This window comes from Chachezhania sediminis, from assembly GCF_009765275.1.
GTDB lineage: Bacteria > Pseudomonadota > Alphaproteobacteria > Rhodobacterales > Rhodobacteraceae > Chachezhania > Chachezhania sediminis.
Genome location: NZ_VOPH01000003.1, coordinates 220,327 through 332,193, shown reverse-complemented (window position 1 = coordinate 332,193; position 111,867 = coordinate 220,327). Strand labels below are relative to the sequence as shown.

Below are 111,867 nucleotides of genomic sequence, written 5' to 3'. Positions count from 1 at the left end.
CCGGGTGCCGGATTTTTGGGCATCTGCTCTGCCGGCGGGCGCGCCCGCCGCCTCTGTCGCTTGACTGGTCTTGCCTCCGTGATAGCCTTGCTTTGACCGATTGGTCAAACCAAGCCGCCGGCATGCGGGCGTTTTCCCGCCATCGGCGAACGGCACGACAGGACATACGAGGCCCCCATGGCAGCACCCGGTGAAAACCTCAAGATCGACAGCGCCCGGCTGTGGGACAGTCTGATGGAGATGGCCAAGATCGGGCCCGGAATCGCGGGGGGCAACAATCGCCAGACCCTGACCGATGCCGACGGCGAAGGCCGGGCCCTGTTCAGGAAATGGTGCGAGGATGCAGGCTGCGAGATGGGCCTGGACCAGATGGGCAACATGTTCGCCATGCGCCCCGGCACCGATCCCGACGCCCTGCCCGTCTATATGGGCAGCCACCTGGACACCCAGCCCACGGGCGGGAAATACGATGGTGTACTGGGCGTTTTGTCGACTCTGGAGGTCATCCGCACGCTGAACGACATGGGCGTGAAGACGAAACACCCGATCGTGGCCACCAACTGGACCAACGAGGAAGGCACGCGTTTTGCCCCGGCGATGCTGGCCTCGGGCGTCTTCGCGGGCATCCATACGCAGGACTGGGCCTATTCCCGCACCGATGCCGAAGGAAAATCCTTCGGCGATGAACTTCAGCGCATCGGCTGGCGCGGTGAGGAAGAAGTGGGCGCTCGGAAGATGCATGCCTTCTTCGAACTGCACATCGAACAGGGCCCAATCCTGGAGGCCGAGGGAATCGACATCGGCGTCGTGACCCATGGGCAGGGCCTGTGCTGGCTGCAGGTCACGGTGACGGGCAAGGATGCGCATACCGGGTCGACGCCGATGCCGATGCGCAAGAATGCGGGCCTGGCCATGGCGCGGATCATGGAAGCTGTGGACGGGATCGCCTGGTCCTACAAGCCCGACGCCGTGGGCGCGGTGGGCCATATCGACATCTACCCGAACTCGCGCAACGTGATCCCGGGCAAGGCGGTCTTTACCGTCGACTTCCGCACCCCCGATCTGGAAGTGCTTCAGAAGGCCGAGGCACAGATCCGCGAGGCCGCTCAGAAGATCTGCGACGACATGGGCGTTGAGGTCGAGTTCGAGAAGACAGGCGGTTTCGATCCGGTGGCCTTCGACGAGGGCTGTGTCGACATCGTCCGCCGCTCGGCCGAAGCGCTGGGGTTCAGCCATCGCGACATCATCTCTGGCGCGGGACACGACGCCTGCTGGATCAATCAGGTCGCGCCGACGGCGATGATCTTCTGCCCCTGCGTCGACGGGCTAAGCCACAACGAGGCCGAGGAGATTTCGGCCGAATGGGCCGCGGCCGGGACCAACGTGCTGCTGCACGCGGTGCTGGAAAAGGCAGAGGTGGTCGCGTGACCCGCCGCGGTTCCGGGGTCGCGGGGACATGAACCGGCTGCGGGCCCTGTCCGGCCATGCGTCGGGCATGCCGCGGCGGCGGATCGGGGGCCAGCCCCCGAACCCCCGGAGTATTTCGAAAGAGAAGAAGCAGGGGGCGTAATGGCGGCGCGGGCGGCAGTTCCGGAGGAGATCGGGGCGCTGGTGGCGGCCGAGATCGCGGCCCATGACGCGACCAGTCGGTCGGGCCGGATGACGCTGGCGGCCTTCCAGGCGGCGCTGCATCCGCCACGGCTGATCACGGTGAACTTTTCCGGCGGGATCACGCAGAAATGCTGGTCGGTCACGCGGACCGACGGCTGCTATTCGGTCATCTACCTGCCCAGCGCAGGATATTTCTCGCTGTGCGTAGACAGCGATTTCGGACCGCTCGACATCGGTGTGCACGGACCTGCCATCGATTGCTTCGCATCGGTCCAGTAGAAACGGAGAACGTACCATGTCCACGGTCATCAAGAACGGCACGATCGTCACCGCAGACCTGACCTACAAGGCCGATGTCCTGGTCGAAGGCGGCGTGATCACCGCGATCGGTCCCGACCTGAAGGGGGACGAGGTGCTGGACGCCACCGGCTGCTATGTCATGCCCGGCGGGATCGATCCGCATACCCACCTGGAAATGCCCTTCATGGGCACCTATTCCGCCGACGATTTCGACAGCGGCACCCAGGCAGCGCTGGCCGGCGGCACCACGATGGTCATCGACTTTGCCCTGCCCGATCCGGGCCAGGGCCTGATGGACGCGCTGAAGCGCTGGGACAACAAGTCGACGCGGGCCCATTGCGACTACAGCTTCCACATGGCCGTCACCTGGTGGGGCGAGCAGGTCTTCAACGAGATGGAGACCGTGATCAAGGAACGTGGCATCACCACCTTCAAGCACTTCATGGCCTACAAGGGGGCCCTGATGGTGAACGATGACGAGATGTATGCCAGCTTCCAGCGGCTGGCCGAACTGGGCGGCATCGCCATGGTCCATGCCGAGAACGGCGACGTGGTGGCGGAACTGTCGGCCAAGCTGCTGGCCGAGGGCAATACCGGGCCAGAAGCCCATGCCTATTCCCGGCCGACACAAGTGGAGGGCGAGGCCACCAACCGCGCGATCATGATCGCCGACATGGCGGGCGTGCCGCTTTATGTCGTTCACACCTCGTGCGAGGAAAGCCATGAGGCAATCCGGCGCGCGAAACTGGCCGGCAAGCGGGTCTGGGGGGAACCCCTGATCCAGCACCTGACGTTGGACGAGAGCGAGTATTTCGACAAGGACTGGGACCATGCCGCGCGCCGCGTGATGTCGCCACCCTTCCGCAACAAGATGCACCAGGACTCCTTGTGGAACGGGCTGGCCGCCGGCACGCTGTCGGTCGTGGCCACGGACCATTGCGCCTTCACCACGGACCAGAAACGCTATGGCGTGGGCGATTTCACCAAGATCCCGAACGGCACGGGTGGCCTGGAGGACCGGCTGCCGATGCTGTGGACCTATGGCGTGGGGACCGGGCGGCTGACGCCGAACGAATTCGTGGCCGTGACGTCGACCAATATCGCCAAGATCCTGAACTGCTATCCGAAGAAGGGGGCGGTGCTGGTCGGCGCCGATGCCGACCTGGTGGTATGGGACCCGGAGAAGGAAAAGACGATCACCGCGGCCAGCCAGATGTCGGCCATCGATTACAACGTCTTCGAAGGCAAGAAGGTCAAGGGCCTGCCACGCTTCACCCTGACCCGCGGCCGCGTGGCGCTGAACGACGGCAAGTTCATCCCGGCCGAAGGCCACGGCCAGTTCGTCGCGCGCCAGCCGAACATGTCGGTCAACAAGGCCCTGTCGAAGTGGAAGGAGCTGACCGCGCCCCGGCCTGTCGAGCGGACGGGCATTCCGGCCACGGGGGTCTAAGCCCATGACCACCGCCCTGTCTCATGGCGAACATATCGAGTGGTTTTCGAACCGCGCGTTCTTCGCCGCGTGGGAGCTGGCCTTCGAACAGGCCAGCCGCATGCCCCTGGCCGAGGAAGACCGGACCGAGGTCGACCGCTTTCGCCAACGGATCTGTGCCGGGGCGATCTGGAACGGCATCGTGGTCGAAATCGACGACGAATTCCCCAACCTGGCGTCGCGCCGGCTGTGGACGCAGGTATTCCGGAGCACCGCACAGGCCATCTTCCTGCGCGAGATCGGCAACCAGTCCGACCTGGGCTGGCAGGTCGATGCCGTCGCCACGCTGTCCCGGATGCGCACTTTCCTGGGCGAGGCGGCGCGCAGCGCCCGCCTGTCCGACCGGGACCTGCGATGCGATGACGATCCGGTGCTTGAATCGCCACGGGCGCGCAAGGCCTCTCGCACCGCGCATATCTGCCCCTGCTGCGGCTATCCCACGATCGACGAACCCGACACCTGCGAGGTCTGCCCGATCTGCGACTGGGAGGACGATCCCCTGCAGACGGTGGACGAAACCTTTGTCGGTGGCGTCAATCACCTGAGCCTGCGCCAGGCGCGCGAGGCATTCGACCGCGAACAGGCCAAGCTTCTGCCCCTGGTCATGGCCGGCCGGACGTTCGAGGCCATCGACTTTCTGCGTTCCGCCCGGGGGTGGGGACTGAACCGCAGCAAGCATGCCTTCGAGGAATGGGTGCGGGTGCGCGGTCCGGAACTGTATTCAAGCCGGATCGAATAGGGCAGAAAGGACGGGGCGGCGCCGACATGCGCCGGACGGGTTGGGGAGCACGTGACCGATATGACAATGCCGGATCTCTCAGGCGTTCTGGAAGCCGCGCTTTATGCCGATGACCTGGACGCGGCCGAATCCTTCTATGGCGGCGTTCTGGGCCTGCCGGTCGTGACCCGGCAGGACGGTCGGCACATTTTCTTCCGGGCGGGGCAGACCATCGTTCTGGTCTTCCGGCCCGACGCCACCCGCCTTCCCCGTGACCCCGACGCCCTTCCCGTCCCGCCCCATGGCGCCGATGGGCCGGGACATCTGTGTTTCCCGGCCTCCGGCCGGGACCTTGACGACATCAAGCATCATTTGGAAGCGAACGACGTGCCCATCGAGGCGGATTTCAACTGGCCCCATGGCCCCCGATCCATCTATGTCCGTGACCCCGCCGGGAACTCGGTCGAATTTGCCGAACCTGCACTCTGGGAGGCCCGTCCATGACCGTCGGCCCCGTGATCCAGGCCAGCGGGCTGGACCTGACCTTCCAGACCGGCGACGGCCCCGTACATGCCCTGAAGGACGTCAATCTGACCGTCGACAAGGGCGATTTCGTGTCCTTCATCGGCCCGTCGGGCTGTGGCAAGACCACATTCCTGCGCTGCATCGCGGCGCTGGAAACGCCCACCGGCGGCAGCCTGACCGTGAACGGCATGACGCCGGACGAGGCGCGCAGGGCCCGCGCCTATGGCTATGTCTTCCAGGCGGCCGGGCTGTATCCGTGGCGGACCATTGCCAGGAACATCAAGCTGCCACTGGAAATCATGGGCTTCACCAGGGCCGAACAGGACAAGCGTGTCGACCGTGTGCTGAAGCTGGTCGACCTGGAAGGCTTTGGCGGCAAATATCCCTGGCAGCTGTCGGGCGGCATGCAGCAGCGTGCGTCCATCGCGCGGGCGCTGGCCTTCGACGCGGACCTTCTGCTTATGGACGAACCCTTCGGCGCGCTGGACGAAATCGTCCGCGACCACCTGAACGAACAGCTTCTGGCGCTCTGGGCCAGCACCGGCAAGACCATCGCGTTCGTCACCCACTCGATCCCCGAAGCGGTGTACCTGTCCACGAAGATCGTGGTGATGAGCCCCCGTCCGGGCCGGATCACGGACGTGATCGAAAGCCCCCTGCCGCGGGAACGGCCGCTGGATATCCGCGACACGCCGGAATTCATCCAGATCGCCCACCGCGTCCGCGAGGGCCTGCGCGCAGGTCATTCCTATGACTGAGGCCCGATCCATGGCGGAGGCCCGGGCATGAAGACGCTTCTGGCCATCCTGACCGTTGTCGGCGCGATCATGGTGATCTGGTATGCCGCGGCCGTGCCGATGAACATGGGCACCGCGATAAGCGAGGCCCAGCGCGCAGGCGTGGAAGTGACCCCGCCCGAAGCGCAGGTCCGCCGCGACATGTCCGGCACGTCGCTGACCCTGAAGAACCTTGGCCTGATTTCCGCCACGTGGGAGCTGAAGCGCCCGCGCCTGCCCGCCCCCCACCAGGTCGCGATCGAGCTCTGGGACACGACCGCGATGAAGAAGGTCAATTCCAAGCGCAGCCTGATCTACCACGGCTGGGTGACGCTCTCGGCAACGTTGCTGGGCTTTGCCTTCGGCACCGGCCTTGGGATCCTGCTGGCCGTGGGCATCGTCCATTCCAAGGTCATGGACATGTCGGTCATGCCGTGGGCCATCGTCAGCCAGACCATCCCGATCATCGCGCTGGCACCGATGATCATCGTGGTGCTTTATTCCATCGGGATCCAGGGGATCATCCCAAAGGCCATCATCTCGGCCTATCTCAGCTTCTTCCCGGTCGTTGTCGGCATGGTGAAGGGCCTGCGCAGCCCCGATGCGATGCAGACCGACCTGATGCACACCTACAGTGCCTCGCAGGCGGAAACCTTCTGGAAGCTGCGGCTGCCCTCGTCGCTACCTTATCTCTTCGCCTCGCTGAAGGTCGGCATCGCCGCCTCGCTGGTGGGTGCGATCGTGGGCGAACTGCCGACCGGCGCCGTGTCCGGCCTGGGCGCGCGGCTTCTGGCGGGCAGCTACTACGGGCAGACGGTCCAGATCTGGTCGGCGCTCTTTGCCGCCGCGATCCTGGCTTCGGTGCTGGTTGGCATCGTGGGCCTTCTGGAACGCGGGTTGCTGCGCAGGATGGGGCTGTCGCGATGATACTCGTTGTCTGCGCCTTCCTTGCCTGGGCCGTGGGCTGGACCCTGAATCTGACGCTGGCCCGCGACGGTGTGGCCGAAACCCGCGCCGCACAGATCACCGTGCCCGTGATCTTCGGCGTGACCGTTCTGATCATGTGGGAACTGATCGTGCGGGGCCTGCAAGTCCCCGGCGTCATCCTTCCGCCGCCTTCGGCCGTGGCGCGGGCCTTTGTACAAAACGGCAATGTGCTGTGGGTGGACTTTGTACAAACCATACTGAAGGGCGCCCTGTCGGGCTATCTGATCGGCTGTGGGGCCGGTTTCATCGCGGGCATCTTCGCGGCGAAATCCGACTTCCTGCGCCGCGGCCTGCTGCCGGTCGGCAATTTCGCAGCGGCCCTGCCCATCGTCGGCACCGCGCCCATCCTGGTCATGTGGTTCGGCTTCGACTGGCAGTCGAAGGCCGCGGTCGTCACGGTCATGGTCTTCTTCCCCATGCTGGTGAACACGGTGGCCGGCCTGGCCGAACCCACGGCGATGCAGCGCGACCTGATGCACACCTATGCGGCCAGCCCCCGGCAAAGCCTTGAAAAGCTTGACCTTCCGGCCGCGATGCCCTTCGTTTTCAACGGTTTGAAGATTTCCACGACACTGGCGCTGATCGGTGCCATCGTGGCGGAATTCTTCGGCTCTCCGACCGTCGGGATGGGGTTCCGCATCTCGACCTCGGTCGGGCAGCTTGCGCTCGACATGGTCTGGGCCGAGATCGTGGTGGCGGCCCTGGCCGGCACCGCCTTCTTCGGCCTCGTGTCCCTGGCCGAACGCATCGTCACCTTCTGGCACCCCTCGCAGCGGAGCTAGAGCGGTGGAAGAAAGATATAAAACTCAACAGGTTGAACAGAACACAAACACGGAGTGTATGACGATGAAGAGCTTGAAAACGTCCCTTCTGGGTGCCGCCGCCGCGCTGGCCATGGGCGCGGGCGCGGCTCAGGCCGCCGACGAGGTGAAGCTGCAGCTGAAATGGGTCACCCAGGCCCAGTTCGCCGGCTACTACGTCGCGCTGGAAAAGGGTTATTACGCGGAAGAAGACCTCGACGTCACGATCCTGCCCGGCGGTCCCGATGTCGCGCCGTCCCAGGTGCTGGCCGGCGGTGGCGCCGACGTGATGCTGGACTGGATGCCGTCGGCGCTGTCGGCCCGTGAAAAGGGCCTGCCGCTGGTGAACATCGCCCAGCCCTACAAGAGCTCGGGGCTCATGCTCACCTGCTGGAAGGACACGGGAATCACGGGGCCTGAAGACTTCAAGGGCAAGACCCTCGGCGTCTGGTTCTATGGCAACGAATACCCGTTCCTGTCGTGGATGAGCCAGGCCGGCATCCCGACCGAAGGCGGCCCGGACGGCATCACGGTGCTGAAACAGGGCTTCAACGTCGACCCGCTGCTGCAGCGCCAGGCCGACTGCATCTCGACCATGACCTACAACGAATACGGCCAGATCCTGGAAGCCGGCGTGTCCCCGGACGAGCTGATCACCTTCAAGTACGAGGATGAAGGCGTTTCGACCCTGGAAGACGGGATCTACGTCCTGGAAGACAAGCTGAAGGACCCAGCCTTCGTCGACGAGATGGTCCGCTTCGTCCGCGCCTCAATGAAGGGCTGGAAATACGCGGAAGCGCATCCTGACGAGGCGGCCGAAATCGTTCTGGAATACGACGAGACCGGCGCACAGACCGAAGAGCATCAGAAGTTCATGATGGGCGAAGTCGCAAAGCTGACCATGGGCTCCAACGGCACGCTGGACCCGGCGGACTATCAGCGCACGGTCGACACGCTGCTGGCCGGTGGCTCGGACCCGGTGATCACCCGGCAGCCGGAAGGCGCCTATACGCTGGAGATCACGGACAAGGCGCTGAACTGATCGCAGCCTGACCTTCGCGATTTCGGGCGCGCTCCCTGCCGGGGGGCGCGCCTTTTTCGTCGGCTGTCGGTCGTGCCTGTGGCGGACCAGGCGGGGGCGCTGCCCCCACACCCCCGAGATATTTGAAGACCAAAGAAGCCCGGGACGCGCGGACCCGGAGCGGCGGAGGGACGGCGCCGGTCGCGTGCCTTCTTCTCTTTTCAAATACTCCCGCCGGAGGCTTCCGGCGGCAAGGCCTGGATGGCACATGTCGTTTTCGCCGGGGAAAGACGCGATTTGGCGCTGCCGATGACAGCCGCGATCCGATAGGAAGGGCAGGACAAAAGACCGGAGCCGCGCCCCATGGGCACCTTCACCAGCGAATTCCTGCAGGCCCTGCACCTGATCGTCACCGGCGACGGCGACCTGTGGGGGATCGTGCTGCTGTCGCTGTGGGTGTCCTTGTCGGCCGTGGCGGTGGGCGCCGCGATCGGCATGCCGATGGGGGCCGCGCTGGCGGTCGGGCGCTTTCCCGGGCGGCGGGCGCTGGTCGTCCTGCTGAACGCGCTGATGGGGCTGCCGCCGGTGGTCGTGGGGCTGTGCGTCTACCTTCTTTTGTCCCGGGCCGGGCCGCTGGGGGTTCTGGGGCTGCTTTACACCCCCGGGGCCATGGTGATTGCCCAGACGATCATCGTCACCCCGATCATCGCCGCCCTGACCCGGCAGATCGTCGAGGGGCTGGATGCCGAATATGCTGAGCAGCTGAAAAGCCTTGGCCTGTCGCGGCTGGCGTCGGTCCCCGTGCTGTTGTGGGATGGGCGCCGGGCGCTGCTGACGGCCCTGCTGGCGGGCTTCGGGCGCGCCATTGCCGAGGTGGGCGCCGTGATCATCGTCGGCGGCAACATCAACCATGTCACGCGGGTCATGACCACGACCATCGCACTGGAAACGTCGAAGGGGAACCTGGCGCTGGCGCTGGCGCTGGGGGCGATCCTGATCACCATCGCGATTTCGGTAACCGCCGCCGTCAGCCTGCTGGGCGCCCGCCAGGGGCCCGCTCATGCGTGACGTGACCGTGGAGGGACAATTGGCCAGCACCCGGATCGACGTGACCGCCCTGCGCCTGTCGCGCAGCGGCCGGCAGGTGCTGGACGTGCCGCATCTGGTGCTGGAGGGGCCCGGACCGACCGCGATCCTGGGACCGAACGGCGCAGGCAAAAGCCTGCTGCTGCGTTGCCTGCACGGACTGATCGCGCAGGATACCGGAACGATCGCGCAGGACGGGCGGCGGCTGCGGTCCGGGGCCGCCGCCGGCCAGGCCATGGTGTTCCAGCGCCCCGTTCTGCTCCGCCGTTCCGTTGCCGCCAATCTGGCCTTCGTGCTGCGACGGCAGAGGCTGGGCCACGCCACACGCCAGAAGCGGATTGCCGAATTGCTGGAGGAAGGCGGTCTTTCCACCAAGGCACGCCAGCCGGCACGGTCGCTTTCGGGCGGCGAGGCGCAGCGGCTGGCGATCCTGCGCGCCCTGGCCACCGGCCCGAGGGTCCTGTTCCTGGACGAACCCACCAGTGCGCTGGATCCCGCGGCCACCGCGAAAATCGAGACGATGATCGCGCGCATCGCGTCCGAAGGCGTGCGGGTCGTCCTGGTCACCCACGATATCGGCCAGGCCCGCCGGTTGGCCCATGACATCATCCTGATGCAGGGCGGCCGGGTGGCCGAGCACAGCCCGGCCGGCGCCTTCTTCGCCCGGCCGCTGACCCAGGCCGGACGGCTTTACCTGTCCGGCGAATTGTTGATCTGACCCCGAAAGGACCCCCCAATGCGTATCGTGAAATCGGCCCTGTTGGCCCTGCTTCTGGCCGGGCTGGCCACCGTCGGTGCGGCCCAGGACCGCTATATCGTCGTGCAATCGACGACCTCGACCCAGAATTCCGGCCTGCTGGACGCGATCCTGCCGGCCTTCGAGAGGGAAAGTGGCATCGATGTGCGGGTGGTCGCCGTGGGCACCGGCCAGGCGATCCGGAATGCCGCCAATGGCGACGGCGACGTGCTTTTGGTCCACAACCGCACGGCCGAGGACAAGTTCGTGGCCGATGGCGAGGGCGTGGGCCGCAAGGACGTGATGTACAACGATTTCGTCCTGGTGGGCCCGTCCGAGGATCCGGCCGGCGTGAAGGGCGGATCGGACATCGTGGTCGCCCTGTCGAAGATCGCAGAAAGCCAGAGCCCCTTCGCCTCGCGCGGGGATGACAGCGGCACCCACAAGGCAGAATTGCGGCACTGGCAGAGCGCGGGCGTCGACGTGGCCGACGCCTCGGGCAGCTGGTACAGGGAATTGGGGGCGGGCATGGGCGCCACGCTGAACGCCGCGGCCGGCATGGGCGCCTATACGCTGTCGGACCGGGCCACCTGGATTTCCTTCGGCAACAAGGACGGGATGGAAATCGTGGTCCAAGGCGATCCGAAGCTGTTCAACCCCTACGGCGTGATCCTGGTCAACCCGGCGAAGCACCCGACCGTCAAGGCCGAGGATGGGCAGGCCTTCATCGACTGGCTGACGGGGCCCGAAGGCCAGGCGGCCATCGCCGACTTCCAGATCGACGGGCAGCAGCTGTTCTTTCCCAGCGCACAGTGACAGTGCCGGCCGCGGCAGGACCCTGCCTTGAGGCTTGCCCGCACAAGGATATATAGGCAGTCGAGCCGCAATGAAGGCCCCCGCAAGGGGGCCCGCACACAAGGAAAGCACGCCATGACCGCCGATGGACTGAAGGACCGCATCCTGGAAGAACTCCGGCAGGTCAAGGATCCGGTCAGCGGGAAGGATGTCGTCGCCGCGGATCTGGTCCGCGCGCTGACGGTCGAAGGCGGGACCGTGCGCTTCCTGTTCGAGATCGCGCCCGAGGCCGCTAGGAAGATGGAAGCGCCCCGGGCCGAGGCCGAACGGCGCGTCGGCGCCCTGCCGGGCGTCGACAAGGTGTCGGTCATGCTGACCGCCCACAGCGGCAAGGCGCCGCCGAACCTGAAGCCCAAGCCCGCGGCGCCCGCGCAAAAGGCACCCCCTGCCCCGCCGCAACGCGTGCCGGGGGTGAAGAAGATCATCGCCGTGGCCTCCGGCAAGGGCGGGGTCGGCAAGTCGACCGTGTCGGCGAACCTGGCAGTTGCGCTGGCGGCAGAGGGCCGGAAGGTCGGCCTGCTGGATGCAGACTTCTATGGCCCGTCCCAGCCGCGAATGATGGGCGTGAACCGCAAGCCCGCCAGTGCCGACGGCAAGATCATCGAACCCATTGCCGCCCATGGCGTGAAAATGATGTCGATGGGCCTGATGCTGGAGGACGGCCAGGCCGTGGTCTGGCGCGGGCCGATGCTGATGGGCGCCATGCAGCAGATGATCACACAGGTCGCCTGGGGCGAGCTGGACGCGCTGGTCATCGACCTGCCGCCGGGGACCGGGGACGTACAGCTGACCCTGTGCCAGAAATTCGCGGTCGACGGTGCGGTGATCGTGTCGACGCCACAGGACGTGGCGCTGCTGGATGCCCGCAAGGGGATCGACATGTTCCGCCGGATGAACATCCCGATCCTTGGCCTGATCGAGAATATGTCGACCCATATCTGTTCGAACTGCGGCCACGAGGAGCACATCTTCGGTCACGGCGGCGTGGCGTCCGAGGCCGCGTCGATGGGCGTGCCGCTGCTGGGCGAGGTGCCGCTGCACCTGGATATCCGGCTGTCCGGCGACGCCGGAACACCGATCGCGGCCGCCGGTACGGCACAGGGCGCCGTCTTCGGGGACATCGCCCGGTCGCTGATCGCGGCCGGCGTCGCCTGACGGATCAGAGCAGGTCGGTGAAGCCGCCGAACCTGCCGCGCTTGAAGATCAGGCCATTGCCCGGGCGCAGCGCCGCCCGGATGACGCGGCCGACGACGATGGAGTGATCGCCGCCGTCATGCACGGCATGGCGCGCGCAGTCAAAGCGGGCGAGGCATCCGGACAGGAGGGGCACACCCTCGGGGCTGGACGACCAGTCGACCGCGCTGAAATCGTCGCCCGCCCGGGCAAAGCCCGCTGCCAGGTCCTGCTGGTCTTCGGCCATAACGTGGATGCTGAAATGAGGGGCCTCGGCAAAGATGTCGTGGCGGGGTGACCGCTGCGCCGGGCACCAGAGCACAAGCGCAGGATCCAGCGACACGGCCGAGAAGGAATTGGCCGTCATGCCCATCGGACCGTCCCCGGACCGCGCCGTGACCACCGTGACACCGGTCCCGAAACAGCCCAGGGCATCGCGAAACTGGCGCGCGGTGCCGGCACCGGGCGTGAATTCGGCAAGGTCTGCAATCGGGGCTTGATCTGTCATCGGCCGGGAACGCCTTTATCGGGGCGGGTGCTCTGGCTCACCACGCGGATGGGCCCGCCATCCGCACGCGCCCGCCATCGCCCCCCTGCCTGAGCCATCCGGCCGCCCGCGTCAAGGGCGCGTGCCGCGCCGCCTGCGGCGGAAACCCTTGACCCGCGCGACCGGATGGCCCCGGTCGGCAGGGGCGACGGCGGCTCCGCGCGGATGGCTTGTTCGGGTGGGGTCCGCGGCCCGGATTTTCGGGCCGCGGGGAACGCGTCAGGCGATGACCTGGCGAACGATACCCGCGATTTCGCCCGAGACATCGTCGATCCCGGCCATGGCATCGACCGGGGCCAGGACGTCGCGGTCCTGGTAATAGGCGATCAGGGGCGCGGTTTCGGCATGGTAGGCTTTCAGCCGGCTGGCCACGGCTGTGGCATTGTCGTCGGCACGGCGCTTGAATTCGGTGCTGCCGCAACTGTCACAGACGCCTTCCGCCTTCGGCTGCTTGAAGCTGTCGTGATAGCCTTCACCGCATTTCGCACAGGTATAGCGGCCCGAGACACGGTCGACCATGGCGGCATCGTCGACTTCCATGCTGAGCACGGCGGCGATGCTCTGGCCGGTTTCGGCCAGAAGACCGTCCAGCGCCCGGGCCTGTACCGTGGTGCGCGGGAAGCCGTCGAGGATCACGCCGGCGGCGCAATCCGGTTCGGCCATGCGGTCGCGCAGGATCGCGATCACGATCTCGTCCGAGACAAGGCCGCCGGCCTTCATCACGGCCTCGGCGGCGCGGCCGGCCTCGGTCCCTTCGGCCACGGCGGCGCGCAGGAGATCCCCGGTCGACAGTTGCACCAGACCGAAGGCCTCGGTCAGCTTGCGGGCCTGGGTTCCCTTGCCGGCGCCCGGCGGCCCCAGCAGGATCAGTACGGCGGGGGCGGTCACCTGGCTGCTTCCATCCATGTCATGTCCTCCTCTGGCTTGGCCCGGGGCTCAGGTTTGCGGGCGGTTGGCAATCAGATCGTCCACGACGGCCGGCTCTGCAAGGGTCGACGTGTCGCCCAGGGCGCCAAAGTCGTTTTCGGCGATCTTCCGCAGGATGCGGCGCATGATCTTGCCAGACCGGGTCTTGGGCAGGCCCGGGGCCCACTGGATGACGTCCGGGCTGGCGATCGGGCCGATTTCGGTCCGCACCCAGTTGCGCAGTTCCTTGCGCAGGTCGTCCGACGGTTCGACCCCGTTCATCAGCGTGACATAGCAGTAGATGCCCTGGCCCTTGATCTCGTGCGGGTAACCCACCACGGCCGCTTCGGCCACCTGGGCGTGGGCCACTAGGGCACTTTCGACCTCTGCCGTGCCCATGCGGTGGCCCGACACGTTGATCACGTCGTCGACGCGGCCGGTGATCCAGTAATCGCCGTCGGCATCGCGTTTGCAGCCGTCGCCGGAGAAATAGTAGTTCTTGTAGTCCGAGAAATAGGTCTTTTCGAACCGTTCGTGATCGCCCCAGACGGTGCGCATCTGGCCGGGCCAGCTGTCCTTGATCGCCAGCACGCCCTCGGTCGGCGAATGGTGGATTTCCTCGCCCGAGGTGGGATCCAGAACCACCGGCTGCACGCCGAAGAACGGGCGCATGGCCGCGCCGGGCTTGGCGGCGTGGGCGCCAGGCAGCGGCGTCATCATGTGACCGCCGGTTTCCGTCTGCCACCAGGTGTCCACGATGGGACATTTGCCCTTGCCCACGACATCGTTGTACCAGGCCCAGGCTTCGGGGTTGATGGGTTCGCCCACCGTGCCCAGCAGCTTCAGCGAAGACAGATCGCAGTTTTCCACGAAGCCCCGGCCCTGCCCCATCAGCGCGCGGATCGCGGTCGGCGCGGTGTAGAACTGGTTGACCTTGTGCTTCTCGCAGACCTGCCAGAAGCGGCTGGCATCGGGCCAGGTGGGCACGCCTTCGAACATCAGCGTGGTGGCGCCATTGGCCAGGGGGCCATAGACGATGTAGCTGTGGCCCGTGACCCAGCCCACATCCGCCGTGCACCAGAAGATGTCGCCGTCGTGGTAATCGAACGTGATCTCGTGCGTCAGCGCGGCATAGACGAGGTAGCCGCCGGAGCTGTGCACCACGCCCTTGGGCTGGCCGGTCGACCCGGAGGTATAGAGGATGAACAGCGGATCCTCGGCATTCACCGACACCGGTTCGCAATAGTCGGCGACGTCCTCGATCATCTCGTTGTAGTCATAGTCGCGGTCGGCGATCCAGGTGGTCTGGCCACCGGTGCGGCGCACCATCAGGCACTTGACCGTGTCCTTGGTGTGCAGCAGCGCCGCGTCGGTGTTCGACTTCAGCGGCGTCGCCCGGCCGCCGCGGGGGGCATAGTCGGACGTGATCACGACCTTGGCGTCGCAGCCGTTGATCCGGGCCGACAGCGCATCGGGAGAGAAGCCGGCGAAGACCACCGAATGGATGGCGCCGATCCGGGCGCAGGCCAGCATGGCATAGGCGGCCTCGGGGATCATCGGCAGGTAGATGACGACCCGGTCGCCTTTGCGAACACCCAGCTTTTCCAGCACGTTGGCCATGCGGCAGACCGATTTGTGCAGGTCGGAATAGGTGATGTGCCTGGCCGGGTCCTTGGGATCGTCAGGTTCCCAGATGATCGCCGTCTGGTCGCCGCGGGTGGCCAGGTGACGGTCGATGCAGTTGGCGGACACGTTCAGTTCGCCGTCGGCGAACCAGTTGATCCGGATATCGCCCGGGGCGAAGCTGACATCCTTCACCTGAGTGAAGGGCTTGGTCCACTCGATGCGCTTGGCATGTTCGGACCAGAACGCCTCCGGGTCGGAAATCGAGGCATCGTACATGGCCTTGTACTTGGCCGCGTTCACATGTGCTTGTGCCGTGAACTCGGCCGAAGGCGGATAGCTTGCAGCTTCGCTGGTCATCTCAGGCTCCTCCCATTGATGCTGTCCCCCGTCGCGTGTCCGGCCCTCTCACCCATCTACGCGGCTTGACCGGCATCTTAACGACAACGGAAAATTTTGGAATAAGATGCGGGAATAAAACGATTTGTTTGTAAAGACTTTTCGCCACAGCGCAGCATTTTGTAAATCCCCGCCGCTATCCCGGCAAATTTTCATGCACCCGTCACGCATTGAATGTCAACGACCCGTTAACACATCGCCAGACCCCGGCGCATGCCGGGCGCGACCGCGCCCCGCCTTCGGGTGCGGCAAATGGTACTGGGTCAGGTCAGGACCAGGGCCACGTGATCCTCTGGCACAACGTCGCCTTCCGCGATCGACAGGTCCGTGACGATGCCCGCGACCGGCGCTTCATAGGGCACCTCCATCTTCATCACTTCCATGATGAAGAGCTCTTCGCCCGCCGCCACGGCCTGCCCGTTGCGGACGAAACACTTCCAAATCGCGCCGCCTGTTTCGGTTTGTACTTTCGTCGCCATGGTCAGAGTCCGTTTTGTACAAAATGGTTTCGGGCCTTCAGTGGGCCATTCGACCCAGATCAGGGCCGCGGCAGGAAGCGCGGCGGGCCCAGCAGGGTCGCCAGTTTCGGACCCTGACGGGCCAGCCAGCGACACAGCATCGGCCGCGTCTCGCGCGGGTCGATCAGGTCGTGGATGGCAAAGGCCTCGGCCCTGGGAAAGGGGCTCTGCTTCGCGGCCATCTGCTCTTCCAGTTCGCGGCGGCGCGCCTCGGGGTCGGGCGCCGCCTCGATCTCGCGCCGGTAGGCGATGGCCACGCCCCCCTCGACCGGCAGCGGCCCGGTTTCGGCAGAGGGCCAGGCCAGCACATAGCCGCCGGGGCCGTAATGCGCCGCCTGCGCCACGCCGAAGGACCGGCGGATCATGACAGAAGCCCAGGGCACCGACATCATCGCCGCAGTCAGAACGACATTCGATCCATGGCGGATCGTCGCCTCCTTCTCGGCCTGACTGCCGATCCAGAAACCGGGTTCGTCGATCAGACTGACGACGGGTAAGTGGAAGGTTTCGCACAGTTCCAGGAAGCGGCGGGCCTTCTGGGCACCGTCGGCGGTCATCGACCCCGCCAGGAAGCGCCCGTCATTGGCCCAGAGGCCGACGGGCCGGCCATCCAGACGCGCCAGCCCGGTGATCTGCGACCGGCCATAGCCGCGCCCCATCTCGAAGAACGAGCCCTGGTCGACAACGTGGCCGATCAGCCGGCGCATGTCGAAGGCGCGGCGGCGTTCGCGGGGCACGATGTCGACCAACGCGTCGTCGGCCCGGTCGAGGGGATCGTCGCAGGGCTGAACGGGCGGCAGTTCCCAGACATTCGACGGCAGGTAGCCCAGAAAGGTGCGGATATCGGCGAAACAGCCCGCCTCGTCCTCGGCTGCGTTGTCGACGGTGCCGTTCTTCGCGTGGACCTGCGCGCCGCCCAGATCCTCCTTGGACAGGTTTTCGCCCATCGCGCGCTGAACCACCGCCGGGCCGGCGACAAGGATCTGCGCCGTGCTTTTCGACATGACCGAAAAATGCGAACTGACCAGCCGTGCCGCCGGCAATCCCGCCACGGCGCCCAGCGCGGCAGAGGCCACAGGAACCGCCGCCAGCGTTTCGGCCACCGAGCGGAACCGCGGCGCGTCGAAGACGGCCGATGGCGGCGTGGGACGCTTCGGCGTGCCGACCGACCCGCCCGACCCTTCGTGCAGGCGGATCAGCGGTATCCGGCTCTCCAGCGCCAGCGACTCGGCATAGACGCTCTTGCGAAGCCCCGCCAGCGTGGGGGAGCCCCCACGCAGGGTGAAATCTTCGCCCCCGACCACCACCGGCCGGCCGCCGACCGTGCCGAAGCCCAGGACGAAGTTCGCCGGATCGAAGGACAACAGCTCTTCGTTCGCTCCGACCTCGGCATCGCCGGCGGTGCGCCCGACCTCGTCGAAGGACCCGGGATCCAGCACCGCGTCGATCCGTTCCCGGATCGTCAGGCGGCCCTTTTGATGTTGCTTCTCAACGCCTTCAGGTCCGCCCTGCGCGGTGGCCGCTTCCCTTCGGGCGCGGATCCTGTCGGCTTCCTCTCTCCAGCTCATGCGCCCATGAAGGCCGACCGCCGGGGTGCTGTCAACCGATCCCCCGGGTGCCATCCGCCCGCGGATATGCGAGCGCTAACAGGGTCCGGATCGGGGGAGCCAACCGTCAATACATGGTGCCAGAGTGCTTGACACAAGATTACTGCGACGATCTATTCCACTCTCGGAGGAAGGGGAGGTGCGCATGGCGCTGACGGCAGTCCTGATCGCCAACCGCGGGGAAATTGCAATACGCATAGCTCGGGCGGTACGCGAACTGGGACTGAAGGCCGTAACGGTCCACTCCTTGGACGACGCCGACAGTCTACATGCGCGGGCGGGCACCGATGCCCGAGCCCTGCCAGGGCGCGGGGCGGCAGCATATCTCGATGCTGCCGCCCTGACCTCGGCGGCGATTTCCTCTGGTTGCGATGCCATTCATCCCGGGTACGGTTTCCTGTCGGAACAGGGCGATTTCGCGCGCGCCTGTGCCGATGCGGGGCTGACCTTCATCGGGCCGTCGCCCGACCATCTTGACCTCTTCGGCGACAAGGCCCGCGCGCGGGCCGCGGCGATGGCCGCCGGCGTGCCGGTCACCCGCGGAATCGACCGTCCGGTCACGGCCGCGGAAGCGGCAGAGTTCCAGGCTTCGCTGGGCGATGGCGTTACCGTGATGCTGAAGGCCGTCGCCGGCGGCGGCGGTCGCGGCGCGCGCGTGGTGCGCCCGGGCGACGACATGGCGGCCCTGCACGAACGGGCGTCGTCGGAGGCCAGGGCCGCCTTCGGGTCCGGCGATCTCTATGTCGAGGCGTTCCTGGAACGCGCGCGCCATATCGAGGTCCAGATCCTGGGCGACGATGCGGGGAACATCCTGCACCTGGGCGAACGCGAATGCAGCCTGCAGCGGCGGTTCCAGAAGGTCGTCGAACTGGCCCCTGCCCCGTCGCTGGACCCCGCCTTGCGCGATGCGATCTGCGAGGCCGCGATGCGGCTGGCGGGTAGTGTCGGCTATCGCGGCCTTGGCACCTTCGAATTCCTGCTGGATGCCACCGGCACCGCCCCCGATCCCTTCGTCTTCATCGAGGCCAACGCCCGCCTTCAGGTCGAGCACACCGTGACCGAGGAGGTGACGGGCGTCGATCTGGTCGCCACGCAGATCCGGCTGGCGGCGGGGGATATGCTGGATCAGATCGGGCTGGACGAAAGCCTTGCCCGGCCCCGCGGCGCGGCCGTGCAGGCGCGGGTGAACATGGAACGGATCGGGACGGACGGCAGTGTCCGGCCCGGCGGCGGCACGCTGTCGGTCTATGAACCGCCCGGCGGCCCGGGCGTGCGCGTCGACGGGTTCGGCTATGCCGGGTACACCACCTCGCCCGCCTACGACTCGCTCTTGGCCAAGGTGATCTGCCACGGACCCAGCCACGAAGTGGCCATGGTCCGCTGCGCCCGCGCGCTGGACGAATTCCGGATGGAAGGCGTGGCGACCAACCTGGGCTTCCTGAAGAACATCGTGACCGCGCCGGAGGCGCTGGACGGCACCGCCCACACGCGATGGGTCGAGGATCAGATCGCCCGGCTGGCATCGGTCCCCGAAACGGCGCCGAAACGCAGCCGCGACGGCCATGCCGGGGCCGCTGTCGACACCAAGGATCCGCTTGCCGTCTTTGCCCATGGGGCGCAGGCGCGCACAATGGCGAAGGCCGCGGCCCCCGTCGATGCAGCCCGCGTCGATGACGGCCGCATCGGGGTGACGGCGCCGATCCAGGGCACGATCGTGTCGATCGACGTGGCGCTTGGCGATGCCGTGGCCGCCGGCCGGCCCGTCGCCGTGGTCGAGGCGATGAAGATGGAACATATCCTGACCGCCGACCGTCCCGGCATCGTGGCCGAGATCACCATGGAACCGGGCGATGTGGTGCGCGAAGGCTGGGCCATCGTGCGGCTGGACCCGGCCGAGGTCGACGGCGGGACCGCCGTGGAAGAGACCGGAATCGACCCCGATCACATCCGCCCCGACCTGCAGGAGGTCATCGACCGCCACGCCTACACGCTGGACGAAAACCGCCCCGCGGCCGTCGACAAGCGCCACAAGCGCGGCTTCAAGATGATCCGCGAGGTCCTGGACCAGATGCTGGATCCCGGGTCCTTCAACGAATACGAACCGCTGGTCGTGGCCTCGCGCCACAAGCGCGCGGATATCGAGACGCTGCGCAGGACCACCCCGGCCGACGGGGTGATCGTGGGCACGGCCACGGTGAACGCCGACACCTTCGGCGATCCGGCCTCCCGCGTGGCGGTGGTTGCCTATGACTATACCGTGCTGGCGGGGACCCAGGGGCGCCGCAACCACCAGAAGCAGGACCGGATCTTCGAACTGGCGGTGCGGTTCAAGCTGCCTCTGATCCTGTTTTCCGAAGGCGGCGGCGGCCGGCCCGGCGACGACGTGCATGGGCCTTCGGAAAGCTTCAACGTGCCGACCTTCACGATGGCGCCGAAGCTGTCGGGGCTGGTGCCCATGGTGGGCATCAACAACGGCTACTGCTTTGCCGGCAACTCTGCCCTGCTTGCGGCCTGCGACGTGATCATCGCGACCGAGGCGTCGACCATCGCCATGGGCGGACCGGCGATGATCGAGGGCGGCGGCCTGGGCGTCTATACGCCGGACGAGGTCGGCCCGATGTCGATGCAGGTGTCGAACGGCGTCGTCGACATCCTGGTCCGGGACGAGGACGAGGCAGTGGCGGTCGCCAAGAAGTACCTGTCCTATTTCCAGGGCCCGGTGGCAGAGTGGGAAGCGCCCGACCAGCGTCCTCTGCGCCATATCGTGCCGGAAAAGCGCACCCGCCTCTATGACATGCGGCAGGTCATCCAAACCCTGGCCGATACCGGGTCGGTGCTGGAGATCCGAAAGGATTTCGGCATCGGCGTGATCACCGCCTTCGCCCGGATCGAAGGGCGGCCCGTGGGCATCATCGCCAACAACCCGCACCATCTGGCCGGCGCGCTGGATTCGGACGGGTCGGACAAGGGCGCGCGGTTCCTGCAACTGTGCGATGCCTTCGACATTCCCGTCGTGTCCCTGATGGACTGCCCCGGGATCATGGTCGGCCCCGACCACGAACAGACGGCGCTGGTGCGCCATGCCGCGCGGATGTTCCAGACTGGCGCCAATATCGACGTGCCGCTGTTTTCGGTCGTCGTGCGCAAGGGCTATGGCCTGGGCGTGCTGGCGATGTGCGGCGGTTCGGGGGGCGTGGGGCTGATCAACGTGGCCTGGCCCACCGCCGAATTCGCCGGGATGAACATCGAAGGCGCGGTCAAGCTGGGCTATCGCGACGTGCTGATGGCCATCGAGGACCCTGAGGAACGCCGGATCGAGTTCGAGACCCGTGTCGCCGACAGCTATGAAAAGGCCCGCGCGGTGAATTCGGCCGCGGGCGGTGGGCTGGACGACGTGATCGACCCGGCCGATACCCGCCGCTGGATCGCGAACGGCCTGCGCGGCCTGCCACCCCCGCCGAAACGCGAGGGAAAGAAGTACCGCTTCATCGACACCTGGTAGGCGCAGCCCCCTTCCGGGGCCGACCGCCGCCTTTTTCCGGGAAACCACCCCGCGCCGGTGTTGGCTTGGGACGCGTCCTTCGGGATTCTTGGTCGGGGTCTCCCTTCCCGCGCATCGCTGTACAGGGGCTGCCATCCGGGATTCGTGGGCCGGCTGTTTCCGTCCGGGACTCTTCGCATGGGCTCCGGTGCGCGAGGATCGCCATTCGAGCCTTGGCAAGCCGGGGCCCGGGAACCTTCGTATCGGTGTCGGAATGCGGAAAACGCCGTCATGGCATCGCCGTCCGGATCCGGACCTCCGCAGGTCGTCGTCCGAGGATCCTGATCTCTCCTCTGCGCGACCTGCCATCACCAGGCTGTACGACCCCGGGCCCGGATCGCGTTCACGCCAAGGGCATCGAATACACCTGCGATGCCCTTGATGATGTTCCGACGCCGCTGCAGCCTGTTCCATGACCCGCATCGCATGAATTACCCTATGGCCTGCCTGCCATTGGCAGGGGTAGACATGGGCCCGCCATCGCGGGAACGCCGCAACCGGGCTGCGGGTCCTGTTGCGGCGGTCCCGCCAAAGCCTTAACCCTGCCGCCATCAGACCCGAGGAGGACCGTCCCCATGAGCGACACGCCCAGCTACGGCTTCGACACGCTCCAGATCCATGCCGGCGCACAGCCGGACCCCGCGACCGGAGCCCGGCAGACGCCGATCTACCAGACCACGGCCTATGTCTTCCGCGATGCCGATCACGCGGCCGCGCTGTTCAACCTGCAGGAGGTGGGCTTCATCTATTCCCGCCTGACCAACCCGACGGTTGCGGTGCTGCAGGAACGCATCGCGACGCTGGAAGGCGGCGTCGGCGCGGTCTGCTGTTCGTCCGGCCACGCGGCCCAGATCATGGCGCTGTTCCCGCTGATGGCGCCGGGACGGAACGTGGTGGCATCGACCCGCCTTTACGGCGGCACGCTGACCCAGTTCACCCAGACCATCAAGCGGTTCGGCTGGTCGGCCAAGCTGGTCGACTTTGACGATCTGGACGCCGTGAAGGCCGCCATCGACGACGACACCCGCGCGATCTTCTGCGAATCGATTGCCAACCCGGGCGGCTATGTCACCGACCTGGACGCCATCGGCGCGATTGCCCAGGGCGCCGGCCTGCCGATGATCGTCGACAACACCTCGGCCACGCCGTACCTGTGCCGGCCGTTCGAACACGGCGCGACGCTGGTCGTCCATTCGACCACGAAGTACCTGACCGGCAACGGCACCGTGACCGGCGGCGTGGTGGTCGACAGCGGCAATTTCGACTGGTCGGCCTCGGACAAGTTCCCGTCGCTGTCGCAGCCGGAACCCGCCTATCACGGACTGAAGTTCCACGAGACCTTCGGCCCCCTGGCCTTCACCTTCCACGGCATCGCCGTGGGCCTGCGCGATCTGGGCATGACCATGAACCCGCAGGGCGCGCATTACACCCTGATGGGGATCGAGACGCTGTCGCTGCGCATGGCGCGGCATGTCGAGAACGCCAAGAAGGTCGCCGCCTGGCTGGAAGCCGATCCGCGGATCGAGAAGGTCACCTATGCCGGCCTGCCCTCCTCTCCCTATTACGAACGCGGTAAGAAGATCTGCCCCAAGGGCGCCGGCGGCCTGTTCACCTTCGGGGTCAAGGGCGGTTACGACGCCTGCGTCAAGCTGGTGAACGCACTGGAGATCTTCAGCCATGTCGCCAACCTGGGCGATACGCGGTCGCTGATCATCCACTCCGCCTCGACCACGCACCGGCAGCTGACGCCGGAACAGCAGGAAGCGGCGGGCGCGGGCCCCAGCATGGTGCGCGTGTCGATCGGGATCGAGGATGCCGACGACCTGATCGCCGACCTGGACCAAGCGCTGGCCAAGGCCACGGCCTGATCCTGGTGCAGCCCATCCACCGGGCTGCAAGCGGGACAGAATCGAAAGGGCCCGCTGCATGTGCAGCGGGCCCTTGTTGTTCCCGATCCGGTGCGGCCGGCGTTTACTGCGCGACCAGTTCGAATTCGACACCGATCTCGTCGGTGACCGATACCTCGCCCTTGGCCACGGACCGCTTGGCGGACGAAAAGCTGGCCGCTTCCATCATCATCGGCGCGCCATAGCCGCCGCGCGTCTCGATCGACAGGATCCGGCCCAGCTTCAGCCCTGCGGCCTCGGCATACATGCCGGCCTGACGGATCGCGTCCTTGACGGCCGCGGCGCGGGCCTGATCCCGCAGCGGCCCGGGCTCGGCCAGGCCGAATTGCAGCCCCTGCAGCGTGTTGGCGCCCGCGCCGGCCACCGAATCAAGCACCTTGCCCAGTTCGTCCAGGTTCAGGACGCGCACAGTCACCTGGTTCGACGCCTCGTAGGCCACGATTTCCGGCGGAGTATCGCCGTCATAGTCGCCCTTCTGGATCGGCGTCAGCGTGATTGCGCGCGTCTGGACATCCTTGTCGGCGATTCCCAGCCCGGACAGCGCATCCAGGATCTTCGACGCCGACTCGGTCGTGGCCTCGAAGGCCGCCTGCGCCTCGGACGCGCGGGTGCTGACGCCCAGAACGATCGTGGCCATGTCCGGTTCGGCATCGACGACGCCCTGGGCCTGGATGGTTATGGACGGGGTCCGGGTCTCTTCGGCAAGGGCTTGCCGGACGACGCCGGTCTGGACGAAAATCGCCGTTACCAGAAGAATTGCAATCTGTTTCAAGGCTCTCTCCCATGATACCAACGTCAGGTGCCCGTGCCAGCAGCGGCGAGTCGGCCGTAACATGACGGCATGGCGTCGGCTGGGCGGCAACTTGACCGGGCACAGTGTAACGGGCTTAACCTGATCGCGAGGTAGCTTTACTGTGTTCTCTGGTGGTATGGCCATAGCATGAAACCGGACTTTGCGCTTTCGCTTTCCGTCGAGGGGATCGCGCTCCTCCATCGTGCGCCAGACGGCTGGCGGACGGCCGGGGAAGTGCCGCTTGATGCGCCCGATCTGGGCGCCGCGCTGGCCGGGCTGCGGGACACCGCGCTGAAGCTGTCGCCGCAGGGCTTCGCCACCAAGGTCGTCATTCCCAACGAACAGATCCGTTACCTGTCGATCGAAACCGGCACCGTGCCGGACCAGGACCGCCTGATGATGGGTGCCGCCGCGCTGGATGGGGCCACGCCCTATCCGGTCGAGGAACTGGCCTATGACATCGCCGCAGACGGGGCGCTGACCCATGTCGCGGCCGTGGCGCTGGAAACTCTGGAAGAAGCCGAAACCTTTGCGGTCGAACACGATTTCAACCCGGTCAGCTTTGTCGCCATGCCCAATGGCAGCGGCTACACGGGCGAGCCGTTCTTCGGCCTGACCGGCCGCGCGTCCAGCTGGAGCGGCACCGCCGCGGTCGAACCCGACGCGGAACCGATCCACGTCGTGGGCCCCGCGAAGATGCCGGCGCCCGCCGCCGCTGCGGAACTGCCTGCACCGGAAACGGCGGTGACGAAAGCCCCTGCACCGGAAGCGCCCAAGGCGAAGGCCCCCGATCCGGAAAAGCCCAAGGCCGAAGCCCCGCCCAAAGCGGCCCCGGGCCAGCAAGATCTGTTCGACCTGGAACCGGTCGCCGCCACGCCCGCGAAGACCCCGAAGGCCGAAGCCAGGCCGGCCCCTGCCCCGCGCAAGCCCGCATCACCGGCCCCGCCGCTCGCGGCGCCTGTTTCCCCGCCCGGGGCCTCGGCTGGTGTTTCGGCTGGCGCATCGGCTCGGCGTGCACAACCGCCTTCGCAGCCCGAGCCCGCGCCGGATCCCGCCCCGGCCTTCGCATCGCGACGCCCGAACGGGTCCGCCCCCGCCGCCAAAGCGGCCGAGGCCAAGACGCCGCCCGCCAAGCCTGAACCGAAGCCCGCGAAAAAGCCCGCAGCCGCAGCGCAGGCGCCTGCCGCCGCAGCGGACACGGCCCCCGAGGCGGAACAGGACGACACAGGCCCCCTGACCGGCTTTTCCAGCCGGCGCCACCGGGTCGACCCGGCCCGGTCCGAACCCGCAGCGCCCGATGACGCGAAGGGCAAAGGGCCCGACGTGGCCAAGCGCCCTGCGCCTGCAGTCGGGCCCGCCGGGGCACCGGCTACGGCGACACGGGTCGCCGGCCCTACGGCCGCCGGATTTGCCGATACGCAAACCGCCGCCAAAGGCTCTGCCCCGCGCCCAGTCCCGCCCCCCGAGCCGCTTCCGGCCGCGCACCGGGATGAGGTGCCCGACACACCCGCATCGAAGACCGGGCAGGCCTCCGCCGGCGCCTTCCTGTCGCGCCGGGACGGCACGACGGGGACCGCCGAGCAGGGCTCCAAGCCCAGCCCGTTGCCGAATGGCGACGCGACAGAGAAGACCGGAAGCTCTGTCCTGGACAGCCTTCGCGGTCTGGCCGGCACTGCCCTGTCGGCCCTGGACGACGCGCGCGAAAAGCGGCGTGCCGCCAGGGACGACGCCAAGACCGGCACCGGCAACGCGATAAAGCCGCAAGCGCTGACCAAGGCGGATTTCAAGGCGGCAGCCAAGGCCCGGAAGACCGCAGAGGCCCCCGCGGTCAAACCGCCGCCCGGCCTGGGCGGCGGCTTCCCCACCGGTCCCATCGCGCAGAAGACCATCGTCGCGCCTTCCAAGGGCGAGGCCGCAAAGGCGGGAACGTCCAGGACCGCCACGCCCGAGGATGACGAAGCCGTCCGGATGACGATCTTCGGCGCCCGGGACAACGCCCAGACCCGGGGCAAGCCGAAGCATCTGCTTCTGATCCTGATGGTCGGGCTGCTGCTGGTTCTGGCCGCCATCGCGCTGTGGACCACGACCTTTACCGAAGGCGGTCTGTCCGGCCTCTTGCGCCGCGACGCGGGCCGGATCGAGCAGGTGGAGATCGCGCCGGAAGCGACCCCGGACGATGCCGTCGCCCGGGTGGAAGCCGCCCCCCCCATGACCGAGGTCGTGGCGACGGTCGCCTCCCAGCCCGAAGACGCGAGCTTCGGCAGCCCGGAAGAGGACACCGGTGCCGAACTGCCCGCCCTGACGGATGACGGCTCTGTCGTCACCGACCCGGTGGCCGCGGCCGAAGCGATCCCGGACGAGCCCGCAGGCCGCGACCGGGGCGATGCCGAGGCTGCAGCGCTCTATGCCGCCACCGGCATCTGGCCCGGCCCTCCGCGCGTGCCGCAGGTCGTGCCGCGCATCGGGCTGAACGACGTGCATGTGGCCGGCATCGACCGGACCGACCTGTCGCATCCCGTGGCCCCCCTGCCCGCGATGCCCGGCGCCCGGACCGACCTGCCGCTGGAACGGCTGGCCGCGCTGGACCCCGAAGAGCAGCCTGTCACCCGCACCCGGACCGACGCCCTGCTGTCATCGACCGATCTGGGCACCGGCGCCGCTGCACGGACCGCGATCGACACCGCACCGGAGACCCGGGCAGAGCCCGAAGCCGAAGCGACCGAACTTGCCGCTCTCGACGATCAGCTGATCATGCTGCGCCCGCGCCTGCGCCCGGGCGACCGCCTGCCAGAGCTGGAAGCAGCGCCCGAGGTCGAGGAGGAACCGGCCTTTGCCGGTCTGCGGCCGCGCGTGCGCCCCGAGGTGCCCGCGGAAGTCCTGAGCGCCCCCGCGGCCGAGGAAGCGACCGCGACCGAACAGGCCGAGGCCGCGCCAGACCCGAAGCCCGAGGTGGAAACCCCCGACCTGAGTTCCGCCACCCGGCAGGCCGTGGCGCTTTCGATGATGCCCAAGACGCGCCCCGAGCGTCTGGCCCAGCAGGCCGAAGCACGGGCCGTGGAACGCGCCAATGCCGAGGCTGCGGCCGCCGCTGCCGCCGCCAGCGCCGCTGCGGCCGCCGTGACCAGCGCCCGCAGCGCCACCCCGGACGCGGCCGAAGCGGAAGACGAGCCGGAGCCGGAGCGCGTCGCCTCGATCGCGCCGGCGACGGTTTCACCCGGCATCCCGTCCACCGCCAGCCTGGCGCGGCGCGCGACGCTGAACAACCAGATCAACCTGCGCAAGATCAACCTGATTGGCGTCTACGGCACGCCCAAGAACCGCCGCGCGCTGGTCCGGCTGCAGAACGGCCGCTACAAGAAGGTGCAGGTCGGCGACCGCATCGACGGCGGCCAGATCGTCGCCATCAGCGACAGCGAACTGCGCTATCAGAAGGGCGGCCGCAACATCTCGCTGAAGATCCCGTCGAGCTGAGGGCTTGATCGGTGGCGACGCCCTGCACGCCGTCCTGCAGGGCTATGGCGCGCCGGCGCCGGACCTGATCCCCCGCTACGACGCGCTGTCCGTCCCCGACATCCTGTTCCCCGTGCTGGACCTGCTGCCAGGCCCCGGCGCGCATCTGCTGGACATCGGCGCCGCCACCGGCCGCGATGCCGGCTGGCTTGCCGCCCGCGGCGTGCGGGTACTGGCGGCAGAACCTGTCGCGGCCTTCCGCAGGGCCGGGCAGCGCCTGCATCCCTCCGGGCTGATCACCTGGGCCGACGATGCCCTGCCCGGCATGCCCCGGACGCGGGCCACGGGGCTGCGGTTCGACACAGTCCTGCTCAACGGCGTCTGGCATCACCTGCCACCCGCGGCGCAGGACGCCGCGATGCCTGTCCTACGGGCCCTTGCGGCCCCGGGCGGACGCGCGATCCTGTCCCTGCGTCACGGTCCACCGGCCCCCGGCGCCCGTCCTTTCCCTGCCCTGCCCTGCCGAACAGATCCGGGCGATGGCGCAAAGTGCCGGCGTCATCTGGACCTGGCCGACCCTGACGGCGCCCTGAAGGCCCCGATCCATACAGTTTTGCGCATATTTCCGCCTCACCTTGCGCGGTCCTTCGCCCGTGCCCGATTGGACATGCGCAAAATCCGCACCATATCCAGTCCCAACGACCGGAGTCCGCGCATGCTTGACGAGATCGATACACGGCTGCTGGCCTCGCTCCAGAAGAACGGCCACCTGACGGCACACGAACTGGGCGAGGTGCTGAACCTGTCGCCTTCGCAGGCGGGGCGCAGGCGGCAGCGTCTGGAAGCCGAGGGCTATATCCAGGGCTATTCCGCCCGGCTGGATCCGGCCCGGCTGGGACTGGCCGTGCAGGCCTTCCTGCAGGTTCAGCTGAACAACCACCCGCCGCAGAACGGCGACGGTTTCGGCAGCCTTGTGCGCACAAGGCCCGACATCGTCGGCGCCTGGACCATCACCGGCGAGGCCGATTATCTGCTGCGGGTCTATTGCGCCGACCTGCCCGCACTGAATAGGCTGATACACGAGGTTCTCCTCCCCCATCCCACAGTTACGCGTGTCCAAAGCCAGATCGTGATGGATCAGCCGAAGCGCGACGCGCCCCTGCCGACCTGATGTCGAAGGACCATCTATGAACGCCTTTCTTTATCAGGGCACGATCTATCTTCTGGCCGCCGTGATCGCGGTGCCGATCGCGGCGCGGCTGAAGCTGGGGTCGGTCCTGGGCTACCTTGCCGCCGGCATCATCATCGGCCCGGTGCTGCACCTCGTGGGGTCCGAAACCGAGGAATTGCAGCACTTTGCCGAATTCGGCGTCGTGATGATGCTGTTCCTGATCGGCCTGGAACTGGAACCCAGGGCGCTGTGGGACATGCGGCACCGGCTGCTGGGCCTCGGTGGCCTGCAGGTCGTGGGCACGTCGCTGGCGATCATGGGGATCGCCGTGGCGCTGGGGCATGACTGGACCATGGGCCTGGCCATCGGCATGGCTCTGTCGCTGTCATCGACCGCCATCGTGCTCCAGACTCTGTCGGAACGGGGGCTCATGCAGACCGGGGGTGGGCGATCCATCTTCTCGGTCCTGCTGACGCAGGACATCGCGGTGATCCCGATCCTGGCGATGCTGCCACTGCTGGCCGCGGGCCCCGTGACCCATATCACCGACGACGGATCGATCCGCCGTACCGTCGATCCCGGCCACGCGGCCGAGGCCGGCGCCCACGGCGCCCTGTCGCTGGTCGAAGGCCTGCCCGGCTGGGCCGTGACGCTGGTCACCATCGGCGCCATCGCCTTCATCATCCTGGCCGGCATCTACCTGTCGAAGCCGGTCTTCCGCTTCATCCACGCCGCCCGCATGCGCGAGATGTACACGGCCCTGGCCCTGGCCATCGTGGTCGGCATCTCGTTCCTGATGTCGCTCGTGGGCCTCTCCCCCGCGCTTGGCGCCTTCCTGGCCGGCGTAGTCCTTGCCAACTCGGAATTCCGGCACGAGTTGGAGGCCGACCTCGAACCCTTCAAGGGGCTCTTGCTGGGGCTTTTCTTCATCACCGTGGGCGCCGGCATCAATTTCGAGCTGCTGCTGCGCGAACCCGGCGACCTGTTCGGGCTAGCGCTTCTGCTGATGGTGGCCAAGGGCGTTGTACTGCTGGCGCTTGGCACGATCTTCGGGCTCAGGAGCCGCGACCTGTGGCTGTTCACACTGGGCCTGTCGCAGGCGGGCGAATTCGGCTTCGTCCTCTTCTCCTTCGCGACGCAGCTGAACGTGATCCCCGGCAACGTGTCGGAAAAGCTTCTGCTGATCGTGGCCCTGACGATGCTGCTGACCCCGCTCTTCTTCATGCTCTACGACATGATCGCGCGCCGGCTGGCGGAACGCAAACCCGCCATCTCCTTCGACAAGATCGACGACGAGGGCCCGATCATCATCGCCGGCATCGGCCGCTTCGGCCAGATCGTGAACCGGCTGGTGACGGCGTCGGGATTCAAGACCATCGTGCTGGACCACGATATCGAGACGATCCAGCTGATGCGCCGCTTCGGGGTCAAGGGCTTCCTGGGCGATCCGACCCGGCCGGAACTGCTGAAGGCGGCGGGACTCGCCAAGGCGCGGGTTCTGGTCGTAGCGCTGGACGATGCGGATGCGGCCACGCGGCTGGTCGCCTATGCGCGCCGCGAACGGCCGGACCTTCACATCGTGGCTCGCGCCTACGACAGGAACCATGTGTTCCGGCTGTTCCAGGCTGGCGCCAACGACATCGTGCGCGAGATGTTCGACAGCTCGCTCCGCGCCGGCCGCTACGTGCTGGAAAATGTGGGTCTGTCGGAATTCGAAGCCGCGGAAGCGGAACAGACCTTCTATGCCCACGACCGCTATGCCGTGCGCGAACTGGCCCAGGTCTGGGATCCGAACCTGCCCGCCAGCAAGAACACGGCCTATATTGCCCGCGCAAAGGAGCTGGAGAAGGAACTGGAACTGGCCATCCTGGAACAGGCCCAGCGCCAGGAAAAGAAATCCGCCTAGACCCTGCACCCCACGCGCCACGGCCCCATCCCCGAAGCACCGATCCTCTTCGCGGAGCCGCCGTCGCGCTGCCGGAAAGAGCCGTCGGGGAACTCGTGTCAAGGGTGCGCAGCACCGCGCGTCCCGCGCGGCTTGCCCTTGATGCGGGTTTCCCGATGGCTCAGGCAGCAGAAGCGATGGCGGATTCGTGGAGGGGATCTCCCTCTTCGTGGTGAGCCAGACCCCCTGCGGCCCTTGGCGCGCCCCCTCCCCGCCGATGACGGAACCATTCAGCTCTGGCAGAAGCCTGGCAAGAATCGCACAGGGAACGGACCGCGCCCGTCTCGCGACGACGGGGCTGCAACGCAGCCCCGTCGGGGGTTGGCGGGTGGGGCGGGACGGGCGCGGTCCGCCGCCCGCCGTCGATGATCAGGCGTCGGACACGCCGGCTTCGGCAAAGGTCGCCATGCCGCTGTGACAGGCGACTGCCGCCTTCACCAGAGGCATCGCCAAGGCCGCGCCCGATCCTTCGCCCAGCCGCAGGCCCATGGACAGCAGCGGCGCCTTGCCCAGTTTCTCCAGCAGCGCCCCATGGGCACCCTCGGCGCTGACGTGACCGGCGATGCAATGGTCCAGTGCGCCACCGACCGTTTCGGCCAGGCAGGCCGCCGCGGCCGAGCAGATGAATCCGTCCAGGATCACGGGAATGCCGCGCACCCGGGCCGCGGCGATGGCTCCGGCCATGGCGGCAACCTCGCGCCCGCCGACGGCCAGAAGCCATTCGAGCCCGTCGGTCGCCGCTTCCCGGTGAAGCGTCACGCCGGCCTCGACCACCGCGCACTTGCCCTTCAGCCGTTCGTCGTCGACGCCGGTGCCGCGGCCGGTCCAGTCGGCGGCCGTTCCGCCGTACAGCGCCAGGCACAGGGCCGCGGCCGGGGTCGTGTTGCCGATCCCCATCTCGCCCACGACCAGCAGGTCGGTCCCGGGTCCCACGGCCGTCCAGCCCGCGTTCAGCGCCGCCAGTCCGTCCTCGGGTCCCATGGCCGGGGCTTCTGTAAAGTCCGCCGTCGGCCGGTCCAGTTCCAGCGCCACGACATCCAGTGCCGCCCCCGCCTCGCGCGCCAGCTGGTTGATCGCGGCGCCGCCGGCCTCGAAATTTGCGACCATCTGCACCGTGACCTCGGGCGGGAAGGCCGACACGCCCCGGGCCGCCACGCCGTGATTGCCGGCAAAGACGATGACCCGAGGCGCAACGATCTGCGGCTGCGGATTGCCCTGCCAGCCCGCGATCCAGATCGCGATCTCCTCCAGCCGGCCCAGCGCGCCGGGCGGCTTGGTCAGCATGCCGTTCCTGGCCGCCGCCGCCTCCAGCGCGGCCGCATCGGGTGCGGGCGCTGCGCGCAGGGCTTTTCGCAGGTCATCCAGGTCGGAAAGCGGGGGAAGAACGGTGGACATCTTGCGCCTCGTTGCATCGTGATGATCCAGGGTGTTTAACCGACCGAACCCCGATCACAACCCCGATCAAACCCCCCGGGACACAGCCCATGCCCCAGTTGCCGTTCCGGCAGGCCCTGCAGGACGCCAGGATCGCCCTGTCGCTCCTGACACGCCTGCCCCTGCCTCCGCTGCCGGACGAGGCCTTCCGCCGCACATCCGCCGCCGTCTGGGCCTATCCGCTGGCCGGCCTGTGCACGGCCCTGCCCGCCGGGCTGCTGGCCACGGCGGCGCTCGGGCTCGGGCTGATGCCGACGGTCGCGGCGGGGCTTGCCCTGGGCGTCATGATCCTGCTGACCGGCGCCATGCACGAGGACGGGCTGGCGGACAGTGCCGACGGTCTTTTCGGCGGGTGGACGCGGGACCGGCGGCTGGAGATCATGAAGGACAGCCGCATCGGCGCCTATGGCGTCATAGCGCTGATCCTGGGGCTGGGACTGCGCTGGTCGCTGCTGTCGACCCTGCTCTTCGCAGGTATCGGCCCACTTCTAGCTGCCGCGATGCTGTCGCGCTCTGCCCTGCCCTGGCTGATGCATGTCCTGCCATCGGCCCGGGCACAGGGCCTGGCCCAAAGCGTCGGCCGGCCCGGCCGGGGCCCGGCGCTGGCCGGATCCGCCATTGCCCTGCTCCTGTCGGGTCTTCTGATCGGCCTGCCGGCCCTCGCGGCAGGCCTCGCCACGGCCCTTACAGCTTCCGTCGTGGCCCGGATGGCGATGAAGCGCATCGGCGGACAGACCGGCGATATCCTTGGCGCCACCCAGGTCCTGACCGAAATCGCCTGTCTTCTGACCTTCGCCGCTCTGGCCGCCTGATGGGGAAACCGACAGGGGCAAAGGACCCGCGCCCGGGACGGGAGGCGGAGGCGCTCCCGTCTTCGCCAGAGGGGGGGGCCTGCGCGGGAGCGGTGCGTGGAAACCACGCACCCTACGGGCCGGGCGTGGATGGCCGGGTATAACGCATGAAAAAACCGCGCCCCTTGGGGACGCGGTTTTCCCGAAAACAAGTGCCCGAAGACCTCAGGCGGCGCGCGACATCAGGACTTCGTCCACCTTGCGCGCGGCCTCGATCTCGTCGCCGCCGCTGACGGCGGCCACTTCGCGGGTCAGACGCTCCAGCGCCGCTTCGTACAGCTGACGCTCGGAATAGCTCTGCTCGCGCTGGTCGTCGGTGCGGTGCAGGTCGCGCACGACTTCCGCAATGGAAATCAGGTCGCCGGAATTGATCTTCTGTTCGTATTCCTGGGCACGACGCGACCACATGGCGCGCTTCACCCGGGCCTTGCCCTTCAGCGTGGTCATAGCCTTGGTCACCACGTCGGGCGACGACAGCGAGCGCATGCCGATTTCCGTTGCCTTGTTGGTCGGAACGCGAAGGGTCATCTTGTCCTTCTCGAACGAGATCACGAACAGCTCGAGCTTCAGACCGGCCACTTCCTGCTCTTCGATGGAAATGATCTGGCCAACGCCATGGGCAGGGTACACAACGTAATCGTTGGGGCGGAACTCGTGCTTCTTCAACTTGGTCATTCGGATCTTTCCCTGTGCTCAAACACATGATAGGCCACAGAAGCGCCGCCCCGGATCCCCGACAGGTCCCGGTGAGCAGCGTTATGGCCAGGGGCGCGCCGATACAGACTGCGGTATATCACCAAGTGGCAGTCGTGCACGGCACGTCAACTATTGCGATTATATAGCACAAATTAGAGCCCTCAGAAAGTGGACTCTGGTTCAAGCTTTCCTGATCGGAACGGGAATCGGCCTGAAACAGCCTGTCACGCTGCGTCAGAGCCGGGTTTCGCCCCGTTTCGGGGCTGTTTCACCGGATCCGGACGGTCGCGCCCGACTCAGCCGCCTTCGCCCGGCGCTTCCGAGAAGTACTTCTCCAGCTTGCCGGTCTCGCCGTCGCGATCCTCGGCCTCGGGCAGCGGGTCCTTCTTGGTGATGATCACCGGCCAGAGTTCGGCGTATTTCCGGTTGAACTCGACCCAGGTCTCGGCTTCCGGCTCGGTATCGGGGCGGATCGCGTCGGCGGGGCATTCCGGTTCGCACACGCCGCAATCGATGCATTCGTCCGGGTGGATCACCAGCATGTTCTCGCCTTCATAGAAGCAGTCCACGGGACAGACTTCGACGCAGTCGGTGTACTTGCAGGCAATGCACTTGTCGTTGACGATATAGGTCATGGGCGCAGCTTTCCGGTTTTCCGGTTTACGGTTCGAAGGCTGACCTAATCCAGCCGCCCGAAGCATTCAAGTTTCATTCGAGGTCGCGGTGTCTGGAAAGATCGAGTGCCCTGCGGTCCCGCTTTTCCGGGCGACCCTTTCCTTCATAGCGCGGATTGGGCGCAGCCGTGTCCTCTGGCGCGCCCAGATCCGAGTACAGCGTCTGCGCCTCGGTCGCGGGACCGCGGCGGATTCCCACCGCCTCGACCCGGACGACCCGCACCCTGGTCCCCTGCGCGAAGGTCAGCACGTCCCCCGGCGACACGGTCTGGGCCGGCTTCGTGGCCCGCGTGCCATTCACCCGGATCGCGCCCTCGCCCACCGTCTTGGCGGCCAGGCTGCGGGTCTTGAAGAAGCGGGCGTGCCACAGCCACTTGTCCAGACGCAATTTCGCGCGCGCCGTTTCGGGCACGCGCGATGCGTTGTCGTCATCCGGATCCTGTGACGGACCACGTCCGGCCCCTGTTCGGGCCATCGGTTACTTGTTGTCCCTCAGCCCCATCAGCGCGGCTGCGAAAGGATTGTCCGGATCGATCTTCTTTTCCGACTTGGGCGGGCGGGCGGAATAGGTCTTGGCCTTGTTGCGGTCATGATCCTTGCCGCCGCGATCGCGGTCGCGGTTCTGACCGCCCTTGCCCCGCGGCTTGCCGCCGAACTTCTTGCCGCCGTCGTCGCGGTCGTTGCGATCCCGGCGCTGACCGCCGTCCTGACCGCGGCCACCGCCCTGGCGCTGGCGACGTTCGCCGCCGCCTTCGGCCGCCTGGCCTTCGCCCTGCGCTGCACCTTCCTGACCGCCGGCCGCGTCACGACGCGGCCCACGGCCCCGCCCGCGCTGCCCGGCACCTTCGCGGCCGCGCTGCGGCTGACGGTTGCGGCCCCAGGTGAAGGTATAGAAGACCTCGACCTCGGGTTCGGCATCTGCCGCGGATTCGGCCGCCGCGGCGACCTCTGCCACCGGCACGTCGGCATCCGGGGCGGCCTCGGTGGCCTCGACGGGCGCTTCCGCGTCTGCAACCTCTTCCGCCTCGACCGGCGCTGCGGCCTCGTCGGTAGCGGGCTCGGCTTCGGCTGCAGGTTCGTCCGCAACCTCGGCGTTCTCTGCCGGGACGGCCAGGGCGGCCGCGGCGTCGGGGCCGGGAATGCCGGATGCGACCGGAGCCTCTGCCACGGGTTCATCCGCTGCGGGCTCGGCCGCAGCGTCCACTGCATCCTCTGCCGGGGCCTCTTCCATCGCGACAACAGCCTCGGGCGCCGTTTCCGGGGCGGGGGTCCGCACCTTCTGGCGTTCGCCACGGTCGGCGCGATAGCCCAGGCCCTGCATCAGGACCGCGAACTGTTCCAGCGTCATGCCGGTGATCGACAGCATGTCCGCCTTGGCCTCGAACCCGCCGCGGCTGTCTTCGGCGCGCAGCATGTCGGCCAGGCGTTCCAGCATGTCGATGCGGATCGCCCGTTCGCCTGCCGAACGATAGCCGCACATGGTGTCATAGCCTTCCGGCACGCCGTCCTGGACCGGCACCGTCACCAGGCCCGGGGGCGGCGCATCGGGGAACTGGTCCATCCCCTGCGCCAGCGACCACAGCACCAGCCGCAGACGTGTCGGCGCGGGTTTCAGCACCGCGGGAATGAAGACCGTGAACTGGCCGAACCGCACGCCATGCTTGCGCAGTGCGCCACGGGCGTCCTGGTCCAGGTCCTTCACCTCCTGCTGGACGGACTGGCGCGGCAGGATGCCAAAGCCTTCGACCAGCCGGAAGGCAAAGCCGCGGGCCAGGCCCGTCATGGTCTCGTCCCGCTGCATCGCCAGCAGCGGCTCGAACAGGGTGGCGATCTTGCGGTCTATGAAGTGCTGCAGGCGACGCTGCACCTTCTGCGCTACCTCTGGCCCGGCCTCGTCGTCGACGAAGACCTCGACCTGCGGGCGCATCGGTTCCGGTCCCGGAACCAGCTTGCCGACCGCGCTGGAACCCCACATGAGGCCGCCCTGCTCGGTATAGTCGATTTCGGTATCCGGGGCGTTGTAGAAGCGGTCGGCCCGCAGATGGAACTGCGGCGCCAGCGCCTGGAGCGCGGCCTGCTTCAGCGTCTTCGCCTCGGGGCCCTGGGCGCCCTTGTCCGGAGAAAATCGGAAGCCTTCGAGACGGCCGACAAATTCCCCCTCGACAGTCACCTCGCCGGTGTCGTTTACTTCGGCCAAGAGGGCCTCCTTCTGCTTGAGCCGGCGCAGCAATACCGAAGTGCGCCGGTCCACGAATCTCTGGGTCAGCCTTTCGTGCAAGGCATCCGATAGCCTGTCTTCTACCGCGCGGGTTTCATCCCGCCAATGCATTTCGTCAGCCAGCCAACCCTTTCGCTGGGCGACATAAGTCCAAGTGCGAATAAACGCCAGCCGTTTCGAAAGGGTGTCGATATCTCCGTCGGTCCGATCGATTCGCCGGATATGCGATGCCAGCCAGTCCTCGCCCACATGTCCGCTGTCGTGCAGCTGGCCGAAAATCGACTCCAGCAGGCCCGCATGTTCGGCATGGGAAATGCCCCGGAAATCCGGAATTCTGCAAACATCCCAAAGCAGTCGCACATCCTGGGCGTTGGTCGCGCGCGCCGACACGGTGGCCATCTGCGACAGCGCCTTCAGCGCCATCAGGTCGTCGGCCTCGCGCGCGCGGATCAACACCTCGTTGTTCGGCGACTGCTCCAGCGACCCGATCAGCGCGTCGATCGACCCGAACCGCAGGTCGGAATTCCGCCACACCAGCCGCTGAAGCGGGGAAAAGCGGTGTTCCATGATGGCCAGCGCCACTTCGTCGGGAATCGGTCCGGCCTCTCCGGTCGTGCCGAAGGTTCCGTTCTGCGCGCCCCGCCCGGCCCGCCCGGCGATCTGGGCCAGCTCGTTCGGCTGCAGCGGTCGCATCCGCCGGCCGTCGAACTTCGCAAGGCTGGAAAAGGCCACGTGCTTGACGTCCAGGTTCAGCCCCATCCCGATGGCATCCGTCGCCACTAGGTAATCGACATCGCCGTTCTGATAGAGCGCGACCTGCGCGTTCCGCGTCCGGGGGCTGAGCGCGCCCATGACCACGGCCGCCCCGCCCTTCTGCCGCCGGATCAGTTCCGCCGTGGCATAGACGCTGTCGACCGAGAACCCCACAATGGCACTGCGCGCGGGCATCCGGCTGATCTTCTTGGACCCGGTGTGCAACAACTGCGACATCCGTTCGCGGCGCTGGATGATCACGTCCGGGATCAGCGAAACGATGGGCCCCCGCATCGTGTCCGACCCCAGGAACAGCGTTTCGTGCTGGCCCCGCGCCCGCAGCAGACGGTCGGTGAAGACATGGCCGCGTTCCGGATCGGCACACAGCTGGATTTCGTCCACCGCCAGGAAATCGCAACCCATGCCCTCGGGCATCGCCTCGACCGTGCAGACCCAATACTGGGTCCGGGGCGGCACGATGCGTTCCTCGCCGGTGACCAATGCCACGACCGACGGGCCGCGGGCGGCAACGATCTTGTCATAGACCTCGCGCGCCAGCAGCCGCAGCGGCAGGCCGATCACGCCGGTCCGGTGGGCCAGCATGCGTTCCAGTGCATAATGGGTCTTGCCCGTGTTGGTCGGGCCAAGCACGGCCACGACCCGCGATGACGCGGTCATCTTGAGCCCCTTGGATGTCAGGTGGGGTTACAGGTCCGTCCCTTCGACGGAGCGGCGCAGGCGGTCCAGGGCTTTCGCGACATCCTCCTGGTTCGGATTTATCTCGTGGGCCTGCGAATAGGCCTCCCACGCCAGATCGTCCAGCCCCACGGATTCGAGGATGGAGCCAAGGCCCAACATGGCATTGTAATGGTTCGGGTTCAGCGCCAGCGCATGTTCCAGATCCGACAGCGCCGGGCCATAGAGTTCGACCTGGAAATAGGCCGCCGCGCGCATCTGCCAGCCTTCGGCAAAGTCCGGCGCATGATCGACCAGCGCGGTCAGGTGTTCGATGGCCAGTCCGGGTTCCCCGTTTTCCAGCGCATCGCGGCCACGGCGCAACAGCAGGTCCATCGCGGGCGAGCCGCTTTTCGACCAGAGCGCCTGAAGCTGCCGTTCCAGGTGCTCCGCCTCGTCCGGGTCGGCAGTGCGCAACGCCTTCAGCAGCGCGCCTTCATCCGTCAGGTCGGCGTGACCTTCCGGCAGCGCGGCCGTCGGCATGCTGTCGCCGCGTTCTTCCGTGCCGGCCGGATCGTCGACCGGCTGGGCAAGAGCGGGGCCCGCTGTCAAGCCCGCGAACAGCAACTGGAGGAATACCAGACTTGCCGTCACGACAGGTTTGAGATGGGGGTTTAGGTCTCTCATGGCACCGTCTACTTTAGCGTCGTGCAGGGCAATTGCCAGAGGCGCGTGCGTCAAACCCCCGAGAGCGAGGGAAGAAAATGAGCGAATTTCTCGACAAGATGGCGGAAGAACTGAGAGCCAAGCTGGGCGATCAGACGATGAGCAAGACGGTGAAGTTCGCGGTCCCCGACGAGGGCGCCGTGATGCTGGACCCGGATGGCGTGCGCGTCGCCGATGAAGAATCCGACGTGACCATCACCGCCGATGCCGACACGCTGATGGCGCTGTTCCAGGGCGATCTGAACCCGACGGCAGCCTTCATGACCGGCAAGATCAAGATCGACGGCGACATGGGCGCGGCCATGGCGCTGTCGTCGCTGCTGGGCTGACCGGATGACGCCGGCACCGTTCTTCGATGACGTGGCCGGCGGCCCTCCGGGCGGTCAGGCCTGGTGGCTGGACAGCGCCGACGGCGTGCGGATCCGCATCGCCGTCTGGCGCCCCGACGGCCCGGCCCGGGCCACCATCCTGCTGTTCCCCGGCCGGACCGAACATTGCGAGAAATACGGCATCGTCGCCGATGCCTTCGTCGCCCGCGGCTATGCCGTGCTGGCGGTGGACTGGCGCGGCCAGGGCCTGGCCGACCGGGCCCTGCCGAACCGTCTCATCGGCCATATCGACCATTTCCCCGACTTCCAGCACGACGTGAAGGCGGTGATCGCCGGCGCCACCGAACTGGACCTGCCGCAACCGCGGGTCCTCTTGGGCCATTCCATGGGCGGCGCCATCGGCATGCGGGCCATGACCGAAGGGCTGGACGTGGCTGCCGCAGTCTTCACCGGCCCGATGTGGGGCATTCAGATCGGCCCCCGCCCTCTGCGCGTGCTGGCCGACGTTCTGACCAGTGTGGCCCCGGCTCTGGGCCTGGGCGGCCTGCGCGCACCGACATCACCGACCGACAACATGGTCCTGGTCAAACCCTTCGAGGGCAATACCCTGACCAGCGACCCGCAGATGTTCGACCATATGAAACGTCAGCTTGAGGCGCATCACGACCTCTCGCTGGGTGGCCCCTCGCTAAACTGGCTGGGCGCGGCCCTGGCCGAGATCGACGCGATCCAGGCGATGGCCGCCCCCGACGCCCCCTGTCTGACGCTGGCGGGCGCCTGCGAACAGATCGCCGACCTCGACATGCTGCGCACCCGCGCCGAGAACTGGCCCGGCTGCCAGTTCGAACTTGTCCCGGGCGCCCAGCACGAAATCCTTTTCGAAACGCCGGAGGTGCGCCAGATGCTCCACGACCGGATCGACGCCTTCTACAGCGCCCATATCGCCTGACGCGCTTCGTCTCCGCTGGCCGGGCCGCCCCGCGGCTGCACCGCCCCCCGAAATGCTCCAAATGGCCACCTGCGCGGAGCACCGTAGCGCTGCCTGCACGGGACGGGCCGCTGCCGCCGTCAGGGGGCCGCAAGCCCCACGCGGCACGCGCGGCTTGCCCTTGGCGGGGGTGGCGGCCTGGCGCAGGCAGCACAAGCGACGGGGGATCCGTGCAGATGGTGCCCATCTGCGTGGTGATCCAGATCCCCGCCACAGAATCCGTTCGCTTTCCGTTCCGGACGCATTATCCTTGCGGACATGACCCGCGCCCCCGTCCTCACCGTCACTGACCGCGGCCTTTTCTGCCCTGCCGGCGATTTCCACATCGATCCGTGGCACCCGGTCGACCGCGCGCTGATCACCCATGGCCATGCCGATCACGCAAGGCCCGGCAGCGCGCGCTACCTGTCGACCGACCTCTGCGCGCCGGTCCTGTTCCACCGTCTGGGCAACATCACGCTGGAGACCGCGCCCTATGACCGACAGATCGCCATCGGCGGCGCCACGGTCTCGTTCCATCCGGCCGGCCATGTCCCCGGCTCCGCCCAGATCCGGGTCGAGGTGGGCGGAGAGGTCTGGTGCGTCTCGGGCGACTACAAGACCGAAGCCGACGGCCTCTCTACCCCGTTCGAACCTGTCGGCTGCCATACCTTCATCACCGAATGCACCTTCGGTCTGCCCGTGTTCCGTTGGCGCCCGCAGGCGGAGCTGGCAGCCGAAATCAACGGCTGGTGGCGGCAGGCGCGGGCCGATGGCCAGACCCCTGTGCTCGGCGCCTATGCGCTGGGCAAGGCTCAGCGCCTTCTGTGCCTTCTCGACCGGCAGAGAGGTCCTGTCCTGACCCATGGCGCGATCGAGACCACGACAGAGATCCTGCGCCAACAGGGGATCCCCCTGCCGCCCACGATCCTGATCACGCCGGACACGAAGATCGCCGACCATCCCGGTGCCATCGTCCTGGCCCCGCCTTCTGCCTTCGGGTCCGCCTGGATGGGCCGCCTGGGGCCCATCACCACGGGCTTCGCCAGCGGCTGGATGCAGCTGCGCGGCATCCGCAGGCGGCGCGGCGGCGACCGGGGGTTTGCCATATCGGACCACGCCGACTGGCCCGGCCTCAACGCGGCCATCGCGGCCACCGGCGCCGAACGGGTGCTCGTCACCCATGGCTATACCGACAGTTTCGCCCGATGGCTGACCGAACAGGGCTACGACGCCGCCCCCCTCGAAACCCGGTACGGCGGCGACGAAGCCGAGGCCGACGCCTCGTGAAGCACTTCGCCGCCCTCTACACCGCCATCGACGGCACGACCCGCACCAATCCCAAGGTCGAGGCGCTGGCCCACTACCTGTCCACCGCGCCGGAACCCGACCGGCTCTGGACCGTCGCGCTCTTCTCCGGGCGCCGGCCGAAACGCGCGGCCACGACCACCGAGCTCCGCCGCTGGGCGGGCGAGATCGCGGGCCTGCCCGACTGGCTGGTCGAGGACTCCTATGCCGTAGTCGGCGATCTGGCCGAAACGCTGGCCCTGCTCCTGCCCGACAGCGAGGACGGAACCGACGGCGGCACGCTGTCCGACTGGCTGACGCGCCTCGCAGCCCTTGCCGGCCAGCCGGAGGACATCCGCCGCGCGGCCGTGGCCGAGGCCTGGTCGCACCTGGGCGGCACCGAACGGTTTCTCTTCAACAAGCTGATCACCGGCGGCTTCCGGGTCGGTATCTCGCGCAAGCTGATGACCCGCGCCCTGGCCCGCGCCACCGGGCAGGAAGAGGCGGAAATCGCCCTTCGCCTGATGGGCGACTGGACGCCCGCGACCACGACATGGGACCAGCTGATCCTGTCGAACGACATGGATGCCGACACGGCGCGGCCCTATCCGTTCTGCCTGGCCCATGGTCTGGACATGGCTCCGCAGGACCTGGGCCCGCCCGACGACTGGCACGCCGAATGGAAATGGGACGGCATCCGCGGCCAGCTGATCGTACGCAGCCGGCAGCACCACCTCTGGTCCCGGGGCGAGGAGCTGATGACCGACCGCTTCCCCGAATTCGCGGTCACATCCGATTTCCTGCCGGATGGCACCGTCATCGACGGGGAAGTCCTGGCCTGGGCCGACAATGCCCCCCTGCCATTCGCCGACCTGCAGAAACGCATCGGCCGCAAGACCGTGCCAAAGAAGCTGCTGGCCGAGGCGCCGGCGATGCTGCTCGCCTATGACCTGCTGGAAGACGGCGGCCAGGACATCCGCGCCCTGCCCTTCGCCGGGCGCCGGGCCCGGCTGGAACGGCTGACCGTCGCGCTGCCGGATACCGTGCCGATCCGCCTGTCGCCCGCCCTGCCTTTCACCGACTGGAAGACGCTGGCCGACACCCGCGCCACCGCCCGGGACCAACGTGCCGAGGGCCTGATGCTGAAGCGGGCCGACAGCGCCTATGCGACCGGGCGCAAACGCGGCGACTGGTGGAAATGGAAGCTCGACCCGCTGTCGATCGACGCGGTGATGATCTATGCGCAGGCGGGCCACGGGCGGCGGGCCAACCTTTACACCGACTTCACCTTCGCCGTCCGCGATGGCGAGGCGCTGGTGCCTTTCACCAAGGCCTATTCCGGCCTGACGGACGAGGAATTCGGCCAGATCACCCAATGGGTCCGCCAGAACACCCTGCAACGCTTCGGCCCCGTCCGGCAGGTGACCCCGACCCATGTGTTCGAAATCGCCTTCGAAGGCATTCAGGCCAGCCCCCGCCACAAATCGGGCATCGCCCTGCGCTTTCCCCGCATGGCCCGCTGGCGCCACGACAAGACGGTGGCCGATGCGGGGACCCTGGACGAATTGAAGGCGCTTCTGGCGCTCTATGGCTGAGCCCTTCCTTGAGGTTCGGCCCGGCGGGGCCTAAGTCTTGGGGCGACACGCCAACAAGAGGTCCACCATGATCCGAACGCCGCTTTTCGACGCCAATGCCTCGGCCGGGGGCAAGAACCTGGGCGACCTGCCGGAATGGGACCTGACGGATCTCTATTCGGGCGAGGACGCACCGGAACTGGCGCGCGACCTCGACTGGCTGGAAAAGGCCTGTGCCGACTTCGCCGCCGATTATGAAGGCAAGCTGGACACGCTGGATGCCGACGGTCTGCTGGCCTGCATCCAGCGCCAGGAAGACATCGACCGCGTCGCCGGCCGGATCATGTCCTTTGCCGGTCTGCGATACTATCAGCAGACAACGGATGCGTCCCGCGCCAAGTTCCTGTCGGACTGCCAGGAGAAGCTGACCAATTTCACCACGCCGCTGGTCTTCTTCACGCTGGAACTGAACCGCCTGCCCGAAGATCACCTGACCGCACTGCTCAAGGCAAATGCCGAACTCGCCCGTTACAAGCCGATCTTCGACAACATCCGCGCCATGCGCCCGCACCAGCTGTCGGACGAGATGGAAAAGTTCCTCCACGACCTGGGCGTCGTCGGCGATGCGTGGGAGCGTCTGTTCGACGAGACCATCGCCGGCCTGGAATTCGAGATCGACGGCGAGACGATGGGGATCGAAGCCACGCTGAACTTCCTGACCGACACGGACCGGTCGAAGCGCGAGGCGGCGGCCCAAGAACTTGCCCGCGTGTTCGAAGGCAATATCAAGACCTTTGCCCGGGTCCACAACACCCAGGCCAAGGAAAAGGAGGTCATGGACCGCTGGCGCAAGATGCCCACGGCCCAGACCGCGCGCCACCTGTCGAACCAGGTCGAACCCGAGGTGGTCGAGGCCCTGCGCGAGGCCGTGGTGAAGGCTTATCCGAAGCTGTCGCACCGGTACTACGAGCTGAAGCGGCAATGGCTGGGCCTGGACCGGATGCAGGTCTGGGACCGGAACGCGCCGCTGCCGATGGAAGATCCCCGCACCATCGGCTGGGACGAGGCCGAGGGCATGGTGATGGGCGCCTATGGCGACTTTTCCCCCAAGATGGCCGAGATCGCGGAGCCCTTCTTCAAGAAGGGCTGGATCGATGCCGGCGTGAAGCCCGGCAAGGCGCCCGGCGCCTTCGCACATCCCACGGTCACGGACGCGCATCCCTACGTGCTGCTGAACTATCTGGGCAAGCCGCGGGACGTGATGACGCTGGCCCATGAACTGGGCCATGGCGTGCACCAGGTGCTGGCGGCCGGTCAGGGCGAACTGCTGTCGTCGACGCCGCTGACGCTGGCGGAAACGGCGTCGGTCTTCGGCGAGATGCTGACCTTCCGAAAGCTTCTGTCCAAGGCCGAAACGCAGGCCCAGCGCAAGGTGCTGCTGGCGGGCAAGGTCGAGGACATGATCAACACGGTCGTCCGCCAGATCGCCTTCTACGACTTCGAATGCAAGCTGCACGCGGCGCGCCGGAACGGGGAGCTGACGCCCGACGACATCAACGCGTTGTGGATGAGCGTCCAGGCCGAAAGCCTGGGGCCGGCCTTCGACTTCATGGACGGCTACGAGACCTTCTGGGCCTATATCCCGCACTTCGTCCATTCGCCCTTCTACGTCTATGCCTATGCCTTCGGCGACGGTTTGGTGAACGCGCTCTATTCCGTCTACGAAGAGGGCGATGCGGGCTTCCAGGAGAAGTATTTCGAGATGCTTAAGGCCGGCGGCTCGAAGCGGCACAAGGAACTTCTGGCGCCCTTCGGGCTCGATGCCTCGGACCCGGCGTTCTGGGACAAGGGGCTGTCGATGATTTCCGGCTTCATCGACGAGCTGGAGGCGATGGAGGGGTAACTACGCCTGTCGGCCTCTGTGGACGGGGGCTCTGCCCCCGGCCGCCCTTCGGGCGACTCCCCCGAGGTATTTGAAGACCAAAGAAGTGGGGGCCTGGTGCCCGGAATGACAAAGGCCGCGCCCGATGGGTGCGGCCTTTTCGATTGCATTGCGAGACTGGTGCGGGCGCAGGCGCGGACCGGGGCCGCTCTCCGCCTGCAACGGGTCAGGCGGAGGCGAGCATGCCCTTGTCGCCCGCGAGGTCGCGCATCTTCTTCTGAAGCTTCTCGAAGGCACGGACCTCGATCTGGCGGATACGCTCGCGGCTGACATTGTACTGGGTCGACAGCTCTTCCAGGGTCACCGGCTGATCGGCCAGGCGGCGCTGGGTCAGGATGTCCTTCTCGCGGTCGTTCAGCACGTCCAGGGCCTGGGCCAGAAGCTCGCGACGGGCCTCGAGCTCGTCCCGGGCCTCGTAATCGCCTGCCTGATCGGCGTCCTCGTCCTCGAGCCAGTCCTGCCATTGCATGGCGCTGTCGCCCTCGGTCCCGATGGTGGCGTTGAGCGACGCGTCGCCCCCCGACATCCGCCGGTTCATCGAGATCACCTCGTCTTCGGTCACGCCCAGATCGTTGGCGATCTGCTTGACGTTCTCGGGGCGCAGATCGCCTTCCTCCAGCGCGCCGATGCGGGCCTTGGCCTTGCGCAGGTTGAAGAACAGCTTCTTCTGCGCCGACGTGGTGCCCAGCTTCACCAGCGACCAGGACCGCAGGATATATTCCTGGATCGAAGCGCGGATCCACCACATCGCATAGGTCGCGAGGCGGAAGCCCTTTTCGGGGTCGAAGCGTTTCACCGCCTGCATCAGGCCGACATTGGCCTCGGAAATCACTTCGGCCTGCGGCAGCCCGTAGCCGCGATAGCCCATGGCGATCTTGGCGGCGAGCCGCAGGTGCGAGGTGACCATGCGGTGTGCGGCCTCGGTATCCTGTTCCTCGACCCAGCGCTTGGCCAGCATGTATTCCTCTTCCGGTTCCAGCAGCGGGAAGCGCCGGATTTCCTGAAGATACCGGTTGAGCCCGCCTTCGGGCGTCGGGGCCGGCAGATTGGCGTAATTTGCCATGTTTGGTACGTCCCTCCGAATGTATAGAGACTTAACATTTCATTTAGGGCACGGGGTCTGACCTTCAAGAGGTCAGGGTCGCACTATGGCGTTTTTCGGGCTTGTCCGAAAGGACAAGGCCCGTGCGCTCACGCGCATGTGCGGTTCGTTACGAAAGCTGTCGCAGGACCGCGATCAGGTCAACGAGATCTGCCGGCAATGGTGAACGAAAGCTCAACATCTCGCCCGTGACCGGGTGTTCGAAACCCAGCGTCTCGGCATGCAGCGCCTGACGGGGAAAGGCGTCGATGGCCTGTGCCGCCGTTTCGCCCATGGCCTTCTTGCCGGCCTTTCGGGCTCCGCCATAGAGCGGGTCGCCGATCAGGCCGTGGCCGACATAGGCCATGTGAACCCGGATCTGGTGGGTGCGGCCGGTTTCAAGACGGCAGCGGACCAGCGCCGCACCAAGGGCACCCGGCGGGCCGAAGGGTTCTTCCAGGCTGACGCGGGTCACGGCGCGGCGGCCGCCTGCAGGCACCACGGCCTGGCGCTGGCGGTCGAAGCGATGGCGGCCCAGTTCGGTGGCGATGCGCATGACGCCGCCCGGTTCGAAGGACACGCCCTGCAGCCCGTGCAGGCGCGGATCGCCGGGATCCGGCGCGCCGTGGCAGAGCGCAAGGTAGGCGCGGTCGGCGGTGTGGGCCTTGAACTGGGCGGCAAGGCCGTGGTGCGCCGCGTCGGACTTGGCCACGACCAGCAGGCCGCTGGTGTCCTTGTCGATGCGGTGAACGATGCCCGGCCGCTTCACGCCGCCCACGCCTGAAAGCCTGTCGCCGAAATGGTGCAGCAGCGCGTTGACCAGCGTGCCATTGGGCGTGCCGGGGGCCGGGTGGACGACCATGCCGGCGGGCTTGTCGACGACGATCAGGTCGTCGTCCTCGAAGACGATGGCCAGGGGGATCGCCTCGGGGAGGATATCGCTTTCCTCCGCCTCTTCCACCGTGATCTCGATCCGGGCCCCCTCCGCGACCCGGGCCTTGGCTTCCGTGGCCACGGTGCCGTCGACGCGGACCGCGCCGTCGGCGATCAGCCGGGCCAGACGCGTGCGCGACAGGGACGCATCGGCTGGCACGTCGCGGGCCAGCGCCTTATCAAGGCGGGGCGGCGGATCGGCCGCGAGGACGAAATGGACGGAGCGGGCGGGCATGAGCGACATCGACAAGGGGCAAGGACTGGCCCCGCAGGACAAACCTGCCCGCGACCCCCATGACGACTGGGCGGATGCGGACAAGGCCTATCTGGGGCCGGAGGCGGCTTCCTTACGCTTCCTGCGCCGGCTTGTCACCACCCTGACGGCGGTGATGGTGATCGGGCTGGTGATCCTGATCGGCCTCTTCATCACCCGCTTTCCCAGGGGCGGAACCGCCCTGCCCGACCAGATCAAGCTGCCGGACGGGGCCCGGGCCACGGCCTTCACGGTGGGGTCCACCTGGTACGCGGTCGTGACGGCGGATGACCGGATCCTGATCTTCGACCGGAAATCCGGGAACCTGACCCAGACGATCGCGGTCGAGACGGCCGCGGACTGACACCCTGGCGTCATCGGGGGACCAGAGCAATCTGGCGTCCCACCCAGCCGCAGGTTGGAAGCTTTCGACCTGCTACTGCCGGTTCAACAGGGCGCGGCCGTTTCGCGACCTTCCCGCGGGGCGACCCTTCCCCTTCTTGCGAGAACGTCGGCGCTCCGGGCTTTGGGGTTGACCTCAGACATCCCCCGGATCGGCGACCTGAAGGTCCTCGTGCAGGCCGGCAAGCAGCCAGCCGCGGCGGAAATCCTCGATATGCTTGCGCATCCAGCTTTCGGCGGTGGCGGCGTCGCCGGCGGCAATCGCCTCGACCACGTGGGCATGGGCCAGGGCCAGCCGAGCACCCGATTGCGGCAGGTCGGGCGCGATCATCCGGTAGGCGGGATAAAGCAGCTGCCCGATGGGATCCCGCGCCAGGATCACGGCGAAATTGCCCGTAGAGCCGCAGACCAACGCGTGGAATTCCTTGTCCAGGTCCGCCAGCGCCGCCGCCTTCTGGCCGGGGTCCGAAAGCTCGACCGCCGCGACAGTCCGGTCCACATTGCGGCGCATCTCGTCGATCTGGAGCCGGCCGGCATGGCGTGCCGCCAGTGCGGCGGACAGGGGCTCCAGCACGACCGCGGCCTCCCACAGCTGGCGGAAGGTCACACGGTGCATCAGCATGGCGCGGCTGGCACCCGACCCGATGGTGTCTGCCCCCGGGATCGTCACCACCATGCGCTTGCGGCTGACCCGGATCAGGTAGCCCGCGCTTTCCAACTGCCGGATGCCTTCGCGTATGGTCGAACGGTGGACGCCGAACTGTTCGGCCAGCGCGACCTCTCCCGGGATGGCTTCGCCCGGTTTCAGGACGCCGGCCAATATCAGGTCCTGCAGGTCGTTGGCGACCGCAAGATAGGCCGGGCTAGCACTGCGCGCCTTCGGTTCGGCCGGCGCATCCGCGCCCGGATCAGTCGAAGGCCTTGCCACCTGCCTGTTCATCGCGTTCCGTCGAAGCCCCGGATTGTCCCTCTTGCGCACCGGACCCGTCATATCCGCCTTCGCCCCCAGCGCCAAGGCGGGCAGCCCCCGGCAACGGGTGCGCGGCAAGCCGCCCTTGCCTCCTCTGGCCAACCTGCCGGGCGCGGATCACATGCTGGCGACCGCCACGATGGCGATCAGCGCCAGAACCGGGCCCAGCAGCGCCACGACGAAGATGTCGAGATACGACTTGGCGTGGCTCATCCCGCAGATGGCCAGCAGGGTCACGACGGCCCCGTTGTGCGGCAGCGCATCCAGCCCGCCGGTCGCCACGGCAGTCACCCGGTGCAGCACCGCCGGGTCGATGCCGGCAGCGTTGCCCAGGTCCAGGTAGTGCGGGCCCAGCGCCTCCAGCGCGATGGACATGCCGCCGGACGCGGATCCGGTGATCCCCGCCAGGATGTTCACGGCGATGGAGAGAGAGATCAGCGGATTGCCCGGTGCCACCGACAGAATCGAATCCCGCAGCACGGCAAAGGCTGGCAGCGCCGCGATCACCGCACCGAACCCCACCAGCGAGGCGGTGTTGAAGATGGGAACGACCGAAGCATTGGCCCCGTCCGACAGCGACGGGATCAGGGCGCCGGCCAGCCGCGGGTTGATCGCGAAGACCGACAGCGACGCCAGAACAAGCGAGACGGTGATCGACCAGACGCCGATCACGTCCTTGGGCTGGACCTCACCCCATTCGGGCAGGGCCAGATAGGACAGGTCCATCGACGGAAATACGTATTTCGACAGGATCAGGTTCAGGACGACCACCAGCACGATGGGCGCCAGGGCCAGGCCGAAGGCGAGCTTGGGCGCGTCGGCGTCGGCCATGGCGCGTTCGGCGTGACCTTCGGCCAGGCTGGCGGCATAGCCTTCGCCGTGGCGGCGGGCGGTACTGGCCCGCCAAGCCATCCAGCCATAGCCCACGCCCAGCATGATCACCGCGGCCAGGATCCCCAGTCCCGGCGCGGCAAAGGCAGTGGTGCCGAAATAGGGCATGGGGATCGCGTTCTGGATCGCGGGCGTACCGGGCAGCGCCGTCATCGTGAAGGTGAAGGCGCCCAGCGCGATGGTCCCCGGAACCAGCCGCGCGGGAATGTCGGCCCGGGAAAAGATCGCGGCCGCCAGCGGATAGACTGCAAAGGCCACGACGAACAGCGACACGCCGCCATAGGTCAGGATCCCGCAGGACAGTATGATCGCCAGGATTGCCCGCCCCTGCCCCAGCCTGGCCACCGACCAGTCGCCGATGGACCGGGCGGCACCGCTGGTTTCCATCAGCTTGCCGAAAATGGCGCCCAGCAGGAACAGCGGGAAATAGGTAATGATGAAGCCGCCGGTACGCACCATGAACAGCTGCGTATAGCTGGCCAGCACCGGCAGTCCGGCCAGCGCCGCCGCCACGGCCGCCAGCACGGGCGCCAGCAGCAGAATCGATATCCCACGGAACGCCAGCGCCATCAGCAGCGCCAGCACGACCAGGATGACCGCGATTCCCATGTTCAATCTCCAACCCACAGCGCCCCGGTCATAGCCCTTGATGGCGGCAGTCGTCCCTGCGACCCGGACGCAATCCCCGGTCCCGCCGGCGCAATGGCAGCGGTCTGCCGTCGCGGGCGCACAGGCTTCGGGCATTTGCGCAATTCCCGGCCGCTTTAGCGGCGGGCGGACGTCAACAGGCTGGACCCGCAACCGCCGCCGGCGTTATTTCAAGCCTGAAGGATGTCCGCGCGCGCCGGACCAGGAGAGATCCGATGACCAAGGCCGATCCAATCGAAACCACCCTGCCCAAGCCCGTGTCGAAACCGCTCTACCGGCTGAACCGGACGTTCGAGGAGAACGCGGCCTCGGGTCCGGACTTCGACGGGCCCTTCCCGGCGGTGCCGGTGACCGGGGTCAAGGAGTTCTTCGGCTTCCCCGTCGCCTCGCGCATCGGGATCGCGGCCAGCCTTGTCCTGAACCGCCGCTGGTTCGAAACGTTCAGCCGGCTGGGCTTCGACATCCTGACCTACAAGACCATCCGCAGCCAGCAGAAGCTGGCGCACCCGGTACCGAACTGGATCTTCCCGGATCAGGCCACCGTCGAAGGCGGCGGGCCCATGGCGCTTGGCCCCCTGCCCGCGGATCCGCTGTCGGCCACGGCCATCGGGTCGATCGGCATGCCCTCGGTCGCGCCCGAGGTCTGGCATGACGACATCCGCGCCTGCGCCGATGCCCTGCGCGACGGGCAGGTCCTGATCGTTTCCGTCGTCGGCACCGCCGCCGAAGGCGTCACGCGCGAGGCCTTCATCGACGATTTTCGCACCCTGGCGGTCGAGGCGGTGGCGGCCGGCGCGCAGGTGGTCGAGGTCAACCTGTCCTGCCCCAACGTCCAGAAGGCGGAAGGGGAACTGTACCTGGACCTGCCCTTCGCGGCCGAGATCCTGGGCTGCGTGCGCGCGGCCATCGGCGACGTGCCGCTGCTGGTGAAGATCGGCGCGATCACGGACGACGCGGTGATGACTGCGCTTCTGACGCGGCTCGACCCGCTGGTCGACGGGGTGGTGATGATCAACGCGCCCAGCCGGGAAATCGAGGATGCAGACGGCCAGCCTGCCTTCGGCCCCGCCCGAAGAACCGCCGGCATGATGGGCGGCGCGGTCTTCGACATCGGGCTGGATTGCGTGACCCGTGCCGTGGCCGTGGCGAAGACCGAAGGGCTGCGGCTCAAGATCCTGGCCGTAGGCGGCGTGACCGCGCCCGACCGGATCAAGGCCTATGCCGATGCCGGCGCCTATGCGGTGCTGGGCGCGTCGGCCTGTGCCTGGGACCCCTACCTGGCGATCCGGGCCAAGACGGCCTACCCAGAGCTCTGATTGCGCCGCATTGCGCTGATGCAGCGCCCCGGCTACACCCGAACAGTTCCGAAACAACGCGAGCCTGGCCGGAAAATGGCGGATGATGTCGATACCAGTAGTGACTTTGACCCCGAGATCGAGACCGTCTTCGCGTCGATCTGCGATCTGAACGGTGTCCTGCGCGGCAAGCGCCTGCCCATCGCCCAGCTGGAAAAGCTGAAGGAAGGGGCACTGCGGATGCCCCTGTCGCTTCTGGGCATGGACGTCTGGGGCGAAGACATCGAGGGAAGCGAGCTGGTCTTCGACACCGGCGATGCCGACGGCATCTGCGAATTTACCGGCCGTCCGCCCAGCCTGGTCACGTGGACCTCGCGGCCCGCGGCCTTTGTCCAGTTGTGGATGCGGTCGGAAGACGGCCAGCCCTTCCCGGGCGATCCGCGCCGGGCGCTGGCCAGCATCGTCGAACGTTATGACGCGCTGGGGCTGACGCCGGTCGTGGCGACCGAACTGGAATTCTATATCGTCGACCCGGCGAAACAGGCCCCCCGCCCGCCCTGTTCGCCCGTCACCGGCAAGCGGCTGGATTCCGACGGCGCGCTGTCCCTGGACGAGTTGGAGCATTTCGATGCGCTTCTGAACGAAATCTACGATGCCTGCCTGGACCAGAACATCCCGGCCGACACGGCGATTTCGGAAAACGGCGCCGGCCAGTTCGAGATCAACTTCACCCATGTCCCCGATGCGCTGAAGGCCGCGGACGACGCGGTGCTGTTCAAGCGGCTGGTGCGCGGCATCGCGCGCAAGCACGGGCTGGCCGCGACCTTCATGGCGAAACCCTATGGCGACCGGGCCGGATCGGGGATGCATGCGCATTTCTCGCTGGTCGACCGGGACGACAACAACATCTTCGACGACGGCGGCCCCGATGGCACGCCCTTGATGCGGCATGCGGTGGCCGGGCTGATGGCCACGATGCAGGAAAACGCGCTGGTCTTCGCACCGCACGAGAATTCCTTCCGACGATTGCTGCCGGGCGCCCATGCCCCGTCGGCCATCGCCTGGGGCTATGAAAACCGCACCGCCGCAATCCGGATCCCGGGCGGGTCCCACAAGGCGCGGCGGATCGAACATCGCGTGGCCGGCGCGGATGCGAACCCGTACCTGGTGCTGGCCTCGATCCTGGGCGGCGCACTTCTGGGGATCGAAGGCGAATGGACGCCCCCCGATCCGATCGTGGGCGACGCCTATTCGATGGACCTGGCGCACCTGCCGCCCGACTGGGCGTCGGCCATCGACGCCTTTGCCCGCGGCAAGACGGTCGAGTCGATCTATTCCAAGCGCCTGAAACGGATGTTCGTGCAGTGCAAGCAGCAGGAACTGCGCCGCTTCACCCGCCACGTGACCGATTTCGAGTACCACTCGTACCTAGAGACGGTCTGACCGGCCTTCGGAGTTGAGGTCTCACCCGGCCGCCAAGCCGGGTGGCGGCCGGCCCACCTCCGCCGATTGACATGGCGGGCGGCCGCTTCGCGCTCTTTCCGCAGGCCCACGGCTGCCCTACCCGCTGCAAGATTGCCTTTCCCGGCGTCTTGTCCGGCAGAGCGGGCGTTCTGTTGGAATGGCCCGGCCTTACGTCACCGGCTGTGGCCCCGTCGCCATGACGGTCTGTACGGCGGTCAGCCGCGGCTTTGCCTCGCCGGTTTCCGTGTCGAACAGGTGCAGCCGGTCGGCCGGCGCGAAGACATCGACCATGTCGCCGGGTCTGTGCGTGGCCTCTCCCGCAGCCCGCAGGATCAGGGGATCGCTGCCCGGACCTTCGCAGTAGACCAGCGTTTCTGCCCCGATAGGCTCGGACGAGATGACGTGCAGCCGTCCCGACAAGCCCGCACCGATGGCCGGGCCGACCTGCAGATGCTCGGGCCGGACGCCAAGGATCACCGGGCCGTTCGCCACGCCGCGCAGCGACATCGGCTGTATACCCGCCGCGTCGCCTTCCACCCGGAAGAAACCGTCGGCCACAATCCCAGGCAGCATGTTCATCGCGGGCGAACCGATGAAGGTCGCGACAAAGACCGTCGCCGGGTTGGAATAAAGCTCCATCGGCGTGCCGGCCTGCTCGATCCGGCCGGCATTCATGACGACCAGCGTGTCGGCCAGCGTCATCGCCTCCAGCTGGTCATGGGTCACATAGACCGATGTCGTCTTCAGCTGGCGTTGCAGGCGCTTGATCTCCACCCGCATCTGCACGCGCAGCTTCGCGTCGAGGTTCGACAGCGGCTCGTCGAACAGGAACACCGACGGTTCGCGCACGATGGCACGGCCCATGGCGACCCGCTGCCGCTGGCCTCCCGACATCTGCCGCGGCTTGCGGTCCAGCAGGTGGGCGATGCCCAGCATCTGCACCGCCTCTTCCACGCGTTGCTTGATCTCGGCCTTGGGCGTCTTCCGGTTCCGCAGCCCGTAGGCCAGGTTGTCGAAGATCGTCATGTGCGGGTAAAGCGCATAATTCTGGAACACCATGGCGATGTCGCGCTCGCCCGGTTCCAGCCGGTTCACGATGCGCCCGCCGATGGAAATGTCGCCGTCGGAAATCGTCTCCAGCCCCGCGATCATGCGCAGCAGCGTGGACTTGCCGCAACCCGAGGGGCCGACGAGCACGACCAGTTCGCCGTCGGGAATGTTCAGCGACAGGTCCTCGATCGCCTGGAACCCGTTGGGATAGACCTTCCGCACGCCGTCGATGGTGATACCGGCCATTGTTATTTCTCCGTTTCCACCAGCCCCTGTACGAAGAGGCGCTGCATGAGGACGATGATCAGGATGGGGGGCAGCATGGCCATGACGGTGGTTGCCATGACCAGGTTCCAGTGCGGTTCCGCATCGGCGACCGTCACCAGCCGCTGGATCCCCATCACGATGGTGTAGAGGTTTTCGGACGTCGTCACGATCAGAGGCCAGAGGTACTGGTTCCAGCCGTAGATGAAGAGGATGACGAAAAGCGCCGCGATATTTGTCCGCGACAGGGGCAGCAGGATGTCCCAGAAGAATTTCAGCGGTCCCGCCCCGTCGATCCGCGCGGCCTCGCACAGTTCTTCCGGCACGGTCATGAAGAACTGCCGGAACAGGAACGTGGCGGTGGCCGAGGCGATGACCGGCAGGATCAGGCCGGAATAGTTGTCCAGCATGCCGAGGCTTGCCACCACGTCGTAGGTGGGCAGGATCCGCACCTCGACCGGCAGCATCAGGGTGATGAAGATCGTCCAGAAGATCAGGGTTCGGAAGGGGAAGCGGAAATAGACGATGGCATAGGCGGCCAGAAGCGAGATCACGATCTTGCCCACCGCGATGCCCACGGCCATGATCAGCGAATTGCCAAGCATCAGCAGGATCGGCGGCGCGCCGGCACTGGCCATGCCGGTGCCCAGCATTTCCGAATAGTTCTGGATCAGGCGATCACCGGGCAGAAGCGGCACGGTGCCGGACATCAGCGCGGCCGGATCCTGGGTCGAGGCGACGAAGGCCACCCAGACCGGGAACACCACCAGCGCCACGGCGAACAGCATCAGCACATGACCCAGGATGTCGAGAAGACGGCGGTTTTCGACCATGATCTTAGACCTCAAACCTTGGTGCATATGGTCCCATTGCAGACTCCGTAGCGCGCAGCGATCCGGTTCGCGCCCGACCCGCCCCCGTCACGCCGAAGGCGTGCCTCCGGCACGACGGCGGGCGCGAATGGACAAAGCGTTGGGGTAGTTTCGAAGTCGTGCGCATACCGGAAGGCACGGCCAACCTGACCGCCCACCCTCGGGTCGGGCGCGAACCTGCCGTTGCGCTTCGTGAAAAATGTGGAGCCATGATCAGTACTCCACCCGCCGCTCGATATAGCGGAACTGGATGACGGTCAGCGCGGCGACCATCGCCATCAGAACGACCGACTGCGCGGCGGACCCGCCCAGGTCGAGGCCCACGAAGCCGTCCTTCCAGACCTTGTAGACCAGGATAGACGTCGCCTGCCCCGGTCCGCCCTGCGTGGTGGCATGGACGACGGCGAAAGTGTCGAAGAAGGCATAGACCATGTTCACGACCAGCAGGAAGAAGGTGGTCGGCGACAGAAGCGGCAGAACGATGGTGAAGAACCGCTTCACCGGCCCCGCCCCGTCGATGGCGGCGGCCTCGTAAACGGAATTCGGGATCGCCTGAAGGCCGGCCAGGAAGAACAGGAAGTTGTAGGAAATCTGCTTCCACGCCGCTGCGACGATGATCAGCGCCATGGCGGAATTGGGCGAGATCGTGGCGTTGAAGTCGATCCCCACCATCTCCAGCGCATAGGCCGCGATGCCGATCGACGGGTTGAACAGGAACATCCACAGGACCCCCGCCACCGCCGGCGCCACGGCATAGGGCCAGATCAGGAAGGTGCGATAGGCATTGGTTCCCCGCACGATCCGGTCGGCCACGGCGGCAAAGAGCAGCGACAAGGTCATCGCCAGGGCACTGGTCGCCAGCGCGAAGATCACCGACACGCGTATCGACGCATAGTAGCTGGGATCGCTGAACAGCCGCTGGAAATTCGCCAGCCCGACGAAGCGCAGCGAGGTGCCGAAGGCATTGGTCTGATAGAAGCTTTCGACGATCGCCTCGCCCGCGGGCCAGATGAAGAAGATCAGTGTCACCGCCAGTTGCGGCAGGCACAGAAGATAGGGAAGCCAGACATGGCGGAAGGTGACACGCTTGGTCTGCATGGAATTCGGGTCCGGTCGAACGAAAGGGCGGGCCAGTGAAGGCCCGCCCGAAGGGATCAGGTCAGGATCAGTTGGACGCGGCGAACTGCTTCAGCAGCTCGTTCGAACGCTCCACGGCCTTGTCCATTGCCGCCTGCGGCTCGGCCTGGCCGGACCAGACGGTTTCCAGCTCTTCGTTGATCACGTCGCGGATCTGGACGAAGTTGCCCAGGCGCAGGCCGCGGCTGTTCACCGTCGGCGTGTTCAGCGTCATCTGCTGGATCGGCAGCTCGGCGCCCGGGTTCTTTTCGTAATAGCCCTGTTCTTTCGACAGCTCGTAAGCCGCCGTGGTGATCGGCAGGTATCCGGTCGCCTGGTGCCAGTCGGCCTGGACCTCGGCGCTGGAAAGATAGGTGAAGAACTTGGCCACGCCCTTGTACTCTTCCGGCTCGCCGCCTTCGAGGACCCAAAGCGTTGCCCCGCCGATGATCGAATTCTGCGGTGCTCCGGCGACGTCGTCGTAATAGGGCAGCATGCCATAGGCGACCTTGGTGTCGGGCATGTTGGCGATGATGCCGGCCCGGCCCGCAGACGATCCCATGGTGATCGCGCATTCACCCGAGAAGAACATCGGGTTCCCAGCCGACTGGCGGCCGCCGTACTTGAAGGTGCCGTCCTTGGCCCAGTTGGCCATGTTGGTCACGTGGCGCACCGGCAGTTCGCCGTTGATCAGAAGTTCCACGTCGGTGCCGGCATAGCCGTCATTGGCGGTGGCGAAGGGCACGTTGTGCCAGGCCGCCAGGTTTTCCAGCTGGATCCAGCTTTGCCAGGTGGTGGTGAAGCCGCAATCGGCCGCGCCCGAATCCACGACCTGCTTGGCCACGGCGGCGAAGTCGTTCCAGGTCTTCGGCATCTCGGTCGTGTCGACGCCAGCCTTTTCCAGGATGTCGGCGTTGTAATAGACGATCGGCGTCGACGAGTTGAAGGGCAGCGACAGCAGGTTGTTGTTGTCGTCGACATAGTACGAGATGACCGACGGCAGATAGGCCGACTGGTCAAAGGGCTCGCCCGCGTCTTCCATCATCTTGTAGACCGGATAGATCGCGCCTTCTGCACCCATCATGGTCGCGGTGCCGACTTCGAAGACCTGCACGATGTTCGGCTGCTGACCCGCACGGAAGGCGGCGACGGCAGCGGTCATCGTCTCGGCATAGCTGCCCTTGAAGACCGGGTTGATCTTGTAGTCGGACTGCGAGGCATTGAAGCCCGCCGCGATCTCCTCGACCTTTTCGCCCAGCTTGCCGCCCATGGCGTGCCACCAGGTGATCTCGGTCTGGGCCGAGGCCGAGCCTGCCATTGCCACGGCTGCAACTGCGGCTGCAGCGGCGAGTGCGAAATTTTTCATATCAAAAACCCTGAATGCGTTCGTTGGTTTGCGCGCGGAACCTGCAGGGACTTGCACTCGGTTTTGTGACAGCTGCGAAACAGATTGGTGAAATGTTCACCTTGCCGTTCGGGAAACGGCGGCCCTTCCGGGGTCGGCCGGGCGGCGTCTGTCGCAATGGTTGCAATGGCAAAATTGGCCGGGGACAATGCCGGCCGGACCGCAACGCCAAGCCCCCTGCCCCGGCCCGGGGCAAGGCCCCTGACGGGGAACATGTCGTGCGCGCGGCAGCGTGTTCAACCAGGTCCGGGACGGATCGCGAAACCAGGCCCGGGCCGTGTTCAACCCAGCCGGTTGATCCGCCCGGCCGGCATCTCGTCCAGATCGGCCGCGCGGACCGGCGCCTGGCGCAGATTCTGCAGGACCGCCGGGACCTTGAAGTTGTTGTTGGACCGCATCGTCGACACGAACAGCGAAATGCACCGCCCGCAGTCGGCCGACTTGCCCAAAGCGTGGTAAAGCTTGCCCGCCGTGATGATCGTGTCGGGGTCCGAAGCCCGCATCCAGTCGATGGCCGCATGGATGTCACGGTCGCTGATCTTCGAACAGTGACAGACGATCATGGCTGTCGGGCCCCAGGTGACGGTTGCTTTGCTTCCACAGGCATGCACGCTCTCCGCTGTTCCATTCCAGAGCACCGGGCCCGCATCCGTTTTGGGCGGTTGCCAGTGCTCCCTGGCTGCGCGGGGGCGGCCCCCATGCTGGCTGTATTGAATACTGACAATAACGCTCAGGTTTTTCAAGAGCCCAGTCCAGGCGGCCCTGCCGGAACGTCGACCGGCAAGGAAACCGGTCATTTCCCCTGACTTTCAGCAGCTTGGTCGGGGCGGCGCCCCTGACGTCCGCGCCGCATGGCGCGCCTCCGGCGTGAAAGCGGCCGCCAGTCGGCCAAATCTGGCCTTATTCCACGGTAAAACCCGACAAACCGAGTCGGGCACGAATGCCGCGGCGATCCCGTGGCGCTCCGCACCGGAGGCGGGGGAGCCACGGTCGAGGGGATGGCGGAACCGGGCCATGACCGGGCCCGGTTGGAAGAATTGAAGGCAAAGGAGAGGATTGGCACGGATCCCGCGGAGTGCCGAGGCGAACGGCTACTCGGTGCCAGGCGTCACGACGGTCGCGGACTGCGTGGTCTGGCCGACTTTAGCCATTCCGCGGCGGAAGAATGCCGTGGCCCACGCGATGAGGCGCCGAATCCCGGCCGCCTTGGCCCGGAAGCGCGCGCCGGACTTCCGCGGCCGGCGCCGCCGCCGGCGAGGCCCATCGGCCTCGCCGCCCTACCTACCCGCCCCGGCGGATCGGGCGTGATCCGGCGCGCCCTGTGCCGGAGCGGCCGGGTCTCGCCGCTGGACCCGACTGGCAGCCGGCATTTCTGCTGCAGCGTCGGATCGCCTCCGGCGGGAGTATTTCGGGAAAAGAGAAGAAGAAAGCGCGCCTCCCGGCTTCTTCTTTTTACAAATACTCCAACACGACCTCTGGATCGTGCGAACCCTTTGCCGGTTCAGGACCGGCTCGGGCAGGCGGTCACGGCGCGGCGCACCATGTCCCAGTAGATGTCCCCGACCCGTTCCCGTGACAGCCGGCCCGCGGCCCGGTACCAGGTGGTGACACCGGTCAGCATCGCGATCACCGCCAGCGTCGCCACCTTGGGGTCAGCCACATCGACCGCACCCGTGGTCTCACCGTCCCGCAGGATGCCTTCCAGTTCGTTCTCGTAACGGCGGCGCAGGCCCTCGATCTCGGCAAAGTTGGGTTCGGTCAGGTTTCGCAGTTCCATATAGGCAATGAAGACCTCGTCGGGCCGTTCCAGGTGGAAGGCGATGTGAAAGCGGGCAAAGTCCTCCAGCCTGGTCAGCGGATCGGCATTGCCGCCCAAAAGGGCGCGGCGGGCCGCGCGGGCCTCCAGCAGTTCTGCCATGTGGCGCTGCATCAGACCGAAGAGCAGGCTTTGCTTGTCCGGGATGTAGTTGTAGAGCGCGCCGGCCTGCAGGCCGACCTCGGCCGCGATCTGGCGCATCGAGACGGCGGCAAAGCCATGCGCCGCAAACAGTTTCAGGGCCGCGTCCTGAATCCGCGGGCCGGTGATGTCGGAGTGGGAGCCGGTCGTACGTGCCATCCCGGACACGCTAGACCATGGACCCGGGCGGCAAAAGCCCGACCGTTCCGCGGCGACGGTTGCGTCCGCCGCCGCGCAGGGGCATCAAGATCGGGAACGACACCCCAGCCACCGGACCAAAGATGACGCCCAGACCGTCCGCCCTGACTGCCCCGCCGAACCGGCTGCGCCCTGCCGCGCTGCTGGCCGTGCTGATCGCAGGCTGCACACATGTGCCGGGGCTGGACGATCCCCTGCCGGCCAACATCGCCCGGGCCCGCTATCCTCAACTGGCCCCCCTGCCGCCGTCGCTGTTCGCCGTTCAACCCCCGGAAGAGGCATCGGCCGAGATCGAGGAAGACCTGGCCGCCCGTGCCGGCCGGCTGCAGGCCCGGGCCGAGGCACTGCGCCGCCGCCCCCTGGACGACGCGGCCGGGCGCGAGGACGACGACGACACGGCCGGCACCGACGCCGAGGGCTGACGCCCGGTCAGCCCGGCGCCGGAACGGCGCGTTGCACCCATCCGCCATTCCCGCTAAGCCAGCGCAGGATGCAGGCGCGGACCGCCTGTCACAGCGAAGGCAATGAAAGGAGACGCGGATGGCCGATCCGTTGCGTCTGGGTATCGCCGGTCTTGGAACCGTCGGAGCAGGAGTCGTTGGGATCGTCCAGCGCCATACCGAACTGCTGACTGCCCGTACTGGACGTACCGTGACCATCACCGCCGTCTCGGCCCGCAGCCGCGGCAAGGACCGTGGCGTGGACCTGTCCGCCTATGCTTGGGAAGACGATCCCGTGGCGCTGGCCATGCGGGACGACGTGGATGTCTTCGTCGAACTGATGGGCGGGGATTCCGGCCCAGCGCTGGATGCGACCAAGGCGGCCCTGGCCGCCGGCAAGGACGTGGTCACCGCCAACAAGGCGATGCTGGCCCATCACGGCCAGGACCTGGCCGAGATGGCCGAGGCCGCGGGCCGCACCATCCGCTTCGAGGCCGCCGTCGCCGGTGGCATTCCGGTGATCAAGGCGCTTACGGAATCGCTGGCCGCGAACGAGATCACGCGGGTGATGGGCGTCATGAACGGGACCTGCAACTACATCCTGACCCGGATGGAGAATGCGGGCCTGCCCTACGACGAGGTCTTCGCCGAGGCCGATGCCCTGGGCTACCTGGAGGCCGATCCGACGCTGGACGTGGGCGGGATCGATGCCGGCCACAAGCTGGCGCTGCTGGCGGCCATCGCCTTCGGCACCAAGCCCGATTTCGATGGCATGCGGATCGAGGGGATCGAGCGGATCTCCATCGACGATATCCGCCGGGCCGCCGACATGGGCTATCGCATCAAGCTTCTGGGTGTGGCGCAACGGACGAAAGACGGGATCGAGCAGCGGATGCAGCCCTGCCTGGTGCCCGCGATCTCTCCGCTGGGGCAGTTGGAAGGCGGCACCAACATGGTGGTGATCGAGGGCGACGCCGTCGAACAGATCGTTCTGCGCGGCCCCGGCGCCGGCATGGGCCCGACGGCCAGTGCGGTGATGGGCGATGTCTGCGACCTGGCGCGCGGCATTCGCATCCCGACTTTCGGGCAGCCCGCCGCCTTGCTGGAAGACGCGACGCCGTCGCGGTCGGCGCAGCCCGCGTCCTATTACCTGCGGCTGATGCTGGACGACCGGCCGGGCACCCTGGCGCAGGTGGCGACGATTCTGGGCCAAAACGGCCTGTCGATCCACCGCATGCGGCAATACGACCACAAGGAACAGGTCGCGCCGGTGCTTATCGTGACCCATGCCGCCACCCCGGATGCACTCGACGCGGCGATGCGTGCGCTGGAGACGACGGATGTCGTTCTGGTCCCGCCCGTCGCGCTTCGGATCGAGGCGGAGTAGACCCATCACAGCGAACCGCCGGACCCCACCGGCCCGGCGGCCATGAACCGCAGAGCATTTGACCGGAGAGTGACTTTATGACAGCCCAATCCAGCGATTTCGATGACGACATGCTTTCGCTCGCCATCGCCCGGGTCTCGGAGATGGCGGCGATCGCGTCGGCGTCGCTGATCGGCCGCGGCGATAACATGGCCGCCGACCAGGCCGCAGTGACCGCGATGCGGGAAGAGCTGAACAAGCTGGCCATCGCCGGTGTCGTCGTCATCGGCGAGGGCGAGCGCGACGAGGCGCCGATGCTGTATATCGGCGAAGAGGTCGGCACCGGCGAAGGCCCGGGCATCGACATTGCGCTGGACCCGCTGGAAGGCACAACGCTGACCGCGATGGACATGCCGAACGCGCTGACCGTGATTTCCATGGGCCCGCGGCATTCGATGCTGCATGCGCCCGACGTGTACATGGAAAAGCTGGCCATCGGGCCAGGCTATGCCGACGGCGTCGTGCAGCTGACCATGACCCCGGCCGAGCGGGTCGAGGCGCTGGCCGCCGCCAAGGGCGTGCCGATGTCGGACATCAAGGTCTGCATCCTGGAGCGTCCGCGGCATGAAGAGATGATCGCCGGAGTGCGGTCGACCGGTGCGGCCGTGCGGCTGATCATGGACGGCGACGTGGCTGGCGTCATGCACTGTGCCGAACCGGGCACCGGCATCGACATGTACATGGGGTCGGGCGGGGCACCGGAGGGCGTGCTGGCGGCTTCGGCGCTGAAATGCATGGGCGGGCAGATCTTCGGCAAGCTCCTGTTCCGGAACGATGACGAGAAGGGCCGCGCGGCCAAGGCCGGGATCACCGACCTGGACCGGATCTACGCGCGCGACGACATGGTCCGGGGCGACGTGCTGTTCGCGGCGTCGGGCGTGACCGGTGGCACGCTGCTGCCGGCGATCAAGACCGAAGGCGGCCGGATCATCACCGAGACGCTGGTCCTGCGGTCGAAAACCGGCGAGGTGCGCCGCATCCGCCGCGAGGCGCCGCTGGCCTGAACATTCCCGCCGCCACGGGCGCCGCTGGCGTGCGCCTCCGGCGGGAGATATTTGGAAAGAGAAGAAGGCCGGGAGTGATACCTTCCCGGCCTTCCGCATTCGGGGTGTTGGGCATGACCGATCTTGGGGCCTATCTTGGGGTCGAGAATTCGCTGACCGGGCGGCGCTGGGTGGGGCCGACGCTGGAAGCGGACCGGGCAGCCGAGGCGATGGTGCGGATGACCGGGCTGGACCGGGCGGTGTGCCAGGTGCTGGTCCGCCGCGGCGTGCCGGCCGAGCACGCGACGCAGTTCCTGGAACCGAAGCTGCGGGACCTGCTGCCGGATCCGCGGTCGCTGAAGGATATGGAGACGGCGGCGGCCCGGGTGCTTGCGGCTGTCGAGCGGCGGCAGCGGATTGCCGTCTTTGCGGACTACGACGTCGATGGCGGATCTTCGGCCGCGCTGCTGATCACCTGGCTGCGGGCGCTGGGGCGCGAGGCGACGCTGTATGTCCCGGACCGGATCGATGAAGGCTATGGCCCCAACGTGCCGGCCATGCAGGCACTGGCCAAGGCCCATGACCTGATCATCTGTGTCGATTGCGGAACGCTGTCGCACGAACCGCTGGCCGCGGCGGTCGGCGCAGATGTCGTCGTGCTGGACCACCACCTGGGGGGCGAGACACTGCCCCCGGCGCTGGCGGTCGTGAACCCGAACCGGCAGGACGAGGATGGCGAACTGGGGCATCTGTGTGCCGCGGGCGTCGTCTTTCTGATGCTGGTCGAGGCCGGCCGGCAGATGCGCGAGGCTGGGCATCGCGGACCCGACCTGATGGCGCTGCTGGACCTGGTGGCGCTGGCAACCGTCGCGGACGTAGCACCCCTGATCGGGGTGAACCGGGCGCTGGTCCGTCAAGGCCTGACCGTCATGGCGCGCCGGGAACGACCGGGGCTGGTGGCGCTGTCGGACGTGTCACGCATGGACATGGCGCCGACGCCCTATGCGCTGGGGTTCCTGCTGGGGCCGCGGGTCAATGCCGGTGGTCGGATCGGCCAGGCGGACCTGGGCGCGCGGCTGTTGTCGACGCTGGACCCGCGCGAGGCGCAGGCCTTGGCCGAGAAGCTGGACCAGCTGAACACCGACCGCCGCGCCATCGAGGCCGCGGTACGCGAGGCCGCGATGGCGCAGGCCGAGGCACGCGGGCTGGAGGCGCCGCTGGTCTGGGCCGCGGACGAAGGCTGGCACCCCGGGGTCGTCGGGATCGTGGCGGCCCGCCTGAAGGAGGCGACCAATCGCCCTGCCGTGGTGATCGGGCTGGAAGGCAACGAGGGCAAGGGGTCGGGCCGGTCGGTGGCGGGCGTGGACCTTGGCGCCTCGGTGCACCGGGTGGCGGCCGAGGGGCTGCTGATCCGGGGCGGCGGCCACCGGATGGCCGCGGGCCTGACCGTGGCCCGCGACAAGCTGGAGCCCGCCATGGAGCGGCTGTCGGAGCTTCTGGAGCGGCAGGGCGCCGGTGCGGCGGGACCAGCGGATCTGGTGCTGGACGGGACGCTGATGGCGTCCGCCGCGCAGGTGCCGCTGATCGAGAAGATCGAAGCCGCCGGACCCTTCGGCGCCGGGGCCCCTGCCCCGCGGTTCGCCCTGCCGGACATGGCCGTGACCTTTGCCCGGCAGGTTGGAGACGGGCACCTGAAGGCTACCTTTTCGGACAGCACCGGCAAGCGGCTGGACGCCATCGCCTTCGGCGCCTGGAACGGCCCGCTGGGGCAGCGGCTGTCGGTCCAGGGCAATGGTCGATTCCACGTCGCCGGGCGGCTGGAGATCAATCACTGGCAGGGGCGGCAAACCGTCCAGCTGCGCCTGGACGACGCCGCGCCGGCGGATTGAGCCCAGTGAAATCAGGGACTTCACAGAGATTTCAGAAAAGTACGAGTTATCCCCAATTTTCCTCTTGCCGAGGATCGAGGTATTCCATAGATAACCGCTCACGCCGCGTGGCCCGTTCGTCTATCGGTTAGGACGCCAGGTTTTCAACCTGGAAAGAGGGGTTCGATTCCCCTACGGGCTGCCACTTTTCTCTGGACAGATCAGTCGTTTGGAGCAGGCCGCCTGCGGTCCAAGGGCAGCGTTTAGCGCGATGCTTGCGGAGTGCACCCAGCGACGTCGACCCGCGGCGAGGCCGGCAACTGGACCACAGCAAGGCCGCACCACAGCCCCGGTGACCGGAGTTTTCGACACCCGCCGTCCATGGCCATGTTCCCTGAGAAAGGCTGCACATGGCTCTGTCCACCGCCCGTGCGCGGGTCCGGGCAGACCCGGGCGCTTCCCGGACCATCGAACCGCTACGTCCCGTTCACCCGGGTCCGTCCCAACCGCAGGGCCGGCCCCTCCGCCCTTCCCTTCCCAATCGCAGACCCGTCGTTTTCAGCCTTTGAGGTACGACGATCGGGCTGCCGGTATGATTGACGTACCTCAGACCCGCGACTACCCTTGAGAGTGAAGGAGAGCGCCGTTGAACAAGCCCACCGTCCACGACATCGCGAAAGAGGCGGGGGTCAGTCTGGCCACGGTCGACCGCGTCCTGAACGCGCGGCCGGGCGTTCGGGACAAGACGATTGCCAAGGTGCAGGCCGCCGTCGAAAGGCTGGGCTATGTCCGCGATACCTATGCCGCGAACCTTGCGCGGCAACGGCAATACCGTTTTGCCTTCCTGCTGCCGGAAGGACCCAGCCAGTTTTCGGACACCCTGAAATTGGCACTGCAGGAGGCCTATTCCTCGCACGTCGCCGACCGGACGCTGCTGAAGATCGTCCCCGTGGCGAGCCATGATCCCCATGCCATCGTCCGCACCCTTCAGGGCCTGAACGTGGCACAGCTGGACGGCGTGGCGCTGATGGTGCCGGAAACGCCTCAGGTACGCGATGCGGTGGCCCGGCTGAAGGCGGCCGGGCTGGCTGTGGTGGCGTTGGTCTCGGACCTTCCGAACTCGCAACGGGACCATTTCATTGGGATCAACAGCGTGGCCGCCGGCCGGACTGCGGGCCTGCTGATGGGCCGTTTCGTGAAAGGTTCGGGAGAGATCCTGGTCGTCACCAATTCCATGCGGTCCCGCGACAGCCTGGAACGACGGCTGGGATTCGACGCCGTTATTTCCAGCGATTTCAAGAACCTGACTGCCCTTCCGTCAATCGAATCCTATGACGACCCGGTCCGAATGGACCAGATCGTGGCCCAAGTGGTGGCAGCCCGCCCCCGGCTGGCGGGCGTGTATTCGATGGGGGGCGGCAATACCACCATGCTGAATGCGCTGCGCCGCAGTGGCCGGCTGGACGAGATTGCGGTGATCGCCCACGAACTGACGCCCTCCACAAGGCAGGCGCTGGAAGCGAACGAAGTCGCCGCCGTCATCACCCAGAATGTCGGCCACCTTGTCCGCAGCGCCCTGCGCGTCCTGCGGAACCTCTGCGACCAGGCCCCGATCTTCGAGTCGCAGGAGCGGATCAGGATCGAGATCGTGGTCCGCGAAAACCTGCCCTGACAGCCCCGATTCGCACCTGAAACCGTCTGCGCGACGCCCCTTGGTGTGAATGTTAGCGCAACCAAATGCTCTGGCCTTCCCCGACCGGTGCAACCGCAGGCGACATCCAAGCCCCTGAATCGCCGCAAGATAGCTGCCACCTCCCCTGCCCGACCACACCGCGGAACCGAACCCGCACAGCGCGGCGCTTGAAATGATGTACGTTCCTCATCTACGCTATCGTCAGCACCCCGATGCTCTGGCGGCGGTGTGGCGCGGGCCGACCGCGTCTTTCAGGAGGGAGGAGACAACCATGAAGACGCACCACCTATGGGCTGCGACGGCGCTGACGGCTGCCACCGGACTGGCGGCAACGGGCGCCCGCGCCGACGACCTGACACTGTGCTGGGCCGCCTGGGATCCGGCCAATGCGCTGATCGAACTGTCGAAGGATTTCGAACAGAAGACCGGCAATACCATGAGCTTCGAGTTCGTGCCCTGGCCCAACTTTGCCGATCGCATGCTGAACGAGCTGAATTCCGGCGGACAGCTGTGCGACCTGATGATCGGCGACAGCCAGTGGATCGGGCTGGGGGCCGAGGCCGGGCATTACATCAAGCTGAACGACTTCTTCGAGGCGAACGGCATCACGATGGACGATTTCATCCCGGCCACCGTGACGGGATATGCCGAATGGCCGAAGGGCACGCCGAACTACTGGGCCCTGCCCGCCTTTGGCGACGTGGTCGGCTGGACCTATCGCAAGGACTGGTTCGAACGGCCCGAACTGCAGGCCGAGTTCAAGGAAAAGTACGGCCGCGACCTGACCGCGCCGGAAACGCTGGACGAACTGATGGAGGTCGCCAAGTTCTTCCAGAACCGCGAGATCGACGGCAAGACCGTCTATGGGGCCGCGATCTATACCGAACGGGGGTCCGAAGGGATCACCATGGGCGTGACCAACGCGCTGTACAATTACGGGTTCGAATACAGCAACCCGGAAAAACCCTATGACCTTGAAGGCTTCGTCAATTCACCCGAGGCGGCGAAGGGGCTGGAGTTCTACAAGGAACTTTACGACTGCTGCACGCCGCCGGGATCGTCGGACTGGTACATGTCGGAAGACATCGACGCCTACAAGTCGGGCCAGGTGGCGCTTCAGATGAACTTTGCCTTCATCTGGCCGGGCGTGAATGCCGATCCGAACGTGGGCGGCGACAAATCCGGGTACTTTGCCAACCCCGCGGGCCCGAACGGTCACTTCGCGCAGCTGGGCGGCCAGGGCATTTCGGTCGTGTCCTACACCGACAGTCCCGAAGCGGCGCTGGACTACATCAAATGGTTCGCCCAACCCGAGATCCAGAAGAAATGGTGGGAACTGGGCGGCTATTCCGCGCTGAACGCGGTGGTCGAAGACCCCGGTTTCGCCACCAGTCAGCCCTACGCGCAGACCTTCCTGGATTCCATGGCCATCGTGAAGGACTTCTGGGCAGAGCCGTCCTATGCCTCGCTGCTGCTGGCGATGCAGGATCGCGTCCACAAATACGTGATCGCCGGTGAAGGCACCGCGCAGGGGGCGCTGGATGGCCTGGTCGAGGACTGGAACGAGGTCTTCGAGGACGAAGGCAAGATCTGACGCCGCCGCCCTGACGGGCGGGGCATAACGTGATGCGAGGCCGGCCCCGCCTGGCCTCGCAAGGTGGGAAGTATCCAGATCGGAAGGGAGGTCTCATGTCCGAGACCGTCATGGACCGCGTTGCCAAGGCCACGCCGACCAGAGTTGCACGTCGCATCAAGGGCCTGTCGGACCGGGCCATCGCCTGGATCTTCGTGGCACCGACGATCTTCCTGCTTCTGGCGGTGAACATCTTCCCGCTGATCTGGACGATCAGGCTGAGCTTCACGAACTTCAAGGCGAACCGGCCGAATCTGGACGTCAAATGGATCGGCCTTCGGAACTATGAACGCATCCTGACCGACAGCGACATCTGGATCACGATGCAGGCCACGGCCCATTTCGTGTTCTGGACCCTGTTCTTCGAAGTGCTGCTGGGCTTTGCCCTGGCCTGGCTGATCAACCGGAAATTTCGCGGCAATGACCTGTGGACCACGATCATCGTCCTGCCAATGATGCTGTCGCCCGCTGTGGTCGGCAACTTCTGGACCTTCCTCTATCAACCGCAGATCGGGCTGTTCAACTACGCCATCTCCTTCGTTACCGGCATCGACCCGACCAGCTTTTCCATGATCGGCGATGTGGCGCTGGCGCCCTGGTCCATCGTCATCGTGGATACCTGGATGTGGACGCCCTTCGTGATGCTGATCTGCCTGGCGGGCCTGCGATCCATTCCGGACACGATCTACGAGGCCGCCGAATGCGACCGCGCCTCGGCCTGGCGGCAGTTCTGGACGATCACCGTGCCGATGGTCCTGCCCTTCCTGATGCTGGCAGTCCTGTTCCGCGGCATCGAGAACTTCAAGATGTTCGACCTTGTCGTCCAGCTGACCGGCGGCGGCCCCGGGTCCACCACGGAACTGACGTCGATCAACCTGAAACGCGAAGCCTTCGAGAAATGGCGCACGGGCTACAGTTCCGCCTACGCGATCATCCTGTTTGTCACGGTCTTCGGGCTCGCCTCGATCTACGTGAAGGCGCTGAACAAGGTGAAAGAGAGATGAGCAGCTTTTCCGTCACCGAACCGTCCATTCAGCAGAAGTGGATCGCAGGGACCCTGGTCATCGGCTACGCGCTGATCACCCTGCTGCCGCTGGTCTGGATCCTGGCCACGGGGTTCAAGTCCTCGCCCGATTCCATCGCATATCCACCCAAGGTCACGTTCCAGCCGTCGCTGGAAGGTTATGTGAACCTCTTCACGACGCAGATGCGGCAGACGCCCCAGTACCTGGCCGAACATCCGCCCGGGACCTGGTACGAGGAGATCGTCCACAACAAAGGCATGGTCATCGCCGGCCCGTCGCGTTTCGGCGAGCGCTTCATGAACTCGGTCATCATCGGGTTCGGGTCGACCTTCCTGTCGGTCTTTCTGGGCACGCTCGCGGCCTATGCGTTCTCGCGCTACAGGATCCCGCTGAAGGACGACCTGCTATTCTTCATCCTGTCAACGCGGATGATGCCGCCCATCGCCGTCGCGATCCCGATCTTCCTGATGTTCCGGTCCCTTGGCCTGTCGGACACCCATCTGGGGATGATCCTGCTTTATACGGCCGTGAACCTGTCGCTGTCGGTCTGGCTCTTGAAAGGTTTCATCGACGAGATCCCCCGCGAATACGAGGAAGCGGCACTGATCGACGGCTACACGCGGTTCCAGGCCTTCTACAAGGTCGTTCTGCCGCAGGCCGCCACTGGCATAGCCTCGACCGCGATCTTCTGCCTGATCTTCAGCTGGAACGAATACGCCTTCGCGGTCCTGCTGACATCCGGCACCGCCCAGACCGCCCCTCCCTTCATCCCGACGATCATCGGCGTCGGCGGACAGGACTGGCCGGCGGTGGCCGCGGGCGCGACCCTGTTCCTTGTCCCGGTCATGGTCTTCACCATCCTGCTGCGCAAGCACCTGCTGCGGGGCATCACATTCGGAGCAGTCCGCAAATGAGCCGTTTTTTCTCCGGTCTCCTCCGCCTGCGCCGCGGCCCCTGGGAAATGGTCGCCTCCTTCCTGATCGCGCTGGGGGTCTTCATGCTGATGCAGCCCTGGATCTTCGTGGCCTTCACCTATTCCTTCATCGTCACGCTGGTGGGCACGGTCATGTTCATCGCGGTCAGCCATTTCCCCGAGGATCCGAGATGACCTTTCCCGAAACGCCCACAGCCATCGCCGCCGTCTTCGCCGCGATGCCTCTGGCCACGCAGGCCCGCGCCCGGGAACTGCGGGCACTGGTTCACGAAGTGGCAAAGGCCGAAGGTGTGACCAAACTTGAAGAGGGCCTGCGCTGGAGAGAACCCGCCTTCCTGCCCGGCCGGGCCGGCACCGCGGTGCGCATCGCCCCCGACGGGGCCAGGGACGGGCTGAAGATGCTGGTCCACTGTCAGACCTCGCTGATCGAGGACTGGCGCGCCCGCTTCGACGGACGACTGGATTTCGAAGGCAACCGCGCCGTGCTGATCCCGACTGATGCGCCGCTGGACCGCGACGCGCTGGCGGCCTGCATCGCCGATGCGCTGACCTATCGCAGGAAGAGGGATCCAAAGAATGGCTGAGATCGTGATCCGCAACCTTCGCAAGGATTTCGGCGACTTCACCGCCGTCCAATCCTCGTCCTTCAGGATCGACGACGGCGAATTCTTCATGCTGCTGGGCCCGTCAGGCTGCGGCAAGACCACGACGCTGCGCATGATCGCCGGGCTTGAACTGCCGACATCCGGGGAAATCTTCATCGATGGCGAGGAAGTCGGTCAGAAACGCGCCAGCCAGCGCGACATCGCCTTCGTCTTCCAGATGTTCGCGCTCTACCCGCACATGAACGTGCGCCGGAACATCTCGTACCCGCTGGTCAGCCAGGGGATGGACCGGGCCGAGGTCCGCGCCAAGGTGACCGAGGTGGCAAGGATCCTGGGGATTGAAAAGATCCTGGACCGCCCCGTCGGGGGCCTGTCGGGCGGGGACCGGCAGCGCGTGGCACTGGGGCGGGCCATCGTGCGGAACCCGAAATGCTTCCTGATGGACGAACCGCTGGGCGCGCTGGATGCCGAGTTCCGCGAGCACATGGCCGAGGAGCTGCGCGCACTCCACGACCGGATGGGCGCCACGACGGTCTATGTGACCCATGACCAGCTGGAGGCGATGCAGATGGGCGACAAGATCGTGGTCATGAACCACGGCGTGGTCGAACAATTCGGCACGCCGCAGGACGTCTATGACAAGCCCGCCACCATGTTCGTCGCGAACTTCATTGGCTCGCCCTCCATGAACTTCCTGAAGTTCCACGGCAGCCTGGAACCCGGCGCCACCACCGTGCAGCTGCACCACCAGACGCTGGGCATCCCCGCATCGCACGAGGCCTTTGACGGCGACATGGTCTATGGCGTCCGGCCGGAACATGTGCGGTTGTCGGACGACTCGGCCTACCGGGCCGAGATCGTGGCCACCGAATATCTGGGCACGACCCAGATCGTGACACTGAAGACCTTCAACGGAGAGGTGAAGGCCCGCATTTCCTCGGCCCTGCCCGCCCGGGTGGGCGCGACGGTGGGCCTGAACTTCGAAGGCGCGAAGGTGACACTTTTCGACCGCCAAACGGGCCGGGCGATCCGGTCCAACCTGAACGAAGGGATGCTGTCCCATGGCTGACGTGGCGCTTCACGACGTGACCAAGACCTATGGCAGCACGGTCGCGTTGGACAATGTGACGATGGCGGTCCCCGACGGGGCCTTCGTCGTCCTGCTGGGTCCCACGGGCGCGGGCAAGACCACCACCCTACGCCTGATATCGGGCCTTGAAGCGCCCGATGCGGGCGAGATCTACATCGACGGCCGGCCTGTGAAGGGCCTGACCCCCGCCCAGCGGGACGTGGCGATGGTGTTCCAGCAATATTCGCTCTACCCGCACATGACGGTGCGCGAAAACCTGGCCTTCCCGCTGAAGTCCCCGATCCTCAGGACGCCCGGGACCGAGGTGAAACGCAAGGTGCAGGATGTGGCCGAGGTCCTGCACATCGCCCACAAGCTGGACAACAAGGCCACGAACCTTTCGGGCGGAGAGATGCAGCGCGTCTCCATCGGCCGGGCGCTGGTCCGGGATCCGGCGATCTACCTGATGGACGAACCGCTCAGTTCGCTGGACGCGAAACTCCGCGCCGACCTACGGGTGGAGCTGAAGAGGATCCACGCGAACCTTGGCGCGACGCTGCTTTACGTGACCCATGACCAGGTCGAGGCGATGACCATGGCCACCCATGTCGGCGTGCTGGACGAAGGCCGGCTGGTCCAGTTCGGCACCCCGCGAGAGATCTACGAGGATCCGGTCAGCCTTTATGTTGCCGGCCGCCTTGGTCTGCCACGGATCAACGCCCTGCCCGCAGACCTGTTTGCCGGGGCGCCGTCCGGGGCACGGACCATCGGCCTGCGGCCCGAGCACATTGCGCAAGGGGAAGGAAAACGGTCCGACGTGATCCGCATCGAGCATCTGGGCGATCACACCCGCCTGCATCTGGTGCTGGACGGGCACCCGATCGTCACGCTGACGGACCCGGGGTCGGATCTGGAACCGGGCGATACGGTGGCGATCCAGCCCCGCAATGCGCTTTATTTCGACGCCGCCGGCGCGCGGATTGCCTGAGGAGACAAGCTCATGAAGCAGTTCATCAATTCCCGCGAGACGCTGGTGACCGAAGCCATCGACGGCACGCTGCGCACCGCCGGCGGACGGCTGGCGCGGCTCGATGGCTATCCGCATATCAAGGTCGTTGTCCGGACCGACTGGGACAGGTCGAAGGTCGCGCTGGTGTCCGGCGGCGGATCGGGCCACGAACCCAGCCATGCCGGGTTCGTCGGACAAGGCATGCTGACCGCGGCAGTGTGTGGAGAGGTCTTTGCCTCACCCTCCGTCGATGCCGTGCTTGCCGGAATCCTCGCCGTCACCGGAAAGGCCGGGTGTCTGCTGATCGTGAAGAACTATACCGGCGACCGGCTGAACTTCGGACTGGCGGCGGAACGGGCCCGGGCACAGGGGCTGAAAGTTGCCATGGTGATCGTCGACGACGACATCGCCCTGCCCGACCTGCCGCAAGCCCGCGGCGTGGCCGGCACGCTTTTCGTCCACAAGATCGCTGGCGCCATGGCCGAACAGGGCGCCGATCTGGATTCGGTCGCACAGGCGGCGGAACGGGTGATCTCCGGCGCCGTGTCCATCGGCATGTCGCTGGACACCTGCACCATACCGGGCTCTCCCAAGGAGGACCGGATCGCCGATGGCATGGCGGAACTGGGTCTTGGCATCCATGGCGAGCCGGGGATCGAACAGGTCCGCTTCACCAACGCAAAAGAGGCAATGGACATGGCCGTCGAACGGCTGGCCCCGACCATCGGGCCCGGCCCCCACGTGGCGCTTCTGAACAACCTTGGCGGAGCCACCCCGCTGGAAATGGCAGTGCTGGCGGACGAACTGACGCTTTCGCGCCTGGGCCCGCAGATCCGCTGGCTCGTGGGGCCGGCGCCGATGATGACATCTCTCGACATGCAGGGCTTTTCCGTGTCGCTCCTGCCCGTGACCAAGGCGGACGAGGCCGCGCTGATGGCGCCCGTCGCCCCTTGGGCATGGCCCGGCTGCCTGCCTGTGGGCGACGTCCCGGTCGTGGCCCTGCCAGACGGGCTGACCCCGATCCAGCCGATCCCGTCCAAGAACGATGCCACCCGCGCCTTCGTCGAACGCTGCTGCGCCATCCTGATCGGGGCCGAACCGGACCTGAACGCGCTGGACGCCAAATCGGGCGACGGCGACACCGGCAGCACGCTGGCAACGGCCGCACGCGCCCTGATCGGTGCGCTGGACCGCCTGCCGCTGGCGGACGAGACCCAGCTTTATCGTGCCATCGGGCTGGAGCTGAGCCAGACCATGGGCGGATCTTCCGGCGTGCTGCTGGCGATCTTCTTTGCGGCGGCCGGCGATGCCTCGGCCAGCGGAATGGATGCGATCGACGCGCTGAAGGCCGGGCTGGACCGGATCCGGCAGGTCGGCGGCGCCGAACCCGGGGACCGCACGATGATCGATGCGCTGCACCCGGCGCTGGACGCGTTGGGCCAAGGCCTGCCCGCGGCAGCCCGCGCCGCGCGGGACGGGGCGGATGCAACGGCCCGGATCACCCGTGCCCGCGCAGGCCGCGCCGCCTATCTGGCGGAAGCCAGCCTGGCCGGCCACAACGACCCCGGCGCCGAGGCCGTCGCGCGCCTGTTCGAACATCTGACCGGGGCCGGGACGACCCAGCGCCAGGACGCATAGGGGAGCCCTGGCCAGCGCTCGCCGGCGCACAAGGGCCAAAGGCAGCATTACATGTCGCGGGACCTGATCGGGATGGAACGTCGCCCGCCGGGTTCAGGCACATTCCGCGGCGCAGGCATTCGAAGATCGTCGTGCCCCCGTGAAGGCGGAGCCGGCCCTGAAGATCGCGTGACGGCCTGGCCTCTCGGGCCTGGTCATTGCCCGCCTGCCCGGGGCGGCTTTCATCGTGATTGGCAAAGACCTGCCAACCGAAAAGCGGGTTTTTCAGGAAAGTTAATTTTTCAGGAACCATTTCCGCCCCGCCGTGTTCTTCAGGTATCCAACAACGACGAAGGAGAACACCATGAAAACCCTGGCAATTCTGGCTGCAACTTCGTTTCTTGCAACCGCAGCTGCTGCTGAAGTCATCAAGGCCGAGGAACCCGTCGATCAGGCAACCCTGATCCAGGAAAACAACGAATTCATCGGCAACCCGGTCTATTCGTCGGACGGGCAAATGATCGGTGCAGTGACCGAATCCTATGTCACCGCCGATGGCGACCACAGCCTGGTCGTGACCTTCAACAATACCTTTTCCGAAGAAATGGGCGGAATGACCTTCGAACTGGACGACAAATGGACGTCGGGCGGTTCGCTGGAATTCGCTGAAACGGCCGAAGAACTCCGCGGCCTTCTGGCCTACAATCTGACCGCCCAGGAAAACGAAAGCGCGATGTAATTCGGATTTCGAATTTACGTATCTCGCGAAAGGGCCGGCAGAAATGCCGGCCCTAAACCACGTTGGGATGACGGCCTTGCCAGGAAGCGGCCGTCGTCCTTTACCCGCTGGGGCCCACCGTCAGCTGGCGCGTGGTCCAATCGGCAGGATCGTCCGCGCCTAGCCGCCCTGCATCGCCCGCGCCACGGTCCGGGCGACTGGATAGGCCACGACCATCCCGACCACCACCGCCCCGCCCAGCGTCCATGCCGTCGCCAGACCCGCGACCAGGACGGCCACGATGCCCATGCCCGCCAATGTCGCGCCGATGAAAAGATGAAGGATGAAGGTCAGCATCGCGTCCTGTCCGTCGTTGCCCGTCGATCCTAACCGTCAGGCCTGCAGCCCGTCTTGACCTGCATCAATGGCCCTGAACGGAAAAAGGGGCGCACGTCCCGCGTGCGCCCCCTGTTCTTGCCCCCCTGTTCGTGCGTCGTCCAGGGTCGGGGAGCGATCAGCCCTCGCCGCCCATGCCGGCGCCGATGGCCAGCATGATCCAGACCTTCATCCGCATGACCGCGGCCTTTTCCAGGCCCCAGGCCTGGATGATGTTGCCCAGGAACGTCCCCTGCAGCGACCCGCCGATCCGGGTCGTGTAGGCCTGCACAAGGCAACTGGCGCCATCCATCAGCAGGCTTTCCTGTTCGGGATAAACCAGTTCCATGAAGGCCAGCACATCGCCCGGCACCGGACGATCCGAGGGCTGCAGCAGCACCCCCGTCGGCGCCACCTGCCCGGTCGAGATCACGTTCTGGATCCGCTTGATCCGCACCGGAAGGACGGTCCCGTCCATGCTATTGTTGATGTTGTTCCGGCAGGCGACTTCCGCCGGCATACCAGGGTGGATCACCGTGGCATTCACCTGCGTGAACCCCGCCACGATTTCCGATGGATAGTCCGGCCCACGATCCGGCACGATCAGCATCGACGGCTTCAGCGGAATCTCTGCCGCGCGGTCGCCCACGTTCAAGGTGATCTGCTCGATTTGCCCGGATACCGAGGAGGTGACGCGGGTATAGGACAGCTCCAGGTTCGCCTTGTCGAGTTCCGCCTGCGCCGCCGCCAACTGGGCCGGCAACAGCTGGCTTGCCTTCAGCTGGGCGGTCTCGAGCTGCGACTTGGTACTGTCCAGCACGGCCTGCTGGGCATCCAAGTCGTCCTTCGCCCGGTCATAGGCGTTCTGGGCGAAGGCGGGTGAATCCTGCTGCCGCAGTCTGTCCTGCGTGGTGAAGGCGATGTTCGCGTTGTTATAGGCCGCCTGAGCGCTGGCGACCTGCGCCTTGGCATCGTCGACTTCCGAATCCGCCACGTTCAGCTGCGCCTGCACGCTGTCGACATTGGTTTTGGCAACCTTCACCGCCGCCTGCTCGCGCTGATCGTCCACGGTGAACAGAAGGTCGCCGGTGTTGACCCGCTGGTTCGGCTTGACTGCGATCATCGTCACCGTGCCGCCCCGTTCCGGCACGACCGGCACCACGCGGTAGGGAACCAGGCCCTTGTGGGTGTCAGGATGATAATATTCGATGGTGAAGATCAGCGCGATGAAGAGACAGATCCAGACAAAGACGGCCCGGTGCACGTTGTAAAGCGTCACGGGCTTCTTGCGGAACCGCAGGTAAATGATCCGGATGATCACCGGAAAGCTGGTCAGCATCAGTTCAAGCATCTGCCGACCCCTTGTTTTCTTCGATGATCACGTTCTCGGCCATGATGATCTCGTTATGACCGGCCTCCGTGCCCTCTTCGGGTTTGATCCACAGCACGATGTCGCGCGCCAGGGCGCCCAAAATCAGCGCCAGCGGAAGAAGGACGTTCACCCCTTCCAGCGGCGGCAGCAGGTCATAGGCCAGTCCCACCGTCAGCATGGTCGGGATGGTCGTCCGCAGCGGCGTGCTGGACCCGCGATGCTCCGCATAGCGATCGAAGAGTGCGTAAAGGTAGACCACCAGGAACAGAACGCCCAGAAGCACCACCAGCCCGATCCAGGCGAAGCGGTCGGATTCACCGGGAGCCGCCCAGGATCCCGCCGGCGGGTCCATCTGGACGGTGGCCGTCGTCGTGCCGGCGGTGGGGGTGGATGCGGTCACCGTCGTTGCCGGAGTGGCTGCCGTGCCTGCCGGGGCCGTCGTCGCGGCCGGCGCTGCTGTGGTCGTTGCGGGTGTCGCGGCCGGTGCCGGTGAAGGGGTCTGCGAAGGGGCCGTCTGCGCCGACGCGGGGGCCGTGGCCGACGCGGTCGTCGCAGCCCCCGAAGACGTCGCAGACTGTGCCGAGGTGTCACTCATACCAGGTCAAATCCCAATTGCGCCGGCCAGCCCCCGGGCGCAAGGCGCCCTGCCCGTCCGGACCGTTTCCCAGATCACCGCCAGCCGCCGGTTGCTGCTGTTGTTTACCAACCTTCGTTGCAAACACAAAGTGCGAAACAAAGGCTGCATTCGCGCGCGGTGTCGCGCACGGCCCCCGAAAGTCACTGGCGTTACAAAGGATTGCCCCATCGCGACCGCCCTGGGCACAGGGTTGCATCCCCCCCCCGCGCGGCGCGTTCCGACGGCAGTTGTCAACGCATCCCGCCTGTAGGAAGCTCTGCCCTGCGCCGGTCGCGGAGTTGCAAGGCACGGCGCACCGTGTGGGAGGTACCAGTATGAACCAGCAATTGCAGGCGATGGTGACGATCCTGTCGCTGATCAATCCCGTCGTCTGCGCGATGATCTTCACCGGCCTGATCCAGGGCAGGCCCCGGTCCGCCGCGATCCGCGATGCGACCGTTTCCATGGTCGTCGTCGCGCTGGTCCTGGCCATCGCCGCGTTCTTCGGCGCCCGCGTGCTGACGGCCTTCGGCATCTCGCTGGATGCCTTCTCGGTCGCGGGCGGGGCCGTGCTGGTCTATATCGGCGTCTCGATGATGACCGGCGGGCAGTCCTCGGGCGATGACAAGCCCCGGGACGAAAACGCCAACTCTCTGGGAAAGCTCATTCTTTTCGCCGCGAGCCCCGGCACGATCACCGGCGTCATCACCATCGCCACGGCCCATTCCCGCGACGGCGTCCCCGTCACCGCGCTGGTCGCCGTGGGGTCGATCTGCGTCCTGACCTGGGTCCTGCTGGTCGTCACCGCCTTCACCGGATCGGGCGAACAGAAGCCTTCGCTGCGGCGCGAGATGTCGAGCCGCTACATGGGACTGATCATCGTCGCGATGGGGATCCAGTTCGCCCTGACCGGGTTCAAGGCGTTCATGGCCGCCTGACCGGACCCGGGCCGCCGTACGGTCGTTTCACCCGAAATCTACCGTTTTGTACAAGCCTGCGGGGGCACATTCTCCGATTTGTACAAGGCCCCCGCCCATGACCCGCAAGGGACGCTATACCATATCCGAGGCCCGCGCCTGCCTGGGCCAGCTTTGCACCCGCGCGCAGGATCCCCGCGACACGATCGTGCTGACCCGCCACGGCAAGCCGCTCGCCGCCATCGTCTCGATGGAGGAGGTGAAGCGGATCTGGCAGCTGGCGGATTACGAGGAGACGGGGTTCTGGAACCCGCTGTCGGGCAACCGCGCCAAGCCGCCGGAACATCCGCGCGACCTGGTCTATGGGCTGAAGGGCCGCCTGGTCACCCAGCGCGAGGCGGCGCTGCAGATGCAGGAAATTCAGATGACCCGCGCCACCGAACGCCGGATCCTGAAGGCCGGAGGGCTGGACCCGGTAGAGGGCGGAGAGATCGCGGTGGGCTCGCCGAAGCGATGGGTGCAGTGGGTGGTGGATCGGTTTGGGTAAGGGGCCGCAGGTTGGAGAAAGAGATGCAAAACAGCAAGAGCGGTCAGAAAAATACCATGTCTTAATCTTTATCTGCGGAATCGACCTCCACCTCATACTGAAGCCCATCTCTCACAAGCTTCAACAAATCAACTGCTTCATCCGAATACATTTGCGCCTTGGACTTCTTGCTAATGCGAACAGTGCAGTGATACCTATTATCAGACGCCTTGATATCTATACCTGTCTCGTCATTGATCTGCTTGATCAGCAAATTGGCCCTGTGCCAATTTGAGTACCCCAACTGTTTCGCAACAGCCGTGAGATTATGGCAGTACTTCGCCGAAAATCCCGTTGCAGACTGGAGATCTGCTATTCCGAATAGCTTAGCGAACTCTTCTCCAGACTTTGTTTTTTCCGAAATCAGGTCAAAGTCTACCTCAAACAACTGCTTGGGAATATCTTTCCTAACCAGATGATAAGACCTTGCCAAAATCGCTCTGAGGACTTGCGGATTCACGTTTTGCAATGGAGCATTGTGCGAAAAAGCCTCGAAAGCCCAAGAAAAGTCATTGGTTTCGATGGATTGCAGACGCACGCTACGATCAGGTGAAACCTGTATCAACCTCTCAGCCGACGGGCTCCCAGCCTCAGGCCTAGAAATTATGAACATGTTCTTTACAAGAGAACCAGACAAATCGAATGCCTCAGCAAGATCAGAAAGGATGCCCTGAATGTTCGGATCCGAGATACTGTAGCCAACGAACAAAATCGGATGTTCAGCAAAGAAAGTCAACAACTTCGCCGATTGATACTTTCTGCGCTTGTTGAAATCAGTGTAGTCCTCGGCAGTCAAGACAATTGAGCTCGGCTTACCAATCGTGCCGTGTATCTTGTACACCTCCCCAATATTTGCAAACGGCGCCGTAATGAGCCCCCTACCAATTACCGGCTGATAGCCTTCGAGCAGATTCTCCAAAAGCTCATCATAGTTCGTAGTGACAACACAATGAGGCCTTATTGAGCTGAACGCAAGAGCCTCCCCATCGAACTCTTGCGCCACCTTTTCGCCAAAAGACTTAATCCGCCTGGCCAAGAACCATTTCAGATAGATCTCCCTTGGTACAGATGCCTCAAAGAATTGAGGAGGGAACTACCCCCTCCCTTCTCCCCAAGCCCAGTTTTGATAAGGATCCACGAGACGCGTAGCAACTTTGGGAAGATAACCATTCTCCTGCTGCAAAAAGAATTGAATTGGCTTATCGATCAACGGGCAAACCTCGATAGCCCACTCCAAAAGCTCAAACCAAGACGGAGCGCCAATCCAGCGGCGACTCAACCCTGATCCCGCAAATACAATTGGCTGCAGTGGATAGGCTTTTCGAACAGCCACTATCCGATTCTTCACTTCTTCTTTGTAAGCTTCCCCGCCCAAAAAATCCCCTCCCCCGAAGAACGCCCGAGAACATTGGTCACGAATTGCAGGGCGCATCAACGCCCGACCATCTTCTCAAAGAAAATCATTGCATAGCCGCCCAAGCCGGTTGGTCGGATCCATTTGCAGCAATTAGTGCACTCCACCTCACCCCTCCGGCAACGCAAAATTTGCATGTGCCGCGACAAACCACCCCTCTCCGATCCGCCGGAACACCGTCAGCCTCGGCGCGCGGTGCTCTAGAACCTTTCCGTCCACCGTCTCGGTCACCAGCAGGACATAGCTGATCACGCGGAGGTCGGGGGACGTGGTCTCGACGATCTCGACTGCCTCGGGGATTGACGTGATCTTCGGAAATTGGCCCGCGGCATAGGCCGTGGCGTCGTGGCGGGCGCCGTTACCGCGGACGATCTGGAATTCCGGGGCCAGGACCGCCGCAACAGCCGAGGCATCGCCAGTGGCCACCGTGTTCGCCCAGCCCGCAACCAGCGCGGCCGCGTCTCCGTCCGGGAGGCCGTCGGCCATGGCGGGGGATGACAGGGTCAGGGCGACAAGGGCAAGGGTGCGGGGGACATTCATCGGGCCTCCTCCTTTGGCCCAAGCGTAATTGGGGTCGGGGAATGAGGGTAGATGTTTTTCGCCTTCAGGGCGATCTGCGCTTTAGGAGGGCTGCGGCCGCCCGGGTGGGTGCGAAGCGCCCGCCATGGGGGCGGGCGGGCGCTGCCCGGCGTGAACGCCGGGCGGGACCCGGATTTTTGCGTGGGCGGCTCGCAGTCAAAGCCGAACGGCGGGGCCTACCCCGTCGCCGCCCTCAGCTGTCCATCTTCAGCGCGGAGATGAACGCTTCCTGCGGAATGTCGACCTTGCCGAACTGGCGCATCTTCTTCTTCCCGGCCTTCTGCTTTTCCAGCAGCTTCTTCTTCCGGGTCGCGTCGCCGCCATAGCACTTGGCCGTCACGTCCTTGCGCATGGCCGACAGGGTCTCGCGCGCGATGACCTTGCCGCCGATGGCCGCCTGGATCGGGATCTTGAACATGTGACGCGGGATCAGGTCCTTCAGCTTTTCGCACATCGCCCGGCCGCGCATTTCGGCACGGTCGCGGTGGACCATCATCGACAGCGCATCGACGGGTTCGTCGTTCACCAGGATCTGCATCTTGACCAGCTGGTCCTCGCGGTAGCCGATCAGCTGGTAGTCGAACGAGGCATAGCCCTTGGTCACCGATTTCAGCCTGTCGTAGAAGTCGAACACGACCTCGTTCAGCGGCAGGTCATAGACAACCAGCGGACGGGTGCCGGCATAGGTCAGCTCCATCTGGATGCCGCGGCGGTCCTGGCACAGCTTCAGCACGTCGCCCAGATATTCGTCGGGCACCATGATCGTGGCCTTGATCCGGGGTTCCTCGACGTGGTCGACATAGGTCAGGTCGGGCATGTCGGCGGGGTTGTGCAGTTCCTGCATCGTCCCGTCCTTCATGAAGATATGATAGACCACCGACGGCGCCGTGGTGATCAGGTCGATATCGTATTCCCGCTCCAACCGGTCGCGGATGACCTCCAGGTGCAGCAGGCCCAGGAAGCCGCAGCGGAAGCCGAAACCCAGTGCGGCCGAGGTCTCCATCTCGAAACTGAACGAGGCGTCGTTCAGGGCCAGCTTCTCGATCGCGTCGCGCAGGTCCTCGAATTCGGCACTGTCGACGGGGAAGAGACCGCAGAAGACGACCGGAATCGACGGCTGGAAGCCGGGTAGCGGCTTGTCGGCGCCCTTCTTCTCGTGCGTGATCGTGTCGCCGACCTTGGTGTCGCGGACCTGCTTGATGGACGCGGTGATGAACCCGATCTCGCCCGGGCCCAGTTCGGCCACGTCCTGCATGGCGGGACGGAAGACGCCGATCTTGTCGATCTGGTGGATGGTGCCGTTCCGCATGAACTTGACGCGGTCGTTCTTCTTCATCACGCCGTCCATGATCCGGACCAGCACGACCACGCCCAGGTAGGGATCGTACCACGAGTCGACCAGCATCGCCTTCAGGGGCGCGTCCCGGTCGCCCACAGGTGCAGGCAGACGGTGAACGATGGCTTCCAGCGTCTCGTGGATGCCAATGCCGGACTTGGCGGACACCAGCAGCGCGTCCGAGGCATCGATGCCGATCACGTCCTCGATCTGTTCGCGGACGCGGTCGGGTTCCGACGCGGGCAGGTCGATCTTGTTCAGGACCGGGATGATGTCGTGATCCGCGTCGATGGCCTGATACACGTTGGCCAGGGTCTGCGCCTCGACCCCCTGGGTCGAATCGACCACCAGCAGCGATCCTTCGACCGCGTGCATCGACCGGGACACTTCGTAGGCAAAGTCGACGTGGCCGGGCGTGTCGATCAGGTTCAGCACATAAAGCTCGCCATTGTCGGCGATGTACTCGATCCGGACGGTGTTCGCCTTGATGGTGATGCCGCGCTCGCGCTCGATATCCATAGCGTCGAGCAGCTGCTCCTTCATCTCGCGTTCGGAGACCGTGTTCGTGGACTGGATCAGCCGGTCGGCCAGGGTGGATTTCCCGTGGTCGATATGGGCAACGATCGAAAAGTTACGGATATGGCTGAGCTCTGTCATGATCGCTGCATATGATCGGGAACCGGTGGCCGGTCAAGCGGGTCCGATATGGGATTGCCGCCTTCCGGATCCAAGATTGATCCGAAGCACCATTCCGCAGTAAACAAAGGCGGCCGTGACGGAATCCAGACTCAAGGAAGACTCGTCGCGCCGCTGAAGAAAGGTCCGGGCCAACCGGACCGCACCGGGCACAGAAAACAACCACAAGGTAACGGGTACGAGGCACCCCATGAAGCATTTCATCATCACCGCCGCCCTTGGCGCCTGCATACTGGTCGGTATGCCCAACACCGCCGACGCCGGCAGCATCGTCGAACGCGCCTGCCGCGAGTCCGCCCGCCGGGCCGCGTCGGAGTCGCTGTGCCGCTGCATCCAGAACGTCGCATCGAAGACCCTGTCGCGCAGTGAACAGCGCAAGGTCGCGAAGTGGTTCGCGGACCCGCACAAGGCCCAGGAAGCACGGCAGTCGGATCGCGATCGTGATGAAGAATTGTGGCAAAGGTATAGAATATTCGGCGAAACCGCCGCGCGAACCTGCGGTTGAAAGTTATTTTACCCTGAATACTTGACCTCGCCCGCGCCGGCCGTCAGGAACGGCGCGGGTGTAAGGATGAGATATCATGCTGATAAAGGGGGTCACCTTGCGAGGCCTCGAGGTGTTCGAAGCACTTGCAAGCACCGGCTCGGTCGCTCAGGCGGCAGAGCGGACCGGATTGAGTCAGCCAGCGGTAAGCCAGCAACTACGCAATCTTGAGAAGGCACTGGGCGTCGACCTGGTGGATCATGGACGCAGGCCGATGCGGGTGACATCGGCCGGACGGTCCTTTCTTGCCCGGACCGAGGCGGTCCTGGGCGAACTGCGCCTGGCGCAGAACGAACTGACGGTCATGGACCTGGGCGACCTGACGACATTGTCGATCGGGTTGATAGACGATTTCGACAATGACCTGACTCCACGGCTGGTTACGGTGCTGGCGGATTCGCTGACACGTTGCCGTTTCAAGCTGATCACGGCCTCCAGCCGCGAGATTTCGGCCGCCATGCAGGCGCGGGAATTCCACATCGCCGTTGCGGCCAGTACCGGCCAGCATCTGGACGGTGTGACCGAATACCCGCTGGTACGCGACCCCTTCATCGTGGTCACGCCGTCCGGCTGGGTCAGCGACCCGGTCGATCTGGAACGGGAGGTCGAGCGCCTGCCGCTGCTGCGCTATGCGCGCGAGCAGCTGATCGCCCAGCAGATCGAGGCGATCCTGTCCCGGCAGGGTCTGGAATTCGGCGACCGGTTCGAGATCGGCAGCCATCTGGCACTGATGGCGATGGTCGCCCGCCGCGTCGGCTGGGCGATCACGACGCCGCTGGGCTACATGCGGGCCGCCCGGTTCCACGACGGGCTGGATGCCTTCGCCCTGCCGTTCGGGTCGGACAGTCGTACGATATCGCTCTTTGCCGGGGCGGACTGGGTGGACCGGGTGCCCCGCGACGTGGCCGAGACCATGCGCCGGCTGGTCCGCAGCCACATGACCGAACCCGCGATCAACCGCCTGCCCTGGCTGTCCGGTGCGCTGGAAGTCATCGACGGCTGATCCGCGCCTTGCGGGCCTGCATGGCGGAACCTGCAGGCCCCCTGCCCCGGGGCGCCATTCCCCTGGCCGACGGCCCGATCTTCGTCTTTCGAAACCGACCGGCTTGCGCAGCCCTGCCCGTCGTGGCCAAGTACGCGGCGGGGGAGGACGGGAGAAAGGGCGGCATGCGCCCCGCGACGACAAGGGGCGGCTTCAGTCCGGCCCTGGCCCGATGTCGACCGCGGCCTGCGTGCCAACCCGATCCGACACATTGCCCCCGTCCCGGTCCGGCCGGCGCCTGCTTCGTCGCGGGCCCCGGGCGGGCTTGCCGAAATTGCACTGACGGAGGACCAGGATGGCCGGTCTTTACTTTGACGAATTCCACGTGGGGCAGGAGCTGAAGCACGAGCTGCGCCGCACGGTGTCCGAGGCGGACAACACCATGTTCAGCCTGATGTCGATGAACCCGCAGCCGCTGCACATCGACGCCGACTTCGCGGAAAAGACGGAATGGGGCCAGCGGCTGTTCAATTCCATGTTCACGCTGGCGATCCTGGTGGGCCTGTCGGTGCAGGACACGACGCTGGGCACGCTGGTGGGCAACCTGGGTTTCAACGACGTGGTCTTCCCCAATCCGGTCTTCCACGGCGATACGCTGCGGGCCGAGACGACAATCACCATGGTCCGCGAGAGCAAGTCCAAGCCCGACCGCGGCATCGTGGAATTCGAACACCGCTGCTACAAGCAGGACGGCACGCTGGTGGCCAAGTGCAAGCGCACCTCGTTGCTTTACAAGAAGCCGGCAGGGGCGGTCTGATGCGCAGCTTCCTGTTTGTCCCCGGCGACAGCGAGCGGAAGTTTTCCAAGGCGCGCGAGGGCGAGGCGGATGCGCTGATCCTCGACCTGGAAGATTCGGTGGCCCTGTCCGAGAAGGAGAACGCCCGGAAGATCGTGGGCGACATGCTGAAGGCCCCGCGCACGGGCCCGAAGCTTTTCGTGCGGATCAACGCGCTGGACACCGGCCTGACACTGGCGGATCTGGCCGCCGTGATGCCCTTTGCCCCCGACGGCATCGCCCTGCCGAAATGCGAGGGCCCCGAGGACCTGAAGACCTGTGCCAATTACCTGGCCGCCTTCGAAGCCGCGCACAGGCTGGCCGAGACGCCGATCCTGGCAATCGCCACGGAAACGGCGGCGTCGTTGTTCGCGCTTGGCCGGTACAAGGACTGCGACCCGCGGCTGTGGGGGCTGATGTGGGGGGCCGAGGACCTGGCCGCCTCGCTGGGCGCCAAGGAGAACGGGGCGCGCGTGGGATACCATGAACCCTTCCGGCTGGCGCGGAACCTGTGCCTTGCGGGTGCGGCGGCGGCGGGCGTCGTGGCGGTCGACACGATCTGCGCCGTGCTGGACGACCTGTCGGTGGTCGAGGCCGAGGCCAATTCCGCCCGCCGCGACGGGTTCGGCGCCAAGGCGGTGATCCATCCGAAACACGTGGCGCCCGTGAACGCGGCCTTCACCCCGACGGAGGACGAACTGGCCTGGGCGCGGAAGGTGCTGGAAGCCTTCGCCGCCGACCCCACCGCCGGCGTGGTCCGGATCGATGGGCAGATGATCGACAAGCCCCACGAACGCGCGGCGCGCAAGATCATGGCCATGGCCGGCCAGGACTGAAGACAGGGCCGCGATCCGCATCGTTTGGCGCGGATCGCGGCTGTATTACCATGGGGAAACCGGGCCGGATTGCGCCCCGGCCCCCTGCCCCGATCAGCCCATCTGGTAGCCCGGGGTCGATTTCGACAGGGCCATCTCGTCCTCGGACATGTCGGCCGGGATCGCCTCGAACAGCGGCGTCGACATGTAGCGTTCGCCGGTATCCGGCAGCATCACCAGGATCACGGTGCCCGGCGCCGCCTTCTCGGCGATCTTCATCGCCACGGCAAAGGTCGACCCGCCCGAGATACCGGTCAGGATGCCTTCCTTCTGCGCCAGCTTCTGCGCCCATGCGATGCCTTCGGGCCCCGATATCGGCATCACCTCGTCGTAATAGGCGCCGTCGACGGCCTCCTGCAGGACGTAAGGAATGAAATCCGGCGTCCAGCCCTGGATCGGGTGCGGCTGAAAGGCGGGGTGGCTTTCGGCCGGCGCGTGGCTTTTGGTTCGCTTCTGCGGCGTGCCGCTGGTCAGAAGTGCGGCGTTCGCAGGTTCGGACAGGACGATCTTCGTCTCGGGCCGTTCCTTGCGCAGCACGCGCGCCACGCCGGTCATCGTGCCGCCGGTGCCATAGCCCGTGACCCAGTAATCCAGTTGCTTGCCGTCGAAATCCGCCAGGATTTCCCGCGCAGTCGTGTTCTCGTGGATCTTGGCATTGGCATCCGTCTCGAACTGGCGCGCCAGGAACCAGCCATTGACCTCGGCCAGTTCGACCGCCTTGTTGTACATGCCGGTGCCCTTCTGTTCCTTGGGCGTCAGCACGACCTGTGCCCCGAACATGCGCATCAGCTTGCGCCGCTCGACCGAGAAGCTTTCCGCCATCGTCACCACCAGCGGATAGCCCTTGGCGGCGCAGACCATGGCCAACCCGATGCCGGTATTGCCCGACGTCGCCTCGACCACCGTCTGGCCGGGTTTCAGCGCGCCGCTGCGTTCCGCCTCCTCGATGATCGACAGGGCGAGGCGGTCCTTGACCGACGCGGCCGGGTTGAAGAATTCGGCCTTCACATAGACCTCGACCCCTTCGGGCGCGAGCGCGTTGATGCGGATCACGGGTGTGTCGCCGACAGTCGCCACGACGGAATCGTAAAGCTTCCCGCGGCCCTTGGTCGTGAATGCTGGTGCGTCGGTCATTGCAGTGGGTTCCCCGATTGAACGAACGGTTGCAGACGTAATCGCTCTTTCCCCCTGCAACACCGGCCGAGCATAGCTTTCCCTTGCGGCAAGGCAAATGCCGAACGCCCGGCGCACGGCACGAACGCGCCGGGCCTTCGGGCGCAGGACATGCCCCGGAAAGCTGTCAATGAGGCGTGGAAACCAGCCCGGCGCTGAGACGACCAGAAGAGAGGCCGCAAGGAGCACAAGGCCCCGGCGCGTTCGCCCCGGATCTCTCCGCCCGGGCGGGACGATGGATCCCGCAGGGGATCCATCGGGCAGGTGGGTGGGTCCCAGAGGGCGCGATCACCACGCCCTCGGGAAGCAACGAGTCAGACGCCCAGGCACCACCGCATGACGGCCTTCTGCGCGTGCAGGCGGTTCTCGGCCTCGTCGAAGATCACCGATTGCGGGCCGTCCATCACCTCGGACGTCACCTCTTCGCCGCGGTGCGCCGGCAGGCAGTGCATGAACAGCGCGTCGTCATTGGCGCCCGCCATCAGACGCGCGTCCACCTGGTAGGGGCGCAGCATGTTGTGGCGCCGTTCCCGCGCGGATTGCGCGTCGTGCATCGATACCCAGGTATCGGCGACGACCAGGTCCGCGCCGGCGACAGCCGCCATCGGATCGCGTTCGATCAGGATATTGGCCCCTTTCGACCGGGCAAAGGCCACGTCATCGGCATTCGGGTCCAGTTGGGACGGACCGGTGAAGGTCAGATCGAACCCGAACTGGCCAGCGGCGTGCAGGAACGACGAACAGACATTGTTGCCGTCCCCGGTCCAGACCACCTTCTTGCCGGCGATGGGGCCGCGATGTTCCTCGAAGGTCATCACGTCCGCCATGATCTGGCAGGGATGCGAGGCATCGGTCAGCCCGTTGATCACCGGCACGCTGGCCGCATCAGACATTTCCTGAAGGACGGACGGATCGAAGGTCCGGATCATGATCAGGTCGACATAGCGCGACAGCACCCTGGCGGTGTCGGCGATGGTTTCGCCATGGCCCAGCTGCATGTCGGCGCCCGACAGCACCATGGACTGCCCGCCCATCTGGCGCACGCCCACGTCGAAGGACACGCGTGTCCGGGTGGACGGCTTTTCGAAGATCAGCGCGACCATGCGGCCCGCCAGCGGCTGTTCGTCGTCGGGGGCGCCCTTGGTGCGCCCGGCGCGCGCGTCCTTCATGGCCCGCGCGTGGTCGATCATGTGCCGCAGATCGGCGGCATCGGTCGTGGAAATGTCGATAAAATGGTTCATGTTCTTTTCGGATATTGGGCCGGGGGCGGCCCGTGGCCTGTCGGCCAAAGGCCCCTGCCCCCGGGAGTGTCGTTCGGATCAGCCGGCTTCGAGTGCCGAGGCAGCCTTGTCGAGACGGGCGATGGCCTCGGCAATCTCGTCTTCGGAAATCGTCAGGGCCGGCAGGATGCGGATCACGTTGTCGGCGGCGGGCACGGTGATGACCTCGGCGTTATAGCCGGCCTCCACCACGGACGCGGCCGCGGGCTTGCACTTCAGACCCAGCATAAGGCCGGTGCCGCGCACTTCCTCGAACACGTCGGGATGTGCAGCGACCAGACCTTCCAGCCTCTGGCGGAAAAGGCCCGCGCGCCGGTTCACGTCGGCTAGGAATTCCGGCTCGCCCACATGGGTCACGACCGTCAGGCCCACGGCACATCCCAGCGGGTTGCCGCCATAGGTCGATCCGTGGGTGCCCGCCGTCATGCCCGACGCGGCCTCTTCGGTCGCCAGAACCGCGCCCAGCGGGAAGCCCCCGCCGATGCCCTTGGCCACCATCATGATGTCCGGAGTGATGCCTGCGAATTCATGCGCGAACAGGCGCCCGGTCCGGCCCATGCCGCACTGGACCTCGTCCAGGATCAGCAACAGGCCCTTTTCGTCGCAGAGTTTGCGCAGACCCTTCAGCACCTCGTCCGGGACGACGCGGATCCCGCCCTCGCCCTGCACCGGCTCGATCAGGATCGCGGCCGTCGTGTCGGTCACGGCATCGGTCGCGGCTTCCAGCGCGTTTTCGAACGGCAGGTGGACGAAGCCCGGCAGCAGGGGGCCGAAGCCCTTGACCATCTTCTCGGTCCCCGCGGCGGCGATCCCGGCGGAGGACCGGCCATGGAAGGATCCGGCGAAGGTCATGATGTCGACCTTTTCAGGCTGGCCCCCCTCATAGAAGTACTTGCGCGCCATCTTCACCGCCAGTTCACAGGCCTCGGTGCCCGAATTGGTGAAGAAGCAGGTATCGGCAAAGGTCAGTTCGACCAGCTTGTCGGCCAGCGCCTGCTGCTGCGGGATCTTGTAGAGGTTCGACACATGCCACAGCTTCGACGCCTGATCGGTGATCGTGGCGACCAGCGCGGGATGCGCATGGCCCAGAGCATTCACGGCAATGCCCGAGCTCAGGTCGAGGAACCGGCGGCCGTCGCGCTCGATCAACCAGGAACCTTCGCCGCGCTCGAATTCGAGCGGCGCACGGGAATAAGTCGGCAAGACGGACGGGATCATCGGATCCTCCTTCTGATGAGCCCCATGGAATTGGCACAACAAGTGCCGGATGAGGCAGGGATCGTCAACGAAATGAAAGGAGAGAGTGGTCGAACGCGGAAAGACCGGCGCCGCTAAGGGGCGTCAGGCGAAGCGACGTCGGCGTCGCGAGGCGATATGGGCGTTCCGATTGACCATGGCAGGGCTCTACTATTCAACCCGCGAAAAGGGAAGCGGAAATCGCACTGCGGCCCGTGCCGGGACCGGGGTTCGCGGGATGGACCGCAGAGGGGTCCCTTGTATCTGCCGCCCGAAAGGCTAATATCACGGGCTGACGCAAGTATTACTGCACGATCGCTACTGCATGATGGAATTCAGGCGGGCACCCCGGACGGGGTCGTCCGCTTTACGAAATGGGGAAGGCATGTCCTGGACCGACGAACGCGTTGAACTGCTCAAGAAAATGTGGAGCGAGGGCCAGTCTGCCAGCCAGATTGCCAAGGAACTGGGCGGCGTCACCCGCAATGCCGTGATCGGAAAGGTTCACCGGCTGGGCCTGTCGAACCGTGCCGGCGGTCCCGCCACCGCCGCCAAGCCCGCCGTGGCACCGGCCGCCGAGGCCAAGCCGAAACCGGCCGCCAAGCCCGAACAGCCCGAGGTTCCGGCGCCCGAGGAGGCCGAGCCCCCCGTGAGCGCGCAGGCCGAAGCCCCGCGCGCGGTCGAGGTCGAGACGCGGCCCGCCCCCCCGGTCAACCCGCGCAAGCAGATCGTGCCGGCCGGACAGCCGCTGCCACCGCAGCCGTCGGCCAACGAGATCAGCCCCGAAGCCCTGGCCAAGGTGTCCGAGATCGAGAAGAAGGCCCTGAAGCTGACGCTGATGGACCTGACCGAACGGACCTGCAAATGGCCCGTGGGCGATCCGGCGACGGAAGATTTCTGGTTCTGCGGCCTGCCCAGCCAGCCCGGCAAGCCCTATTGCGAGGCCCATGTCGGCGTGGCCTTCCAGCCGATGAGCGCGCGGCGCGACCGCCGCCGGTAAGGCCGGCGCCGCCAATTCCGCGATACCTGGCCCCTGTTTTTCCGGTTCCTGACCGGAAAAACCGCCTCCCCGGCTGCGGGAAGGTTGCCATAGCCGCCCGGCGTGGCGCTTAGTTTCCCCATCCGCCAATACGACGCAAAATCGTACCGGAAAGGGGATGGCATGACAGATCAGACCGCGGGCGGCCTGCCGGATGCGCCCTATCCCGGGTTCTGGACCCGGGCCAATATCGCCGGTGCCATCGGCAATACGCTGGAATGGTACGATTTCGCGATCTACGGCTATCTGGCGCCAATCATCGCGGCCCAGTTCTTTCCGTCCGATGACAAGACCGTCAGCCTGATCGCCACCTTCGGCGTCTTCGCCGCGGGCTTCATGATGCGACCCATCGGCGGCATCTTCTTCGGCCATATCGCCGACCGCCATGGCCGCAAGCTGGCGCTGACTCTGTCGGTGGGCATGATGGCCATCCCGACCACGCTGATCGCCTTCCTGCCCGGCTATGCCGCCATCGGGGTAGCAGCGCCCCTGCTGCTGACCTTGCTGCGCCTGTGCCAGGGGCTGTCGGTCGGTGGCGAATACACCAGTTCCGCCACCTTCCTCGTGGAACACGCGCCTATCGGCCGCCGCGGGCTGGCCGGATCCTGGGCCGTGACCGGGGCCATCGTGGGCCTGTTGCTGGGATCGGCCGTGGCCGACCTGATGTCGAACATGCTGGCGCCCGACGCGATGAAATCCTGGGGCTGGCGCGTGCCGTTCCTGATGGGGATCCTTCTGGGCTTTGCCGGCGTCTTCCTGCGCCGCAATGTCGAGGAGACATTCAGTGCCCCGGAACTGGAGGACCTGTCCGGGAATGTCGACACCATGGGGCAGGTGCCGCTGATCGATGCCTTCCGCAACCACGGCCGCGACATCGCACGGGTCGTCGGCATCTGCGTTTTCAGCGCGATCAGCTTTTATGGCGGTTTCGTCTACCTGGTGACCTATCTGGAAGAATACACCAAGGTCAGCCAGGCCGTGGCGCTGGACTTCAACACGGCCAGCCTGCTGCTCTTGGTGATCCTGCTGCCGGTCGCGGCCCATATCTCGGACAAGGTCGGACGGAAGCCGATGCTCTTGACCGGTACGATCCTGATGGGGCTGGGCAGCTATCCGATCTTCTGGCTGCTGCATCATCCGTCCAGCACCATGATCATGGCAGGCGAGGTGATCACCGTCACCCTGATCGCCATCTTCGCCGGCTGCCTGCCCGCCACGATGTGCGAACTGTTCCCCGGCCGGGTCCGGGTGACCGCCGTTTCGGTGTCGTACAACATCCCGTACGCGGTCTTCGGGGGCACTGCGCCGATGGTGGCCACATGGCTGATCGGCGCCTCGCATGACGATCTGGCACCGGCCTTCTATGTCTCGGCCGCCGCGGCGATCACGCTGGTGGCACTGCTGACCTTGCGGGAAACCAGCCGCCTTCCCCTCCGCTGACCGGGGGACAGATGGGCGGATGCCGACCCCGGGAAGCGGGGCCGGCATCCTGTTCAGGCCGGCAAGCCGATCGCGCATGCATCGAGGGGGGACAGGGACCGCGCCGCTTTTCAGCCTTCAAGGGCTACGCGGAAACCGGCCTGCCGGATCAGTCCTGGACCGGTCCCGGCGAGGAATATTGCGGAATCGTGCTGGTCGACGCCGCCGTGGGCTCGATGCTCACCCAGTTGCCTTCGGCCAGGTCGAGATTGCCGGGAATGTCTTCCTCCCAGAAGCCCACGACGACGGGGGTTATGTTCAGGTACAGCTTGTCGTCGACGATGCGCCACAGGTTCGGATTGCCGGGCACCTTGCCGCCCTTGGAAACGCCATAGGCGCAGTGGCCATCATATTGCGGCGCGTAGTAGGCCGGGTTTTCCAGGAACTTTGCCCGGTTTTCTTCATTGGCGAAGGCGAAGGTGGCACCGTTGTAATCGGCGGTGATGTCGGCGCGGCCCGGCACGGCGGCCGGCTGGCTTTGCCCCACCGGCACCTGGGGCAGGCCGCGATAGGCCACGACATCGAAGCCGGACACGGCATAGCCGGTTTCGTCGACATACTGATCGCCGGCAAAGGCGGGTGTGAAGGCGGGGGCCGCGAAAAGGCTGGCCGCAAGAAGCAAGGAAAAACGGGTCATGGTGGCGCAATAGCTCCCTGAAAGGTCATCGACCGGGGCGTGCAGGGGTCCCGGCACATTCAGAAGCCTATGTGCTGGACGGCCCGTGCCATAGGGGGCCTCGCGTCGTGGTGACGGCCGGTCATCCGTCGTGATTGAACCGTGATGATAGGCCCCGATCCCTGCTGGCAGAGTGCGTGGTGTTGTTCATGCCGCCGGGGTGTGTGCTCCGCACGCACCGACCGTCACCGCCATCGCCTGCCCGGCCGCACCCTGGTACGCCGCTCAGCAACCTGTCAGCCCGCAGGGTGCGTGCGACACACGCACCGCTCCCGATCAGCGCAAGCGCGGCGGCTTGTCTGGATCCGACCCGGGCGCGGCCCGCTGGAGTGTCTCCGTCTCGGGCTGGGGCAGGTCGAAACGCAGGCCCACCCGGGCCAGCCGCGCCGCGATGGGGGCGGAGGCGGTAAAAAAGCCCACGTCCAGCGCCCCGGCCTCGATCCCCGAAAAGACCAGCGCCTCGGCCACGGCGCGTTGCAGGGCCGCTTCGGCCGCCGGGGCCGCATCGATGAAGGCCAGCAGGTGGCCCTTGCCGCCACCGGCGTATTCGACACCCGCCAGGAATGCCATCGGTGCGTGGCCGGCGGCACTGGCAAGCTTGGCGTCCAGACCGACCACCAGCGCCTCGGGCAGGCCCGCAGGCGGGTGAAGGCCTTCGATCTGCGCCTCGTCGGCGACAAGGCCGCCATGGGTGTCGGTCAGCGTCTCGGTCAGCCAGGACATCGCCTCGGCCGGGATCAGAAGGGACGAGGGCGCGACTTCGAGGTTCAGGCCCAGCCCGATCCCCTGCCCCGACAGCAGCCCCGCCAGCGCGCGGCCCGGGATCGCCACGTAAGGCACCGGGCGGCCCGCGAAATCCGCCAGGCGTTCGATCCGGTCGAAGGCCAGCACGAAGCGGCCATCGGCCACGTCGAAGATTTCGGGCTCGATATCCTCGGCCTCGGGTTCGCGGACCAGCATCAGGAACAGCTCGTTGTCGGCAACCCTTTCGTAGAAGCGCAGGCGGGCGGCATCGTCGCCGGGCGCGGCTTCCATCGCCCGATGGGCGAGGTCGATCGGAGTGGGAGCGGTCATGCGAGAGCCTCCTCGACCCGGGCGCGCAAAGCCGGCAGAAGCTCTGTCGCGAACCAGGGATTTGTCTTGAGCCAGTGCGTATTGCGCCATGACGGATGCGGCAGCGGAAAGACATGCGGTGCATGGGCGCGCCATCCCGCCACGGTGTCGGTGACCGACCCGCGCGTGCCCAGGTGCCAGCGATGGGCATGGCCGCCGACAAGGATCGTCAATGGCATGGGGCCCAGAGCCTTCATAACCCTGTCATGCCAGGTGGCCGAACAGAGCTTGGGCGGCGGCAGATCGGCCTTTTTCGCGTCGTAACCCGGAAAGCAGAAGGCCATCGGCACCACCGCCACGCGGTCCAGGTCATAGAAGACGTCGCCGTCGATCCCCATCCAGTCGCGCAGCCGGTCGCCCGACGGATCGGTGAACGGCCGCCCCGAGGCATGGACCCGCGCGCCGGGCGCCTGCCCCGCAACCAGGATCCGCGCACCGGGCCGGAACCAGACGACGGGCCGCGGCGCGTGCCGCGTGGCCGTGGCCGCGAACCGGTCGGCGCACAGCCGACAGGCCCGAATCTCTTCGGCCAGTGTTGCGACCTCTGCCGCTTTTTGCGTCATTCCGCCCTCCGCACTTGCATCGCGGTACAACCAAGAACTGAACCGTACGGTTCACGGCGCGTCGATACGTCCCGCCTTGCCGCGGGCGCTTCGCGACCCTGTTGCCCCGCAGGATCAAATCCCGTACCCCTGCCCGGCAAGAAAAAATTCGGAGACCGGCCGACCATGTATCGCGTCTGGAACTTTCTCACCGACTATTCCCTTCTTCTTATCATCGGTGCGGGCATGGCCCTTGTCTGGGCCAATATCGACGCCAGCAGTTACCATCACTTCGTGGAATTCGTGATCTGGGAAAACGGGCCCATCGGTCACCTGCACGACGGTCACCGGACGCTGACGCTGCACTATCTGATCAACGACGTGCTGATGGCGCTGTTCTTCGCCATCGCCGCCAAGGAAGTCTGGGAAGCCGTCATCCTGAAGACCGGCTCGCTGCGCGGGCGCAAGGCCGCCACGCCGCTCTTCGCCACCGCCGGCGGCATGTTCGGCCCGATCCTGGTCTATCTGGGCCTTGCCATGGTCATGGGATCGGAGACCTACCAGGCCGTTTCGAACGGCTGGGCGATCCCAACGGCCACCGACATCGCGTTTTCCTACCTCGTCGGCCGGCTGGTCTTCGGCGCGGGACACCCGGCGGTGCGGTTCCTGCTGCTTCTGGCCATCGCCGACGACGCGGCGGGCCTGATCATCCTGGCGATCTTCTATCCGTCCGGAGAGCTGGCCCCGGAATGGCTTCTGGTCTCGCTGGCCGCGGCCATCCTGGTCTTCGTGCTGTTCAACTGGCTGCCGCGGGCGCTGGACGGCGCCAAGGACCACCGCCCGGCCTCGACCTGGGTGCGCAAGAACCTGAGCTTCCTGCCCTACCTCGTCGCCGGCTGCGTCAGCTGGTACGCCTTCATGCGGTCTGGCCTGCACCCGGCCTTGGGCCTGCTGCCGATCGTGCCGACGATCCCCCATGCCGACCGCGCCTTTGGCATGTTCAGCGCGGCCGAGGAGCACCTGACCGACCTGCTGAACCAGATCGAGCACGCGCTGAAATACCCGGTCGAGATCGTGCTGTTGTTCTTCGGCCTGCTGAATGCGGGCGTCGAATTCAGCTCGATGGGCAATGTCACCTGGCTGGTTCTGGCGGGTCTTCTGATCGGCAAGCCGGTGGGCATCTTCATCATGGGCTACATCGCGGCCCGCCCCATGGGCCTGGGCATTCCCGAAGGGATGAGGATCATCGACCTGTTCGTGATCGGCTGCGTCGCCGCCATCGGGTTCACCGTGGCGCTCTTCGTGGCATCGGTCGCATTCCCGGGCGGTGCGGTCCAGGATGCGGCGAAGATGGGCGCGCTCTTCAGCTTCGGTGCGGCCATCATCAGCGTGATCGCGGGCAAGCTTTGCCGGGTCGAAAAACAGTCGGTCTGACCCAAGACCATTACCCTATGGCAACGGCGCCGCGATCACCTGATCGCGGCGCCGTAGTCTTGTGGATTTATTCCACAGTCTGAAATAGTGTTGCCCTGCCCCAAAGGGGCGGGCAGTCGTTCCGCGCATGGGGCAAGGTGTGGTTTAACGGGCAGAATGGTCGTCGCACGGCAAGGGCACATGATCGAGTTCAGCAATGTCAGCAAATCGTTCTGGACCGGAACGCAGCGCAAGGTGATCCTGGACCGCGTGTCCTTCCGGGTGGAAATCGGCCGCAACCTTGGCATCCTGGCCCCGAACGGCACCGGCAAGACCACCCTGATCAACATGATGGCCGGACTTGAAAAACCGGACGAGGGCGAGATCCGCAAGACCTGCAACGTGTCCTTCCCGCTGGGCTTCATGGGAGGCGTCGTTTCCCGTATCTCGGCCAAGGAGAACTGTCGCTATATCGCCAAGCTCTACGGCATGGATCCCGACTATGTCGAAGCCTATTGCCGGTGGCTTTGCAACCTGGGCGAATATTTCGAACAGCCCTTGGGCACCTATTCTTCCGGGATGAAGTCGCGGTTCAGTTTCGCGTTGATGCTGGCGCTTGATTTCGACATCTACCTTGTCGATGAAGGCATGCCCAATTCCACCGATGTGGACTTCAACCGCAAAGCCGGTGCGATCCTGCGGGAACGGCTGGAAACCACGACCATCGTGATCGTGTCCCACCAGCCGGCCACGCTGGAGAAATACGCCAATGCGGCGGCGGTGCTGCGCAACGGTCAGCTGTACATGTTCGATACCTTGGAAGAAGCGAAAGAGCTCTATGACTACGAAGCCCAAGGCTAGGAAGTTCCGCATCCGCCGCGCGACGACGCCCGGCACGGCCTGGGATCCGGAGACGAGCGAGACCGAAGTCGCCATCGAAGCCCAGCGGGCGGCCCTGTCCACCGCTGGCGGCACCGGTGCAACCAAGGCCGAAGACGGGAAGAGCGGCCATACGACGGGCCAGAAGACGGGACAGCCGACCGGTCAGGCATCGGGCCAGCCCCCTGAACAGCCCAACGGTCCGGCGGGCAAGGGACCCGCCGCCGCCCCTCCGGACGATAACGAGGATGACGATGATTTCAGCCTCGACGATGACGATCTTGAAGACGACCGGCCGGCCGCCGCGGATGCGGCCCGCAAACCGGCCGCGCGCCCGGCGCCCGGCTCTCCCGAGGCCGCGCTAGAAGCGATCCGGCAGGAAGGCCTGACCAGCCGGCAGCTGCGCATGGCCCGCCGCGTGGCGCTGCGGCACAACCTCGCGCCGACATCGGACCTGGATGCCGTGCGGATGCTGCGCGAAAAGGGGATCGATCCGTTCCAGCATTCCAACATGCTGGACCTGGTGGTCCACCGCAAATCCGAAGCGGACCGCAAGGTCCAGCTGCCCCAGAAGGTGACCGAAAGCCCCGACCAGCTGCCCTCGACCCAGCTGAGCCCCGCGGCCCGCCGCGAACGGGAAATCGGCGAGATCCAGCGCGACATCGTGCGGCGCCGGCGGCGGTCGCTGGGCCTTCTGGCGGCGCGGCTGGCCTTCTTTGTCGGCGTGCCGACGTTGATCTGCGGCTACTATTTCTACAACATCGCCTCGCCCATGTATTCGACCAAGTCGGAATTCATGATCCTGCAGGCCGACGGCGCGGGCACCGGACAGATGACCGGCCTTCTGGCGGGCACGCAATTCGCCACGACGCAGGATTCGATCGCGGTACAGTCCTTTCTGCAATCCAAGGACGCGATGATGCGGCTGGATTCGGATGCCGGCTTCAAGCAGCATTTCCAGCAGCCCTGGATCGATCCGATACAGCGCCTGCCCGAGGATGCGACGCTGGAAGAAACCTATGCCGTCTACAATCGCGACGTGAAGATCGGCTATGACCCGTCCGAAGGCGTCCTGCGGATGGAAGTCACCGCCGCCGATCCCCAATCCGCGACCGTGTTCTCGCAACGGCTGATCGCCTATGCCGAGGAACGCGTGAACGACATGAGCCGCGAGAAGCGGGGCGACCAGATGAAGGACGCCAAGCAAGGACTGGAGGTCGCGCAGGAGGAACGCCGCCAGGCCCAGGAGGCACTGGTCCGGCTGCAGCAGCAGAACGCCCTTCTGGACCCGGAAGGCAAGATCGCCAGCCTGCGTACCATGATCTCCAGCTTCGAGACCCAGCTGGAGGAGAAGGAGCTTGAACTGTCCGCGCTGGAAGACAATTCGCGCCCGAACCAGGCCCGGATCGACGGCGCCCGCGGCGACATCCGCCGGCTGCGCGCCAAGATCGTGGAACTGAACGACCGCATGACCCAGGCCAGCCAGGGCGAGGATTCGCTGGCCAGCCTGACGGTGAAGATCAACATGGCCCAGGCGGATCTGGCCACGCGGGACATGATGATGCAATCGGCGCTGCAGCAGGTCGAACAGACGCGGATGGAGGCGAACCGCCAGGTCCGCTACCTGACCACCTCGGTCAAGCCGGTCCCCAGCCAGGAACCCAGCTATCCCCGCAAGTTCGAGAACACGCTTCTGGCCTTCCTGATCTTCGGGGGGATCTACCTGATGATTTCGCTGACCGCGTCGATCCTGCGCGAGCAGGTGACGACCTGACCGGGGTGTCTGGCCCCTTTCCCAAAGCGCGCGCTGCCGCTATAGCGCGCGCATGAGCCAGAACCCGCCAGACCTTCGCCCCGACCTCGCCCCTGCCGCGCATCTGACCGACACGCGGCGCGCCGGCCAGCCGTCCATCGGCATGGTGTCGCTGGGCTGCCCCAAGGCGCTGGTCGACAGCGAACGGATCCTGACCCGGCTGCGCGCCGAAGGCTACGGCGTCTCGCCCGACTACTCCGGAGCGGACGCGGTGATCGTGAACACCTGCGGGTTCCTCGACAGCGCCAAGGCGGAATCGCTGGACGCCATCGGCGAGGCGCTGACCGAAAACGGCAAGGTCATCGTCACCGGCTGCCTAGGCGCCGAACCCGACTATATCCGCGAACATCATCCCCGGATCCTGGCGGTGACCGGCCCGCACCAGTACGAACAGGTGCTGGATGCCGTCCACAAAGCCGTGCCGCCCTCGCCCGATCCGTTCGTCGACCTGCTGCCCGCGACCGGCGTGAAGCTGACGCCACGGCATTATTCATACCTGAAGATTTCCGAGGGCTGTAACCACAAGTGCAAGTTCTGCATCATCCCTGATATGCGCGGTCGCCTGGTCTCGCGCCCGGTGAATGCCGTCCTGCGCGAGGCGGAGAAGCTGGTCGATGCCGGCGTGCGCGAACTTCTGGTCATCTCGCAGGATACCAGCGCCTATGGGCTGGACCGCAAGTATGAAGCGGTGGACTGGAAGGACCGTCAGGTCCGCAATCACATCACCGACCTGACCCGGGAACTGGGCCAGTTGGGCGCCTGGGTGCGGCTGCACTATGTCTATCCCTACCCCCATGTGCGCGAGCTGATCCCGCTGATGGCGGATCCCGAAAACGGCGTGCTGCCCTATCTGGACATCCCGTTTCAGCACGCCCATCCCGACGTGTTGAAGCGGATGGCGCGGCCCGCGGCCGGTGCCAAAACGCTGGACGAAATCGCCGCCTGGCGCGCGGTCTGCCCGGACCTGGTGCTGCGGTCGACCTTCATCGTCGGCTATCCCGGCGAGACGGAGGCAGAGTTCCAGACCCTGCTCGACTGGCTGGACGAGGCGCAGCTGGATCGCGTCGGCTGCTTCCAGTACGAAAATGTGCAAGGGGCCCGGTCGAACGACCTGCCGGATCACGTCCCGGACGAGGTCAAGGCCGAGCGTTGGGAACGCTTCATGGAGAAGGCCCAGGCCATTTCCGCCGCGAAGCTGGAAACCAAGGTCGGCCGGCACATGCAGGTCATCGTCGACAGCGTCGATGACGAGGCCGCGACCTGCCGCACAATGGCCGACGCGCCCGAAATCGACGGCGCGCTGTTCATCGACGAAGATTACGACCACCTGCGCCCCGGCGACATGGTCACGGTCGAGGTCGAAGAGGCCGGGGATTACGACCTGTGGGGCCGCCTGATCAGCTAGTCTGGCATCCCGCGCTTGCACTTCCTCGAAAACGCAGCCTTCTGGGCTGCGTTTTTCATTCAGATCCCGGGCTCAGGTCCCGGGCAGGGACGTTCAGGCCGTGTCGCCGGCCAGATCGGCGAACAGGTCGCGGTTGCGGCAATAGCCCGGCGCCGCATCTGCCACAGCGCCTTCATGCGCTTTCAGCCAGTGCTGACAGCCTTCGGGATCGGTGCAGCCGGTGCAGGCCATCACGGCGTCCGTCACCTCGGACATGTCCAGCTGGGCGCGAAAGACGACCTCTTCCAGATCGACCCCGACGGCATGTGCCATTCTGTCGACCAATTCGGCGTGGTGCTTGAGTACGGTGCGGTTGGACATCTTGGACCTCCCCTTGGCGGAATGCGTCATAAGGAATGGACGGATTTTACCCGGATCGCCGCCCTGCCCGCCTTGACCCACGTCAATATGTCGAAAATTGCGATCAGCCGGTGACGCCGATCCTTTGCGCCGTCGATCGGACCACGCTGCGGCGCGCCGAATTGGGTGGATGGGTGCCCAGGAACTTGTCGCCAGGGTCCGGCGTCTTGTCGAAATATTCCATGCCGACCAGCGGGTTGTATCCAGCCTTTGCGGTGATGATCGTGCCCATCGCGTCGGCCTCCAGCTCGTGATCCTTGGAAAAGACCCGCGCCCCGATGGCCGCCCCCAGTTTCTGCGCCCGCCGGATATCGCCGCGGCTGCCGCCCTCGACCGCGACCCGCTGGCCCAGAAGCTCGGCCCCGTAGGCGGCGTTCTCCTGCTGGCGGCGGATATGGTCCAGAATGTGGTGAGAGGCCTCGTGGCTGATGACGAAGGCCATCTCGTCCCCGTTGCGGACGTCCAGGATCATCGCCGCCGACACCGTGATCACGGGGCGGCCGCGGGCATCCAGGCTTTGATAGGCGTTGACTGGCGCATCGCGGGTGATGTCGACCCGGAACAGGAAATCACAGTTCAGGTCGTGATCCTGTTCGCGGCAGAACCTTTCGGCCACGGGTTCGACACGGGTCACCACCTCGGAAAACATCTCGGCGGCGGCATCGGCGCGGGTCCGCGCTGCGTCCGGAATCTGCTGACCGCCCTGCCCCGCCCCCGGCGGCAACGCGACATCGCAGGCCGCGACAAGACACGCCAGAAGCAGGATTACGCGAAACATGGCATTTCCTTGTAGCGACACAGGCGTAGATTAGCAGACGAGGCTTGTACCTCCAGAACCGATGAAACTCACCATAGGCAGCAGCAGGCTTAACCCATGTTTACGATCGAACACGATTTCGATGCCACGGTCATCACGCTGGTCGACGAAGGCAGCGCGCCGCTGCAAGAGGATCTCACCATCAACGCCTTCGATGAATGCGTCACGGTGGAGCAACTGGACCCCCGCACCGACCGGGTACAGAAGATCACCCTTTCGAACCAGCAGCTGCGCGACCTGGCAGCGGCCCTGAACCTGCCCGAAGGAATCTATGCCGGCCTGCCCGGGCCGCGATAAAGGAACACCTTCCCGCGCGAGGTCTGGCCCTGGACCAGTTCCAGCTGCGACGGCGCCACGCCCAGCGCCATGGCCAGCACGGTCCGGACCGCATCGTTGGCCTTGCCGTCCTCGGGCGGGGCGGTGACGGCGATTTTCAGGATATCGGAATCGACGCGGATCGCATCCTTGCGCGCCTTGGGCGTGACCTTCACGGCAATCCTAGCCCCGTCCTGCGCCAGGGCGGACAGGTCGGGGATATCGCGCAGCTTGGGTTTCGCCATCGGATCGGGGCCTTCTGGCGCGTCAGTCCTGCGCCTGCAACCGGTCGATCAGCGCATCGAGCTGCGCCTTGGCGACCGTGGGCGAATTCTGCACCTTCTGCAGGATGTCCAGCGTCTGGGCCTTGACCTGCTGGGTCAGGTCCATGCCTTCCACGACCTCCCGCGCGCGGGCGTAATCGATCCCTTCCTCGGTCAGGATCCCCTGGCTTTCCAGCGTGGTCTGAAGGTTGGTCAGCTTTTCGGCGGCGGCATTGGCCGCCTGGGCCGCCGCGTTCTCGACATTCGCTTGGGCCGAGGCCGTGCTGTCGGAAATCGCCTGAGCCGCCTGTTTCTGGGCCGCGGCGGTCACGTCGGTGGCGGCCTCTTTCAGATTCTGGAGCGCGTCCTTCAGGTTGTCGCCGGCCGCGGCCGCCTGTTCCTGCGGCGTGGGCGCCCGGTCGTTCTGGTCCTGCCACCAGATGTAGCCGCCAAATCCAAGGGCTGCCAGAACCGCCACGATCGCGATCAGTCGCGTCACCATCTTCAATCCCTTCCGCATCTCTCCGGACTGCCCGGCCTCGCGCTGCCCGACCAGGTCCCGGGCCGAATACCAGCCCCTCTGCCCTTGACCAAGGACGTCGGGGCGCAGAGATAACCACTGATCCCGCGATTGGAAGTGTCTGCATGCCTGAAAAGAACCAAGCCGCCCTCGATTTCCTGCTGTCCCGCCGGTCCCGTCCGGCCAAGACGCTATCAACCCCGGTGCCCCCGCGCGAGGCGGTCGAAACCATCCTGACCGCCGCCGCGCGCACCCCCGACCACGGCAAGCTGGAACCCTGGCGTTTCATCGTTCTGGAACGCGACGCGCTGGTCCGGCTGGGCGACCTCGCCGGGCGCCTCTCGGCCGCGGCTGGCCGGCCCGAGGAACAGGTCGCAAAGGACCGAAATTGCTATGACAACGGACATCTTGCGGTGGCCGTCGTGACCGTGCCCCGACCGTCCGAGAAGATCCCCGAGATCGAACAGGTCTATTCCGCCGGTGCCGTCTGCCTGGCGCTTCTGAACGCCGCGCTGGCCGCGGGCTGGGGCGCCAACTGGCTGTCGGGCTGGGCCTCGCACAACCGCGACTTCTGTACCCAGGGGCTGGGCCTGGGACCGGACGAAAAGATCGCCGGCCTGATCTTCCTGGGCACCGAAAGTGCCGTGCCGCCGGACCGGCCACGGCCGGACCTGAACCGTATCACTCAGTGGGTCGCGTCATGATTTTCAACTCGGTCCTGGCCGCCATCGGCCAGATGGACGACAGGCGGTTCCAGCGGGTGCTGCTCTTGGGCGTGGGCCTCAGCCTGGGTGCGCTGATCCTGGCCACAATCGTGGTAGCGGGCCTGATCGGCTGGCTGGTGGGCCCGACCGTCACCCTGCCCTGGATCGGAGAGGTCCACTGGATCGGCAATGTTGCCAGCATCTCCTCTGTCCTGTTGATGATGGTCCTGTCGGTGGTGCTGATGGTGCCCATCGCGTCGGCCATCACGTCGCTGTTCCTGGACCAGGTCGCCGACGCGGTCGAGGAACGGCACTATCCCCACCTGCCCCCCGCGACCGAGGTGCCGCTGTGGGACGGGATCCGCGACGGATTGCGCATGTTGGCCGTGACCGTCGTGGCAAACCTGCTGGCGCTGATCCTGTATCTGGTCTTCGCGCCGCTGGCGCCGGTCATCTTCTGGCTGCTGAACGGCTTCTTGCTGGGGCGGGAGTACTTCATGCTGGCCGCGATGCGCCGCGTGGGCCGGCCTGCGGCGCTGAAACTGCGCCGCAAGTATATCGGCATTGTCTGGGCGACCGGCACGGTAATGGCCATTCCGCTGACCATCCCGGTGGTGAACCTGCTGATCCCCGTTCTGGGAGCAGCCGCGTTCACGCACCTCTATCACGGTCTTACCGGGGCGGGCTCATCCGGCCGAACCAATCCAGGTCCCGCACGCTGATCCAGCCCGAGGTGATGACCACGTAGGAAATCACGAACAGGACCACCGTGATGCCGGTGGTGATCCAGGCCTTCTTCTTCAGGTGATGCGTCTCGGGCGACCCGGCATGGGTGCCCGGGACGATTTCGCCCTTGTCGCCCTGGGTTTCGATCCGGATCGGCAGGATCACGAAGAAGGTCATGAACCAGATGATCGACCAAAGGACCAGGGCAGCGGTGATTGTCATGGGTCCTACACCTGTTCCAGTTCGACAAGACAGCCGTTGAAGTCCTTGGGATGCAGGAACAGCACCGGCTTGCCGTGGGCGCCGATCTTGGGTTCTCCGCTGCCCAGCACGCGGGCACCGGTGGACTTCAGATGATCGCGGGCCGCAATGATGTCGTCGACTTCATAGCAGACATGGTGAATGCCGCCCGACGGGTTCTTTTCCAGGAAACCGGCAATCGGGCTGCCTTCGCCCAGCGGATACAGCAGTTCAATCTTGGTGTTCGGAAGCTCGATGAAGACGACGGTCACGCCGTGATCGGGTTCGTCCTGCGGCGCCCCGACCTTGGCCCCCAGGGCAGAGCGATACTGTTCGGACGCGGCCTCCAGGTCCGGAACGGCGATGGCGACATGGTTCAGGCGACCGATCATGGCAGGCTCCTTGCGGCTTTCGGGGTCCCCGGGTTTATGGGCGCCCAAGCCCCCTGACGCAAGAGGCGGGCCGTCGTCGTTAACCGGGCGTTAGTCCTGTTGACCGTAGCCTTTCAGTGTACCCCCCGAAAGGAGCTGCCATGCACGACACGGATTCTGTTCCCCGCCTCTCCGGCGTCTTCCTGCCGTCCCGCCCCCTGCTGGGACTGACGGTTCTGGTCGTGGAAGACAGCCTTTATGCCTGCGATGCCATCCGTCTGCTGTGCCTGCGCAGCGGTGCCCGGATCCGACGGGCCGACTGCCTGAAATCCGCGCGCCGCCACCTTCTGGTCTACCGACCTGCGGTGATCGTCGTCGATATCGGCCTGCCCGACGGCAATGGCCTGGACCTGATCAAGGAACTGTCGGCCACCCGGCCGCGAATCGCGACGATCCTGGCCTCTTCGGGCGATGACAGCCTGGCGGATTCCGCGATTGCCGCGGGGGCCGACGGCTTTCTGGCAAAACCGGTGAACTCGTTGGCCTCGTTCCAGCATCAGATCCTGTCCCACCTGCCGGAAGACATGCGACCCGACCGCGCCCGCCCCCGACCCATGATCGACGAGGTGGTGACGCCGGACCCGATCGCCTTCCAGGACGACCTGACCCATATGGCCGACGTGCTGGACAGCCCCGAGGCAGAGGACATGCTGGACTATGTCGCGCAGTTCCTGACCGGGGTGGCCCGCAGTGCCAACGACATGAAACTGGCCGATGCCGCGGCCGACCTGGCCCGCGTACGGGCCGACGGCAAACCTTTTGCGGCCCAGGCCGCCGCGGTCACCGATCTGGTCAGGGAGCGGCTGACCAAGGTCACACGAGCGGTGTGATCATGATCGAAACCGTCATCGTCACGCTCCTGGCGCTGGGCCTGGCACTGTACCTGCAGTCCAGGTTCGCCGACCGGCACGACCGGTCCGGCCGGCGCACCCGGCAGGATCGGGCCTTGCCAAAGCGTTAGCCCGTCAAAGCGACGGGTCAGAGGCCACGCGCACCAAGCGCGTCAGGTCGCTCAGCCGTTCCTTCTGTGATCCGTCGGGGGCAAAGTTCGACGGGTCCAGCCAGACGCGAAAGGCCTCGCTCAGGGCCGGCCACTCGCTGTCGACGATCCCGAACCAGGCGGTGTCGCGGTTGCGGCCCTTCACCACCATGTGCTGCCGGAAGACGCCTTCATAGCTGAAACCCAGCCGCTGCGCCGCCAGCCGCGAAGGCCGGTTCAGCGCATTGCACTTCCATTCGTAGCGGCGATAGCCGTTCTCGAAGGCCCAGCGCATCATCAGAACCATCGTCTCGGTCGCGGCGCGGGTCCGCTGCAGGATGGGGGCAAAGTTGATGTTGCCGACCTCGATCACGCCATTGGCGGGATCCATCCGCAAATATGACGCCACGCCGCCGTACTGCCCCGTTTCCAGGTCCTGGATCGCGTAGAAGCAGAAGGCCGGGTCGTGCTCCACGTCGCGCACCCATCGATGGTACTGCGCAGCCGAGGAATAGGGCCCGTTCGCCATGTAATCCCACAACCAGTCGTGCCCGTCGAAGGCCTGGAACAGCAGGGCTGCGTGCTTTTCGGCCGAAAGCGGTTCCAGCCGTGCAAAGCGGCCTTCCAGGACCTCGCCCGAAGGACGCGGCGCCGCCGTCCAACCGGGAACGGTTGGACCGACAGGGCGCTTTTCGTCATGAGACAGTTCTTCAGTCATGAATTGCTCAATACGCCCGATTCGCGACCGCGCCAAGCCGTCGCATGCAAGCCCGCCGTTGCGGCAACTGCAGATCCTGGCCGGCGAAATCAGGCCAGGATCTTCATCGGCTTGCCCATGTCGAGACCGGGGAACACCACGCTTTCGATCTCGCTCCGGCTCAGCCCCGTCAGGCCGCGCATGATCCAGCCGATGGGCGCGCGCACATCGCCTGTGGGCATCAGGTCACGCCCTTCGTAAAGGTCGGCCTCGGCCAGGCCCGGCCAGCGGCCATAAACCTTGCCGCCCCGGATCGCGCCGCCAGCCATCAGCATCGCACCGCCGGTGCCGTGATCCGTGCCCACGGTCCCGTTCTCGCGCACGGTCCGGCCGAATTCGGTCACGGCGACGACGGCGGTCTTGCCCCAGATCTGCGGACCCAGATCGGACTTCAGGGTCAGGATCACATCCGACAGGTTGCCCAGCGCCGCGGTCAGGACCTTTTCCTGCCGCTGGTGTGAATCCCAGCCATTGATCGAGAACGACGCGACCCGCGCCGGCCCCCGCAGCTGTTCCGCCGCAAAGGCCGCTACGTCCTTGTAGACCGAGACCCTGGGCTTTCTGCCCATCGCTTGCGTGTCTTCCGCCATCATCTGCCGTTCGGCCATCATGCCCCCCGGCAGGGGATTGCCGTCCTCGTCCAGAACCGCGTCGGCCGGGGTTTCCTGGTTCAGGGGCTCGATCTCCAGCGTGCCGCCAGACAGCATGACCGCGTCGGTGAAGGCCGCGTGGAATTGCGGGTCGTCCTCCATCATCACCTGGGCCAACTGCATGGCCTGCGGGCTGAGCGACAGTTCGACCTCGGGCGTCCAGTTGGCAACGGGGGCAGGCCCGTCCAAGAGGCGCATCTCGCCATGGCCGATGGCAAAGGCGGTCTGGGGTTCGACCCCCGGCAGGACCTGCAGCATGCGGTTCAGCCAGCCGTCGCGGTTATCCAGCAGATGGGTCGTCCCCGCCTCCAGCAGGTCCTGGCCTTCGAAATGGCTGCGCTTGTCGCGATAGGGGGTCGAAACGGCATGGACGAACCCCAGTTCGCCCGATTTCCACAGGGGCCAGAGCGGCTTCAGCGCCTTGTTGAGCGAGAAGAAGCCGTCCAGATCCTTCGCCCCGCCGTTAGGGCCCGGGATGAAGGTCGGGCGCCAGGCAGTCAGCTTCGGATCGCCGTAGGGCTGCACGACGTCCAGCCCGTCCATCGCGCCCCGCAGCACAATGACGACCAGACGCGTGTCCCAGGGGGCCGCGGCAAAGCTGACCGGGGTCAGAAGCGGACTGGCAGCGGCGCTGCACCCGATCAGGGCGGAACGTCCAAGAAAGGCTCGGCGGGTCAGGGACATGTGGAGCTCCTAGCGGCGCTGGAAAGCGGGAGAGGACAGGACAAGCCCGATTGCCTCGGACCGTTGTTCGGCCGCCTTGGCCGCGAACTGGACCCGCGGCGGCAGGAAGGACCCCAGGGTCGTTTCGGCAAAGCGCGGTGGCTGCGGCAGATCCGGCTGCAACCGCTGCGGCGCACTCATCGCCCAGCTGAAGCGGGCGGCCAGGCTTTGCGGCGTGACCCAGACGACATCCTCTTCCGGCCAGCCGTTCGGGCCCGCGGGGCGCAGCCAGCGCTGGCCCATGCTTTGCATCGGGCGCAGCAGGATCCGATCGATCTCCGCCGGTTTCAGCTTGTCGATCCGCCGCGGCGCGATCGCCAGCGCCCGGCAGGACGAGCCGACAAAGTCGATGGCCTGCTTGACGTTGGACAGGGTCGGGTCCCACGACGCAGGGTGTTCCAGCATCGCGCCATAGACCGCCATCAGGTCACCGTCGGTGTCCAGGTAACGGGCGGTCATGTGATCGACCAGCGCCGGATCGGGCGTGTCGGACACGAAATGCACCGCCAGCTTGCCCGAGATATGGCGCGCCGTCATCGGGTTGCGCGCCAGGTCGGTCAGCGCGGCCATGATATCCTCGACCTTGGCCTTGCCGCCGCCATAGGTCTTGCCCAGGATCGTCTCGGTTCCCGGCTGGGCCCGCCGGTCGAGGAAGACAAAGCTGGTGCCGCTGTCTTCAAGGCTCATGCCGGTGAAGAGTTCGGCCAGCTGCCGCACATCGTCCTGGCTGTAGTCGGCGTTCACGCCCAGCGTATGCAGTTCCAGTACCTCGCGGGCGAGGTTCTCGTTCAGGCCGGAATTCTGGTCGGCACGCTTCTTGCCATAGGGGCTGTCCGGCCCGACCGAGGTTTCCTGTTCCAGGAAGCGCATCATCACCGGGTGCAGGGTCACCGCGATCAGCAGGTCCTCGAACTTGCCGGCCATGCGGGGGCGGATCACCTCCTCGACATAGCCGTGCGAGATGTATTGCAGCAGGCCGTTCTTGACATAGGCGGTGAAGTGGTCGCCCCAGAACACCGTCAGCCGCTCGCGGAAGCCCTGGTCGGTCCGGCTCCAGCGCAGCATGTTCTGGCCGAAGGCCGTCATGATCCGCTGACGGGCATCGCGGTTGGCGGCACGGGTCACTTCTGCAAATTCGGGGTCTCCGCGCTTTTTGCCGCTTGTCCTGATGATCTCGAGCAGCCTGTCGCGGTGCTCGTGGAATCGGACGAGGAACTGGGAGAAGGTCTCGATCGGAAAGTCCTGGGCCATGGTGTCTGGCCCGGCCAGCCGCTGCAGCATGACCTCTGCAGTCTCGGGCGGCGCGACCTTGGGCGACAGCCCGCAGCCAAAGCGGATTTCGGCAAGTTCACCTGAGAACATCGGCACTTTCCCCTGACGCGACAGCGGCCCTGTCGGCCTTGCTGACGGGTTATACGGAAAGGTAGGCGGGTTCCGTCGCCCGGACAAGTCCGGGCCCGGGCCATGGCGGTCCAATGCGTGGGATCCGGCCGAAGCCCCGAAAACCAAGGCCGGATCGCGGTCAAAGCGGCGGCAGCACCGTCCAGGGCGTGTCGAACCAGTGTTCTTCCAGGTTGACCGAAGGCGCCTCCTCCGTGGTGGCGATGCGGTCGACCACGGCGAACAGACCCGGCGCCGTCAGGGGGGTCAGCACCCCGTGCCAGGTGCCCGCGTGATAGTTCACGGCCAGCCCCGACCGGGTGACGAAGGCCAGCGGCGTACCGGGGCGACCATCCACGTCAGGCGCCACGATCACCAGGAACGGATCGGGCGTCATCGGCACGAAGGCCTGGCTGCCCGCCGGATGGCGTTCGACCATGTCCAGCACCAGCGGCAGCGCCCGGGCCTTGGCCCGGAACAGGCTGATGCCCGCGCGCCCTGCCCCGAATTCCAGCGTTGCGCGGTCGTGGAAGCGGCCGCACAGACCCTGGTTGATGATCTTGTCCGGGTCGCCTGCAGCCTCGATCAGGTCGCCGAAGGGGGCGAAGGCCTCTGCCGTGATCGGCTGCGCCCGGATCTGGCGATCATCGCTCATCGCGGCAGCATGTCGGCCAGCCGCAGCTGGGCGATCCGTTCCACCTGCTTGCAGGCCGTGTCGAATTCCGCGTCGCGGTCATGTTCCAGCCGCGTGTGGAAGGCCTGGAGGATGCTGGCCTTGTCGTTGTCGCGGACGGCGATGATGAAGGGAAAGCCGAACTTGTCCGTATAGGCCGTGTTCAGGTGGTCGAATTCCGCACGTTCCGCATCGGTCAGCGCGTCCAGTCCGGCGCCCGCCTGTTCGGCCGTCGATTCCGCCGTCAGCCGCTTGGCCGCGGCCAGCTTGCCCGCAAGGTCCGGGTGCGCGGTCAGGACGCCCAGCCGTTCTTGCGGAGAGGCCGAGCGGAAGACGCGGGTCAGCGCGCTCCACAATCCGATGGCGGTGTCGTGGGCCGGGCCCAGTTCCAGCCCGTAGGCCCGTTCCGGGATCCAGGGGGAATGTTCGAAAATGCCGGCATAGCTGGCAACGAACTGGTCCCGGTCCATCTCGGACGGGCGGGCGAAATCCTCGGGCGGGAAGTTCGCGGCCCAGTGTTCGGCGATCTGAAGCCGCGTGGCGATCCAGACATCGGGTTTCGACCGGATATGTTCGATGAACTTCTGCACGGCCACGGCCCGGCCGGGGCGGCCGGCCAGGCGGCAATGCAGACCGATCGACATCATCTTGGGCGCGCCCGCCACGCCTTCGGCATAAAGACAGTCAAAGCTGTCGCGCAGATAGGCAAAGAACTGGTCGCCGGAATTGAACCCCTGCGCCGTGGCGAAACGCATGTCGTTGGCGTCCATCGTGTAGGGCACGGCCAGCTGGTTGCGGCCATCGACCCTGATCCAGTAGGGCAGATCGTCCGCCAGCGCGTCGGCGACATAGGCGAACCCGCCCTCCTCTGCCGCAAGGGGCACGGTGTTGACGGAACAGCGCCCGGTGTACCAGCCGCGGGGGCGTTCGCCGACCACCTCGGCATGAAGCCGGATCGCTTCGAGCATGTCCGCGCGCTCGTCCTCAATCGACATGGCTTTGTATTCGATCCATTTCAGGCCATGGCTGGCGATTTCCCAGCCCGAGGCCTTCATCGCCTCGACCTGTTCGGGGTTGCGCGCCAGGGCGCTGGCCACGCCGTAGACTGTCACCGGCAGGTCCCCCAGCATCCGGTGCAGCCGCCAGAACCCGGCGCGGGCCCCGTATTCGTAGATCGATTCCATGTTCCAGTGCCGCTTGCCCGGCCAGGGCTCGGCACCGATGATCTCGGACAGGAAGGCCTCGGACGCCGCGTCCCCGTGCAGCACGCTGTTCTCGCCGCCCTCTTCGTAATTGATCACGAACTGCACGGCGATCTTCGCGCCGCCCGGCCATTTCGGATCGGGCGTCACCGGGCCATAGCCGGTCAGGTCGCGGGAATAACGTGTCATCTGGGGCCTCGTCTCTGTCTTCTGTCCGCGTCGCGGTCGCGCGCAATCTATTGCGCTATCCGAGGGAAATCTTTCAATTTGTACAAGACACAGATGCACGACTCTTCGATTTGTACCACCCCGCGATCCGGTGCATGGTCACGCGGCAGGCAAGGATGACGACGATGACCGGTTACCTGACGACCCATGTTCTGGACACCGCCCGCGGCCTGCCGGCCAAAGGCATCGCGCTGAAGCTATACCGGCTGGAGGGCGAGACGCGCACCCTGCTTGCCCAGATGGTGACAAACGACGACGGGCGCACCGAAAGCCCGATCCTGCCGGCCGAGGATTTCGCGCCCGGGTCCTACGAGCTGGTGTTCGAGGTCGGCGCCTACCTCAGGGCCACCGGCCAGGCCGGGGCGGAACCGCTGTTCCTGGACGTGGTGCCGCTGCGCTTCGGCATGGCCGAACCGACCCATTACCACGTGCCGCTGCTTCTGTCGGCCTACGGCTATTCCACCTATCGCGGCAGCTGAGCCCGCCCGCCCTCACAACGCGGCGGCGGCGTCCGCCTCTGCCTGCGCAACCGACCGCGCCAGCCGGTCGGACATGTAGTCCATGAAGATCCGGGTCTTCGGGTCCTGGTGCCGCCGGTGGGTGAACAGGCACGCGAGCTGCACCGGCAGCGGCGGGGTGTCGGTGGCGACCGGCAGCAGGCGGCCCGCCGCCAGGTGATCGGCCACTTCGAACACGGGTTTCAGCACGACGCCTTCGCCGGCCAGCGCCCATTCGGTCAGCACATCGCCATCGTCGCATTCCATCCGCCCCGACACCGCAAAGCGTTCGGGCCCCTCGGCCGTCAGCAGGCGCCACTGGAATTCGGTGGCCCCGGGAAAGCGCAGGTTCAGGCAGTTGTGCCGGTCGCTGACCAGGTCCGTCCCGGTGCGCGGCATCCCCCGCGCCGCAACATAGTCCGGCGAGGCACAGAGCACCCGGCGGCATTCGGCGATCTTGCGGATGCGCAGTGTGGAATCCTCGGGCTCTCCCAGAAAGAAGGCCAGATCGAGCCCTTCGCCCGGCAGGTCGACCCGGCGGTCGGTCAGGCGCAGGCGCAGCGTGATTTCGGAATAGGTGGCCAGGAAGCCCGGCACCTCGGGCGCGACAAGGCGACGGCCGATGCCCAGGGGCGCCGCCACGAACAGGTCGCCCCGGGGACGTTCGGTCAGGCTGGCCACCTCGGCCTCGGCCGCGGTCACGGCTTCCAGCACGCCGCAGGCACCGGGATAGAAGGCCCGCCCCTGTTCGGTCGCGGT

Annotated in this window: 106 protein-coding genes, 1 tRNA gene and 1 pseudogene (2 of these 108 cut by a window edge); 61 read left to right on the top strand and 47 right to left on the bottom strand. The window is 66.1% G+C overall.

Annotation, left to right across the window (positions count from 1 at the left end; all coding sequences use genetic code 11):
* Positions 1-23, bottom strand: partial view of a TetR family transcriptional regulator C-terminal domain-containing protein gene (locus FQK05_RS11010; protein ID WP_158966668.1) — the beginning only. The gene continues 676 nt to the left of window position 1, outside the view; 23 of the gene's 699 nt are visible here — the first part of the coding sequence; the start codon lies at positions 21-23; its stop codon lies off the left edge, out of view.
* 154 nt (positions 24-177) lie between these two features.
* Between FQK05_RS11010 and FQK05_RS11005 the strand changes: the two genes are divergently transcribed.
* The 13 genes from FQK05_RS11005 (at position 178) to FQK05_RS10945 (ending at position 12,059) form a co-directional block, all read left to right on the top strand.
* Positions 178-1,428: a Zn-dependent hydrolase gene (locus FQK05_RS11005; RefSeq protein WP_158966666.1), complete on the top strand. Its 1,251-nt coding sequence runs from the start codon at positions 178-180 to the stop codon at positions 1,426-1,428.
* 141 nt (positions 1,429-1,569) lie between these two features.
* Entirely contained in the window at positions 1,570-1,890 is a 321-nt protein-coding gene (locus FQK05_RS11000) for a hypothetical protein (protein ID WP_158966664.1), read from the top strand.
* A 16-nt stretch (positions 1,891-1,906) separates the two neighbouring features.
* Positions 1,907-3,361 (top strand): dihydropyrimidinase, encoded by a 1,455-nt coding sequence (gene hydA, locus FQK05_RS10995; protein ID WP_158966662.1) that lies wholly within the window; start codon positions 1,907-1,909, stop codon positions 3,359-3,361.
* A 4-nt stretch (positions 3,362-3,365) separates the two neighbouring features.
* On the top strand, positions 3,366-4,139 hold the full coding sequence (locus FQK05_RS25850; RefSeq protein ID WP_199252633.1) for a CPCC family cysteine-rich protein: 774 nt from the start codon (positions 3,366-3,368) through the stop codon (positions 4,137-4,139).
* Positions 4,140-4,199: 60 nt separating this feature from the next.
* Entirely contained in the window at positions 4,200-4,622 is a 423-nt protein-coding gene (locus FQK05_RS10985) for a VOC family protein (protein WP_158967604.1), read from the top strand.
* Positions 4,619-5,401: an ABC transporter ATP-binding protein gene (locus tag FQK05_RS10980; protein WP_158966660.1), complete on the top strand. Its 783-nt coding sequence runs from the start codon at positions 4,619-4,621 to the stop codon at positions 5,399-5,401. The genes FQK05_RS10985 and FQK05_RS10980 overlap by 4 nt, the downstream gene beginning before the upstream one ends.
* Positions 5,402-5,428: 27 nt before the next feature.
* A complete protein-coding gene (locus tag FQK05_RS10975) occupies positions 5,429-6,346 on the top strand; it encodes an ABC transporter permease (protein WP_158966658.1) in 918 nt (305 codons plus the stop codon).
* Positions 6,343-7,188 (top strand): ABC transporter permease, encoded by an 846-nt coding sequence (locus tag FQK05_RS10970; RefSeq protein WP_158966656.1) that lies wholly within the window; start codon positions 6,343-6,345, stop codon positions 7,186-7,188. Before FQK05_RS10975 ends, FQK05_RS10970 begins: the two co-directional genes overlap by 4 nt.
* 64 nt (positions 7,189-7,252) lie before the next feature.
* A complete protein-coding gene (locus FQK05_RS10965; RefSeq protein WP_199252632.1) occupies positions 7,253-8,248 on the top strand; it encodes an ABC transporter substrate-binding protein in 996 nt (331 codons plus the stop codon).
* A 342-nt stretch (positions 8,249-8,590) separates the two neighbouring features.
* Positions 8,591-9,295 carry an ABC transporter permease gene (locus tag FQK05_RS10960; RefSeq protein ID WP_158966654.1) on the top strand — a complete coding sequence of 235 codons (705 nt, stop codon included), beginning with the start codon at positions 8,591-8,593 and terminating at the stop codon, positions 9,293-9,295.
* Positions 9,288-10,031 carry an ATP-binding cassette domain-containing protein gene (locus tag FQK05_RS10955; RefSeq protein ID WP_158966652.1) on the top strand — a complete coding sequence of 248 codons (744 nt, stop codon included), beginning with the start codon at positions 9,288-9,290 and terminating at the stop codon, positions 10,029-10,031. Before FQK05_RS10960 ends, FQK05_RS10955 begins: the two co-directional genes overlap by 8 nt.
* A gap of 18 nt (positions 10,032-10,049) precedes the next feature.
* Positions 10,050-10,865, top strand: coding sequence for an extracellular solute-binding protein (locus tag FQK05_RS10950; protein ID WP_158966650.1), 816 nt, complete (start codon positions 10,050-10,052; stop codon positions 10,863-10,865).
* 114 nt (positions 10,866-10,979) lie between these two features.
* The gene (locus FQK05_RS10945) at positions 10,980-12,059 is read left to right on the top strand and encodes an Mrp/NBP35 family ATP-binding protein (RefSeq protein ID WP_158966648.1); all 1,080 of its coding nucleotides are present in this window, start codon (positions 10,980-10,982) and stop codon (positions 12,057-12,059) included.
* A 4-nt stretch (positions 12,060-12,063) separates the two neighbouring features.
* Here FQK05_RS10945 and FQK05_RS10940 read toward each other — a convergent pair whose 3' ends face one another.
* The 5 genes from FQK05_RS10940 to FQK05_RS10920 form a co-directional block, all read right to left on the bottom strand.
* Entirely contained in the window at positions 12,064-12,585 is a 522-nt protein-coding gene (locus FQK05_RS10940; protein ID WP_158966646.1) for a flavin reductase family protein, read from the bottom strand.
* Between the two features lie 258 nt (positions 12,586-12,843).
* Entirely contained in the window at positions 12,844-13,530 is a 687-nt protein-coding gene (locus tag FQK05_RS10935) for an adenylate kinase (protein WP_158966644.1), read from the bottom strand.
* Between the two features lie 30 nt (positions 13,531-13,560).
* A complete protein-coding gene (gene acs, locus FQK05_RS10930; protein ID WP_158966642.1) occupies positions 13,561-15,513 on the bottom strand; it encodes an acetate--CoA ligase in 1,953 nt (650 codons plus the stop codon).
* A gap of 302 nt (positions 15,514-15,815) precedes the next feature.
* A complete protein-coding gene (locus FQK05_RS10925) occupies positions 15,816-16,031 on the bottom strand; it encodes an acetyl-CoA carboxylase biotin carboxyl carrier protein subunit (protein ID WP_158966640.1) in 216 nt (71 codons plus the stop codon).
* 59 nt (positions 16,032-16,090) lie between these two features.
* Positions 16,091-17,638, bottom strand: coding sequence for an acyl-CoA carboxylase subunit beta (locus FQK05_RS10920; RefSeq protein WP_158966638.1), 1,548 nt, complete (start codon positions 17,636-17,638; stop codon positions 16,091-16,093).
* 184 nt (positions 17,639-17,822) lie between these two features.
* Between FQK05_RS10920 and FQK05_RS10915 the strand changes: the two genes are divergently transcribed.
* Together FQK05_RS10915 and FQK05_RS10910 are read left to right on the top strand one after the other, a co-directional pair.
* The gene (locus FQK05_RS10915; RefSeq protein ID WP_158966636.1) at positions 17,823-21,179 is read left to right on the top strand and encodes an acetyl-CoA carboxylase family protein; all 3,357 of its coding nucleotides are present in this window, start codon (positions 17,823-17,825) and stop codon (positions 21,177-21,179) included.
* 614 nt (positions 21,180-21,793) lie between these two features.
* A complete protein-coding gene (locus tag FQK05_RS10910) occupies positions 21,794-23,086 on the top strand; it encodes an O-acetylhomoserine aminocarboxypropyltransferase/cysteine synthase family protein (protein WP_158966634.1) in 1,293 nt (430 codons plus the stop codon).
* Positions 23,087-23,189: 103 nt separating this feature from the next.
* Here the strand turns inward: FQK05_RS10910 and FQK05_RS10905 are convergent, their stop codons facing one another.
* The gene (locus FQK05_RS10905) at positions 23,190-23,897 is read right to left on the bottom strand and encodes an SIMPL domain-containing protein (RefSeq protein ID WP_158966632.1); all 708 of its coding nucleotides are present in this window, start codon (positions 23,895-23,897) and stop codon (positions 23,190-23,192) included.
* A 168-nt stretch (positions 23,898-24,065) separates the two neighbouring features.
* Between FQK05_RS10905 and FQK05_RS10900 the strand changes: the two genes are divergently transcribed.
* The 4 genes and pseudogenes from FQK05_RS10900 (at position 24,066) to FQK05_RS10890 (ending at position 30,445) form a co-directional block, all read left to right on the top strand.
* Complete coding sequence (locus FQK05_RS10900; RefSeq protein ID WP_158966630.1) at positions 24,066-27,389, top strand: hypothetical protein; 3,324 nt, start codon at positions 24,066-24,068, stop codon at positions 27,387-27,389.
* A gap of 112 nt (positions 27,390-27,501) precedes the next feature.
* Positions 27,502-27,828 (top strand): annotated as a pseudogene (locus FQK05_RS26360) (class I SAM-dependent methyltransferase); the annotation flags it as partial.
* A gap of 255 nt (positions 27,829-28,083) precedes the next feature.
* Complete coding sequence (locus FQK05_RS26045) at positions 28,084-28,539, top strand: Lrp/AsnC family transcriptional regulator (protein ID WP_233270500.1); 456 nt, start codon at positions 28,084-28,086, stop codon at positions 28,537-28,539.
* 16 nt (positions 28,540-28,555) lie between these two features.
* Positions 28,556-30,445 (top strand): monovalent cation:proton antiporter-2 (CPA2) family protein, encoded by a 1,890-nt coding sequence (locus FQK05_RS10890; protein WP_158966626.1) that lies wholly within the window; start codon positions 28,556-28,558, stop codon positions 30,443-30,445.
* 408 nt (positions 30,446-30,853) lie between these two features.
* Here FQK05_RS10890 and cobT read toward each other — a convergent pair whose 3' ends face one another.
* Positions 30,854-31,879, bottom strand: a complete 1,026-nt coding sequence (gene cobT, locus FQK05_RS10885; RefSeq protein WP_158966624.1) for a nicotinate-nucleotide--dimethylbenzimidazole phosphoribosyltransferase — start codon at positions 31,877-31,879, stop codon at positions 30,854-30,856.
* A gap of 89 nt (positions 31,880-31,968) precedes the next feature.
* On the opposite strand from cobT, the gene FQK05_RS10880 reads away from it, so the two are divergent.
* Complete coding sequence (locus FQK05_RS10880; RefSeq protein ID WP_158966622.1) at positions 31,969-32,730, top strand: adenosylcobinamide-GDP ribazoletransferase; 762 nt, start codon at positions 31,969-31,971, stop codon at positions 32,728-32,730.
* Between the two features lie 204 nt (positions 32,731-32,934).
* Here the strand turns inward: FQK05_RS10880 and FQK05_RS10875 are convergent, their stop codons facing one another.
* From FQK05_RS10875 to FQK05_RS10855, 5 genes are all read right to left on the bottom strand, one after another.
* On the bottom strand, positions 32,935-33,444 hold the full coding sequence (locus tag FQK05_RS10875; RefSeq protein WP_158966620.1) for a CarD family transcriptional regulator: 510 nt from the start codon (positions 33,442-33,444) through the stop codon (positions 32,935-32,937).
* Positions 33,445-33,761: 317 nt separating this feature from the next.
* The gene (gene fdxA / locus FQK05_RS10870; protein WP_158966618.1) at positions 33,762-34,100 is read right to left on the bottom strand and encodes a ferredoxin FdxA; all 339 of its coding nucleotides are present in this window, start codon (positions 34,098-34,100) and stop codon (positions 33,762-33,764) included.
* A gap of 73 nt (positions 34,101-34,173) precedes the next feature.
* Positions 34,174-34,614 carry an RNA-binding S4 domain-containing protein gene (locus tag FQK05_RS10865; protein WP_158966616.1) on the bottom strand — a complete coding sequence of 147 codons (441 nt, stop codon included), beginning with the start codon at positions 34,612-34,614 and terminating at the stop codon, positions 34,174-34,176.
* A gap of 3 nt (positions 34,615-34,617) precedes the next feature.
* The gene (locus FQK05_RS10860) at positions 34,618-37,788 is read right to left on the bottom strand and encodes a helicase-related protein (protein ID WP_158966614.1); all 3,171 of its coding nucleotides are present in this window, start codon (positions 37,786-37,788) and stop codon (positions 34,618-34,620) included.
* Positions 37,789-37,815: 27 nt separating this feature from the next.
* Positions 37,816-38,472: a tetratricopeptide repeat protein gene (locus tag FQK05_RS10855; protein WP_233270460.1), complete on the bottom strand. Its 657-nt coding sequence runs from the start codon at positions 38,470-38,472 to the stop codon at positions 37,816-37,818.
* 77 nt (positions 38,473-38,549) lie between these two features.
* Here FQK05_RS10855 and FQK05_RS10850 point away from each other — a divergent pair, with 77 nt between their 5' ends.
* From FQK05_RS10850 to FQK05_RS10830, 5 genes are all read left to right on the top strand, one after another.
* A complete protein-coding gene (locus FQK05_RS10850) occupies positions 38,550-38,840 on the top strand; it encodes an SCP2 sterol-binding domain-containing protein (protein ID WP_158966612.1) in 291 nt (96 codons plus the stop codon).
* Positions 38,841-38,844: 4 nt separating this feature from the next.
* The gene (locus FQK05_RS10845) at positions 38,845-39,789 is read left to right on the top strand and encodes an alpha/beta hydrolase (RefSeq protein WP_158966610.1); all 945 of its coding nucleotides are present in this window, start codon (positions 38,845-38,847) and stop codon (positions 39,787-39,789) included.
* Between the two features lie 297 nt (positions 39,790-40,086).
* Positions 40,087-41,097, top strand: a complete 1,011-nt coding sequence (locus tag FQK05_RS10840) for a ligase-associated DNA damage response exonuclease (protein ID WP_158966608.1) — start codon at positions 40,087-40,089, stop codon at positions 41,095-41,097.
* Entirely contained in the window at positions 41,094-42,689 is a 1,596-nt protein-coding gene (locus FQK05_RS10835) for an ATP-dependent DNA ligase (RefSeq protein ID WP_158966606.1), read from the top strand. Before FQK05_RS10840 ends, FQK05_RS10835 begins: the two co-directional genes overlap by 4 nt.
* Before the next feature lie 67 nt (positions 42,690-42,756).
* Positions 42,757-44,571 carry a M3 family oligoendopeptidase gene (locus tag FQK05_RS10830; protein WP_158966605.1) on the top strand — a complete coding sequence of 605 codons (1,815 nt, stop codon included), beginning with the start codon at positions 42,757-42,759 and terminating at the stop codon, positions 44,569-44,571.
* Between the two features lie 205 nt (positions 44,572-44,776).
* Here FQK05_RS10830 and rpoH read toward each other — a convergent pair whose 3' ends face one another.
* Together rpoH and FQK05_RS10820 are read right to left on the bottom strand one after the other, a co-directional pair.
* Positions 44,777-45,673, bottom strand: coding sequence for an RNA polymerase sigma factor RpoH (rpoH, locus tag FQK05_RS10825; RefSeq protein ID WP_158966603.1), 897 nt, complete (start codon positions 45,671-45,673; stop codon positions 44,777-44,779).
* 148 nt (positions 45,674-45,821) lie between these two features.
* The gene (locus FQK05_RS10820) at positions 45,822-46,859 is read right to left on the bottom strand and encodes an RluA family pseudouridine synthase (protein WP_158966601.1); all 1,038 of its coding nucleotides are present in this window, start codon (positions 46,857-46,859) and stop codon (positions 45,822-45,824) included.
* Here FQK05_RS10820 and FQK05_RS10815 point away from each other — a divergent pair.
* Positions 46,858-47,241 (top strand): DUF6476 family protein, encoded by a 384-nt coding sequence (locus FQK05_RS10815; RefSeq protein ID WP_325063866.1) that lies wholly within the window; start codon positions 46,858-46,860, stop codon positions 47,239-47,241. The genes FQK05_RS10820 and FQK05_RS10815 overlap by 2 nt on opposite strands.
* A 174-nt stretch (positions 47,242-47,415) precedes the next feature.
* Here the strand turns inward: FQK05_RS10815 and FQK05_RS10810 are convergent, their stop codons facing one another.
* A complete protein-coding gene (locus FQK05_RS10810) occupies positions 47,416-48,207 on the bottom strand; it encodes a FadR/GntR family transcriptional regulator (RefSeq protein ID WP_233270459.1) in 792 nt (263 codons plus the stop codon).
* Positions 48,208-48,366: 159 nt separating this feature from the next.
* Positions 48,367-49,749: a GntP family permease gene (locus FQK05_RS10805; protein WP_158966597.1), complete on the bottom strand. Its 1,383-nt coding sequence runs from the start codon at positions 49,747-49,749 to the stop codon at positions 48,367-48,369.
* A gap of 254 nt (positions 49,750-50,003) precedes the next feature.
* Between FQK05_RS10805 and FQK05_RS10800 the strand changes: the two genes are divergently transcribed.
* Complete coding sequence (locus tag FQK05_RS10800; protein WP_158966595.1) at positions 50,004-51,104, top strand: beta/alpha barrel domain-containing protein; 1,101 nt, start codon at positions 50,004-50,006, stop codon at positions 51,102-51,104.
* 75 nt (positions 51,105-51,179) lie between these two features.
* On the top strand, positions 51,180-52,526 hold the full coding sequence (locus FQK05_RS10795) for a glutamine synthetase family protein (protein WP_158966593.1): 1,347 nt from the start codon (positions 51,180-51,182) through the stop codon (positions 52,524-52,526).
* Positions 52,527-52,715: 189 nt separating this feature from the next.
* Here the strand turns inward: FQK05_RS10795 and FQK05_RS10790 are convergent, their stop codons facing one another.
* The 6 genes from FQK05_RS10790 to FQK05_RS10765 form a co-directional block, all read right to left on the bottom strand.
* Positions 52,716-53,843, bottom strand: a complete 1,128-nt coding sequence (locus FQK05_RS10790) for an ABC transporter ATP-binding protein (protein ID WP_158966591.1) — start codon at positions 53,841-53,843, stop codon at positions 52,716-52,718.
* A 2-nt stretch (positions 53,844-53,845) separates the two neighbouring features.
* Positions 53,846-54,694: a sn-glycerol-3-phosphate ABC transporter permease UgpE gene (ugpE, locus tag FQK05_RS10785; protein WP_158966589.1), complete on the bottom strand. Its 849-nt coding sequence runs from the start codon at positions 54,692-54,694 to the stop codon at positions 53,846-53,848.
* Positions 54,695-54,946: 252 nt separating this feature from the next.
* Positions 54,947-55,831, bottom strand: a complete 885-nt coding sequence (gene ugpA, locus FQK05_RS10780; protein WP_158966587.1) for a sn-glycerol-3-phosphate ABC transporter permease UgpA — start codon at positions 55,829-55,831, stop codon at positions 54,947-54,949.
* A 67-nt stretch (positions 55,832-55,898) separates the two neighbouring features.
* Complete coding sequence (ugpB, locus tag FQK05_RS10775; RefSeq protein ID WP_158966585.1) at positions 55,899-57,215, bottom strand: sn-glycerol-3-phosphate ABC transporter substrate-binding protein UgpB; 1,317 nt, start codon at positions 57,213-57,215, stop codon at positions 55,899-55,901.
* A gap of 320 nt (positions 57,216-57,535) precedes the next feature.
* Positions 57,536-57,817 carry a (2Fe-2S)-binding protein gene (locus tag FQK05_RS10770; protein WP_158967596.1) on the bottom strand — a complete coding sequence of 94 codons (282 nt, stop codon included), beginning with the start codon at positions 57,815-57,817 and terminating at the stop codon, positions 57,536-57,538.
* Between the two features lie 938 nt (positions 57,818-58,755).
* Positions 58,756-59,370, bottom strand: coding sequence for a TetR/AcrR family transcriptional regulator (locus FQK05_RS10765; protein ID WP_158966583.1), 615 nt, complete (start codon positions 59,368-59,370; stop codon positions 58,756-58,758).
* A gap of 122 nt (positions 59,371-59,492) precedes the next feature.
* On the opposite strand from FQK05_RS10765, the gene FQK05_RS10760 reads away from it, so the two are divergent.
* The 15 genes from FQK05_RS10760 to FQK05_RS10690 all read left to right on the top strand — a co-directional run bounded on the left by FQK05_RS10760 (position 59,493) and on the right by FQK05_RS10690 (position 74,450).
* A complete protein-coding gene (locus FQK05_RS10760; protein WP_158966581.1) occupies positions 59,493-59,831 on the top strand; it encodes a hypothetical protein in 339 nt (112 codons plus the stop codon).
* A 118-nt stretch (positions 59,832-59,949) separates the two neighbouring features.
* On the top strand, positions 59,950-61,236 hold the full coding sequence (locus FQK05_RS10755; RefSeq protein WP_158966579.1) for a homoserine dehydrogenase: 1,287 nt from the start codon (positions 59,950-59,952) through the stop codon (positions 61,234-61,236).
* A gap of 77 nt (positions 61,237-61,313) precedes the next feature.
* Positions 61,314-62,279, top strand: a complete 966-nt coding sequence (glpX, locus tag FQK05_RS10750; protein ID WP_158966577.1) for a class II fructose-bisphosphatase — start codon at positions 61,314-61,316, stop codon at positions 62,277-62,279.
* A 113-nt stretch (positions 62,280-62,392) separates the two neighbouring features.
* Positions 62,393-64,147 (top strand): single-stranded-DNA-specific exonuclease RecJ, encoded by a 1,755-nt coding sequence (gene recJ / locus FQK05_RS10745; protein ID WP_158966575.1) that lies wholly within the window; start codon positions 62,393-62,395, stop codon positions 64,145-64,147.
* 109 nt (positions 64,148-64,256) lie between these two features.
* A tRNA-Glu gene (locus FQK05_RS10740) sits at positions 64,257-64,331 on the top strand.
* 441 nt (positions 64,332-64,772) lie between these two features.
* Complete coding sequence (locus tag FQK05_RS10735) at positions 64,773-65,798, top strand: LacI family DNA-binding transcriptional regulator (RefSeq protein WP_158966573.1); 1,026 nt, start codon at positions 64,773-64,775, stop codon at positions 65,796-65,798.
* Positions 65,799-66,090: 292 nt separating this feature from the next.
* Positions 66,091-67,413: an ABC transporter substrate-binding protein gene (locus FQK05_RS10730; protein ID WP_158966571.1), complete on the top strand. Its 1,323-nt coding sequence runs from the start codon at positions 66,091-66,093 to the stop codon at positions 67,411-67,413.
* 95 nt (positions 67,414-67,508) lie between these two features.
* On the top strand, positions 67,509-68,456 hold the full coding sequence (locus tag FQK05_RS10725) for a carbohydrate ABC transporter permease (protein WP_158966569.1): 948 nt from the start codon (positions 67,509-67,511) through the stop codon (positions 68,454-68,456).
* The gene (locus FQK05_RS10720; RefSeq protein ID WP_158966567.1) at positions 68,453-69,391 is read left to right on the top strand and encodes a carbohydrate ABC transporter permease; all 939 of its coding nucleotides are present in this window, start codon (positions 68,453-68,455) and stop codon (positions 69,389-69,391) included. The genes FQK05_RS10725 and FQK05_RS10720 overlap by 4 nt, the downstream gene beginning before the upstream one ends.
* Positions 69,388-69,585, top strand: coding sequence for a hypothetical protein (locus FQK05_RS10715; RefSeq protein ID WP_158966565.1), 198 nt, complete (start codon positions 69,388-69,390; stop codon positions 69,583-69,585). The genes FQK05_RS10720 and FQK05_RS10715 overlap by 4 nt, the downstream gene beginning before the upstream one ends.
* Positions 69,582-69,995 (top strand): DUF1801 domain-containing protein, encoded by a 414-nt coding sequence (locus FQK05_RS10710; protein WP_158966563.1) that lies wholly within the window; start codon positions 69,582-69,584, stop codon positions 69,993-69,995. The genes FQK05_RS10715 and FQK05_RS10710 overlap by 4 nt, the downstream gene beginning before the upstream one ends.
* Entirely contained in the window at positions 69,988-71,085 is a 1,098-nt protein-coding gene (locus FQK05_RS10705; RefSeq protein WP_158966561.1) for an ABC transporter ATP-binding protein, read from the top strand. Before FQK05_RS10710 ends, FQK05_RS10705 begins: the two co-directional genes overlap by 8 nt.
* The gene (locus FQK05_RS10700) at positions 71,078-72,073 is read left to right on the top strand and encodes an ABC transporter ATP-binding protein (RefSeq protein ID WP_158966559.1); all 996 of its coding nucleotides are present in this window, start codon (positions 71,078-71,080) and stop codon (positions 72,071-72,073) included. The genes FQK05_RS10705 and FQK05_RS10700 overlap by 8 nt, the downstream gene beginning before the upstream one ends.
* A 12-nt stretch (positions 72,074-72,085) precedes the next feature.
* Positions 72,086-73,732, top strand: a complete 1,647-nt coding sequence (locus FQK05_RS10695) for a dihydroxyacetone kinase subunit DhaK (RefSeq protein WP_158966557.1) — start codon at positions 72,086-72,088, stop codon at positions 73,730-73,732.
* Between the two features lie 343 nt (positions 73,733-74,075).
* Complete coding sequence (locus FQK05_RS10690; protein ID WP_158966555.1) at positions 74,076-74,450, top strand: PRC-barrel domain-containing protein; 375 nt, start codon at positions 74,076-74,078, stop codon at positions 74,448-74,450.
* 159 nt (positions 74,451-74,609) lie between these two features.
* On the opposite strand, the gene FQK05_RS10685 is transcribed toward FQK05_RS10690, so the two are convergent.
* From FQK05_RS10685 to FQK05_RS10675, 3 genes are all read right to left on the bottom strand, one after another.
* A complete protein-coding gene (locus FQK05_RS10685) occupies positions 74,610-74,786 on the bottom strand; it encodes a hypothetical protein (RefSeq protein WP_158966553.1) in 177 nt (58 codons plus the stop codon).
* A gap of 157 nt (positions 74,787-74,943) precedes the next feature.
* Positions 74,944-76,155, bottom strand: coding sequence for an HlyD family secretion protein (locus tag FQK05_RS10680; RefSeq protein ID WP_158966551.1), 1,212 nt, complete (start codon positions 76,153-76,155; stop codon positions 74,944-74,946).
* Positions 76,148-76,576, bottom strand: a complete 429-nt coding sequence (locus FQK05_RS10675) for a hypothetical protein (RefSeq protein ID WP_158966549.1) — start codon at positions 76,574-76,576, stop codon at positions 76,148-76,150. Before FQK05_RS10675 ends, FQK05_RS10680 begins: the two co-directional genes overlap by 8 nt.
* 551 nt (positions 76,577-77,127) lie before the next feature.
* Here FQK05_RS10675 and FQK05_RS10670 point away from each other — a divergent pair.
* Together FQK05_RS10670 and FQK05_RS10665 are read left to right on the top strand one after the other, a co-directional pair.
* On the top strand, positions 77,128-77,730 hold the full coding sequence (locus FQK05_RS10670; RefSeq protein WP_158966547.1) for a MarC family protein: 603 nt from the start codon (positions 77,128-77,130) through the stop codon (positions 77,728-77,730).
* A gap of 97 nt (positions 77,731-77,827) precedes the next feature.
* Positions 77,828-78,256 (top strand): type II toxin-antitoxin system Phd/YefM family antitoxin, encoded by a 429-nt coding sequence (locus FQK05_RS10665; protein WP_158966545.1) that lies wholly within the window; start codon positions 77,828-77,830, stop codon positions 78,254-78,256.
* A gap of 61 nt (positions 78,257-78,317) precedes the next feature.
* On the opposite strand, the gene FQK05_RS10660 is transcribed toward FQK05_RS10665, so the two are convergent.
* From FQK05_RS10660 to lepA, 3 genes are all read right to left on the bottom strand, one after another.
* Positions 78,318-79,331 (bottom strand): SIR2 family NAD-dependent protein deacylase, encoded by a 1,014-nt coding sequence (locus FQK05_RS10660; RefSeq protein WP_158966543.1) that lies wholly within the window; start codon positions 79,329-79,331, stop codon positions 78,318-78,320.
* A 486-nt stretch (positions 79,332-79,817) separates the two neighbouring features.
* Positions 79,818-80,249: a nuclear transport factor 2 family protein gene (locus FQK05_RS10655; RefSeq protein WP_158966541.1), complete on the bottom strand. Its 432-nt coding sequence runs from the start codon at positions 80,247-80,249 to the stop codon at positions 79,818-79,820.
* Positions 80,250-80,481: 232 nt separating this feature from the next.
* Positions 80,482-82,281 (bottom strand): translation elongation factor 4, encoded by a 1,800-nt coding sequence (lepA, locus tag FQK05_RS10650; protein WP_158966540.1) that lies wholly within the window; start codon positions 82,279-82,281, stop codon positions 80,482-80,484.
* Between the two features lie 229 nt (positions 82,282-82,510).
* On the opposite strand from lepA, the gene FQK05_RS10645 reads away from it, so the two are divergent.
* From FQK05_RS10645 to FQK05_RS10630, 4 genes are all read left to right on the top strand, one after another.
* Positions 82,511-82,825, top strand: coding sequence for a hypothetical protein (locus tag FQK05_RS10645; RefSeq protein ID WP_158966539.1), 315 nt, complete (start codon positions 82,511-82,513; stop codon positions 82,823-82,825).
* A gap of 76 nt (positions 82,826-82,901) precedes the next feature.
* Positions 82,902-83,867, top strand: a complete 966-nt coding sequence (locus FQK05_RS10640; RefSeq protein WP_158966538.1) for a LysR family transcriptional regulator — start codon at positions 82,902-82,904, stop codon at positions 83,865-83,867.
* A gap of 334 nt (positions 83,868-84,201) precedes the next feature.
* The gene (locus FQK05_RS10635; RefSeq protein ID WP_158966537.1) at positions 84,202-84,663 is read left to right on the top strand and encodes a MaoC family dehydratase; all 462 of its coding nucleotides are present in this window, start codon (positions 84,202-84,204) and stop codon (positions 84,661-84,663) included.
* On the top strand, positions 84,663-85,517 hold the full coding sequence (locus FQK05_RS10630) for an HpcH/HpaI aldolase/citrate lyase family protein (protein ID WP_158966536.1): 855 nt from the start codon (positions 84,663-84,665) through the stop codon (positions 85,515-85,517). The genes FQK05_RS10635 and FQK05_RS10630 overlap by 1 nt, the downstream gene beginning before the upstream one ends.
* Positions 85,518-85,610: 93 nt before the next feature.
* Here FQK05_RS10630 and cysK read toward each other — a convergent pair whose 3' ends face one another.
* The 3 genes from cysK to FQK05_RS10615 form a co-directional block, all read right to left on the bottom strand.
* Positions 85,611-86,690 (bottom strand): cysteine synthase A, encoded by a 1,080-nt coding sequence (gene cysK / locus FQK05_RS10625; protein ID WP_158966535.1) that lies wholly within the window; start codon positions 86,688-86,690, stop codon positions 85,611-85,613.
* A 353-nt stretch (positions 86,691-87,043) separates the two neighbouring features.
* Positions 87,044-87,970 (bottom strand): ornithine carbamoyltransferase, encoded by a 927-nt coding sequence (argF, locus tag FQK05_RS10620; protein ID WP_158966534.1) that lies wholly within the window; start codon positions 87,968-87,970, stop codon positions 87,044-87,046.
* Positions 87,971-88,048: 78 nt separating this feature from the next.
* Entirely contained in the window at positions 88,049-89,227 is a 1,179-nt protein-coding gene (locus tag FQK05_RS10615) for an aspartate aminotransferase family protein (RefSeq protein ID WP_158966532.1), read from the bottom strand.
* A gap of 403 nt (positions 89,228-89,630) precedes the next feature.
* On the opposite strand from FQK05_RS10615, the gene FQK05_RS10610 reads away from it, so the two are divergent.
* Together FQK05_RS10610 and FQK05_RS10605 are read left to right on the top strand one after the other, a co-directional pair.
* On the top strand, positions 89,631-90,245 hold the full coding sequence (locus FQK05_RS10610) for a GcrA family cell cycle regulator (RefSeq protein ID WP_158966530.1): 615 nt from the start codon (positions 89,631-89,633) through the stop codon (positions 90,243-90,245).
* Positions 90,246-90,407: 162 nt separating this feature from the next.
* A complete protein-coding gene (locus FQK05_RS10605; RefSeq protein WP_158966528.1) occupies positions 90,408-91,724 on the top strand; it encodes an MFS transporter in 1,317 nt (438 codons plus the stop codon).
* Between the two features lie 148 nt (positions 91,725-91,872).
* On the opposite strand, the gene FQK05_RS10600 is transcribed toward FQK05_RS10605, so the two are convergent.
* From FQK05_RS10600 to FQK05_RS10590, 3 genes are all read right to left on the bottom strand, one after another.
* Complete coding sequence (locus FQK05_RS10600; protein ID WP_158966526.1) at positions 91,873-92,400, bottom strand: YHS domain-containing (seleno)protein; 528 nt, start codon at positions 92,398-92,400, stop codon at positions 91,873-91,875.
* 315 nt (positions 92,401-92,715) lie between these two features.
* Positions 92,716-93,513: an SseB family protein gene (locus tag FQK05_RS10595; protein WP_158966524.1), complete on the bottom strand. Its 798-nt coding sequence runs from the start codon at positions 93,511-93,513 to the stop codon at positions 92,716-92,718.
* On the bottom strand, positions 93,510-94,115 hold the full coding sequence (locus tag FQK05_RS10590) for a uracil-DNA glycosylase family protein (protein WP_158966522.1): 606 nt from the start codon (positions 94,113-94,115) through the stop codon (positions 93,510-93,512). Before FQK05_RS10590 ends, FQK05_RS10595 begins: the two co-directional genes overlap by 4 nt.
* Positions 94,116-94,280: 165 nt before the next feature.
* Here FQK05_RS10590 and FQK05_RS10585 point away from each other — a divergent pair, with 165 nt between their 5' ends.
* The 4 genes from FQK05_RS10585 to rimO all read left to right on the top strand — a co-directional run bounded on the left by FQK05_RS10585 (position 94,281) and on the right by rimO (position 99,604).
* Positions 94,281-95,528: a Na+/H+ antiporter NhaA gene (locus tag FQK05_RS10585; RefSeq protein ID WP_158966520.1), complete on the top strand. Its 1,248-nt coding sequence runs from the start codon at positions 94,281-94,283 to the stop codon at positions 95,526-95,528.
* A gap of 180 nt (positions 95,529-95,708) precedes the next feature.
* The gene (locus FQK05_RS10580) at positions 95,709-96,368 is read left to right on the top strand and encodes an ABC transporter ATP-binding protein (RefSeq protein ID WP_158966518.1); all 660 of its coding nucleotides are present in this window, start codon (positions 95,709-95,711) and stop codon (positions 96,366-96,368) included.
* The gene (locus FQK05_RS10575) at positions 96,346-98,160 is read left to right on the top strand and encodes a capsule biosynthesis protein (protein WP_158966516.1); all 1,815 of its coding nucleotides are present in this window, start codon (positions 96,346-96,348) and stop codon (positions 98,158-98,160) included. Before FQK05_RS10580 ends, FQK05_RS10575 begins: the two co-directional genes overlap by 23 nt.
* 52 nt (positions 98,161-98,212) lie before the next feature.
* A complete protein-coding gene (gene rimO, locus FQK05_RS10570; RefSeq protein WP_158966514.1) occupies positions 98,213-99,604 on the top strand; it encodes a 30S ribosomal protein S12 methylthiotransferase RimO in 1,392 nt (463 codons plus the stop codon).
* Between the two features lie 93 nt (positions 99,605-99,697).
* On the opposite strand, the gene FQK05_RS10565 is transcribed toward rimO, so the two are convergent.
* Both FQK05_RS10565 and FQK05_RS10560 read right to left on the bottom strand, forming a co-directional pair.
* Entirely contained in the window at positions 99,698-99,964 is a 267-nt protein-coding gene (locus tag FQK05_RS10565; protein ID WP_158966512.1) for a DUF6455 family protein, read from the bottom strand.
* A 103-nt stretch (positions 99,965-100,067) separates the two neighbouring features.
* Complete coding sequence (locus tag FQK05_RS10560) at positions 100,068-100,781, bottom strand: M48 family metalloprotease (RefSeq protein WP_158966510.1); 714 nt, start codon at positions 100,779-100,781, stop codon at positions 100,068-100,070.
* Between the two features lie 96 nt (positions 100,782-100,877).
* On the opposite strand from FQK05_RS10560, the gene FQK05_RS10555 reads away from it, so the two are divergent.
* The gene (locus FQK05_RS10555; RefSeq protein ID WP_158966508.1) at positions 100,878-101,117 is read left to right on the top strand and encodes a hypothetical protein; all 240 of its coding nucleotides are present in this window, start codon (positions 100,878-100,880) and stop codon (positions 101,115-101,117) included.
* Here the strand turns inward: FQK05_RS10555 and FQK05_RS10550 are convergent.
* Both FQK05_RS10550 and FQK05_RS10545 read right to left on the bottom strand, forming a co-directional pair.
* On the bottom strand, positions 101,090-101,380 hold the full coding sequence (locus FQK05_RS10550) for a DUF167 domain-containing protein (RefSeq protein WP_158966506.1): 291 nt from the start codon (positions 101,378-101,380) through the stop codon (positions 101,090-101,092). The two genes, FQK05_RS10555 and FQK05_RS10550, sit on opposite strands and share 28 nt — an antisense overlap.
* Positions 101,381-101,402: 22 nt before the next feature.
* Positions 101,403-101,900: a hypothetical protein gene (locus FQK05_RS10545; protein WP_158966504.1), complete on the bottom strand. Its 498-nt coding sequence runs from the start codon at positions 101,898-101,900 to the stop codon at positions 101,403-101,405.
* Positions 101,901-102,043: 143 nt separating this feature from the next.
* Here FQK05_RS10545 and FQK05_RS10540 point away from each other — a divergent pair, with 143 nt between their 5' ends.
* Together FQK05_RS10540 and FQK05_RS10535 are read left to right on the top strand one after the other, a co-directional pair.
* Entirely contained in the window at positions 102,044-102,622 is a 579-nt protein-coding gene (locus FQK05_RS10540; protein ID WP_158966502.1) for a nitroreductase family protein, read from the top strand.
* Complete coding sequence (locus FQK05_RS10535) at positions 102,619-103,344, top strand: EI24 domain-containing protein (RefSeq protein ID WP_158966501.1); 726 nt, start codon at positions 102,619-102,621, stop codon at positions 103,342-103,344. The genes FQK05_RS10540 and FQK05_RS10535 overlap by 4 nt, the downstream gene beginning before the upstream one ends.
* Here the strand turns inward: FQK05_RS10535 and FQK05_RS10530 are convergent.
* Both FQK05_RS10530 and mce read right to left on the bottom strand, forming a co-directional pair.
* Positions 103,295-103,570 carry a DUF1467 family protein gene (locus FQK05_RS10530; protein WP_158966499.1) on the bottom strand — a complete coding sequence of 92 codons (276 nt, stop codon included), beginning with the start codon at positions 103,568-103,570 and terminating at the stop codon, positions 103,295-103,297. The genes FQK05_RS10535 and FQK05_RS10530 overlap by 50 nt on opposite strands.
* 5 nt (positions 103,571-103,575) lie before the next feature.
* Positions 103,576-103,980 carry a methylmalonyl-CoA epimerase gene (gene mce, locus FQK05_RS10525; protein ID WP_158966497.1) on the bottom strand — a complete coding sequence of 135 codons (405 nt, stop codon included), beginning with the start codon at positions 103,978-103,980 and terminating at the stop codon, positions 103,576-103,578.
* 140 nt (positions 103,981-104,120) lie between these two features.
* Here mce and FQK05_RS10520 point away from each other — a divergent pair, with 140 nt between their 5' ends.
* Positions 104,121-104,849 (top strand): response regulator, encoded by a 729-nt coding sequence (locus FQK05_RS10520; RefSeq protein WP_158966495.1) that lies wholly within the window; start codon positions 104,121-104,123, stop codon positions 104,847-104,849.
* A gap of 2 nt (positions 104,850-104,851) precedes the next feature.
* The gene (locus tag FQK05_RS26355; protein WP_267902360.1) at positions 104,852-104,980 is read left to right on the top strand and encodes a hypothetical protein; all 129 of its coding nucleotides are present in this window, start codon (positions 104,852-104,854) and stop codon (positions 104,978-104,980) included.
* A gap of 4 nt (positions 104,981-104,984) precedes the next feature.
* Here FQK05_RS26355 and FQK05_RS10515 read toward each other — a convergent pair whose 3' ends face one another.
* The 5 genes from FQK05_RS10515 to puuE all read right to left on the bottom strand — a co-directional run bounded on the left by FQK05_RS10515 (position 104,985) and on the right by puuE (position 110,572).
* Positions 104,985-105,716 carry a GNAT family N-acetyltransferase gene (locus FQK05_RS10515; protein WP_158966493.1) on the bottom strand — a complete coding sequence of 244 codons (732 nt, stop codon included), beginning with the start codon at positions 105,714-105,716 and terminating at the stop codon, positions 104,985-104,987.
* A gap of 89 nt (positions 105,717-105,805) precedes the next feature.
* Complete coding sequence (locus FQK05_RS10510; RefSeq protein ID WP_158966491.1) at positions 105,806-107,089, bottom strand: DUF1501 domain-containing protein; 1,284 nt, start codon at positions 107,087-107,089, stop codon at positions 105,806-105,808.
* 9 nt (positions 107,090-107,098) lie between these two features.
* Complete coding sequence (locus FQK05_RS10505; RefSeq protein WP_158966490.1) at positions 107,099-108,490, bottom strand: DUF1800 domain-containing protein; 1,392 nt, start codon at positions 108,488-108,490, stop codon at positions 107,099-107,101.
* Between the two features lie 160 nt (positions 108,491-108,650).
* Positions 108,651-109,163, bottom strand: coding sequence for an ureidoglycolate lyase (locus tag FQK05_RS10500; RefSeq protein ID WP_158966489.1), 513 nt, complete (start codon positions 109,161-109,163; stop codon positions 108,651-108,653).
* On the bottom strand, positions 109,160-110,572 hold the full coding sequence (puuE, locus tag FQK05_RS10495) for an allantoinase PuuE (protein ID WP_158966488.1): 1,413 nt from the start codon (positions 110,570-110,572) through the stop codon (positions 109,160-109,162). The genes FQK05_RS10500 and puuE overlap by 4 nt, the downstream gene beginning before the upstream one ends.
* 164 nt (positions 110,573-110,736) lie before the next feature.
* On the opposite strand from puuE, the gene uraH reads away from it, so the two are divergent.
* Positions 110,737-111,090 (top strand): hydroxyisourate hydrolase, encoded by a 354-nt coding sequence (gene uraH, locus FQK05_RS10490; protein ID WP_158966487.1) that lies wholly within the window; start codon positions 110,737-110,739, stop codon positions 111,088-111,090.
* Between the two features lie 12 nt (positions 111,091-111,102).
* Here the strand turns inward: uraH and FQK05_RS10485 are convergent, their stop codons facing one another.
* Positions 111,103-111,867, bottom strand: partial view of a LysR family transcriptional regulator gene (locus FQK05_RS10485; RefSeq protein WP_158966486.1) — the 3' portion only. It continues 168 nt past the right edge of the window; the window shows 765 of its 933 coding nt (coding positions 169-933); its start codon lies off the right edge, out of view; its stop codon occupies positions 111,103-111,105.

Excerpts from the sequence above, each read along its gene's own strand:
- FQK05_RS11005 (WP_158966666.1), top strand. The coding sequence starts at position 178 with ATGGCAGCACCCGGTGAAAACCTCAAGATCGACAGCGCCCGGCTGTGG.
- FQK05_RS11000 (WP_158966664.1), top strand. The coding sequence starts at position 1,570 with ATGGCGGCGCGGGCGGCAGTTCCGGAGGAGATCGGGGCGCTGGTGGCG.
- hydA (WP_158966662.1), top strand. The coding sequence starts at position 1,907 with ATGTCCACGGTCATCAAGAACGGCACGATCGTCACCGCAGACCTGACC.
- FQK05_RS25850 (WP_199252633.1), top strand. The coding sequence starts at position 3,366 with ATGACCACCGCCCTGTCTCATGGCGAACATATCGAGTGGTTTTCGAAC.
- FQK05_RS10985 (WP_158967604.1), top strand. The coding sequence starts at position 4,200 with ATGACAATGCCGGATCTCTCAGGCGTTCTGGAAGCCGCGCTTTATGCC.
- FQK05_RS10980 (WP_158966660.1), top strand. The coding sequence starts at position 4,619 with ATGACCGTCGGCCCCGTGATCCAGGCCAGCGGGCTGGACCTGACCTTC.
- FQK05_RS10975 (WP_158966658.1), top strand. The coding sequence starts at position 5,429 with ATGAAGACGCTTCTGGCCATCCTGACCGTTGTCGGCGCGATCATGGTG.
- FQK05_RS10970 (WP_158966656.1), top strand. The coding sequence starts at position 6,343 with ATGATACTCGTTGTCTGCGCCTTCCTTGCCTGGGCCGTGGGCTGGACC.
- FQK05_RS10965 (WP_199252632.1), top strand. The coding sequence starts at position 7,253 with ATGAAGAGCTTGAAAACGTCCCTTCTGGGTGCCGCCGCCGCGCTGGCC.
- FQK05_RS10960 (WP_158966654.1), top strand. The coding sequence starts at position 8,591 with ATGGGCACCTTCACCAGCGAATTCCTGCAGGCCCTGCACCTGATCGTC.
- FQK05_RS10955 (WP_158966652.1), top strand. The coding sequence starts at position 9,288 with ATGCGTGACGTGACCGTGGAGGGACAATTGGCCAGCACCCGGATCGAC.
- FQK05_RS10950 (WP_158966650.1), top strand. The coding sequence starts at position 10,050 with ATGCGTATCGTGAAATCGGCCCTGTTGGCCCTGCTTCTGGCCGGGCTG.
- FQK05_RS10945 (WP_158966648.1), top strand. The coding sequence starts at position 10,980 with ATGACCGCCGATGGACTGAAGGACCGCATCCTGGAAGAACTCCGGCAG.
- FQK05_RS10940 (WP_158966646.1), bottom strand. The coding sequence starts at position 12,585 with ATGACAGATCAAGCCCCGATTGCAGACCTTGCCGAATTCACGCCCGGT.
- FQK05_RS10935 (WP_158966644.1), bottom strand. The coding sequence starts at position 13,530 with ATGGATGGAAGCAGCCAGGTGACCGCCCCCGCCGTACTGATCCTGCTG.
- acs (WP_158966642.1), bottom strand. The coding sequence starts at position 15,513 with ATGACCAGCGAAGCTGCAAGCTATCCGCCTTCGGCCGAGTTCACGGCA.
- FQK05_RS10925 (WP_158966640.1), bottom strand. The coding sequence starts at position 16,031 with ATGGCGACGAAAGTACAAACCGAAACAGGCGGCGCGATTTGGAAGTGT.
- FQK05_RS10920 (WP_158966638.1), bottom strand. The coding sequence starts at position 17,638 with ATGAGCTGGAGAGAGGAAGCCGACAGGATCCGCGCCCGAAGGGAAGCG.
- FQK05_RS10915 (WP_158966636.1), top strand. The coding sequence starts at position 17,823 with ATGGCGCTGACGGCAGTCCTGATCGCCAACCGCGGGGAAATTGCAATA.
- FQK05_RS10910 (WP_158966634.1), top strand. The coding sequence starts at position 21,794 with ATGAGCGACACGCCCAGCTACGGCTTCGACACGCTCCAGATCCATGCC.
- FQK05_RS10900 (WP_158966630.1), top strand. The coding sequence starts at position 24,066 with ATGAAACCGGACTTTGCGCTTTCGCTTTCCGTCGAGGGGATCGCGCTC.
- FQK05_RS26045 (WP_233270500.1), top strand. The coding sequence starts at position 28,084 with ATGCTTGACGAGATCGATACACGGCTGCTGGCCTCGCTCCAGAAGAAC.
- FQK05_RS10890 (WP_158966626.1), top strand. The coding sequence starts at position 28,556 with ATGAACGCCTTTCTTTATCAGGGCACGATCTATCTTCTGGCCGCCGTG.
- cobT (WP_158966624.1), bottom strand. The coding sequence starts at position 31,879 with ATGTCCACCGTTCTTCCCCCGCTTTCCGACCTGGATGACCTGCGAAAA.
- FQK05_RS10880 (WP_158966622.1), top strand. The coding sequence starts at position 31,969 with ATGCCCCAGTTGCCGTTCCGGCAGGCCCTGCAGGACGCCAGGATCGCC.
- FQK05_RS10875 (WP_158966620.1), bottom strand. The coding sequence starts at position 33,444 with ATGACCAAGTTGAAGAAGCACGAGTTCCGCCCCAACGATTACGTTGTG.
- fdxA (WP_158966618.1), bottom strand. The coding sequence starts at position 34,100 with ATGACCTATATCGTCAACGACAAGTGCATTGCCTGCAAGTACACCGAC.
- FQK05_RS10865 (WP_158966616.1), bottom strand. The coding sequence starts at position 34,614 with ATGGCCCGAACAGGGGCCGGACGTGGTCCGTCACAGGATCCGGATGAC.
- FQK05_RS10860 (WP_158966614.1), bottom strand. The coding sequence starts at position 37,788 with ATGACCGCGTCATCGCGGGTCGTGGCCGTGCTTGGCCCGACCAACACG.
- FQK05_RS10855 (WP_233270460.1), bottom strand. The coding sequence starts at position 38,472 with ATGAGAGACCTAAACCCCCATCTCAAACCTGTCGTGACGGCAAGTCTG.
- FQK05_RS10850 (WP_158966612.1), top strand. The coding sequence starts at position 38,550 with ATGAGCGAATTTCTCGACAAGATGGCGGAAGAACTGAGAGCCAAGCTG.
- FQK05_RS10845 (WP_158966610.1), top strand. The coding sequence starts at position 38,845 with ATGACGCCGGCACCGTTCTTCGATGACGTGGCCGGCGGCCCTCCGGGC.
- FQK05_RS10840 (WP_158966608.1), top strand. The coding sequence starts at position 40,087 with ATGACCCGCGCCCCCGTCCTCACCGTCACTGACCGCGGCCTTTTCTGC.
- FQK05_RS10830 (WP_158966605.1), top strand. The coding sequence starts at position 42,757 with ATGATCCGAACGCCGCTTTTCGACGCCAATGCCTCGGCCGGGGGCAAG.
- rpoH (WP_158966603.1), bottom strand. The coding sequence starts at position 45,673 with ATGGCAAATTACGCCAATCTGCCGGCCCCGACGCCCGAAGGCGGGCTC.
- FQK05_RS10815 (WP_325063866.1), top strand. The coding sequence starts at position 46,858 with ATGAGCGACATCGACAAGGGGCAAGGACTGGCCCCGCAGGACAAACCT.
- FQK05_RS10820 (WP_158966601.1), bottom strand. The coding sequence starts at position 46,859 with ATGCCCGCCCGCTCCGTCCATTTCGTCCTCGCGGCCGATCCGCCGCCC.
- FQK05_RS10805 (WP_158966597.1), bottom strand. The coding sequence starts at position 49,749 with ATGGGAATCGCGGTCATCCTGGTCGTGCTGGCGCTGCTGATGGCGCTG.
- FQK05_RS10800 (WP_158966595.1), top strand. The coding sequence starts at position 50,004 with ATGACCAAGGCCGATCCAATCGAAACCACCCTGCCCAAGCCCGTGTCG.
- FQK05_RS10795 (WP_158966593.1), top strand. The coding sequence starts at position 51,180 with ATGGCGGATGATGTCGATACCAGTAGTGACTTTGACCCCGAGATCGAG.
- FQK05_RS10790 (WP_158966591.1), bottom strand. The coding sequence starts at position 53,843 with ATGGCCGGTATCACCATCGACGGCGTGCGGAAGGTCTATCCCAACGGG.
- ugpE (WP_158966589.1), bottom strand. The coding sequence starts at position 54,694 with ATGGTCGAAAACCGCCGTCTTCTCGACATCCTGGGTCATGTGCTGATG.
- ugpA (WP_158966587.1), bottom strand. The coding sequence starts at position 55,831 with ATGCAGACCAAGCGTGTCACCTTCCGCCATGTCTGGCTTCCCTATCTT.
- ugpB (WP_158966585.1), bottom strand. The coding sequence starts at position 57,215 with ATGAAAAATTTCGCACTCGCCGCTGCAGCCGCAGTTGCAGCCGTGGCA.
- FQK05_RS10770 (WP_158967596.1), bottom strand. The coding sequence starts at position 57,817 with ATGATCGTCTGTCACTGTTCGAAGATCAGCGACCGTGACATCCATGCG.
- FQK05_RS10765 (WP_158966583.1), bottom strand. The coding sequence starts at position 59,370 with ATGGCACGTACGACCGGCTCCCACTCCGACATCACCGGCCCGCGGATT.
- FQK05_RS10760 (WP_158966581.1), top strand. The coding sequence starts at position 59,493 with ATGACGCCCAGACCGTCCGCCCTGACTGCCCCGCCGAACCGGCTGCGC.
- FQK05_RS10755 (WP_158966579.1), top strand. The coding sequence starts at position 59,950 with ATGGCCGATCCGTTGCGTCTGGGTATCGCCGGTCTTGGAACCGTCGGA.
- glpX (WP_158966577.1), top strand. The coding sequence starts at position 61,314 with ATGACAGCCCAATCCAGCGATTTCGATGACGACATGCTTTCGCTCGCC.
- recJ (WP_158966575.1), top strand. The coding sequence starts at position 62,393 with ATGACCGATCTTGGGGCCTATCTTGGGGTCGAGAATTCGCTGACCGGG.
- FQK05_RS10730 (WP_158966571.1), top strand. The coding sequence starts at position 66,091 with ATGAAGACGCACCACCTATGGGCTGCGACGGCGCTGACGGCTGCCACC.
- FQK05_RS10725 (WP_158966569.1), top strand. The coding sequence starts at position 67,509 with ATGTCCGAGACCGTCATGGACCGCGTTGCCAAGGCCACGCCGACCAGA.
- FQK05_RS10720 (WP_158966567.1), top strand. The coding sequence starts at position 68,453 with ATGAGCAGCTTTTCCGTCACCGAACCGTCCATTCAGCAGAAGTGGATC.
- FQK05_RS10715 (WP_158966565.1), top strand. The coding sequence starts at position 69,388 with ATGAGCCGTTTTTTCTCCGGTCTCCTCCGCCTGCGCCGCGGCCCCTGG.
- FQK05_RS10710 (WP_158966563.1), top strand. The coding sequence starts at position 69,582 with ATGACCTTTCCCGAAACGCCCACAGCCATCGCCGCCGTCTTCGCCGCG.
- FQK05_RS10705 (WP_158966561.1), top strand. The coding sequence starts at position 69,988 with ATGGCTGAGATCGTGATCCGCAACCTTCGCAAGGATTTCGGCGACTTC.
- FQK05_RS10700 (WP_158966559.1), top strand. The coding sequence starts at position 71,078 with ATGGCTGACGTGGCGCTTCACGACGTGACCAAGACCTATGGCAGCACG.
- FQK05_RS10695 (WP_158966557.1), top strand. The coding sequence starts at position 72,086 with ATGAAGCAGTTCATCAATTCCCGCGAGACGCTGGTGACCGAAGCCATC.
- FQK05_RS10690 (WP_158966555.1), top strand. The coding sequence starts at position 74,076 with ATGAAAACCCTGGCAATTCTGGCTGCAACTTCGTTTCTTGCAACCGCA.
- FQK05_RS10685 (WP_158966553.1), bottom strand. The coding sequence starts at position 74,786 with ATGCTGACCTTCATCCTTCATCTTTTCATCGGCGCGACATTGGCGGGC.
- FQK05_RS10680 (WP_158966551.1), bottom strand. The coding sequence starts at position 76,155 with ATGCTTGAACTGATGCTGACCAGCTTTCCGGTGATCATCCGGATCATT.
- FQK05_RS10670 (WP_158966547.1), top strand. The coding sequence starts at position 77,128 with ATGAACCAGCAATTGCAGGCGATGGTGACGATCCTGTCGCTGATCAAT.
- FQK05_RS10665 (WP_158966545.1), top strand. The coding sequence starts at position 77,828 with ATGACCCGCAAGGGACGCTATACCATATCCGAGGCCCGCGCCTGCCTG.
- FQK05_RS10655 (WP_158966541.1), bottom strand. The coding sequence starts at position 80,249 with ATGAATGTCCCCCGCACCCTTGCCCTTGTCGCCCTGACCCTGTCATCC.
- lepA (WP_158966540.1), bottom strand. The coding sequence starts at position 82,281 with ATGACAGAGCTCAGCCATATCCGTAACTTTTCGATCGTTGCCCATATC.
- FQK05_RS10645 (WP_158966539.1), top strand. The coding sequence starts at position 82,511 with ATGAAGCATTTCATCATCACCGCCGCCCTTGGCGCCTGCATACTGGTC.
- FQK05_RS10640 (WP_158966538.1), top strand. The coding sequence starts at position 82,902 with ATGCTGATAAAGGGGGTCACCTTGCGAGGCCTCGAGGTGTTCGAAGCA.
- FQK05_RS10635 (WP_158966537.1), top strand. The coding sequence starts at position 84,202 with ATGGCCGGTCTTTACTTTGACGAATTCCACGTGGGGCAGGAGCTGAAG.
- FQK05_RS10630 (WP_158966536.1), top strand. The coding sequence starts at position 84,663 with ATGCGCAGCTTCCTGTTTGTCCCCGGCGACAGCGAGCGGAAGTTTTCC.
- cysK (WP_158966535.1), bottom strand. The coding sequence starts at position 86,690 with ATGACCGACGCACCAGCATTCACGACCAAGGGCCGCGGGAAGCTTTAC.
- argF (WP_158966534.1), bottom strand. The coding sequence starts at position 87,970 with ATGAACCATTTTATCGACATTTCCACGACCGATGCCGCCGATCTGCGG.
- FQK05_RS10615 (WP_158966532.1), bottom strand. The coding sequence starts at position 89,227 with ATGATCCCGTCCGTCTTGCCGACTTATTCCCGTGCGCCGCTCGAATTC.
- FQK05_RS10610 (WP_158966530.1), top strand. The coding sequence starts at position 89,631 with ATGTCCTGGACCGACGAACGCGTTGAACTGCTCAAGAAAATGTGGAGC.
- FQK05_RS10605 (WP_158966528.1), top strand. The coding sequence starts at position 90,408 with ATGACAGATCAGACCGCGGGCGGCCTGCCGGATGCGCCCTATCCCGGG.
- FQK05_RS10600 (WP_158966526.1), bottom strand. The coding sequence starts at position 92,400 with ATGACCCGTTTTTCCTTGCTTCTTGCGGCCAGCCTTTTCGCGGCCCCC.
- FQK05_RS10595 (WP_158966524.1), bottom strand. The coding sequence starts at position 93,513 with ATGACCGCTCCCACTCCGATCGACCTCGCCCATCGGGCGATGGAAGCC.
- FQK05_RS10590 (WP_158966522.1), bottom strand. The coding sequence starts at position 94,115 with ATGACGCAAAAAGCGGCAGAGGTCGCAACACTGGCCGAAGAGATTCGG.
- FQK05_RS10585 (WP_158966520.1), top strand. The coding sequence starts at position 94,281 with ATGTATCGCGTCTGGAACTTTCTCACCGACTATTCCCTTCTTCTTATC.
- FQK05_RS10580 (WP_158966518.1), top strand. The coding sequence starts at position 95,709 with ATGATCGAGTTCAGCAATGTCAGCAAATCGTTCTGGACCGGAACGCAG.
- FQK05_RS10575 (WP_158966516.1), top strand. The coding sequence starts at position 96,346 with ATGACTACGAAGCCCAAGGCTAGGAAGTTCCGCATCCGCCGCGCGACG.
- rimO (WP_158966514.1), top strand. The coding sequence starts at position 98,213 with ATGAGCCAGAACCCGCCAGACCTTCGCCCCGACCTCGCCCCTGCCGCG.
- FQK05_RS10565 (WP_158966512.1), bottom strand. The coding sequence starts at position 99,964 with ATGTCCAACCGCACCGTACTCAAGCACCACGCCGAATTGGTCGACAGA.
- FQK05_RS10560 (WP_158966510.1), bottom strand. The coding sequence starts at position 100,781 with ATGTTTCGCGTAATCCTGCTTCTGGCGTGTCTTGTCGCGGCCTGCGAT.
- FQK05_RS10555 (WP_158966508.1), top strand. The coding sequence starts at position 100,878 with ATGTTTACGATCGAACACGATTTCGATGCCACGGTCATCACGCTGGTC.
- FQK05_RS10550 (WP_158966506.1), bottom strand. The coding sequence starts at position 101,380 with ATGGCGAAACCCAAGCTGCGCGATATCCCCGACCTGTCCGCCCTGGCG.
- FQK05_RS10545 (WP_158966504.1), bottom strand. The coding sequence starts at position 101,900 with ATGGTGACGCGACTGATCGCGATCGTGGCGGTTCTGGCAGCCCTTGGA.
- FQK05_RS10540 (WP_158966502.1), top strand. The coding sequence starts at position 102,044 with ATGCCTGAAAAGAACCAAGCCGCCCTCGATTTCCTGCTGTCCCGCCGG.
- FQK05_RS10535 (WP_158966501.1), top strand. The coding sequence starts at position 102,619 with ATGATTTTCAACTCGGTCCTGGCCGCCATCGGCCAGATGGACGACAGG.
- FQK05_RS10530 (WP_158966499.1), bottom strand. The coding sequence starts at position 103,570 with ATGACAATCACCGCTGCCCTGGTCCTTTGGTCGATCATCTGGTTCATG.
- mce (WP_158966497.1), bottom strand. The coding sequence starts at position 103,980 with ATGATCGGTCGCCTGAACCATGTCGCCATCGCCGTTCCGGACCTGGAG.
- FQK05_RS10520 (WP_158966495.1), top strand. The coding sequence starts at position 104,121 with ATGCACGACACGGATTCTGTTCCCCGCCTCTCCGGCGTCTTCCTGCCG.
- FQK05_RS26355 (WP_267902360.1), top strand. The coding sequence starts at position 104,852 with ATGATCGAAACCGTCATCGTCACGCTCCTGGCGCTGGGCCTGGCACTG.
- FQK05_RS10515 (WP_158966493.1), bottom strand. The coding sequence starts at position 105,716 with ATGACTGAAGAACTGTCTCATGACGAAAAGCGCCCTGTCGGTCCAACC.
- FQK05_RS10510 (WP_158966491.1), bottom strand. The coding sequence starts at position 107,089 with ATGTCCCTGACCCGCCGAGCCTTTCTTGGACGTTCCGCCCTGATCGGG.
- FQK05_RS10505 (WP_158966490.1), bottom strand. The coding sequence starts at position 108,490 with ATGTTCTCAGGTGAACTTGCCGAAATCCGCTTTGGCTGCGGGCTGTCG.
- FQK05_RS10500 (WP_158966489.1), bottom strand. The coding sequence starts at position 109,163 with ATGAGCGATGATCGCCAGATCCGGGCGCAGCCGATCACGGCAGAGGCC.
- puuE (WP_158966488.1), bottom strand. The coding sequence starts at position 110,572 with ATGACACGTTATTCCCGCGACCTGACCGGCTATGGCCCGGTGACGCCC.
- uraH (WP_158966487.1), top strand. The coding sequence starts at position 110,737 with ATGACCGGTTACCTGACGACCCATGTTCTGGACACCGCCCGCGGCCTG.